Source organism: Acinetobacter sp. AOR41_HL, assembly GCF_027854645.1.
Taxonomy (GTDB): Bacteria; Pseudomonadota; Gammaproteobacteria; order Pseudomonadales; family Moraxellaceae; genus Acinetobacter; species Acinetobacter nosocomialis.
The window spans coordinates 1-115,343 of sequence record NZ_JAKTHZ010000009.1 but is presented as its reverse complement, the minus strand read 5'-3'; the positions used below and the strand labels follow the sequence as shown (position 1 = coordinate 115,343).

Here is a 115,343-nt window from a genome sequence, read left to right as displayed (position 1 = left end):
GGTATTGTTACCAGATGTATTAGTTAAAGATAATTCAGAAAAAAATGATTTATCGCAAATGGTGGCTCGTTATGCTGAGAGCCAAGCTGCACAAATTATGGTAGAAGCAATACCTGATCATTTGGTAGATCAATATGGCATTGTTGATGTCACGAGAACACCAGATGTAGGTGAAAGTATAGCTATACAGGATATTATTGAAAAGCCATCGATTGGGTCTGCCCCTTCAAATCTTTCTGTTGTTGGTCGTTATGTATTACCTGCAAAAATTATGCAGCTTTTAGAAAATATTCCTAAAGGTGCAAGCAGTGAAATTCAATTAACAGATGCAATTGCGATGTTGCAACAAACTGATCGGGTTGAAGCTTATCGTATGCGTGGAGAAACTTTTGACTGTGGTAGTAAACTTGGTTATTTAAAAGCTGTACTTCACTATGGTATTGAGCATCCTAAGTTGGGAAATGATTTCAAGAAGTTAATCCAAGACCTTAAATTATAAAATTTTGTGGCTCTACTTAAACATTTGTAAGATTTAATGAATGTATAAGTTAAGCAATATATTCTCTTCATATAAAAAGAAGAGAATTCTATAGAATATTAAAAACAGGTGTGCAATGAAAATCGCAGTGTTTGGAATCACCTTACATGCTGGTGTAATGGCAGCGTTATTAGCTGAATATGGTAATCAGATTTATTGGTGTACTAGTGTCACCTGTGAGGAAAATATATCTGTACTTTCATATCAAGATCAAGAAGTTAATAATTATTTAAATAAACAAAGGAAAGCTGGTTTTTTAATAGAAAGTCCCTTTTCTCAAATTCCTTTAGATATTGAAGTTTATTTATTTTGTTTTAGTCCAACACAAATAGAACTTGCTTTAAAAACAGTTGAAAAACTAAGTGAACGCCCAATTGTTCATCCGAGACTAATGGTGAATGGCTCAACTTTTGGTTTACATGGTACCGCTAAATTAAAAAATCATTTACCTAAAGACGAATGGGTCTATTTCCCTGACGTGATTCAGGAAGGAAATGCGATTAATAGCGTACTTAACGTCAAGCATGTCATTGTTGGAGTTGAATCGAATTCTGCTCAAGATACGATGCAAGAGTTATTGCGTCCATTCTTCCGTTTTAGCTATCAATATTTATTCATGCCGATTTTAGATGCCGAATTTACTAAGCTCAGCATTTCAGGCATGTTAGCAACTAGAATTAGTTATATGAATGACCTTGCTCTAGTTGCAGAGAAGTTGGGTATAGATATTGCGAATGTAAAGCATGGTATTGCTGCTGACACACGTATTGGTGCAGCTTACTTGTCGGCAGGAGTTGGGTTTGGTGGTGAAAATTTTTCACATGATATTTTAACACTTTCCAGTACTGTTTCCGAAACGGGTGTGAAAAGTCGTCTTTTAGAACAAGTTTGGGCTATTAATGAACAACAAAAAGAAATTTTATTCCGTAAGTTGTGGAATTATTATCATTGTGACTTGAGTGGAAAAACTGTCGCAATTTGGGGTGCTTCTTTTAAAGAGAATACCTCAAGTACGCACAACTCTCCTATTCATATTTTATTGGCTGCTTTATGGGCCCAAGGTGTGAAGGTTCGATTACATGATCCCCAAGCTCTTGAGGAAATCGCAAGCATATATGGTAGCCGTGAAGATCTGGTTTTATGTGCTGATCGATACGAAGCAGCGGAAGGAGCGCATGCACTATGCTTAGTTACAGCATGGAAGCAATATTGGAGTCCTAACTTTAACCATTTACAACAATTAATGCTACATCCACTTATTTTGGATGGGCGTAATATTTATGATCCAGCATATGTCAAATCTAAAGGTTTTGCTTATGAAGGGGTAGGTCGATTATGAATAAATCTATCGAAAAGTTTCCTAAAGAGTTGGTTTCGCCTATCGCTCAGCTTCATTCTTTGGTTGAGAAAAATTCGAATCTACATATAAAAGAATTGTTTGCATCAGAGACTGATCGATTTCAGCAATACTCTGTAAAGTTCGATCAACTGGTTTTTGATTATAGTAAGCACCGTGTCAATAAAAATGTTTTAGAACAGTTAGTATCTTTAGCAAAATCTAAACAATTGACGCACTGGATTGAACGCTTATTTTCTCAAGATAAAGTCAACTGTACCGAACAGCGTGCAGCCATGCACTGGGCTTTACGCTTACCATCAGAATATTCTAAATTTCCAGAATTAACTAAACAAGTTCATGTTCAATTGAAGCGTATGTACGCGTTGGTTGAGAAAATACATGCTGGACAATATCGTGGCGCTACAGGCGAAGTCATTCAGGATGTTGTGAATATTGGAGTAGGTGGATCAGATTTGGGGCCGCAAATGGTGACCCATGCATTATGTGATTTCAAAGTAAAAACTACTAAACCACTTAATGTACATTTCGTTTCGACTATGGATGGTAGTCAATTATCCGACCTCCTGCATCAACTACGTCCAGAAACGACTTTATTTATTATTTCGTCGAAGTCATTTGGTACTATTGATACCTTATCAAATGCTCAAACAGTTCGTCAGTGGCTTGAAAAAGCATTAGGAAAGCATGAACGGGTAGTAAAAAGCCATTTCATTGGTGTTTCAACAAAAGCTGAGAAAATGTCAGAGTGGGGAATTGCATCGGAAAATCAATTATTACTTTGGGATTGGGTTGGTGGACGTTATTCTCTTTGGTCTTGTATTGGTTTGCCTATCGCATTGACTATTGGTATAGAAGGCTTCCAACAACTTTTAGCTGGTGCTCATGCTGTTGATGAGCATTTCCAAAATACAAATTTTGAGCAGAATATTCCTGTACTTATGGCATTATTAGGGATCTGGAATAATAATTTTTTAAATATTCAGACCCATGCTGTATTGCCTTATGACGGCCGTTTAAAATATTTCGCTGCCTATTTACAACAGCTTGAAATGGAGTCTAATGGTAAATCTGTACAGCGAGATGGACAGAAAGTCGAATTAGATACTTGCCCAATTGTATGGGGTGAAGTGGGACCAAATGCTCAACATGCATTTTATCAGTTACTTCATCAAGGAACTCAGGCAGTAAGTTGTGATTTTATTGCCCCTGTACAACGTTATAATGCAGATCATTTTACTTATGTAGAAAATGCTGAGGCATTGATTGAACAGCATCATCTTGCATTATCAAACTGTTTGGCACAATCACGGTTATTAGCTTTTGGTAATGAAGCACTAGATACGAAAGAACTAGAGAACTTGCCTATTCATAAGCAATATGAAGGAAACCAGCCAAGTTCAACATTACTTTTAAAAGAACTAAATCCCTATAGTTTAGGGATGTTGATTGCTTTATATGAGCATAAAGTATTTGTTCAATCTGTAATCTGGAATATTAACCCGTTTGATCAATGGGGTGTAGAAAAAGGTAAACAGATCGCCGATCAACTACTTCCGATTTTAAATGGTGCTCAAAACGATCTTTCAACACTTGATGCTTCAACGCGTGGATTAATTAAAATTTTATTAGAAAAAGTTGATGGATAAAATTTCAGATAACACTAGAGTAAGATTTAAAAAATTGATTATTTAATTTTTCTAAATATCAATTACCTACCTTTCTTGAATTGAGATAAAGCTCTTTTCTAAAAAGAGGCTACAGTTGTAGTGATTACTTTCATGCTAGTATTCGCCTCAATCCTGTTAGCCTCTTTTTTGTCGTCATGGTTTTTCTCCGTCAGCAATTGTTGTTTATCTTTATTGCCTTTTTATCCACCTGTGTCGGTGTATATGTTGCATGGGATATGAACCTGACTTGGCATAAGTTTTATAGCTATTTGATTTCAGAAAAAGCTATTTTTTCAATTCTATTTAACTATGCCGTAATTCAACTATTTTTTATTGTAGTTGGTCGTAAGTATACGGCTCTTTTTTTAAGCCAATTATTCGTTATATTTTTAAATTTTATTAATAAGAAGAAGCAACAATATCTATTTAGTAATTTAAGCCCTGAAGATATTTTTTTACTTCCTGAGGCTATGAAAGCGACTCCTTGGCACTTACAGCTCATCTTTTTTATGCTGATTATTTTCTTTCTTATTGTACTGCTTATCGCTATACGTAAAGAAAGTAAAGCTACTTTTCATACCTATGTTCCTAATATTATTATTTTTGGATTGCTTGGTAGTGGCTTAATTTACTTAAATCTTATTAAAAATCCTACAGGGGCGTGTTTTTCAGAAAATAAACCTATGATTTGTGCCAGTTTACAAGAATTTCCAAATACGAGAAATGACTGGATTGGCGACTATCGAAAAATTCAAGATTACGGGTTTGTGACTTTTTACGTATCTAAGGTATTGGATAATGTAACCAGTGTTTTATTACCTAACCGTAAAGTATCTGAGCAAGAGATACAGCAGATTTTACAGGAACATCATTTGGTTCAATCTTTAGACAACAATGAGAAGGAATATCCGAACATTGTTATCGTGATGGAAGAATCCTTTTGGGATTCTCATCATTTAGATAGTGGTTTACCAAAAGACTTACTATCTTTTGTTCATCAAAATCAGGTCTCTAATTTACTGTCTCCTTCTTTTGGAGGAGGTACTGCGAATGTTGAATTTGAAGTCCTTACGAGCCTTAATACAACTTTTTTCCCAAATGAGTTGTTATATGTTTCTAAGCTGAAAAAGCCAATTTATGCATTACCTTATTATTTAAATTCAATTGGTTATCAAACAATTGCAATGCATAATAACTATGGTTATTACTATAATCGCAATAAGGTATATCCAGCATTGGGGTTTGATAAATTTATATCACTTGAAAATATGATTGCCCAAAAAGATCGGTCTACAGTCTTTAATTTAGGAGGATGGGCCACAGATGATCTTATTTTTGATTCGATTAAATCTACTTTAGAAGAGAACGAGCAACAGCCAAAATTTATTTATGCGATTACTGTTGAAAATCATCCTATGTATAACGATGATCGTTTTGGTAAGCAAAATTATAAATTTAACAAAGAGCTGTCTGAGACTGAAAAGCAAAAGTTAAGTACTTATACTGCTGGAACTGCGCGTGCTAACCAAAAGTTAAAAGAGTTCGCTGAATATTTAAAGACAGTAGATCGACCAACAATTTTAATTGCTTTTGGTGATCATTTGCCAAATCTACAAGAAGTTTATGAAAGTTATGGATTTTTTAAAGATGATCCTGAGCGAACTAACTTAAAAAATTATCAGACACCTTTTGTGGTATGGAGCAATTATAAATTAGATAAGAAGCCTTTGAAGCAACCTTATATTGCCGCAAGTTTCGTTGCTCCAAAACTATTAAAGTTAGCAGGGTTACCTTTATCAGATTACTATCAATTTGTTGATGATGTTTCGAGTTGTTATAGTGCCATTCACCAAAAATTTATCAATGAAAATCCAACGTGTAATTTTGATAAGAAAGCGCTGTTAAAAGGTTATGAAAATCTAAATAAGGATGTATTAGATGGACATAATCATACTTATAAAATTATGCAGAATACGCAAAAAGAGATGGAACAATAATGTCCCATCTCTTTGAGATGAACTCTATTAAGACTGAATTAAACCCGTCAATTCATCTACATAGTGCTGCATTGGCTGAGCTTGACGGTCTGCACGGCTTTCAATGTTGAGACGTAGTAAAGGCTCGGTGTTTGAAGCACGGACATTAAAACGCCATGTACCAAAGTCGAGACTTACACCATCGGTACGATCAATTTGTGGATTTTGATCGGCATAGAAGTCGAAAATCTTTTGAATCGTAGTTTGCGTATCGGCTACTTTAAAGTTGATTTCACCACTACAAGGGAACTTGGCAATCATATTTTCAACGAGTGTTGAGAGAGATTGTCCTGTTTCAGAAAGTAGGGCAATGGTGAGTAGCCAAGGAATCATACCACTGTCACAGTAAGCAAAATCACGGAAATAATGATGAGCACTCATTTCCCCGCCATATACGGCATTGTGTTCACGCATAACGTCTTTAATGAACGCGTGACCAGATTTTGACTGTACAGCAACACCTTTGTATTCATCTACGATATCAAACGTGTTCCACACTAAACGTGGGTCATGCACAATTTTCTCGCCTGATTGTTTAATCAAGAAAGCTTGAGCCAATAGACCCACAATATAGTAGCCTTCAATAAACTGACCTTTTTCATCAAACAAGAAACAGCGGTCAAAGTCGCCGTCCCAAGCAATTCCCATATCCGCTTTATGCTCAAGAACAGCATTTCGAGTACTGTCACGGTTTTCAATTAAAATTGGGTTAGGGATGCCATTTGGGAACGTACCATCTGCTTCATGGTGAATTTTAATAAATTCAACTGGTACGTTAAGCGCTTTAAATTTTTCTTCAATAGCATCAATCACATGACCAGCTGCACCATTACCAGCGTTTACCACTAACTTTAATGGACGGATTTTTGCAGGTTCAATATAAGTAATTAAGTGATCAACGAACTCAGGCAAAATGTTATAGCTTTGCGTTGTACCTTTTTGGCTAACTTCTTCAAAGTTATTAGTTTCTGCTAAAGCCTGAATTTCTTTTAAACCAGTATCGGCACTAATTGGACGAGCATTTTCGCGAACCAATTTCATACCGTTATAGTCCATTGGATTATGACTTGCAGTAACTTCTATACCACCTTGTACATCGAGATGGAAAGCAGCAAAGTAAACTTCTTCAGTCCCCGTCATGCCCAAATCAAGAACGTCCACTCCCGCATCATTTAACCCGCGGATGGTCGCTTGCTTTAAGGCTTCACTGCTTAGACGAATATCACATCCTACAACCACAGTCTTTGGTTTATAGATTTGTCCGTAAGCGCGGCCAATTTTATAGGCGATTTCTTCATTCAATTCGGTGCCGAGCTTGCCTCGGATATCATAAGCTTTAAAACACGTTAAAGTAGTCATTATTCAATTCAATACATGTGGTTTGAGTTGTGTGCACATTATACATAGATCATGAATCAGATATGTTTATAGTTTTATATTCAAATTTTTCATTCCATTTTTGTAGTTCATATTTAAGTTTATAAGAAAGTATTTTTACGACTTTAGTCTAATAAATAAATTTATAAATTAAAAATTACTTGATTTTACTTAATACTATTGGTCATACCAATTATGGTGATTATTTAATTGTTGATCTTGCCGATATCTGTGTTTATGATGCGATCTGCGGTTTAAGGAATAACATTTGCACTTAAATTTTAATTGGTCATACCAATTGTGTTGAATGTTTAAAAGTTTAAGGTAAAAAAATTCGCCCCGGCATTTCAAGGAGATGACAATGCTCAATATGTGGCAACAACTTTATGACCCTTTAAATAATATTTGGCTGTCCAGTGCGGTTGCGTTAATCCCGATTATTTTCTTCTTTTTGGCATTGGCTGTTTTTCGTTTAAAAGGCAGTATCGCGGGTACGGGCACAGTCATTATTGCATTATTGATTGCTCTCTTTTTCTATCAAATGCCGGGTCAAATGGCCTTCGCATCCATTATCTATGGTTTCTTCTATGGTCTATGGCCAATTTCGTGGATCATTATCGGGGCAGTGTTTCTATACAAGATTTCGGTAAAAACAGGCCAGTTTGAAGTTATCCGTTCAAGTATTTTGTCGATTACTGAAGACCAACGTCTGCAAATGTTACTGGTTGGTTTTGCATTTGGTACTTTCCTTGAGGGGGCGGCGGGCTTTGGTGCTCCTGTTGCAATTACCGCTGCACTACTTGTCGGTTTAGGCTTTAAACCACTTTATGCTGCTGGTTTATGTTTGATCGTAAATACAGCACCAGTTGCGTTCGGTGCAATGGGTATTCCAATTATTGTGGCTGGGCAGGTGTCGGGTGTAGACACTATGGAAATTAGCCAGATGGTGGGGCGTCAGTTGCCGTTTTTAACGCTGATTGTGCTGTTCTGGATTATGGCGATTATGGATGGCTGGCGTGGTGTTAAAGAAACTTGGCCTGCGGTAGTCGTTGGTGGTGGTTCGTTTGCGATTGCCCAATATCTTACATCTAACTTTATTGGCCCTGAATTACCAGACATTACCGCTGCAATTGCGTCATTGGTGAGCTTAACTTTGCTGTTCCGCGTTTGGCAACCAAAACATATTTTCCGTTTTGAACCTGAAGCTGGTCAAACGTTGACTCAGCAACCTACTACGGTTCAACGTTACAGTATTGGGAAAATTGCTAAGGCGTGGTCTCCATTTGCTATTTTAACGGTCATAGTAACCATCTGGAGTGTTAAGCCATTTAAAGCATTATTTGCAAAAGATGGTGCTCTTGAACACTGGATTTTTAAACTTGAAGTGCCGTACTTGCATAAATTGGTCGAAAAAATGCCGCCGATTGTGGCAGAGATGAAACCATACGAGGCGATTTATAAGTTTGACTGGTTCTCTGCAACAGGTACGGCAATTTTTATTGCTGCAATCATCACTGCTATTTTCTTAAAAATGAAAGCAAGTGAGGCTGTAACAACCTTTGGTGAAACACTTAATGAGTTGAAAACACCGATTTACTCGATTGGTATGGTGTTGGCATTTGCTTTTATTGCGAACTATTCAGGTTTATCTGCAACTTTAGCTTTAGCTCTAGCACATACAGGGCATGCGTTTACTTTCTTCTCACCATTTTTGGGGTGGCTTGGTGTGTTCCTTACAGGTTCAGACACCTCTTCAAATGCCTTGTTCTCGGCACTACAGGCAACTACAGCACAGCAAATTGGTATTCCGGAAGTGTTATTGGTTGCTGCCAATACCAGCGGTGGTGTGACTGGTAAGATGATTTCCCCGCAGTCGATTGCTATTGCGTGTGCCGCAGTAGGCTTAGTTGGAAAAGAGTCTGACTTGTTCCGTTTCACGGTAAAACATAGCATCATATTCACTGTCTTTGTTGGCATCATTATTACGGTTCAGGCTTATCTGGTTCCGTGGATGATTCCGTAACTCCAGTGAAGGAAACGTGATGAGAATCTCCGATCAAGTGGTCATGAAATTGCAGGCATTAATTGAAGAGCGGCACATGAAAAAAGGTGACCGTTTGCCTGCCGAACGCCAGCTTGCAACTAGCTTGGGAGTTTCTCGTCCGTCTTTGCGTGAAGCAATTCAACAGCTCAATAGTCAAGGGGTGCTCAGTAGCCGCCGTGGCGATGGGACTTATATTCAGCAGTTACCTGAACAGTGGCCACAGCAACTTATTGTGAACCCAATTAGTAACTTGATTGAAGAAGATCCGTTATACCGTTTTGATGTGCAAGAGGCGCGGTTATTACTTGAAGGTGGCACGGCATGGTATGCCGCGTTACGTTCGACCCCAGAAGATCGCGCCAAAATTCATCATTATTTTAATGAAATTAGCCGCCACCAAAATGCGGGAGACTCAGCGCAGGCTGCGGTGGCCGATGCAGAATTTCACTTAGCAATTGCTGAAGCCTCTCACAATGTGGTGCTGATTCAAATGATGCGAAGCCTGTTTGATTTACTGCAATACAACGTCTTGTTAGGGCGTAAGAAAGTTTATAACGACCCCGTAAATGGTGACTTACTCAGCGAGCAGCACTTTCAGGTAATGGATGCTATTGATCGTAAAGATCCCGAGGCCGCACGCCAAGCTGTCTGCGGTCATATTGAATTTGTGATTAATCATGTGCGTTCTCTGGATGAAGACGAAGCTCGCCAGAAACGTGCAAACCGTTTAAATAGAGTTGATTCAAAATGATTATATCTTCTGGCAATGATTATCGTGCGGCTGCACAGCGTCGCTTACCTCCATTTTTATTTCACTACATTGATGGTGGAGCGTATGCGGAATATACCTTAAAGCGTAACGTACAAGATTTGTCAGAAATTGCATTGCGTCAACGTGTGCTCAATGACATGTCAACGTTAAGTTTAGAGACAAAACTGTTTAATGAAACATTGTCGATGCCGGTTGCCTTGGCGCCTGTAGGCTTAACAGGTATGTATGCGCGCCGTGGTGAAGTGCAGGCCGCGATGGCTGCTGATAAAAAGGGTATTCCATTTACGCTTTCAACGGTTTCAGTGTGTCCGATTGAAGAAGTTGCACCTGCAATTAACCGTCCGATGTGGTTCCAGCTTTATGTGTTACGTGACCGTGGTTTTATGCGTAATGCTTTGGAGCGTGCAAAAGCGGCAGGCTGTTCAACACTGGTGTTTACTGTAGATATGCCTGTGCCAGGGGCGCGTTACCGTGATGCTCATTCGGGTATGAGTGGGCCAAATGCTGCGATGCGCCGTTATATGCAGTCAGTATTTCATCCACATTGGTCATGGAATGTGGGTTTAATGGGGCGCCCGCATGACTTGGGAAATATTTCTAAATATTTAGGTAAACCAACTGGGCTTGAAGACTATATCGGCTGGTTAGGCTCGAACTTTGATCCATCTATTTCATGGAAAGACCTTGAGTGGATTCGTGAGTTTTGGGATGGTCCAATGGTGATTAAAGGCATTTTAGACCCTGAAGATGCCAAAGATGCTGTGCGGTTCGGTGCAGATGGTATTGTGGTGTCGAACCATGGTGGTCGTCAGTTAGATGGCGTGATGTCATCTGCTCGTGCATTGCCTGCAATTGCCGATGCCGTCAAAGGTGACCTAGCAATTTTGGCTGACTCAGGCATTCGTAATGGTTTAGATGTGGTGCGTATGTTGGCGCTCGGTGCCGATACAGTATTACTTGGCCGTGCGTTTGTGTATGCCTTGGCCGCAGCAGGTGGGCAAGGGGTTTCAAACTTGCTTGATTTAATTGATAAAGAAATGCGTGTTGCGATGACGCTCACGGGTGCTAAGTCGATTTCGGATATTAATGCGGATTGTTTAGTACAGGCGATGAAGCTCTAATATTTTCGTATTAACTTTGATGATATTGGCACGACGGAGTCTTATCCGAAAAGGTTCAATGTAAGTAGCTAATTGACGTTACTTTTTTTTAAAAGTAACCAAAAACCTTTGTTTCGATGACGGTACGTCCTTGCTACCGCATCGAAACGGCGGCATCCCTGCCGCCAACGCGTAGCCAATTTGAATTAAATCTAACACCTAGAGATTAGCTGCTAGTGCTAAGCGTCACTTACAGCCTGCGTGGTATGAGCAAAGTTTTGTTTTTGCAATATAAATTGAAAAATGGATACAGCGAATAGGTTCTGTAAGTGACAATGGTTTTGATTACTTTTGCCAAAACAAAAGTAATGGAATTAGCTACTTTAAATATTAGTTCTAAATGGAAAAACTCCCTTGAGCTTTTCTGATTTTTAAAAAACTATGTGGTAGGGATGACCAAAAGGAAACCATCATGCAAACATTTTCTCCTCAAGCAGTGATCGAACGTTTACAAAACATTGTAGGGCGTTCTTATGTTTTGACCGATGATCAAAGTACGCGTCAGTACCGCCAAGGTCGTCGTTTTGGTGAGGGAAAAGTGCTTGCAGTGGTTGTACCAGGGACCTTACTAGAGCAATGGCAAGTGTTGCAGGCTGCAATTGAGGCAGATTGTATTGTCATTATGCAGGCAGCAAATACAGGACTCACTGGTGGTTCAACGCCTTATGGCGATGACTATGACCGTCCTGTTTTAGTCATGAGTACACGCCGATTAAAGGGTATTCAAGTCATCCATGACGGCAAGCAAGTCATTTGTTTACCGGGTGCGACCTTAGATAATTTAGAGCAAATTTTAAAAGGCTATAATCGAGAGCCGCATTCGGTCATTGGTTCATCGTGTATTGGGGCTTCAGTACTGGGTGGGGTGTGTAATAACTCTGGTGGTGCACTGGTACGCCGTGGTCCTGCATATACTGAGCTGGCTTTATATGCTCAGGTGAATGCCACTGGTCAATTAGAAATGGTGAACCATTTAGGCGTAAATTTAGGCTCGACTCCCGAAGAGATTTTGACGCGTTTAGAGAAGCAGCAATATCAAGCCGTTGATATTTTAGATGACAGTGAAAAACAGGCATCGGACCATCGCTATGCGCATGATGTGACTCAGGTCGATGAAGATACGCCTGCTCGTTTTAATGCAGACCCGTCACGTTTGTTTGAGGCTTCGGGTTCGGCAGGTAAAGTTTGTGTGTTTGCGGTACGTCTTGATACTTATGAAAAAGTAGAAAGTAATGTCTTTTATATTGGTACTAATGATGCTGATGATTTAACGGCGATTCGCCGTTATTTACTCACTTCACTGCCAAGTCTACCGATTGCAGGTGAATATATTCACCGTGATGCTTACTTGATTGGTGAAAAGTACGGAAAAGACACCTTCTTATTTATTGAAAAATTTGGTACAGCCAATGTTCCAAAAGCCTTCGCCATGAAAGATAAAGTCGATGGCTTTTTAGAAAAATTTAAAATTAAAGGTTTAACAGACCAGATTTTACAGGCGATTACGTTTTTTTTACCGAGTCATTTGCCTAAGCGTATGACCGAATATCGAGATCGTTATGAGCACCATTTGGTTTTACGTGTTGAAAATAATTCAAAAGTACAGACCGAGCAGTTTTTAAAAGAATATTTTGCAGTGCATCAGTCAGGCAGCTATTTCGTATGTAGTGAAGAAGAAGGTCGAAAGGCGTTCTTACACCGTTTTGCGATTGCGGGGGCGGCAATTCGTTATCGTGATACGCACCGTAGTGAAGTTGAAGATATTGTGGCGCTTGATATTGCGCTACGCCGTAATGACCGCGAATGGGTAGAGCAACTACCAGCCGAGATGGAAAATAAAATCATCCATAAACTCTATTATGGGCATTTCTTTTGTCATGTGTTCCATCAGGACTATATTCTTAAAAAGGGCAATGACCCGTTAGAAATGGAACATCAAATGTGGAAATTACTCGATGCACGCCGTGCTGAATATCCGGCAGAGCATAATGTTGGGCATCTTTACATTGCCAAACCTGCATTAGCCAATTTCTATCAAAAACTTGACCCAACCAATAGCTTTAATGTGGGGATTGGGCATACCTCAAAATTGAAATATTGGGGCAAAGCTAAATCTTAATATCGAGACATAAAAAAAGGCGCCGAAGCGCCTTTTTTAATAAATGCCTTATGCTGCTTCTACTGATTTAGCAAGCACTTCAGACATTGCTTTAGCAACAGTATAAACATTTTTCATGTTTAAGCCTGCTACACAAATACGGCCACTACGTACTAAGTAGATTGCATATTCTTCACGCAAGATATCAACTTGCTCAGCAGTTAGACCTGTGTAACTGAACATACCTTTTTGGTTTACAAGGTAGCTAAAGTCACGGTCTGGTAATGCTTTAGTAAGTTCGTCTTTCAAGATGCTACGCATTTTAATAATACGCTCACGCATCTCTTTTACTTCGCCTTGCCATTGTTGGTTAAGTTCAGCGTCATTTAACACTTCATCAACTAACCAAGCACCTGTAGTAGGAGGGCTAGAGTAAATACGACGTACAGTCGCTTTTAACTGACCGAATGTGCACTGAGCTGCTTCTGCATCGTCACATACGAAAGTTAAGCCGCCAACACGCTCGCCATATAAAGAGAAGATTTTAGAGAACGAGTTGCTCACAATGAAGTTTAGACCTGCTTGGTCTAAAGCACGGATTGCATACGCATCTTCTTCCATACCGTCACCAAAACCTTGGTAAGCGATGTCTAGGAAAGGAATAAGGTTACGATCTTTTAATACTGCAATCACTTGGTCCCATTGTGCTGGGTTTAAGTCAGCACCAGTTGGGTTATGGCAGCATGGGTGCAACAACACAATGCTTTGCTCAGGCAAAGTTTTAAGTGTAGAAAGCATACCGTCAAAATCTACACCGCGCGTTTCTGCATCGAAATATGGGTAGAAATGAGTCTTAATGCCAGCGCCATTGAAAATCGCAACGTGGTTGTCCCAAGTTGGTTGGCTCACCCAAACGTCTGAATTTGGGAAATAAGTTTTTAAGAAATCCGCACCAACTTTTAATGCACCTGAACCACCAAGTGTTTGGATAGTTACAGCACGGCCAGCTTTAACTGCTGGGCTGTTTGCACCGAATAAAAGTGCTTGAATTGCTTCACGGTAAGGTTTGAAGCCTTCCATTGGCAAATAAAGTTTGGTTTTACCGTTCTTAGGCTCAATACGCTTTTGCGCCTCGATAATGGTCTCTAACTGAGGAACAATGCTGTCTTCGTTATAATAAAGACCAATACTCAAGTTTACTTTTTCAGAACGAGTATCAGCATTGAACTGTTCCATTAAAGAGAGAATTGGATCGCCTGCGTATGGGGGGATATGTTGAAACATCAAAAAAGTCCTTTCATTCAACAATATGCATAGTGCTGGGTTTTTTCTGTCTCGAAAAATACGCCACAACTATGTCGATGCTCAATAATGTATCAATAAAGCTACCGTGAAGCACCTGATAATTTCACTAATATCGATATTTTCTGGCTGAAAATGATAAAAAGATTTAAAAGAAATTACGGTAAATAGAAACTAATTTCTAACTCATGCTTTCATTCAAGCAGATTGTCTACAATCTTGCTGTAATACATTGGTTGTAGACTAAAGTTTGAAACAAAAGATTAGAGGCCGAAAAGCAACTAAAAAAGTGCCATAAATTTATAGGTAAATTAATATTAACTAACTGTTTTATAAATATTAAATAGCAAGTGGTGTAATGCTTTAAATATAAGGTGAAATGTCAGTCCTAACGATAAAAATTGACCTGATGCGTTCTGTAAAGTGTCAACAATCACCTTGATTTTTTTCATTCATACCGCTATAAAAGCCATAATTGATTAAAAATTGTCGACAATATGCAAGATTTGACCTTCGCACCAGAGCCATTACAAAGTCAGGGAAGAACACTGACCGAGCATGTATTTAAACAAATACAGACGGCGATTGTTTTGGGTCAAATTCCGGCAGGTAGCAAAATTTCCGAGCCTGAACTGGCGCGCACTTATGGCATTAGCCGTGGGCCATTGCGTGAAGCGATTCATCGGCTTGAAGGGCAACGTTTGGTTGAGCGTACTGCACATGTGGGTGCGCGCGTGGTTTCGTTATCCTTGCAACAGTTCAAAGAGCTTTACCAGATTCGTGCGTCATTAGAAGGTTTAGCTTGCAAACTTGCTGCACAGCATATTGATAAAAAGCAAATTTTGGCGCTACGTGATGTCTTACGTATGCATGCCGAAGATGAAAACTTTAAAGCAGGTAAAGGATATTACTTGCAAGAAGGGCAGGACGATTTTCACTACTGCATTATCAAAAGTAGTGGCAATAAAACCCTAGAAAAAATGCTATGTGATGAGCTTTATCACCTCATCCGTATGTACCGAATTCAGTTTTCAAACACACCTGATCGACCAAGCAAAGCTTGGGACGAACATATCCGTATTTTAGATGCAATTGCAGAAGGCGATGGTGAACTTGCCGAGCTGCTCATGCATCGACATATCAATGCTTCTTACAAAATTATTGAGCAAACACTGCTACAAGCACAAGGAGAACATAACAATGGCTAAACAATCCGCAGGTCAGCTATTTCGCGATGCCGTAGCCCAAGAAAAGCCATTACAAGTGGTTGGAACCATCAATGCCAATCATGCACTTTTGGCAAAACGTGCAGGTTATAAAGCGATTTACTTATCAGGTGGTGGTGTAGCAGCTGGTTCTTTAGGCTTACCTGATTTGGGAATTAGTAACCTTGATGATGTGTTGACCGACGTACGTCGTATTACCGATGTATGTGATCTTCCATTATTGGTCGATGCGGACACAGGCTTTGGTGCTTCTGCATTTAACATTGCCCGTACTACAAAAGCACTCATCAAGTTTGGTGCTGCGGCAATGCACATTGAAGACCAAGTGGGTGCAAAACGTTGTGGTCACCGTCCGAACAAAGCCATTGTGACTCAAGAAGAAATGGTTGACCGTATTAAAGCAGCGGTTGATGCGCGTGGTGATGACAGCTTCGTGATTATGGCGCGTACCGATGCGTTAGCAGTTGAAGGCTTACAAGCGGCAATTGACCGTGCGGGTGCCTACATTGAAGCTGGTGCAGACATGTTGTTCCCTGAAGCAATTACTGAGCTTGATATGTACAAGCAATTTGCTCAGAAGACAGGCGTACCAATTTTGGCAAATATCACAGAGTTTGGTTCTACCCCACTGTTTACCACTGAAGAGTTGGCATCTGCCGATGTAAGCCTTGCGCTTTATCCGCTTTCTGCTTTCCGTGCTATGAACAAGGCAGCCGAAACTGTGTATGAAACCTTACGCAAAGAAGGTACACAAAAGAACGTGGTTGATATTATGCAAACGCGTAAAGAGTTATATGAACGCATTAACTACTACGCGTTTGAAGACTACTTAGACAACGCATTTGCTAAAAAGAAATAAATAAGCCCTCTTTTAAAAGAAGGGGAAGCGATGGTCTTGGCTATCGTGAGGGCGGCATGGATGCCGCTACGTTGGACTGCGATATAGGGATATATCGTCAGACCAACAAGGATTTTTGCTTACTTTTCATCCGTGAAAAGTAAGGCGAACGGCAGGTTAATCCAAAAATTGGATGAGAACTCGGCAAGACGCTGTCGTGTTTTTACCTCAAGTAAAGAATTGAACAAACAACAAATTCTGGTTGATATAAAGGATGATTCTATGAGCTCAAATGAAACAACAACAGGCTTCAAACCAAAAAAATCAGTTGCACTTAGCGGACAAGTTGCAGGCAACACAGCACTTTGCACCGTAGGACGTAGCGGTAACGACTTGCACTATCGTGGCTATGACATTCTTGACCTTGCAGCGGGTAGCCAGTTTGAAGAAGTTGCTCACTTGCTCGTACATGGCAAATTACCAAACAAAGCTGAACTCAAAGCCTATAAAGCAAAATTAAAAGCGCTTCGTGGCTTACCAGCAGCACTTAAAACTGCACTTGAACAATTACCACCGTCTGCTCACCCAATGGACGTGATGCGTACGGGTGTTTCAGTACTAGGTTGCTTAACGCCAGAACACGAAGACCACAACGAAGCGGGCGCAAAAGACATTGCTGATAAATTAATGGCAAGCCTAGGCTCAATGCTGCTTTATTGGTACCACTTCAGCAACAACGGTCGTCGTATTGAAGTTGAAACTGATGATGACTCAATTGCAGCGCATTTCTTGCACTTACTTCATGGCGAAAAACCATGTGAAGAATGGATTCAAGCAATGCATACCTCTCTGATTTTGTATGCTGAGCACGAATTCAACGCATCAACATTTACATCACGTGTGGTTGCAGGTACAGGCTCTGACATGTACTCGGCAATTACAGGCGGTATTGGTGCACTTCGCGGACCTAAACATGGCGGTGCAAACGAAGTTGCATTCGTGATTCAACAACGTTATGACAATCCAGATGAAGCAGAAGCTGACATCCGTAAACGTGTTGAAAATAAAGAAGTCGTAATCGGTTTTGGTCACCCTGTATATACAGTTTCTGACCCACGTAACGAAGTGATCAAGAAAGTGGCGCATGACTTAGCGCAAGCACAAGAGAACACCAAAATGTACCTCATTGCTGAGCGTTTAGAGGCGGTAATGAAAGAAGTGAAGAACATGTTCCCGAACCTCGACTGGTTCAGTGCGGTGAGCTATCACTTAATGGGTGTTCCAACTGCAATGTTTACACCGTTATTTGTAATTGCACGTACAGCAGGTTGGTCAGCACACGTGATTGAACAACGCCAAGACGGCAAAATTATTCGTCCAAGCGCGAACTACACAGGCCCTGAAAACCTCGAATTTAAACCATTGGCGGAGCGTGGTTAATGAACACAAAATACCGTAAACCGCTGGCAGGTACCCAGCTTGAATATTACGACGTGCGTCAAGCCGTTGAAGATATTCAGCCAGGCGCATACGAAAAACTGCCTTACACCTCTAAAGTACTCGCAGAGCAATTGGTACGCCGTGCCGATGCCGAGAACTTAACTGCTTATTTAACGCAGTTGATTGAACGCCGTCAGGACTTGGACTTTCCTTGGTATCCAGCGCGCGTGGTGTGTCATGACATTTTGGGTCAAACTGCATTGGTTGACCTTGCAGGTTTGCGTGATGCGATTGCTGAGAAGGGTGGCGACCCATCTAAAGTTAACCCAGTTGTACCAACACAGCTCATTGTTGACCACTCTTTAGCAGTGGAATATGGTGGTGCTGACCCAGACGCTTTTGCAAAAAACCGTGCTGTCGAAGACCGCCGTAATGAAGACCGTTTCCACTTTATTGAGTGGACCAAAACCGCATTTAAAAATGTCGATGTGATCCCTGCGGGGAACGGCATTATGCACCAGATTAACCTAGAGAAAATGTCTCCGGTGATTCAGGCGCGTGATGGCGTAGCATTCCCAGACACATGTGTCGGTACAGACTCACATACACCACATACAGACGCTTTGGGCGTAATTTCTGTGGGTGTTGGTGGTTTAGAAGCTGAAAACGTAATGTTGGGCCGTGCATCTTGGATGCGTCTGCCAGACATTATTGGTGTTGAGTTGGTTGGTCAACGTCAGGCAGGCATTACTGCAACAGATATCGTGTTGGCTCTAACTGAGTTCTTGCGTAAAGAACGCGTGGTTGGTGCTTACCTTGAGTTCTTTGGTGAAGGCGCTGACAGCATGTCTGTGGGTGACCGTGCCACCATTTCGAACATGACACCAGAATATGGCGCTACGGCTGCGATGTTCTACATCGACCAAAATACAATCGATTACTTACGCCTAACAGGCCGTGAAGATGCTCAAGTGGCATTGGTTGAACAGTACGCAAAAGAAATTGGCCTTTGGGCATCTGAAATGACCAAAGCAGAGTACCCACGTGTACTACGTTTTGATCTATCGACAGTTACACGTAACATTGCTGGCCCATCAAACCCACATGCACGTGTTTCAACCAGCGACCTAAAAGAAAAAGGCATTGCGGGTGTTGTTGAAAACCGTTCTGATGGCTTAATGCCAGATGGCGCAATCATTATTGCTGCAATTACTTCATGTACCAACACTTCTAACCCACGTAACACTGTGGCGGCAGGTTTGTTGGCACGTAAAGCAAATGAACTTGGACTAACACGTAAACCGTGGGTGAAAACCTCATTTGCACCAGGTTCAAAAGCGGCTGCACTTTACCTTGAAGAAGCAGGTGTTCTAAAAGACTTAGAGAAACTTGGTTTTGGTATTGTGGCTTACGCTTGTACAACGTGTAACGGTATGTCTGGTGCATTAGATCCAGCTATTCAACAAGAAATTATTGACCGTGACTTGTACGCAACCGCAGTACTCTCTGGTAACCGTAACTTCGATGGCCGTATCCATCCTTATGCAAAACAAGCGTTCTTGGCATCTCCTCCGCTTGTTGTGGCATATGCAATTGCAGGTACGATTCGTTTTGACATCGAAAAAGATGCGTTAGGTCATGACAAAGAAGGTAACCCGATTTACCTCAAAGACATCTGGCCATCTGATGCTGAAATTGATGCCTTAGTTAAAGAAGCCGTGAAGCCTGAACAGTTCCGTAAAGTCTACATTCCAATGTTTGACTTGGGCGAAGTTGAACAAGCGAAGAGCCCACTTTACGACTGGCGTCCGCAAAGTACTTACATCCGCCGTCCACCATATTGGGAAGGGGCGTTGGCTGCACCACGTACTTTGGCAAACATGCGTCCGCTTGCAATTTTGGGTGACAACATCACTACCGACCACTTGTCGCCTTCAAACGCGATTTTGATGGACTCGGCTGCGGGTGAATATCTTCACAAAATGGGCGTACCAGAAGAAGACTTCAACTCATACGCAACGCACCGTGGTGACCACTTGACTGCACAACGTGCAACATTTGCAAACCCGAAACTCTATAACGAAATGGTTCGCCGTTCAGACGGTACCATTAAGCAAGGTTCAAAAGCGCGTGTAGAGCCAGAAGGTGAAGTGATGCGCATGTGGGAAGCAATTGAAACCTACATGAACCGTAAGCAGCCGCTAATCATTATTGCGGGTGCTGACTACGGTCAGGGTTCAAGCCGTGACTGGGCTGCGAAAGGTGTACGCCTTGCAGGTGTTGAAGCGATTGTGGCAGAAGGTTTTGAGCGTATTCACCGTACTAACTTGGTGGGTATGGGCGTGTTACCACTCGAGTTTAAACCGGGCGTAAACCGCAAGACTTTGAAGCTAGATGGTACAGAGCTTTATAGCGTGATTGGTAATATCGCGCCGCGTTCAACTTTAACTTTAGTGATTGAACGTGCCACAGCGGATGGAAAAGAAGAGATTGTTGAAGTACCTGTGACTTGCCGTTTAGATACAGAAGAAGAAGTTTCTGTATATGAAGCGGGCGGTGTATTACAGCGCTTTGCGCAGGACTTTTTAGAAGGCCAAGTGGCTTGATACTTTAGTTAAATATTATTGATATTGTTCAAAATAAACCCTATCTTGATGATGGGGTTTTTTATTGAGAATAATAGTGGAAAGATATTTAGATTTAGACGGTGATTCTGGAATTCATGCATATGAAATTGGTGATACATATATAAGAGTGCAGTTTGATAGAACCTTTAAAATTTATACTTATAGTTATCGAAGTGCAGGCGCTAGCCGAGTTGAAGATATGAAACAACTGGCTAGAAATGGGGATGGATTAAATTCTTATATTATGAGATATGCTAAAACTTTATATGAATAACTCAATGTCTAAAAAATTATAAAAATATTTATAGTAAGAGATTTTTAATATTAAACTTATTTTAAAGGTTAAGTATGCTAAATAAAAACATTTTTGAAAAAATTGAATTTTTAAATACGGCTGTAAGAGATTATTTTAAAAAGTTAAATGAACATAGTATATGGTTATTTCTTTCAACTGTGGGATGGATAGGTATTCCTAATAACCAACATTCTATAAAGATATTAGCATTAATAGGAATAGTTCTTTTCTTTTTTTACTACCTTTCAACTTCTAAGTTGTGGGAAGAGGCTGGAGGATTATGGGGAGATGGGGGAGGGAAATCATTTAAAGATGTATTCTTAAAATATAAAAATGAAGTTGAGCAATCTGATTTGTCAGCAGATGAGAAAAGTGAAGCCTTAAATAAGTTGGTTGAAATTGAAAATAGGTATTTTAATTTTAGGGAAAATGGAATTAAGATTATCTATAATAATTATTGTTTCTTTTTTACGATGGTGTTTTTTGCTTTAGTAGTTATTAACCAATATAGTGGATTTAAAATATGGTAATACTAATATAATAAATATTTATGAGAAATACAAAAAGCCTGATATCCCGTCGGGCTTTTTGTATTTGGACACTAGATATGACTCTTGTCGTGTCTCAAGATCCTACTACTTGAATGTATTTAGATACAGAAGAAGTCTCTGGATATAAAGCAGGTGGTGTATTACAGCGTTTTTCGCAAGACTTTTTAGAAGGCTAAGGAACTTAATACTTTAGTTAAACAATATTGATATTGTTTAAAAAAACCTCTATTTTAATGATGGGGTTTTATTATAAAATTAAGGAATAAATATGCCTGAAAGATTAGAATTAACTAAGAATGTACAGTTTTATAAGATGAATAATTGTCTGGATGAAAGTGTTATTTCTGATATTTTGAATGAAGCTACTTCAAACCAAGAGCAAGATTCGGATTTTATACTTGAGGCTTTTCGAGATATAAAAATTACAACTGAAAATATTGAATATAAATTAACAGCTAAGGTTTTTCCAACAACGAGACAAGTTCATTTTCTTAATGATGATAAGATTGAAGATAGAATATTTGCTTTTATCATTTTAGTTGAATTAGATGATTATTTAGTTGTGATGAGTAAAAGTTGTGCGAATTTTTCACAGATATTGAAAGACAAGTTTGAGTTAATTCAAACTCAAGATTTAAGTAAATTATTAGGAAATAATGCTGAATTCCAAAAAATGGCATTTAGAAATATGACGGTATCTGATAAAGCAGTACGTAGTCGTTCTTATGAAGCATTCAACCTCAAGGGAACATTCTCGACGCATGCAGCAGGTCGTTCAATTCCTTCCCATATAAAGGTTAGAGATAGTGGCAAAATAAAATCTATTTCAGGCACTGGACGATTGGTTGAATCCTCGGCTAGGCAATCTATTGATGATATAGTCAATTGGGCTAATTTTCAGATACAAATGCTCACAACAGCCGATCAGAATGACTTTTTAACTTTATTTGCAAGAAAAATTCAACTAAAAGAAGTGCTTGAAATTTCACAGCCTTCTGCATTACTTATTGATATATATCCAATTACAGATGGGATTTTAGACGATACTTTAAAAATTAAATATGAACACGTAAGAAAAGAAATTGTAAATGGTAAAAAAACAAAAGTAAAAAAAATAGTTGATATACCAGATAGATTTAAAGATAAACTCATATTGGAACTGGAGAAAGTTTACGAGATTGATACTGACTGGAATATTGTTGGGTTGGAATCATCAAAAATAAGAAAGAATAAGCATACATTATCTATTTCAACAAATTTATTAAAAAAAATTAAGATTGAAGAAAATAATAAGGTAGAAAACTTTATAGCATATATTAATAGGAAAGGGCTGTTTAGTATAACGTTTTTTGACCCTAAATATATGTATTTTATGGATAATTGTTTTGAAGATAAATCTGGTATCTCAGAAATAGATAGTATCCTTGAAATATTGGAACCACAAAAAGATATTGAAAAAGTTATATCAGAAAAAGGATCATTTACAACTTCTCATACAGCTTTTGATACTGATTCAATGTTTGGTTTTGTAGAAAATATTTGTACTAATCAGAATTATATATTTTGTGACGATTTAGGTGATGAATGGGCAGATCATATAACATTTAATTTAACGGATTTGAGTATTAGTTTTATTCACTCAAAGCATGGAGATATATCAACATCAGCGAGTAATTTGCATGATGTAGTTGGTCAAGGTATAAAAAATCTAGGTAATATGTTTTTTTCAAAAGATCAAATAATGAAGAAACTTACAAATTCTTTAATTAATAAAAAATATAAAAGTGGAAAAGGTATTCAAACTCAAATAGATCGAGTTCGGAAACCAGTTTTGAATTTTGAGTCCGATATAGATTTATTATTAAAAAGTCATAAATTGCATAGAAACTGTATCTTGAGTTGTAGTTTTATTTCAAAGAGTGACGTGGTCACAGAATTTAATAAACTAAAAAATGGACAGTCCGTTAGAGGAAATATCGTTCAGTTATTATGGATATTATCTTCTTTTTCTCATGCTGCTAAAGAAGCAAATGTAATTCCTATAATCTATTGTGCAGCATAAATATTAACTAATTACTGATAATCAATAAACCATAAAAAAAGCCCGACATCCTGTCGGGCTTTTTCGTATTTGGTTGCTAGATATGACTCCTGTCGTATCTCACGATCCTGATGCATGAACCTATTATTGTTGTTTTATGTTCCGGAACATCCTGTTCCTGTATGAACTCATCATAGAAAAAAAGCAGGGGACAGCCAATCCGCTAAATCCCTAAATCTATGTAAGATAAATCGTACAAATAACATTTTTTGCATTTATGCCATCATCATCGGGCGAAATGGACAATTGACATTCACTTTAAGTGGGTTATATTCCTGTTTAATATATATACGATTATAGGAATGTAATCATGGTAACAGCTGGCGAAAAACCCGGAACAGGCTTCTATTTCTGTGCTCAGTGCGGACATAGAGTGTTTTTAGAAATTAATACCGACCCTTTACCACCTTGCACCAAATGCTACTGCACGCAATTTAAACGTTAAGAATGAAATAATATTTGCGTTCGCATTTAACAAAAAGCCCTGTCACCCGATGGGGCTTTTTGTTAATTTAAAAATAAGACTTACATAACAAGACCCGTGATGGGCATGAAAAAGGAAACCGTTATGGAAACAATATTAGGTTTATGTATTGGCGTGGGCCTGAGCGCTGCCTGCGGTTTTCGCGTGTTTGTGCCGCTACTGGTCATGAGCATTGCCACCATGATGGGTTGGTTTGAGCCATCGAAAGGCTTTGAGTGGTTAGCTCTGCCATCAGTGTGTTTGGCTTTAGGTGTGGCAACGGTGTGTGAAGTTGCGGCTTACTATATTCCGTGGGTCGATAACGCCTTAGACACAGTCGCAACCCCTGCGGCGATGATTGCGGGTACGTTAGCGACAATGGCGGTGAGTAGTGGAGAAATGTCTCAGTTTGCGAGTTGGGCGGCAGCGATTATTGTGGGCGGTGGTACGGCTGGTGTAGTGCAAATGAGTACCGTTGCTGCACGTGGTGTTTCAACTGCAACCACAGGTGGCTTAGGGAACTTTGTAGTCGCAACAGGGGAGTGGATTGGCGCAATCTTACTTTCGGTTTCAGCTATGCTGGTGCCTGCACTTGTGGCAATAGTGGTGCTGATTGCGGTTATTTGGGTGGTGCGTTGGATTCGCCATAAAAAGCAAGAACAGGCGCATAGTCCCTTGTAGGTTCGTCTAAATATCATTTTTAAATAAGCATAAAAAAAGCCCGACATCCTGTCGGGCTTTCTTGTATTTGGTGATTAGATATGACTCCTGTCGTATCTCACGCTCCTGGTGCTTGAACGTATTATTGTTGTTTTATGTTCCGGAACATCCTGTTCCTGTATGACTTCATATTAGGAAAAAAGAGGGGCATCGCCAATCCGCAAAAGCCTTAAAAACTTGTAAGAAAAATCTTACATTAGAGAATGGCTTGGGAAATGTTGTACTAGAGACATACAAGCGGATAGGTAGGGCCTCTTTTATGAGTAATCTCTTAGGGCTATGAGAAGAAAAAGATTTGTTATTGATAATATTATGTTATTTTTAAATTCTGCTTATAAAAAGAACAACTTTTTGGGAGTAATAAATGACCGTTATGTTGGTAAAACCTCATTTAAGATTTAAAGATAGCTATAACAGCTACATTAATGAATTAGCTGACGAAGAACGTTACCCTTTGACAATGGATTTTGATCATAGAAATTTTGATGCGTTTTTGAACAAACTGAGTGACTATGAAAAAGGGAAATTTTTACATGAAGGCCATGTTGCCAACATTACGTATTGGTTAGTAGAGGGCAGTGAAATTATTGGTGTATCTAACTTAAGACCTAAGCTCAATGAACAGATTCAATATTGTGGTGGACATATTGGGCTAGGTATTCGTCCTTCTAAGCGTAAACAAAATTTTGGTTCAAAATTGTTGGAGCTTACAATTCAGGAGGCATGGAAGCTGGGCCTAACTGAGTTACATATACATTGTTATAAATCTAATTTTGCTTCTGCAAAACTTATTGAAGCAAACAAGGGTTGTCTTCATTCCGAAATTACACTCGAACAAGTAGTTCAAAGATATATAGTGAATAAAACAATATGAAAATTTTCTTTCAGAGCATTTTTAAACAGTAATAAAAAAAGCCCAACATCCTGTTGGGCTTTTTCGTATTTGGGTACTAGATATGACTCCTGTCGTATCTCACGATCCTGATGCATGAACCTATTATTGTTGTTTTATGTTCCGGAACATCCTGTTCCTGTATGACTTCATATTAAGAAAAAAGTAGGGTATCGCCAATCCGCAAAAACCTTAAAAGTTTGTAGGATAAAACGTACAAGCTACTATTCATCTTGAGGTAAAGGCCAAAGAATATCTTTGTTTTTCTTGAGTTTTTGGTACCAATATTGGCTTATCAGCGCTTTGTCATCTCTATCGAAATGATAAACGAATATATCTAAAGCTTCGTTTAAGTCGAGGTCATAGCGAAACTTGGCAGTAGCTAAATGATCTTGTATTTCATATAACTGTTTAAATATAGGCAAAGAATCTTCATAAGTTAATAATTGAATTTGTTGAAGAAGTTCTTTTATTTGAAGCTCATACGCATCTAAAATTCTTGCCAGATCAATCCTTACATCTCTATAGGTGATAAGTCTTTGCTCAAATTCATCCCATGTGTAGTTCATTCTAATAAATGTTTAAAAGTTGAATGTAAGCACAGCATAACTTGATTGGTTATAAAATTGATCTGATTTTTCAAAATGCTAGATCGGCAAATCAAACAACTTTGGCCTCTGTGCCACAACAGACTTTAATTTTTTGCGCTGATTTAAAGTACAACACCATTGCGACACAGAGTTAAAGAGCTAAGCCAACGTTTAGCCCAGACTACTTTTGTCACACCGCTGCATGGTGCTTAAAAAAGTAGGGGCAAAGTCCCGTGGGAGAACAGGACTTTGTAAACTGACATGTTCTAGGCGCTGCATCATTTTCGGGGAATAAGCTTTTTCAAGTTGCTGGTAAATACAGTCACAACTGGCCTCGCTATGCCCACCTGACAGACAAATTTTTTCAAACTCCTGTTGGGCATGAAGGCTACAACCTGCCACACCTAAGCTACCGACTATGAAACTTAAAGCCAAAAAGGGTTTATAAATTTTCATATTATTCTCATGAGTATTTATACGTATAACTAAAATAAAAAATATAATTGCTTGGGGAATTAAAATAATTTTTAAATAAAAGTTAATCCTCCTATAAATACAGGAAAATAAAATAATTAAAATTTTAAAATAAAATTAGTTTATAAATTTAAAAAAATAAGGCGTAAAAACCCAAATTTTAAATCAATAAAATAGTTAAAAAACAGAGAAAACGAGATTAAAAAATGTCATGGTCAACTCCTTAAAAAATGGAGTCCTACCACCAGATTACCGCGAATTAATTAGGGTGGTAGAACGAAAGGGGGTTGACAGACTGGAGCTCATAGACCCAGCACGCACGGGGCGTCCCCCTCCCGTCCTACCGCAAAGAAAAGGGGACGCAAGGGTCTAACGAATTATAGTAGAACTACAATCCGCTATGAGCTTACGGTCTGTCAAAACCGTCTGGCAATGTAGGCCAGCAACGAGATAATAATCGGTGATTTTAAATACGTCAATTTAATATTTAAAATATTTTTGATTTAATAATAAAACTAAATATGTTTTTTAAAATAACAGAATTATTATTAACTTTTTATTTATATTCGATGAAAAAAAATAATAAATATAGAAATATTTTGCCAGTTCCAAAAAAGAACTTGATCGTTAAGATTTATTTTTGTCGTTTTTATAGAGATAAGAATGGAACGAGTTGTCATCACAGGTATGGGAATTAATTCTTGTATTGGAAATACATTAGAGACAGTAACCGAGTCCTTAAAAGCAGGCCGCTCAGGCATTCGCTATAACGATGTCTATGCAAAACTAAACTTTCGAAGTCATGTGAGCGCCACTGCCGAAATGAATTTTGAAAATATCAATCCAGAACTAAAAAAACACATGGGCGTTTGCGCGATGTATGCCTACAACTCGGCACTCGATGCGTTACAACACGCCAAGCTTGAGGTAAATGACATTGCCAATAACCCAAAATATGGCGTGATTGGGGGAACAGGTGGCACTTCAACAGCATCTATCATCGACATGTTACATACCTTAAAAGAAAAAGGCGCAAGCGAAGTATCACCCGATTTAGCACCACGCTACCTCACCAGTACCATTAGCTCTAACTTATCGCGTGCCTTTAACTTAAAAGGCGTATCTCAATCGATCGCAAGTGCCTGCGCGACTTCAGCCGACGCAATCGGCTATGCATATCACCTTATTGCCGGTGGTAAACAAGACCTCATGCTGGCGGGTGGCGGTGAAGAAGACCATTGGTCCCAAACGGCAATATTCGATGCAATGGGCGCCTTATGCTCTAAATATAACGATGCACCTGAAACGGCTTCACGCCCATATTCTGTCGATAACGACGGCTTTGTGATCGCTGGCGGCGGTGGCATGGTGGTTTTAGAGTCTTTAAGCCATGCCCAAAAACGCGGAGCAAAAATTTTAGCAGAAGTGGTTGGGTACGCTGCCAATAGTGATGGTGTTGATATGGTGGCCCCGAGCGGTGAAGGCGCGACACGTTGCATCAAACTAGCACTCGCAGAAGCCAAGCAAAACGGCTCTGACACCATCGACTATATCAACACACATGGCACTTCAACGCCGGCAGGGGACATTCCCGAACTATTGGCCATAGAGCGAGCTTTTGGTAGTGAAAAAGTCCCGCCGCTCAGTTCGACAAAGTCCATGACTGGGCATAGTTTGGGGGCAGCAGGCGTACATGAAGCTATTTATTCTATTTTAATGCTGCAAAATAACTTTATTGCGCCGAGTATTAATATTACCGAACTGCGCGAAGAAGCTAAAAAGTTCGATATTGTTCAAACGAGCCGAGAAACCGAACTCAAAACAGTCATGAGTAATAGCTTTGGTTTTGGTGGGGTAAATACCTGTCTGGTTTTTAGAAAATGGGAAGGGTAATTTAAATATGAAATATATATGGGCGTGAGAAAAAGAATAGATTCAAATAGTTAAGAAAAGCGTAATGGATTACGCTTTTTCTCTCATCAGAAATAGTTTAAGCAGCTTGAATGGCTTCTCCACAAAGAGAAACGGTTTCTTGTTTATGCTGGTGTAAGTACCAGAACTGATCTGCAACTGTTTCTGGATGTACCGCGTAGGTTTTATCCTTCGCTTCAGGGGTTCCATCTACGAAACCGTTTACAATCACTTGGCTCACATAAACATTTGAGTCAGCAAGACTATGAGCAAGTAAGTTGGTGGCTTTGTATTGAGCGGCAGCAGTAGTTGCTAACGATGAATATTCTTTGGCAACTAAGTCAATGCCCACTGCATCGAAAGCAAAAATTCCGTTTGTCGATAAAATGCTACCGTGGTTCTTCTCTAAATCACCTAAGCAAGCTTGTACCGTCGCAATATAGCTCGAAACACGAATATGAAAGCTTTTAGTAAGCTCTAGTGGAGGGGTTTTTAAGATATTGCCTTCAATATCATGGAAAGCATTCCAATGAATATTTTTAATCTCTCCTAATTGATCTTTAATGCGTTTAATTAGGTTTGGTATATCTTCAAGAACCGCTAAATCACATGTAAAAGCGTAAGCTTCAATACCTTGTGCCTTAAGTTCTAAAATGGCTTTTTCGAGTTTTTCAGCATTACGTGCCACTAAACCGATTTTATAGCCTTCTTTACCAAACTTATGTGCTACGGCTTTGGAAATACCTGTTCCATAACCAAAAATTATAATATTGTTGTTCATTATAAAGTTCCAAAAAACCAATCATTTGGTTAGAAATAATTTATAATATGTTTTTATAATGTATTCAAGCGAAAAAATTAAATCTAAAAATAATGCAGAAAGAACAAGACAAAAATATGAAAAACAGAAAGAAGTTAGTTGGGTTTGAATACTTCGGATGATGTAGCTTTTATTAAAATTTCAAATTTATAAAAAACCTAGAGTAGTGTTTTCCGAACTGAAGAAATGTTTACTATCTATTTTCTAATAGGATCATAGAGTTATTTAATTGGTAAAATAAACCGAAAAATACAATTAAAGTGGAATTTAAATATAACTAATTATAGGTAAATGGGAATAAATTCTTTTAAATTTGTCTAATGGCGTAAAAATTCCCAAAAATATTAAAAATTCGCTTTTCTTAGAAAAACAATCCCGCAGGGTGCTGGCTAAACTATATCTCAAGGGTGTGATAGGGATCGAAAAGAGTAGCATGCACCAAAACGTATAACGTTAGTGTGTACTCACCCAAAAGGTCTCGATTCGGCTTAGGACGCTATAGATCAAAAGTTTATAGGCACAAGGTTATAACTTACAAAGTTATGATTGTTGAAGTAAACCATAGATGTTTTCCCTTGACACCCTAAAAAATTCTCTATAATAAAAACTATACTTTACAAGAATATAATTTATGAATAAGCCTTATCTTTCTGCTTTACCTAGCGACAGTCAAATCTCATCTCAATTGAACAATGCCTACTTCCACGACTCGTGGAGTATTGTGCTGGGTCGGCCAGACCTGAATGTATTTGGGCAACTTATTAAGCTATTTCAACACACTCCAGCGTGGATAGAGTGGAGCATGAATATGCGTAATAAAATTACTTCAAAAATTGGGCTTAAAGACTTAGGAAGTTTCAAACAGATTGATTCGAATAAAAAAGAAAATGAGTATGTCGCAGGCGACCGAATTGGAATTTTTACCTTACGGCAACGTACCGAAAATGAGTTAGTGATTGGAGATGATGACAAGCATTTAAATGTGACTTTATCTATTTATAAGAATGAAAAGACTCAAGTACTGACGGTAACCACAGTGGTGCATATTAAAAATTGGCTTGGAAGACTCTACATGGTTCCGGTGATTCCTGCACATCGAAAAATAGTGCCAGCAACTTTACAAATATTGGGTTAAAGCATTATTTTTATTTACGATGTTGTCGCCTGAAATCATTTATATAATATCCTTATTATTATAATTGCGAGCTGAATAAGATGGAGAATAAAAACCAGTGTCGCCAATGCGCCGTATGCGGAAAGAATTTCCCGTTAAAAGATCTGGTTTCGGGTGAAGTCATTCGAAATGTGATTAGCGATGAAATTATCCAAGATCATCCAGATTGGAATTACTCAAGTTTTATTTGTCGAGCCGATCTGGCAGATTATCGAATTAAATACGTGCAATCATTATTACGCTCCGAAAAGGGTGAACTCTCGAATTTAGAAAATGAAGTGATTGGCAGTATGCAACGCCATGAATTAATTAGCCGAAATACCGAATCTGATTTTGATCAAAAGTGGACGTTTGGAGAAAAGTTAGCAGATAAGATTGCATCATTTGGTGGAAGTTGGTCTTTCCTTATTTGTTTTGCGATCTTTTTAACAGGTTGGATAGTATTAAATACAGTCGTGATGGTAGTCCGTCCTGTCGACCCTTATCCTTTTATTTTGCTGAATTTAGTGCTGTCATGTTTAGCCGCAATTCAGGCACCTATTATTATGATGAGTCAAAATCGTCAAGAAGCTAAAGACCGTTTGCGCTCTCAACATGACTATCAAATTAATTTAAAAGCTGAGCTTGAGATTCGCCATTTGCATGAAAAAATGGATCATCTTTTATCGCATCAGTGGGAAAGGCTTGCACATATTCAAGAAATTCAGCTCGATCTTTTAGCTGAAATGAATAAAAAGCGATAAAGATTTTTCGAGTTTCACGTGGAACATGATGATAGCTTATAGATTGTTTTGCGGTAGGTCTGAAATTTCTTTATGATTTGCCGCCATGCTCCATTGCTGTTTCTACGACCATGCCTTTAAACGACAACTTTGTTTACACTCCACCACAAGATCCGCTTTCAATTTTATTTGAAGATGACGATTTGATTGTGGTTGATAAACCTGCGGGTTTGTTGTCGGTCATGGGCCGGTTACCTGAGCATCATGACAGTGCTTATTTAAGGGTACTGGAAAAGTTCCCTTTGGCTAAAGTGACGCATCGTTTAGATATGGCAACCTCGGGTTTGCTTATGTTTGCCAAGCACCGTGATGCAGAAGTCGCGGTAAGTAAAATGTTTCAGGCCAGAACAGTCAAAAAGCATTATATTGCTTTGGTGCAAGGCCAAGTCGCACAAGAGGGTAGCGTTGAAGTTCCGCTCATTACCGACTGGGAAAATCGCCCAAAACAAATTGTACATTTTGAATTAGGCAAACATGCTAAAACCTTGTTTCAGCCTCTCACCTATGATGAAAACACTGATCAAACTCGAGTGTTACTTGAACCAGTCACAGGGCGTTCACATCAGCTACGTGTGCACATGATGCATATTGGCCATCCGATTATGGGCGATAAGCTGTATCACCCTGAACCTAAACGTTTTCATTTAAGCCGTATGGCCTTACATGCTGCGTATTTGGCTTTTCAACATCCATTGAAAGGAACCGATGTAGTGATTGAATCGCAAGTGCCTTTTTAAAAAATTAAAATTTGATGCAATTCGCAACTGAATACATATCCAAACTGCAATAAAAGTCGGTTATTCTTGATGTCGAATAATACAAATTAGAGCAACAACAAGGACAATCTAATGAATCGCGACTATGAACAATTTCCCGATGACGATAACGGCAATGTACTTTGGCAAATGGTTGAAGATGGGGATGACTTAACAGAGCTGCATGAAATTGAATTTTCAATTGCTTTTCATGATCAAAAAAATGCAGAGCAATGTGCACTTTATTTACTTTACCAAGAACAAAAAGTTTCTCTTTTCCAAGATGACTCTGTTGAGCCGAATGAATGGGTAATTACCATCTTCGTGAATATGGAACCTGAATATTCAGATATTGTTGACTTGGAACAATGGTTTGCCAGCATCGCTGAAAAATTTCAGGGTGAATATGATGGTTGGGGCTGTATGGCTTATGTCTTCGAAGAAGAGAGTGAGGAAGATGACCTGTTACAGTAAGGTCTAAAAATAGTAGGAGATAATCATGAGCTTATCTCAGAAACAAATTGCGGTACGGTTTCTAGAACTTGCCGCAGCAGGCGAAGTCGATGAAGCCTATAGCAATTACACTGCGCCTAACTTCAAGCATCACAATCCTTATTATGCGGGTGATGCGACTTCTTTGAAGGAAGGGATGCGTGAAAGCGCGGCTGAAAATCCCAATAAAGTCTTTAATGTTCAACATGTCATTGAAGATGGGACTTTGGTCGCCGTGCATTCGAAACTTGAAATGCAAATGAACGGCAAATCCACCATTTTGGCTGTGGTTCATATTTGCCGTTTTGAAAATGGAAAAATTGCTGAGCTTTGGGATATCGGACAAATACAGCCCGAACAGCTTGTAAATGAAAATGGCATGTTCTAATAAAAAAGCCCGAAAATAATTCGGGCTTTTTTATTTTATAGATAAATTAAAACTTCCACTGTGCCGAGATTGAGGCGTTTAGTGGCTCACCCGGCTGAACCCATAAATCGCTATAGCTTGAGACATAGTAGGTTTTATCAAATAGGTTGTTTACGTTCAGTTGATAGCGTAAGCGGTCAGATGGAGCATAGTAAGCATTTAAGTTTACGAGGGTATAGCTTGGTAAATTAAAGCCATTATCAAGGTTATGTCCACTGCGTTCACCCACATAGGTAAGGTTGGCACCTACACCTGCTTTTGTTGAGCCTTCTTGTAGAAACTCATAATTGGTACTTACAGCACCTTGGTGTTTTGGAACATTACTTAGACGTGCACCTTTTGCCAAGTCTTGATCTTTTTCAATTTGAGCATCGGTATAGCTATAGTTGGCATTGACGAACCAGCGGTCAGTGATTTGGCTATTTAAGTCAAATTCAACTCCTTTACTACTCACTTCGCCTGCTGCGGTTTGAAAGTTACTGTCGATTGGGTCAGTTGTGAGTACATTTCGTTTTTTCATTTTAAACAGAGCGAGACTAATCACACTTTGGTCATTCACTTTATATTTGGTGCCGACCTCGTAGCTTTCGCCTTTTTCAGGAGCAAAAGTCTGACCATTTCGGTTCATACCACTATTCATGGCAAATGAGCGACCATAGTTGGTATAAAACGCCCATTGGTCAGAGGCTTTAAAATTTATTCCGAAACGCGGACTATTTTGGTGAAGCGTCTGGTTGCTTTCAGTCTGAGTCAGGTGATTTTTAAAGTCTTGTTCGACCTGATCAAAACGGTTGCCAAATAGCACACTCCACTGGTCATTAAAAAAGATCTGATCTTGTACATTAAGCGCAAAGTAACGCTGCTGTTCTTTTGTATTGGTAAATGGTGCTAGGTTTGATAAATATTTGCCATATTCAGGTTGGTAAATATCAATTGTGTTTGGTGAGCTTGTGCTGTGATTACGACGAAGCTGGTTTTGTTTGTAGTCGAGTTGACCAAGTTCGGTTGAAAGTAAAATTTCATGGCGAGCCCAAGACGTATCAAGCTTGCCAAGTAACTCTGTCTGAGCCAGCACATCTTCGCTTGTATAATCACGATAGCGACGTTGACGCTCTAAAGTACGTCCATCGGCTTGTATACGACGAGGTTCGGTTGCAAAGCCGACCATTTTAGCGTCTTTATAGCTAACCGCACTATTTAGCTTCCAGTCAGGGTTAAATTCGTGACTCAGACGTAATTGGTAAAAGTAATCTTTTATTTTCAAATCGCCATCGTCAGGTTCACCTGTAAAGGTTTTCGGGTCCATCACAAACTGGTGATTGACTGTGCTGACACCACGGTCAAAGGTTCCTTTATGCTCTGTAAATTCACTGTCAAAGTCGAGTTGCGTTTGGTCTGAAATTTTCCATGTGAGCTGTGGTGAAAAGAACCAGCGTTCACTGCTGACATGATCACGAAAGCTTTGATTATCTTCATGAGCCACTGCTACACGATAGGCCAGTTCATCGTTTATAGGCGCCGTGTGTTCCAGACTAATTCGATATTGTTCTTGGGTATTGGCACGTAGGTTAACTTCACTTTCGCTTTCCCACTGTGGTTTTTTACTGTTGAGGTTAAGCAAACCACCTGTTTCGCCGCGACCATATAAAGCCGCCATAGGCCCTTTTAAAAACTCTAAAGATTCAATATTTACGACATCTTTGGGAGCGCTAATCCCTCGGTTGACACTCAAGCCGTTTCGAATCATGGATGCACCTAAATTGGGGTCGGTACTAAAACCACGAAATGAGTAGTTATCCCAAAAACCACCACCGAAACTATTTTGATGAAATACCCCACTCACCAAGCTTAATGCGTCATCAATCCGTTGAACGTCTTGTTGTTCCATCATTTGTTTTGAAACATAAGCACGGTTAAAAGGGACATCTAAAACATGGTGAGAAAATTTAGTCGCCGAGCTATTTTGGCTCACACCTTCTTGGGTACTTTCAGCCTGAACGCGTATGGTCTCAAGTACCGTTGACGTTTCTTCTGCCCAAGTGAATGTCGATATAAATGATAGACCCAACGAAGACAACAATCCTAATTTGTGTTGCATAAATAATCAGCCATAAAAGACAAAAGAACTATAATGTAATAGTATAACGTTACATTATTTTATTAATTACCGCTATGCCTATAGAAAAAAATATTGAACGTTTACAGTCGATTGATGCATTGCGTGGTTTGGTTATCCTCATTATGTTGCTCGACCATGTAAGAGAAACTTTCTATTTACATAAACAGGTTACCGATCCAATGGACGTAACAGTAACAGAACCAGCATTATTTGGCAGTCGATTATTGGCCCATATTTGCGCTCCGGTTTTTGTACTTTTAACCGGTATTTCTGCATTTTTATTTCAATCAAAAAAACAGGACTTACAACAAACGCGTACCTTTCTATTAAAACGCGGCTTATTTTTAATTGTGTTAGAGCTTACCCTTGTGAATTTTGCATGGACAGCGACTTTTCCACCCGAAGTCATTTATTTACAGGTGATTTGGGCGATCGGTATTAGCATGGTGGTATTAGCTTGCTGTGTAAGTTTACCTTTGCCTATTCTTGCTGGTGTAGCGTTGGTCATTATTTTTGGGCACAACTTATTAGATTCTGTGCATTTCTCACAAGGCATTCTACAAAATATATGGTTCGTTTTACATGAACGTGGCTGGCTTGAGTTTGCGGGTATCAAGCTTCGTACAAGTTACCCTGTTTTACCTTGGATTGGTGTGATTTTATTGGGCTACGTATTAGGCCAGTTGTTTAGTTCAAAATATACAGCAAAGCAAAGAGGCCGCGCTTTACTTAGTCTAGGTTTCGCAAGTATTGGGTTGTTTGTTTTACTGCGTTTTATCAATGTTTATGGTGACCAGCCGTGGCAGCATTTTGAGTCATTACAACTGAGCCTCATGAGCTTTTTTAACCTCACTAAGTATCCGCCGTCTTTACTGTTTATTTTGCTAAATGTTGGGATCGGATTAATTGTACTGACTGCTTTTGAACGTATGCAGCAATATTCATTTCTAAAACCATTGGTCGTGTTTGGCTCGGTGCCGATGTTCTTTTATTTACTGCATTTATATGTGCTGAAACTGATGTATGTGTTTGCGCTAAGTATGTGGGGAGCAAACTATGGGAGTTATTTGTCGGTCGGCCATGTATGGATGCTGTGGCTAATCACGATTGTACTGTCTTTTGCACTCTATCCAGCGGTTAAATGGTTCTCGAAGTTCAAGCATCAAAACAAGCATATTTCGATTTTAAAATATTTCTAATTTTCAAAAGGTAAGTAAAGCGAGTTCAATAATGCTCGCTTTACTTACTTACATCTAAATATAGGGTTTCTTTCACTTCTTCCATGACCACATAACTGTGTGAAGATGCCGAAGCGGGGAGTTTCTTTAATAGATCTCCTAATAAGCGGCGGTATGCACTCATTTCTTTTAAGCGTGCTTTTACAAGGTAGTCAAATTCACCTGAAATGAGGTGGCATTCAAGCACTTCAGGAATCTCAACTAAATCTTTAGCCACCTGATCAAATACGTCACCAGATTTGGCAGATAACTTAATTTCTAAAAAGACCAGCAGATTGCGGTCTACGTAGGCGGGGTTTAGGCGGGCGTAATAACCCATGATAATGCCATCGCGTTCAAGACGCTTTACACGCTCTGAACAGGGGGTGGTCGATAGGTTGACTCTCGATGCCAATTCACTAATCGCAATTCGTCCTTCACGCTGCAAAATGTCCAGAATCATGCGATCTATACGATCTAACGGGCGCATAGATATTTCCTCTTTTTTTAAAATTCTCGCGAGAAAAACATAAAATTACCTAGATTATAGCCTGAAAAACAGTGAAATAAACTATTGAAGCAGAAATATACTAGTGAAATAAACTGGTGTGCGTGAGGGAATGGAAATGCGCGTAATTGTTTTAGGTAGCGGCGTTATTGGAGTGGCAAGTGCCTATTATTTAGCTCGTCAAGGAGCTGAGGTCACTGTTCTTGATCGCCAGTCAGGTCCTGCTGAAGAAACTAGCTTTGGTAATGCAGGCCAAATTTCGCCTGGGTATTCGACCCCTTGGGCAGCACCAGGAATTCCTTTTAAAGCTGTGAAATGGATGTTCCAACATCACGCACCGCTTGCGATTAATTTAGATGGTAGTATGTGGCAGTTACAGTGGATGGCGCAAATGCTGAAAAACTGTAATCCGCAAAGTTATGCCGTGAATAAAGAACGCATGATGCGTGTGGCTGAATACAGCCGTGACTGTTTACGTGAACTCAGAAAAGATACGGGTATTCACTACGAAAACCGCGCTAAAGGTACGTTGCAGCTATTCCGTAAAGAAGCACAAATGGAAGCGGTTCAACGCGACATTAGTGTGCTTGAAGAATGCGGCGTAAGCTACGAATTATTAAATGGTAACGAGCTTGGTCGTGTAGAACCAGCTTTAGCAAATGCACAAGATAAACTCGTTGGTGGTTTACACTTACCAAATGATGAAACAGGTGACTGTTATTTATTTACCAATGCCTTAGCTCAAATTGCTAAAGAGCTAGGTGTTAACTTCCAGTTTAATCAGAACGTAGAAAAATTGATTGTTGAAGGCGACCAAATTAAGGGCGTTCAAGTTAATGGTAAAGTTTTAACAGCAGATCGTTATGTCCTAGCGTTTGGTAGCTATTCACGTGATTTCTTGAAACCACTTGATCTACCGTTGCCTGTATATCCTGTAAAAGGTTACTCGTTGACGATTCCTATTGTTGACCCAGCTTTTGCTCCGCAATCTACAGTGCTTGATGAAACCTATAAAATCGCGATTACTCGTTTTGACCAACGTATTCGTGTAGGTGGAATGGCAGAGTTAAGCGGTTTCAATTTGGGTCTAAACGAAGACCGCCGTGCAACCTTGCAAATGGTGACTCAAGACTTGTTCCCGGGCGGCGATATGGCACAGGCGTCTTTCTGGACAGGTTTACGTCCAATGACACCAGACAGTACTCCAATTATTGGTGCGACTCGCTTTAAAAATCTGTTCTTGAATACAGGTCACGGTACTTTAGGTTGGACCATGGCGTGTGGTTCAGGAAAATTAATCAGTGACATCGTATTGAATCATAAGACTGATATCAGTACCGATGGCCTTTCAATTCAGCGTTATTCACACGCGCACGCAGCTTAACGGGCGTTAGGAAAGTAATCATGCCTCGTCCTATTACCGCAGTGATCCACCGTCAAGCTTTACAAAATAACTTGGCGGTGGTGCGCAAGGCTATGCCAAACAGTAAGGTCTTTGCCGTTGTAAAAGCCAATGCTTATGGACACGGAATTGAACGTGTTTATGAAGCATTTAAAGCAGCAGATGGCTTTGCCTTACTTGATCTTGATGAAGCAAAACGAATTCGTGCTCTAGGTTGGACAGGTCCAATTTTATTGCTCGAAGGAGTTTTCTCTCCTCAAGATTTATTTGATTGTGTGCAGTATCAGCTTAGTTTCACCATTCATAGTGAAGCGCAAATTGAGTGGGTAGAAAAGCATCCTTATCCAGCTCAATTTGATGTTTTCTTGAAAATGAATAGTGGAATGAACCGTCTTGGTTTTAAACCACAGCATTACGTTCAGGCTTGGGAACGTTTAAATAACTTGGCAAATGTGTTCAAGATTACGCACATGACGCATTTTTCAGATGCAGATGCCGATCGTTTTGGTCAGCAAGGTATTAATTATCAAATTACTGCCTTTGAAGAAATTGTGAAGGATTTACCGGGTGAAAGATCGGTAAGTAATAGTGCGGCAATTTTGCGCTATCAAGACCAGCTCAAATCAGATTATGCCCGCAGTGGCATCATGCTCTATGGCAGCTCGCCAGATTACCCAACGCATAGTATTGCAGATTGGGGTTTACAACCGACCATGAGCTTACGTAGTGAAATTATTTCCGTTCAGCATTTATAACCGAATGAAAGCGTAGGTTATGGCTCAAACTTTGTCGCAGAGCAACCCATGACGATTGGGATTGTGGCTTGCGGCTATGCCGATGGTTATCAACGTATTTCGCCAACAGGTACTCCAGTTTTAGTGGACTCAGTACGCACACGTACAGTTGGCCGCGTCAGTATGGATATGTTGGCAGTCGATTTAACGGGGATTGAGAGTGCCAAAGTCGGTAGTGAAGTGGTGCTCTGGGGGCAATCAAGTACAGGCGTTGTTCTACCTATAGACGATGTTGCAGTTTCATCCGGTACGGTGGGTTATGAACTGATGTGTGCTGTCACCGCCCGTGTTCAATTTATTAATCAGGTATAAGGAAATCCGAATGTCTAATTCAGATATACAAAAGATTAACACCAACGAAGTCATGAGTGCCGTGACTGTTTTTAACAAAGTGGTTTATCTGTCAGGTCAGGTGCCTAAAAATACCGAGCAAGACGTGGCAGGCCAAACCCGTGAAATTCTTGCAACAATTGATGAACTTTTGGCATTAGCCAATACCGATAAATCTCGCTTGCTCTCTGCACAGCTCTATTTGAAAAATCTTTCTGACTTTTCAACTGTAAATGCAATTTGGGTTGACTGGTTAAAAGGGTGTGTTGCTCCATCGCGTGCCACAATTCAGGCCGATTTGGTCAATCCAGATTGGCTCATTGAAATTGCCGTGACGGCAGCACAAAAGTAATTCGTTTTTACTCCAAAAATGATGATGTATCTAACAGAAGGAAGATAGATACGGTTTATCCAGTCATTTTTTGGTGAACAGATTCAGTGACCTATGGCATACGGTTCGATTTTCGCCATAGGTTGCTGATCTTAACAAAGGAATTCAAAAAGGAATTTTATATGACAACGGCTCGTCATTCAGATACGGAAAATTCTCCTGATCATCTGCAACGAAAACTGTCTAACCGTCATTTACAACTGATTGCTATTGGCGGTGCAATTGGAACTGGCCTATTTATGGGCTCAGGTAAAACCATCTCCCTCGCAGGTCCTTCAATTCTCTTTATTTATATGATTATTGGAGGTATATTCTTTTTCTTAATGCGTGCAATGGGTGAACTACTCCTTGCAAATCTGCATTACAAATCTTTTGTTGATATGGCTCATGACCTGATTGGTCCTTGGGCCGGTTACTATTTGGGTTGGACCTATTGGTTAGGTTGGGTGCTGGTCGGTATTGCGGACCTTTCAGCAGTCATTAACTATTTGAGTTTCTGGTTGCCAGATGGTGCAAGTTTCTCTCCAATACAGCAGGCTATGATTAGTGCTGGCTGTGTGTTGTTTGTGATGGGTCTTAATCTCCTAACAGTACGTCTATTTGGTGAAATTGAGTTTTGGTTTGCCCTTATTAAGATTCTGGCAATTATTGGCCTGATCGGGGTAGGTGGCTATATGATTTTCAGCCATTTCCAAGCTCCGCAAGGCGCTGTTGCCAGCATTAGTAATGTCTGGTCACATGGCGGTTTATTTCCGAAAGGTACAGAAGGCTTTTTGGCAGGATTCCAGATTGCCGTTTTTGCTTTTGTCGGTGTTGAGTTGGTTGGTACGACAGCTGCTGAAACCAAAGACCCGCAGAAGAACTTACCAAAAGCAATTAACGCGATTCCGGTACGTATTATCCTCTTCTACGTGCTAGCACTATTTATTGTGATGTCAGTAACCCCATGGGACCACATTCGTGCCGATAAAAGCCCATTTGTTGAGTTATTCTTAAATGCGGGTATTCCGGTTTCTGCAATTATTATGAACTTGGTTGTTCTGTCATCGGTGATGTCTTCAATGAACAGCGGTGTGTTTTCAACCAGTCGTATGCTGTTCGGTTTATCAAAAGATGGTCAGGCACCGGGTACTTTTGGTCGTTTATCAAAACGTGCAGTACCGTCAAATGGTTTGATTTTCTCTTGTACTTTCATTATGGGGGGGGCAGTGCTTCAGTACTTTGTTCCAAACACCATGGAGGCATTTACGTTGGCAAGTTCACTTTGTGTGATTCTATTCATTAGTGTTTGGAGTCTCATTATGGTGTGCTATTTACGCTATCGTAAATTACGTCCTGAATTACATGAAAAATCGACATTTAAAATGCCGGGTGGCATTTTGATGAGTTATGTTGTTTTGGCATTTATGCTTTTTACTTTAGTTATTTTGGCATTAGAGCCAGATACTTTGAAAGCTTTATATGTCAGTCCGGTATGGTTAGTTATTTTAGGTGTTACCTATCATGTGTTGTATAAACCACGCATGAAAAAGCTAGGACGTGAACTCGTTAACGATCATTAAGTTTTATTAAAAAGCCAATCAATCATGATTGGCTTTTTTTATTTTCATCAGTTTTTTTATCGGAATAATATTGTTTATTTTTGAATCAATAGCACAGTTTTGAGGGGGGGAGTAAAGCGACATCTAGCATTATCACATGCTAAACTCCGGCTAATCTGGTGAATCGAGATTGGATAATTAAAATTGCCGTGAAGGCAGTACATAAATAATGCAACTTAAAAAATAGGGACAAAAGATAGATCAATTAAGGAAAAAATATACTTGAACATCTTGTCCTGAGGTATAGACTCAGCAACCCACGATATACGGTTCGTTTTCTCCCTATAGGTTGCTGATTTAAATTAAGCAAAATATAAAAAGGACTTCTAATATGACAATGGTTCATCATTCAGATGAGGCAGGCTCCCCTGATCATTTACAACGGAAATTAAGTAATCGCCACTTACAGCTCATTGCAATTGGCGGCGCAATTGGTACCGGTCTATTTATGGGCTCGGGCAAAACCATCTCTCTCGCAGGTCCTTCAATTCTTGTAATCTACATGTTAATTGGTGGAATGTTCTTCTTCCTTATGCGCGCATTGGGTGAATTACTACTTGCTAATTTACATTACAAGTCATTTGTCGACATGGCGTATGACTTGATTGGTCCGTGGGCTGGCTACTATATAGGTTGGACCTATTGGTTAGGCTGGGTACTGGTCGGTATTGCCGATCTTTCTGCGGTTATTAACTATTTAAGTTTCTGGTTACCCGAAGGCGCCAGTTTTTCACCCATGCAACAAGCGATGATTAGTGCGGGCTGTGTACTATTCGTCTTAAGCCTTAACCTTCTTACAGTGAAGTTGTTTGGTGAGGTTGAGTTCTGGTTTGCGCTTATTAAGATTTTAGCCATTATCGGTTTGATTGGTGTGGGCGGCTACATGATTTTAACCCACTTCCAAGCCCCTCATGGTGACGTGGTAAGCATCAGTAACGTCTGGTCACATGGTGGTATATTTCCAAAAGGTGTAAGCGGATTTTTGGCAGGTTTCCAGATCGCCGTATTTGCCTTTATTGGTGTTGAGCTGATTGGTACAACTGCTGCTGAAACGAAAGATCCAGAAAAGAACCTACCAAAAGCAATTAACGCGATTCCGGTACGTATTATCCTGTTTTATGTGTTAGCACTTTTTGTGGTGATGTCTGTAACACCTTGGGATCATATTCGTGCCGATAAAAGCCCGTTTGTTGAGTTGTTCTTAAATGCAGGTATTCCTATTTCTGCAATTATTATGAACTTGGTTGTTCTGTCGTCGGTCATGTCTTCAATGAACAGTGGCGTGTTTTCAACAAGCCGTATGTTGTTCGGTTTATCAAAAGATGGTCAAGCGCCGGGTATATTAGGACGTTTATCAAAACGTGCCGTACCTTCAAATGGTTTAATCTTCTCATGTATTTTCATTATGGGTGGGGCAGTGCTTCAGTACTTTGTTCCAAACACAATGGAAGCATTTACTCTGGCAAGTTCACTCTGTGTAATCTTGTTCATTAGCGTGTGGATTTTGATCATGGCGTGCTATTTACGTTATCGTAAAACTCGTCCTGAACTTCACGCTGCATCAACCTTTAAAATGCCGGGCGGCGTATTAATGGCGTATGCGGTTATTGCCTTTTTCTTGTTTACTTTAGTGATTTTGGCATTAGAGCCAGATACATTAAAAGCGCTCTACGTCAGTCCAGTATGGGTGGTGGTTTTAGGTGTGACTTACTATGCATTCTATAAGCCGCGCATGAAAAAATTAGGCCGAGAAATCTTTTAATTATCTTTTCTCGATTTACCAAAAAGCCAATCATCATTGATTGGCTTTTTTATTAAAAGATTAATCGACCAGCAAATGTTGATATTTATCAGCTTGTTTACGCAAGTAATCCCAGACCAGTTTAATGCGCGGCTCATGCTGTAAATCAACGAAGGTCAGCATCCAGAAGGTATGGGTAAAACGAACTTGTTGCTCTAATACTTCTTCGAGCTCAGGTTTGTCATCTGCTAAAAACTTCGGCAAAATTGCAAGCCCTGCGCCAGCACTCACTGCAATTTGTTGGGCCAAAATACTGCTACTGCGAAAGTTAGCATTCAGCTTTAAAGGTAAACGCTCTAGACAATACAGCTCTGGGCTATACACCAGATCATCAATATAATTTACAAAGCGATGCTGAGTTAAATCTTCTAAACCACGAATTGGTGGATTTTGTGCTAGATAGTTTTGGCTGCCATAAATTTTTAAGCAGTAGTCTGATAAGCGCGTAATGATATAAGGCCCCGAGGTTGGGCGTTCAATGGATACCACAATATCTGCTTCACGATGCGAAAGCTTAATCATTTTTGGCACGGGTATTAGGTCAATGGTAAGTAGTGGATACTGAATAGAGAACTCAGCCAGTAAGCGGGCTAAAAATGCAGTTCCAAAGCCCTCAGGTGTGCCAATTCGCACACGTCCTTGTAAAGGTTGATGCGGTTTTTCAATTTGTAAGAAAGCTTGTTCCATTTGCTCAACTCGAGGGACAAGTGCCATCCCTTCGAGTGTCAGCTCATAGCCCGTTGCTTCACGTTTAAATAGCGTCGTACCTAAAGCAAGTTCTAGAGCCTGAATCCGTCTAGCTACCGTACTATGTTCAACACCAATAATACGTGCAGCATTGGTTAAGGTTTTAGTACGTGCTAAAACCAGAAAAAACTGTAGATGATCCCAATCCACTTTCATTTTTGTTATTGTCCCTGTGCATATTTGCACAACAATCGTGCATGAATTTGCGTTGGTGGTCAAAGATTTCTTTGTTAGTCTCAAATAAAACCTGAATAAAGAAAATACGTAGAAAAGTATTTTCTAATAACTGAACACAATAAAAATATGACCTACGGAGAGGTTATGAACACAATCCAGAAAATCGAATTGGACACCGCTAAATTACTTATTAACGGACAGTTTATCGAATCTAAAACCCAAGAATGGCAAGACATTATTAACCCTGCAACTCAGGAAGTGATTGGCCGCGTGCCTTTTGCAACGGTTGAAGAAGTCGACGCTGCTATTCAAGCTGCACAAGATGCTTTTGCTTCTTGGCGCCAAACCCCAATTCAGGCACGTATGCGCATCATGCTCAAGCTACAAGACTTGATTCGTGCCAACATGAAAGAAATTGCACAAGTATTGACGGCTGAACAAGGTAAAACCTTGGCAGATGCTGAAGGCGATATTCAACGTGGTTTAGAAGTGGTTGAACATGCCTGTTCAGTTGGTACTTTACAAATGGGCGAGTACGTCGAAGGTGTAGCACGTGGTGTAGATACATATACCTTGCAACAACCTTTGGGTGTTTGTGCGGGTATTACGCCGTTTAATTTTCCTGCCATGATTCCACTTTGGATGTTCCCAATGGCAATCGTGTGCGGCAATACCTTCGTTTTAAAACCATCAGAACAAGATCCATTATCGACCATGATGCTGGTTGAACTTGCGATTCAAGCAGGTATTCCAGCAGGTGTCTTAAACGTTGTGCATGGCGGCAAAGAAGTGGTTGACCGTTTGTGTACCCATAAAGACATTAAAGCGATTTCATTTGTAGGTTCAACTGCGGTTGGAACACATGTTTATAACCTTGCAGGGCAACATGGTAAACGTGTGCAAGCTATGATGGGCGCAAAAAACCATGTGGTTGTTATGCCAGATGCCAATAAAGAACAAACGCTAAATGCCTTAGTGGGCGCGGCGTTTGGTGCTGCTGGGCAACGTTGTATGGCATTGTCTGTTGCAGTGATGGTTGGCGACAGTAAACAGTGGATTCAAGAGTTAGTTGAAAAAGCGAAAACTCTAAAAGTAAACGCAGGCCATGAGCCAAATACTGACATTGGTCCAGTGATTTCAAAACGTGCCAAAGCGCGTGTAATTGACTTGATTAATAGCGGTGTTGAGCAAGGTGCAGAACTTCTACTCGATGGTCGCAATGTTCAAGTACAAGGTTATGAGTCAGGTAACTTTGTGGGTGCTACGATTTTTAGTGGCGTAAATACCGACATGCGTATTTATAAAGAAGAAATCTTTGGCCCAGTACTTTCAATTATTTGTGTCGATACACTCGATGAAGCGATTGCTTTGATCAATGCCAACCCATTTGGTAACGGTGTAGGTCTATTTACCCAAAGCGGTGCGATTGCACGTACTTTCCAAAACCTTATTGATATTGGTCAAGTCGGTATCAACATTCCAATTCCTGTACCTGTGCCTTTCTTCAGTTTTACCGGTTCAAGAGGTTCGAAACTCGGCGATTTGGGACCATACGGCAAACAAGCTGTGCAGTTCTATACCCAAACCAAAACCATTACCAGCCGTTGGTTTGAAGATAGCCATGAAGTTGGCGGTGTAAATACAACCATTAGTTTACGTTAAGGGGATCACGGATGAATATCGCCTTTATCGGTCTAGGCAATATGGGCGGCAGAATGGCCCAAAATCTATTAAAAGCCGGACTCAAAGTTTATGGTTACGACCTCAGTGAAGTTGCTATACAGCACTTCGCCGAGGCAGGTGGCATAGTCTGCGATAGTCCCCAGAATGCAGCTAAACAAGCAGATGTGGTCATTACCATGTTGCCTGCCGCAAAGCATGTTAAAGAGGTTTACTTGGGTGAAAATGGTGTCTTGGAAGTGTTAAAAGCAGGTAGCTTATGCATTGATAGCAGCACCATTGACCCGCAAACCATAAAAGACATTGCTGCTGTTGCACAGAGTAAAAATATTAAAATTTGTGATGCACCCGTTTCCGGCGGGACCATTGGTGCTCAAGCTGGAACTTTAACCTTTATGGTCGGTGCCGATGATCAAACCTTTAACGAAGTAAAACCTGTGCTCAGCCATATGGGCAAAAATATTGTTCATTGTGGTGATGTCGGTGCAGGACAAATTGCCAAAATTTGCAATAACCTGATTTTAGGCATTTCAATGGCTGCAGTAGCCGAAGGCATGGCACTCGGTGTGAAGCTAGGCATCGACCCACAAGCATTGGCAGGGGTAATTAACACCTCAAGTGGTCGTTGTTGGAGTTCGGATGTATGTAACCCATGGCCACACATTAATGAAAATGCGCCCGCATCTCGAGGCTATCAAGACGGTTTTGCAACTCAGCTAATGCTAAAAGATTTAGGACTCGCTGTAGAAGCCGCAGGCCAAGTCAAACAGCCTGTTGTATTAGGTGGTATGGTGCAACAGCTTTATCAGCAAATGTGCATGCGTGGTAATGCCAATCTCGATTTTTCGAGCATTATTCAGCAATACCTACCACAAGAGGCATAACGGTAAAGCCAAAGGATGGCTTTAAACCAATAAATCAAACCCTGTCGTGAATAACAACAAATCCGGACTGAGGGAAAAGATATGATGGATTATCAAAATGCTGTACAGGCTTTCGATTTGGAAAGCACTGCTAAACAGATGTTGTCAGGTTCACTCGATGCACTAAACGCTTGTTATGAATGCTGTGATCGACATGCAGATGGCGACAAGATCGCGCTGTACTGGCAAGGAAAAGACGGTCGCAAAGAGCAATATACCTTCCGTGAGCTAAAAGAGTGGTCGAGTCAATTTGCTAACTTTTTAAAAGCTCGAGGTGTAAAAGCAGGCGACCGTATTTCAGGCTTATTGCCAAGAACACCTGAACTGATTGTGACTATTTTGGCAGCTTGGCGAATTGGTGCAGTTTATCAACCGTTATTTACTGCATTTGGCCCAAAAGCGATTGAGCACCGTATTCAGCTTGCACAAAGTAAGCTAGTGGTGACCGATATGGGTAACCGTAGCAAGCTCGACGAAATTGAAAAATGTCCTGCAATTATGACGGTGGCCGATGCTCAAGGTACTGCGCTTAAAGCAGGGGATTTTAATTTTTGGAATGAAGTGAAGCAACAGTCCGATCAATGTGATCTGGTAATACGTAACATTCAAGATCCTTTCTTGCTCATGTTTACTTCAGGCACAACAGGGCCTGCTAAACCCTTGGAAGTGCCATTAAAAGCACTCATTGCCTTTGGGCGATATATGCAAGATGCCATTGGTCTAACCGAAGAGGACTCGTTTTGGAATATTGCCGACCCAGGTTGGGCGTATGGCCTGTACTATGCGATTACTGGGCCGTTATTTTTAGGCCACGCTACTTTGTTCTATGAAGGTGGTTTCAGTACCGATAGCTTATGCCAAATTGTGAAAGATTATAAAGTTAACAACTTGGCAGGTGCACCAACAGCTTACCGCATGATGATGGCAGCAGATCCGGTACAAATGGCACCATTAAAAGGCCAATTTCGTGTGGTGAGTAGTGCAGGTGAACCGCTTAATCCGGAAGTCATTCGTTGGTTTAAACAAGTCTTAGACGCTCCAATTTATGACCATTACGGACAAACCGAAGTCGGCATGGTGGTGTGTAATCATCATGGTTTAAAACATGAAATTCATGCTGGCTCAGCAGGTTTCCCAAGTCCGGGCTATCGTGTTGCGATTGTTAATGAACAAGGCGAAGAACTTCCGCCAGACACACCAGGAATTTTAGCAGTCGACATTAGCCAGTCTCCAATGATGTGGTTTGGTGGCTATAAAGAAAGCCGAAAATCGCCTTTCGTCGGTCATTACTACTTAACGGGTGATACTGCCGAACTTCATGCCGATGGCAGTATGAGTTTTGTCGGCCGTAGCGATGATGTAATCACCACATCAGGCTATCGTATTGGGCCCTTTGATGTAGAAAGCGCACTGCTTGAACATGATGCTGTGATTGAAGCCGCAGTAATAGGCGTGCCTGATCCAGATCGTACTGAAGTCGTTAAGGCTTTTGTAATTTTAGCTGCGGGAGTACAACCTTCAGATGCACTTGCTGAAGAACTCAGCCAGTTTGTGAAAAGACGACTTTCTGCACATGCTTACCCACGATTAGTTGAATTTGTGAGTGAATTACCTAAAACTCCAAGTGGCAAAATTCAGCGCTTTTTATTGCGTAATCAAGAAATTGCTAAACAACAAGCTAAAGCAGGGTAAAGGAAATAATAATGCAATTTACCGAAGAACAATTACTCATTCGTGATATGGCGAAAAGTTTCGCCCAAGAACAAATCAAGCCTAATGCCAGCGATTGGGACCGAGACGGGACTTTCCCAAAAGAAACTCTGACTCAAATGGGGCAACTCGGTTTTATGGGTATGCTTGTTTCAGAGCAATGGGGCGGTTCAGATACGGGTAACTTAGCCTATGTACTGGCACTCGAGGAAGTTGCGGCAGCAGATGGGGCAACCTCGACCATCATGAGTGTACATAACTCGGTTGGTTGTGTGCCTATTTTAAAATTTGGGACCGACGAGCAAAAAGAGCGCTTTTTAAAGCCTTTGGCACAAGGTGAAATGATCGGTGCTTTTGCCCTAACTGAGCCGCATACAGGATCGGATGCGGGAGCCATCAAAACCCGTGCGGTGAAAGATGGCGACGATTACATTTTAAATGGTGCCAAGCAGTTTATTACCTCGGGTAATAATGCCGGTGTCATTATTGTGTTTGCCGTGACCAATCTGAGCGCGGGCAAAAAAGGTATTAGTGCCTTTTTAGTCCCACGCGAAACACCGGGTTATGAAGTGATTCGTGTTGAAGAAAAACTAGGTCTGCATGCTTCAGATACCTGCCAAATTGCGCTGACAGATGTACGCATCCATAAAAGTCTCATGCTAGGTAAAGAAGGTGAGGGTCTGAAAATTGCTCTTGCCAATTTAGAAGGTGGGCGTATTGGTATTGCCGCACAAGCAGTGGGTCTAGCACGGGCAGCGCTCGAAGAAGCAACTCGTTATGCCAAAGAGCGTATTACTTTTGGAAAACCAATTTTTGAGCATCAAACTATCGCGTTTCGCCTTGCCAGTATGGCAACCGAAATTGAAGCAGCGAGACAACTGGTTCACTACGCTGCGCGTCTCAAAGAAGCAGGCCAACCGTGTCTCAACGAAGCTTCAATGGCCAAGTTATTTGCTTCAGAAATGACGGAACGTGTGTGCTCAAGTGCCTTACAAGTGTTTGGTGGCTATGGCTATCTCAGAGACTTCCCAATTGAGCGTATTTATCGTGATGCGCGTATTTGTCAAATTTACGAAGGCACAAGTGATATCCAACGTTTAGTCATCGCACGTAGTCTATAAAACCAGAATAAGGAATAAATAATGCAGTGGCAAAGTATTTTATTAGAAAAGCGTAATGGGGTTGGATTGATTACATTAAATCGCCCTCAAGCGCTCAATGCCTTAAATAGTGAATTAATTAGCGAAATTAATCAGGCATTAGATCAACTCGAAAAAGATCGCGAAATTGGCTGCATCGTATTAGCCGGCTCAGAAAAAGCTTTTGCCGCAGGGGCCGACATTAAAGAAATGGCCGATTTGGCATTTCCTGATATTTATTTAGATGATTTTTTTCATCTTGCAGATCGTATTGCACAGCGCCGTAAACCTTTAATTGCTGCGGTGAGTGGCTATGCATTGGGTGGTGGCTGTGAGCTGGCGCTTATGTGTGACTTTATTTATTGTGCTGACAACGCCAAGTTTGGTTTACCCGAAGTCACTTTAGGGGTAATTCCGGGCATTGGGGGGACACAGCGTTTAACGCATGCCATTGGTAAAGCTAAAGCAATGGAAATGTGCCTTACCGCTCGTCAAATGGGCGCAGTAGAGGCAGAACAAAGTGGTTTGGTTGCACGTGTGTTTAGTAAAGAAGAATTACTTGAACAAACCTTGCAAGCCGCTGAAAAAATCGCAGCACGGTCTTTAACTGCAAACATGATGCTCAAAGAAACCATTAACCGAGCTTTTGAAGTGAATCTTACCGAAGGTTTACGTTTTGAACGCCGCATGTTCCACTCCATTTTTGCAACTGCGGACCAAAAAGAAGGCATGCAGGCCTTTGTTGAAAAACGGCAGGCAAATTTTAAAAATCAGTAAGAGATCAATAAAATGAATACAGAAAATCACTTAATGATTGAGCGACAAGGTAAACTCGGCGTGATCACCTTAGATCGTGTGACTCATCTCAATGCATTGTCGCTAGATATGATTGAAGGTATTGGCGCCCAATTGGAGTTGTGGCGAAATGATGCTGATGTTCAGGCGATCTTAATCAAATCAAATAGCCCAAAAGCCTTCTGTGCAGGTGGCGATATTCGCTATCTCTACGACAGTTATAAAAATGGCACAGCCGATTATAAAGGCTACTTTAGTGCCGAATATAAAATGCTCAATACACTGCGCGAATATGAAAAGCCAATCATCGTTGTGCTTGATGGCTATGTATTAGGCGGTGGTTTTGGCTTGGCTCAGGCGTGTCACATTGTGGTAAGCAGTGAAAAGTCCAGATTTGCCATGCCTGAAACAGCGATTGGTTTTTTCCCGGACGTTGGCGCAACTCATTTCCTGTCTCGCCTTGATGATATTGGCGTTTATATGGCAATTACGGGTGAGCAGATTAGTAGTAGCGATGCGCTCTATCTCGACTTAATTGACTACCATGTACCAAGCGAGCAGTTACAAGATTTACAAAACGCTCTCGTCGAAGCGCCAAGCTTAAGCAAAGAGGGAATTGAACGCATCATTACCCGATTTATTACTCGGCCTGCCGAAAGTGAGCTTAAACAACTTGCCGAAGGCATCCGTAAACATTTTGGATTTCAGCATTTAGATGAAATTGAACAAAGCCTTGAAAATGAACAGGATGAAAGCTTAAAGACTTGGGCGAGTAAGATGCTTAGTATTTTGCAGCAGCGTTCATTTATTGCCAAACAAACCAGCTTGAAACTGCAATATTTAGGGCGCGGCCTTTCGCTACAGCAGTGTATGCAGCTTGAGCGCGATTTACAGGACATTTGGTTTGAGCATGGTGACTTTATTGAGGGCGTTCGTGCGCTCATTGTTGATAAAGATAAACAACCACGTTGGCAAGAACGTAATCCGGAGTTAGAGCAAATTTTAGAAAAACTAAGCTAACCCATTTTAAAAACACACAAAAAGCTTAAGGAGATCAAGCGAGACCTGAACATGCTTATGGTCAGGACAGGTCATAAGCATAAAAAGACAAAACAAGAAAATCTAAAAAGGACATTACGATGCAAACAATACATGGAAACGGTTCACATCCTAAAAAGTCGTCACATCGATTAGCAGGCATCTCTAGCATGGTTGGCACCACGATTGAGTGGTATGACTTTTTTGTTTATGGCGCAGCAGCAGCCCTCATTTTTAACAAGCTATTTTTCCCAAATCTGGACCCACTTACAGGTGTGCTTGCAGCATTTGCAACTTATGCTGTTGGGTTTATTGGGCGGCCTTTAGGTGGCTTGGTCTTTGGTCATTTCGGTGACAAGATCGGTCGTAAGTCAATGTTGTTGCTAACGCTGATGCTCATGGGAATTCCAACCGTACTGATTGGCCTCTTACCAACTTATGAATCAATTGGATATTGGGCTGCAATTGGTTTGGTGATCTTGCGATTTATTCAAGGTATGGCCATGGGTGGTGAATGGGGCGGTGCCGTGCTTATGGCAGTGGAACATGCACCCGAAGGTGGTAAAGGGTTCTGGGGAAGTTTACCTCAAGCCAGTACCGGTGGGGGCTTAATGCTTGCCTCAATCGCACTAGGACTGGTATCGTTATTACCTGAGCAAGCACTGTTTAGCTGGGGCTGGCGGTTACCATTTCTTGCCAGCATTATTTTACTGGCAGTGGGCTGGTATATTCGTGTAAAAGTGCCTGAGTCACCAGACTTTGAAAAAGTAAAACAACAGTCCGAAGAAGTCAAAGTTCCGGCTTTTCAGGTTTTTAAAAATCATCCAAAGCAACTCATCACCATTATTTTGGCGAGAGCTGCTGAAAATGCATGGTTCTATATTGCTTCAACTTTTACGCTAGCTTACACCACCACACAATTAGGTATTCCACGACAAGACATTTTGTTTGCCACTATTTGCGGTGCAGCCGTGATTTTATTTATGACGCCGTTATGCGGACATTTGTCCGATAAAGTCGGTCAACGCAATATGTTTATGTTTGGTCTATGTGTATTGGCACTTTATTCTTATCCATTTTTTAGCATGCTCAATACCAAAGATCCGATACTGGTCTGGACGGCAATTGTTTTGGCAATTGGTGTAGTGTTCCCGATTATGTATGCGCCACAAGCTCAGCTTTTTGCGCGTCAATTTCCTGCGGAAATTCGCTACAGCGGTATCTCGATTTCAGTACAGTTGGCAGGTGTTTTGGGTGGTGGTTTAGCCCCTATGATTGCCACCAAGCTGCTCAGTATTGGGCAAGGTAACCCATATTTAATTATGCTTTATATTGGCAGTATGGCTGTCATTGCAATTATATCGACATCATTTATGCCGCGTGATGGAAACCCTAAAACGGATGAAACTTATTATAAAAAGACAAACTTAAATTTAAAAACCAAGATTGATTGATACGCGTTATTTATTCTTCGCAATAAGCGTATTTCTTGATTATAAAAAAACCAGGTTAACTCATGTCCGAGAGACAAGAGTTAACCTTTAAACCATTACACATCAATTAAACAGGCAAACATAGAATAGCCATCAATCGTCATTGGTGGGCCTGCACGATGGGCACGAAAACCAGCAGCACGTAATAAACGCTCTACACCAAGAGGAGAGGTCGTAATAAGTTGTTTGGCCCCTTGTGCTCTTGCAAAGTTAATCGCTTCTTGCAGAATTGCAATTGAAACTGGCGTTGACACTGCTTGACTTGCTGTTGTAGGCGGATTTGAAAAATCTACGGCTGAAAACCTTGATAATTCCCAAATTTCTGGGGAACACGGGAGAGGTATTCCATTAAGTAATTGAGGAAATATTTCACCAAGTAAATACGGTTGAGTCGTAGGTAGTAATCTGGCACAGCCAATAATATTAGAGTCTCTATCTTGAGCGACCACATAAGCTGTATCGACTTTATCAAATTGATCGAGTTCTTCATTATGTGGGCAGTTTAACTCCCATCCTAAATGCTCAACAAATACCTTATAACGGTAACTTTTAAATTTGCTATATAAGCCTTCTGAAAAATTGTTTTGAAATCCAACAATAATATTCACTACAAGTGCTTCCACTTATTTTTGATGTGACTTTACTGAACAGCTGGAAAGGCGGTAACTGTAAAAATTTACAGGTTTCTAAGAGAAATTCAGACTTACTTTAGACTTGATTAAGCTTGTATTGATTTGAGCATAAATGAACTGTTCCCAGAACAAAGTATCTATCTTCCTTTTGATTAATGTTTCAGTGATATCAAATCCAATATCTGTACCAGATATATCAACAATCATAATATTGCTTCTAGGCAGACCAGTTCGTTTTAAAGTAACAAAACCGTTTTGTTCAACGAATTCCCAGTCCCATCCTGTATTTAAAGCAGGAGTTTTTAATGTCGCCCATTCAGTAAAACCATAATAAACAATTTGAGATTTTTCAATTTGGGCTGATTCAACGATAGATACAACGTGTTGAAAAGGGTAATTCATGAGTTGGTTCTCATTCATACGAATAAAACCATCTGTCGAAATTGAAAAATGAGGGGTAATGTTGGCCATGCTACCTGTTCAAGTACCCTGAATTAGAAATCTTTTGATAAATACCATAAATTATTGCCAATTAAATACTGTTATGTTTAACAGGTTAAATATAATTTGATGCCCTATATCGTTAAGCTATTCTTATTGGAAGATTATTCAAGTATTAAGGTTGGCTAAAGTAAAAAATGATTATCTTGTAGTTATAATATAAAAAATACTTTTGACAATGCTCAATTGACTTACTTTTTTTAGCTTTTTTAGGTGGCTTTTATACTTGTTATTAAAACAATAGTTTTAACTAAAATAAGCCACCATGTAATTATTTGATTTGCTAAATAATTATTTATTTTTTTAGTTTGAATATATAATGATTGGTAAAATTATATTTCTTGGGTTATTGTTGAAATGTATTATTTAATTAAATTAATAAAATATAATTTCAAGATTAAATAATGAGCATTGTTTTTTTATTTTAAAAACTATGTTTTTTGGAATAAAATGCATCCTGTAAAATTTAATTTTTTCAAGCATAATCTGTATATTGAATATAACAACCTTAAAGGCTTTCAGAAATTTAGTTTATCTGAATAATTTACAACCATTTGGGCTTAAAAGTGTTGTTAATTGGATGATGAGTTCAAAATCTGCAATTGAGAAAGTAATAAAAGAAGATGAAGTAGTGGAAATATTTTGACAGCCTCATAATCTTTTAGATTTTTGTAGAGTTCTATTGAAATAAAGGTAAAAAAATAGCCCTACGCTTCAATTTAATTATTTGGATTCACAAGAGATAACTGAACAAAAAATAATTTCTGAATGGAGCCTAATGAGAGCAAATGGAAAGTTGGCAAGAGGATTTATTATCAGCATTTTTGGTCGTAAAAAATGAAGATGAATTGTTTGAAGTAGTCAAATCTACAGCGTCAAAGCTTGGATTTGATTATTGTGCTTATGGTATGCAGTCACCGCTGTCTATTGCTGAACCAAAAACAATTATGTTGAATAATTATCCTCAGGCATGGCAAAAGCGCTATATAGAACAACGTTACGTGAAGGTAGACCCTACTGTGCAGCATTGTATGGTATCACTTCAACCTCTTGTCTGGTCGAGTCAAAATGCAAAAACACAAGAAGAAAAAGATTTCTGGGAAGAGGCGCGTTCTTATGGTTTAAATGTCGGTTGGGCTCAGTCAAGTCGTGATTTTATTGGGACGAGAGGGATGTTAACACTAGCAAGATCCACCGATCAATTATCAGAAAAAGAGCAAAAAGCACAATATACAAATATGTATTGGTTGACTCAAACAGTGCATTCCAGCATTGCTAAAATTGTCAATGATGTAGAGTTCTCTCAGTTCAACCTTTATTTAACGAACCGAGAAAAAGAAGCTTTACGTTGGACAGCAGAGGGTAAAACCTCAGCAGAGATTGCTCAGATTATTGGGGTTACTGAAAGAACTGTAAATTTTCATCTTTGTAACTCGATGCAAAAATTAAATGTAAATAATAAAATTTCAGCAGCTATTCGAGCAGTAATGCTGGGACTTTTATAAAAAGATATATAAAGAATATAGGGTATTATAAAATAAATAATTATATGATATTTATTTAAATATTTTTATAATGTGTATCTTAAGTTTTTATTTTAAAAAGTTAATCTATGAATTTAAAGTAAGGAATAAGTCTATTATTTTAAATAAAATTATTTATAGTTTATTATAGTAATGTATAAATTAAATTTTAATTATCTGAAATAAAATTAAGTAGGCGGTATTAATAATTTAATCTTAAAAGTAAAATTGTACGAGAGTTGATATTATTTGATAATTTATCTTTAAAAGAACTATAAATTATATCTCATATAGAAACTAAAAAAATTAAAACAAACGCAGCAGAAGAAAAACTGAGTAATGATCTGAAGATTAAAAAATTTTACTTAAGAGTATCTAAAAGTAGATCAAAGAATGGTCGCTTTTTTAATTATTTAAAAGTTCTTAAACTATATAACTGAATAAAAAATAATTTTTAAAAATATTTAAGCTTCTTATTTTTCAATAAGTAACATCTAACCTGTAAACCCTTACAGGTGTAATAAAGGACACTTGTGCATAAAATATAATGTGAATTTATATTTTAAAGAAAAAGTATATTCATTTTTATTAAAACCCCCAACTAGAAATTAATTTCTGAATCAGCAGGTTTTAAGGGTTAATTATAATTAATCGGAGTAAGTTATGGCTGTAATGTGTACGGATAATATCATTGCAACTTTGGAATCCCACGCGAACCTAAATGGGGGTAAGACTGCTTTTGAGTATTTGGGACGCCAATCTGGTGGGATTCAATCTCTAACGTATGCAGATCTGAATAAGCGAGTTCAACACCAAGCTCAGATATTAATGAACCTTGTAGACAGTGGTGATCGTGCAGTCTTGCTGTTCGAACCGGGGCTAGACTTTATCGTATCGTTCTTTGCTTGTCTGAAAGCTAAAATTATCGCAGTACCAGTTAGCCTGCCGTTTAATCGCAATGGTTTTTCTAATATTTTGAATATTATGAATGACTGTGAGCCAAAAATCGTGCTCACAACAAAAAAGATTCTTGAGTTATCCGGCCTAATTACATTAAAAGCTCAAAATGAAAGTTTAATACTACATGCTGTTGATACGGAATTTCAGCGAGACTTGGTGGAAAAGGATTTTCCTTATATTGATGCAGATGATGTTTGTTTCCTTCAATACACTTCAGGATCGACCGGTTGGCCTAAAGGTGTAATTGTTACCCACAAAAATATTATGGCAAATGAAGCCATGATTACGGAAGCTTTTTGTACACAACCTGATGATATCGGCCTTACATGGTTGCCTGTTTATCATGATATGGGATTGATCGGCTCGGTTTTGCAGAGCGTGTATGTGGGGCTAACTTGTTATGTAATGTCACCTCTGGACTTCATACGTAAGCCGCTTAAATGGCTACAATTTATTAGTGAAAAAGGCGTCACGATCAGTGGTGGTCCAAACTTTGCGTATGAGTTGTGCTTGCATCGTATTTCAGATGAAGACGCAGCAACGCTTGATCTGAGCCGCGTACGTGTACTATTTAACGGTGCGGAACCAATCAAAGCGCATGTTATGCAGCGTTTCATGGAGAAGTTCAATACTCAGTCCAAACTGAAACTAGATACTTTCTTGCCATGCTATGGCTTGGCGGAAGTGACGCTCTTAGTCAGTGGTGTGACTGGCCCTCTCAATGCAATTTCTCTTGATCGTGATAAGTTGAATGCCCACTTGGTACAAACCAGTCAGGATCAGACCGCGGTGCAAGTGGTGAGCTGCGGCAAGATCTCGGCGCACATTGATTGCCGCATAGTTAATCCGCATACCCATAAAGAAGTAGCAGCTCATGAAGTTGGTGAAATCTGGCTAGCAGGAGAGAGTGTCACAGCAGGCTACTGGCAGAAGCCTGAGATCAATCAGGAAACCTTTGAAGCAACGATCCTTGATGAAGCAGGTCAGCGAAGTAAAGAATATTACTTAAGAACGGGTGATATGGGCTTTATCAAAGATGGAGACCTGTATGTAACTGGCCGTCTTAAGGATGTAATTATTATCCGTGGCAAAAACTATTACCCACAAGATATCGAATGCTCTGTTGAAATGGCACATCCTGCTGTTCGTAAAGGCTGTGTTGCAGCAGTAAATTTTGCTGATTCTGAGGGTGTTACGGTTGTACTTGAGATCAAGAAGAAGTCATTAAACAAGACTCTTAATTTTGAAAACATCAGGACTCAGGTTAAAGAACAAGTGGCAGCTGATATTGGCTTGCCTGTAGAAGGGGTCTATTTATTGCATCAAGGCCGAATAAATAAAACGACTAGCGGCAAAATTAGAAGAAGAAAAATTAAAGAACAGATCGAGCGAGGTCAGCTGGTCTGTTTGACCCATCCAAACCGTAGAACGGTGATTGCTCGAAATTATATCAAGAACGGCTTAGACGTCATCCGTGATCGTGAGCAGCGGGGGCAGTTGATTCGTTATAGCTCCAATCTACTCAACTCAATGATCAAGGAACGTGAAGTGCGCACGCTGATTTTTAATCGTCTGAAAAGTGCTTTGTTTTAACCCTTACCCTTTAATCATTTGAGTGAAAATTCATGTCACTTACTTCCAATTTGCGGCAGTTTCAATCTGCTGCTCGTCTGGAGCAAATTTTAGGCTCCGTACATGATACCAACAATGATTTTTCTTGGTCCGCTGCCATCGAGCGTGATGAAAAGGAACAGTATCCTCAGCGTGCTGTTGATTTTCTGAATGCGGTGGGCATGAACCGTTTCTATGTACCTTCAGAACTTGGGGGGCGCATGGAAATTGGTGAAGAGTTGTTATATCTGCATCGTGTGTTAGCACGACGTGATCTAACCATCAATTCGACCTATAGTACGAATGCTTGGTCTGTGATCGTATGGATCGGTGGGAATGCGAATCAATGTCAAAACATCGCTAACCGAATTTTAAGTGGTGCTGCGCCAGCACTAGCTTATAGTGAAAAAGCACATGGTGCAGATCTGTTATCTAGTGAAGTGACTGCACAATCTGGTGAAAGCAAGTATGTCTTAAATGGTGAAAAATGGTCGATCAATCGCGCCACTTTAGGTGACTCTTTAAGTCTGATTGCTAAAACATCGAATGATCGTGGACCGCGTAGTTTGAGTGCATTCTGGCTCGATAAGCGTCAAATGGCTTCGAAAGGAACGTATAGCCTGAACCGTCTGCCAACAGTGGGTATGCGTGGTCTAGATATTAGCGGTATTGGTTTTAATAATGCTGAAATTCACAAAGACGCTCTAATCGGTGAAGAAGGCCAGGGCTTGGAGCTTGGTCTCAAGACGCTACAGGTAACACGTGCATATTGCAGTAGTTTCTCGCTCGGAGCGGGTGACACGATGCTACGTATCGCGACCGAATTTGCTATTGAGCGCGAGTTATATAACAAAAAAGTGATAAACATTCCGCTAGTGCGTGAGCAACTCGCCACCGCCTATGCTTATCTTTTAGCGGCTGAGGTGTTATCACTCGTTGGTGCGCGTGGATTACATGTTTGTATCAATCAATTCAGTACATGGTCACCAATCGTCAAGGTCGTAGTACCTGAGTATGTAGAGTCGCTTGCCAAGATCACTTCTTCAGTGCTTGGCTCACGTTTTTTCTTAAGAAATGCATATGCTGATGGAATGTACCAAAAAGCATTCAGAGACCATCTGATTGTTAGTGTATTTGATGGTAGCAGTACCGTCTGTCTAGACAGCCTGAGTTTTCAGCTCAAGTCTGCCAATAAAGGTCGTAGTAAAAAAGCCGATCAACTCAACCAAGTCGAAGCTAAAGCACGCTATCGCCAGTTGTATGACTTGCAGGTAGAGACAGGGGCTATTGATTTTCGTGAGCTTGAGATTTTTAACCGAGATGGTGACTTGGTAATGGAGTCGCTCGGGACAATCATCGAAATGCTCAACAATACCGATGTCACAGCAGAATTGTCTGCCCAAACGCTTTCTACACTACGTGAGCGAGCAAACCAGTTGCTTGTTGAACAGCGCTCATTGGATCAAAAAATTCAGGATTACTTTTCAAACTCTGAGCAAAGCAACGAATTTGAAACGCTGCGCTTTAGCCTTGCCCGTGGCTACGCCGAGCTGTTTGCCCGCATTGCTGTGCTGGGTTTCTGGGTTTTTAACCGTCATGGTTTAAGGCCTGCTTTGCAGGATGGTGCATGGCTGATCATTTTCTTAAATACCGCTGAAGGAGAGACATCTCCTCCTATGGCATCAGTACGTGAAAGCACATTGGCAGATTTGCTAGACCGAATTTCAACTAACCATATGTTATCTGTTATCGATTTTGCATTGGCACCGCGCGATGCCAAACCAGTTAAAGAGGAGATTACCCCATGAATAAGGATAAAGCTTACTGGAGCGCGATCATTCGTACACTAGTAGCCAAAGAAATGCGTGTAGAGCCTGAGACGATTGATCCAGAGCAAAAATTTACCAGTTATGGTCTTGATTCGATCGTTGCTTTGTCTGTCTCTGGGGATTTAGAAGATCTGACAAAACTGGAACTTGAGCCGACATTACTATGGGATTACCCAACAATTAATACATTGGCCGAATATCTTGTTTCTGAGTTGCAACAGGGAGTTGCTTCATGAATAACATTGCACACCTAGAGCCAAAAATTCTGTCACGTCACGCGATTTCTGCAGAGCAGCTTGGTATTTGGTATATCCAACGTTTTGAGCCAACTTGCAGTGCCTACAATATGGTGGTGGCCTTTGATGTAAAGGTCAATCAACCATTAGGCAACAAACCGATGGAAATTTTGGAAGCGGTGATGGATGATTACCCGCTATTGCGTGTAAGCATGCCTACCAATGAACAGGGGATTGAGCAACTTATCTGGGATCGCGTGTATCCTAATATTATTTTCACTGATGCTCGACATGTTGAAGCTTCTGATTTGACGCAATTGGTTGAACAAGATACCAAGCAACCATTTGATCTGACTCAACCACCATTGTGGCGTATTCATTGTTATGAACGTGGTCAGAGTCATTATGTGGTTGCAGTTGTGATTCATCATGCCTTAATGGATTTCTGGTCAATTGGTCTGTTGCTGCGTGATGTCTGCAAGCGCTTTGGACTAATTACAGAGTCAAATGCAGTAGACGGAATCGAGTTCGCACAGTATGCGGATAAGCAGAAGAACAATGCGACCGACGATGCTGATGAAAGCCTACTTTTCTGGAAAAATGCGTTACAGCACGCACCACATGTGCATAGTATTCCGCTTGATTACCCACGTCCGGCTGTGCAGCAACATAAAGGTAGCTCGGTGATTTTCCGTGTGCCTGAGTCAGTATCATCTGGGCTTGTGAGCTTGGCGAAAGATTATGAGATCACTTTGTTTGGTCTTGTACTATCTGGCTTTTATATCCTACTGAACAAACTATCAAATGAAAATAATCTAGTTATTGCCACAGCAGTAGCAGGTAGACTTGAGCGTTCTTTGCGTAATGCACTTGGGCAGTTTGTCAATACAATTGCTCTTCATGTAGACATTGATGCTGATCAGAGCTTACGCCAATTTACGCAACAGGTCCAAGAACAATTAAAACAAAGCCTAAAACATCAAAAAGTTGCCTTTTCTAGAGTAGTTGAGGCTGTCTCACCAAAGCGCGATGGCAGTATTAACCCATTGGCTCAGGTGGGAATGTTCTGGGAACGTCTAGGCGGCATGGATGAGTTTAAGGAACTACTCTTACCAATCCAGAATCCAGCTACATTAGTTGGTCAAGACCTGACTTTAGGAAGCTTTCCAGTTCGCCAGCAAGAAGGTCAATTAGACATTATGCTGGAAATGGGGGGTGAATATCAGGGTGAACTGGTTGGTGTACTGAAATACAATTCCGAAATATTCTCTGCAGAGTCTGCCGAGAATATGGTGCAACTGCTGCAAATCATACTATCGGAGATGGTGACCCATCCTGAGAGTAAGCTCATTGAGTTAGATATTGCTCCTAGTTATGCGAATAACATCCAGCTAGGCTATCTACATGGTCAGGTTACGGACTATTCTAAGCATGATTTATTGGCAATGATTCTGAAGCAGATTGACGAGCGTGGTGACAACTATGCTACGACCTGCAGAGATCATGCTGTCAGCTATCATGAGTTAGGTCAGCATATCGCTGGTATCGCTGAATATTTGCGTGCACACAATATTACCAATGGTGATCGTGTAGGTCTGATGTTAGACCGTACTACGCTATTGCCTGCTGCAATCCTCGGAATTTGGGCGGCAGGAGCAGCATATGTACCATTAGATCCTAGTTTCCCAAGAGAACGTCTGCATAACATCGTAGAAGACGCTGAACCTAAAGTCATCTTGACTCAAGCTGAGTTAATGGATGCTCTTAATGTTTCTGTGCCTCATTTAGATATTAATCAAGCTGGTGTTGTACCCCTTGAGCAAGTGCGTGAGACACTTGCCTTTGGTGATACCGCTTATGTGATGTACACCTCAGGTTCGACAGGGAAGCCTAAAGGCGTGCGTATTGGGCATCCTTCAATGGCTAATTTCTTGCTGTCTGTGAATGATAGGCTGCAAGCAACGCCAGATATGCAGTTATTGGCGATTACAACTTATGCCTTTGATATTTCGGTTGTTGAGCTATTGATTCCGTTGATGTATGGCGGTGTGGTGCATGTGTGCCCACGTGAGGTATCGCTAGATGGTAACTTGCTGGTGGACTATATGCAGGCGAAGTCGATCAATATTATGCAGGCAACACCAGCCTCTTGGAAAATGCTTTTAGATAGCGACTGGAACGGTATTCCGGGTATGACTGCAATTAGCGGAGGCGAGGCACTCGATCCTGTACTTGCAGAAAAACTTTTGGGCAAAGTAAGTTGTCTCTGGAATATCTATGGCCCGACCGAAACTACGGTATGGTCGAGTGCAGCTCACATCACCGATGCAAAATTGATTGATTTAGGCCAGCCAATGGCGAACACCCAGCTCTATGTTCTTGATGAACAACAGCGGTTGGTCCCACGCGGTGTTATGGGAGAGCTCTGGATTGGAGGTGATGGTCTAGCAATTGATTACTGGCAACGACCTGATTTGACAGATGCACAATTCAGAACCTTACCATCTCTACCAAATGCTGGTCGACTTTATCGTACTGGAGATAAAGTCTGTTTGCGTATGGATGGGCGTTTGACCCATCACGGACGTCTGGACTTCCAAGTCAAGATCCGTGGATTCCGTATTGAACTGGGTGAAATTGAGAATGTTCTCAAACAGATCGATGGTATTACAGATGCCGTAGTATTGGTTAAGACCACTGCCGACAACGATCAGAAACTGGTGGCCTATGTGACAGGGTCTGAGATTGATATGGCAGGTTTGAAAAAGACCCTGCAAATCCATCTCCCAGCTTATATGGTGCCAAGTACGTTTATCCGTTTGGATGAATTTCCAATGACGGGTAGTAACAAAATAGATCGTAAGGCGTTCCCTGAGCCAGTGTTTGAGCAGAGCAATGATTATGTTGCACCACGAGATTCGATCGAAATCGAGCTATGTACGACCTTTGAGCAGATTTTGTCAGTTAAGCGAGTGGGTATACATGATGATTTCTTTGAGTTAGGCGGGCATTCATTACTTGCGGTGAAGCTTGTCAATCATCTCAAGAAGGTATTTGGTACCGAATTATCAGTTGCCTTACTAGCACAGTACTCCACTGTAGAAAGTTTAGGCGAGATCATCCGTGAAAATAAAGAAATCAAACCTTCCATCGTAATCGAGTTACGTCGTGGAACCTATGAACAACCGTTGTGGCTGTTCCATCCGATTGGTGGTAGTACTTTCTGTTATATGGAGCTTTCGCGTCATCTCAATCCGAATCGTACTTTACGTGCTATTCAGTCTCCAGGATTGATTGAAGCAGATGCCGCTGAAGTAGCCATTGAAGAAATGGCGACACTCTATATTGCTGAAATGCAAAAGATGCAGCCTCAGGGACCCTATTTCCTCGGTGGATGGTGCTTTGGTGGTGCGATTGCATACGAGATCAGTCGTCAGTTGCGTCAAATGGGGCAGCAGGTCACAGGGATTGTCATGATCGATACTCGTGCTCCAATTCCAGAAAATGTACCTGAAGATGCTGATGATGCCATGCTCTTGTCTTGGTTTGCTCGTGATTTAGCTGTCCCATATGGGAAAAAGCTGACGATCCCAGCGCAATACTTGCGCGAATTAAGTTCAGATCACATGTTTGATCATGTGCTTAAAGAAGCTAAAGCTATCAATGTTATACCTTTGGATGCTAATCCATCAGATTTTCGACTTTACTTTGACACTTATTTGGCGAATGGCGTCGCACTCCAGACCTATTTCCCAGAACCTGAAGATTTTCCGATCCTCTTGGTCAAGGCTAAAGATGAGATGGAAGATTTCGGGGAAAGCCTCGGTTGGGATCAACTGATCAAAGATACGCTTACACAAGTGGATCTGCCTGGTGACCATTCATCGATTATGTTCGCTGAGAATGTGGCGGCTGTGGCCCAGACAATTGATCAGATGTATCCAGTTCCTGCATAAAAAATATAAGAAGGTAGAACCACTATGGTGACCATAGAACATGCTTTCCTCATACCAGGCGATATTGATAAGGTCTTTAAATATCTTGCCAACCCGGGTCATGATGCAAGCTGGCAATTGTCATGTAAGCATTCTGAGCTACTAGATAATACTCCGCGTGTGGGCAGTAGGTATGAAATCGGTTTGACCTTTGCTGGTCGTGAGTTGGCCTTTAAAGGTGAAATTACACATCTGGTACCCAACGAATTATATGCCTTTCAAGTGCTAGAAGGACCTTTTCTTTATACGGGTACTTACCACTTTAAACCGCATCCAGAAGGTACATGGATTGAGTGGCTTTTTGTGGCGGAACCAGGCGGCTTTTTTGGTGTCTTTCCCGATGCACTGCTAAAAAAGATGGTTCTTGCCCAGTTCAAGAAAGATCTTATTAATCTCCAAGCACTGGCCAAAAAGGGTGGAACCTATGAGGCAGTGAGTCAGCAAGCACAGGAGATCGAAGAACCGTCGCAAGAGATCGAGAAGCTATCGCAGGAGATCGAGAAGCCATCACAAGAGATTGAAGAGCCAGCACAAGAGGCCGATAAAAAATCACACGAGATCGAAACACCACTTCAAAAGACTCATCCAGTGATGGAAAAATATACGCGTTGGATTCTCAGCCATCGCCGTATTGTGCTGACCGTAGTCATGCTCTTAACGATTGTCTTGGCATATCTCGCATCGGGCGTAAAAATTATTATTGATCCGGGCGCACTTGCACCTAATGGGCATCCTTATATCACCTCGACCAAACTGATCGAAAAGAAATTCGGTTCCAAGTATATGGTCGTGATCGGCATTACACCGAAACAAGGTGATATTTATCAGCCGCAAGTATTAGAAAAAGTTAAACATATTACCGAAGAAGTTGACAATGCACCTGGCGTAGTTCGTTCTACGATGATGAGTCTGGCTGCACGCCAAGCCAAAGGGATCATGGCTAATTCGGAAGGGTTTGATGCCAAGAAATTATTGCCAACCAGTTCTGTAACTCAGGACGATATCGATCATTTGAAAAAAATGTTGGCAATGAACCCGACCTATATGAATTCAGTCGTATCTAAAGATCAAAGAACTGCTGCAATTTTGCTTGAGCTTGAGGAAAGCCCGGAAGGCTTCCAGAAGATGATGGCTCCAATCAACAAAATTGTAGAGAGCGAACAATCTAAAGATATGACCATCAGTGTTGGTGGCAATCCCGTCTATCTCGATAAAGCTGAAGATTATTCTAAGCGTATCAATATCTTGTTCCCAATTGCTGTGTTGGTGATAGGTTTATTGCACTTTGAAGCATTTCGCAGTAAGCAGGGGTTGATCTTGCCACTCGTTACAGCTTTGCTGTCTGTGGCATGGGGTATGGGTATGATGGGCCTATTTAAACAGCCGATGGATATTTTTAACTCGCCTACACCAATTTTGATTTTGGCCATCGCAGCAGGTCATGCCGTACAGTTGTTAAAGCGGTACTACGAAGACTTTGACCGTTTGCTTGCTCAAGGGATGGAGCCTAAAGCTGCCAATAGTGAAGCTGTTGTTCAATCTCTGGTCCGTGTTGGTCCTGTTATGATATTGGCTGGCGGAATTGCAGCGGCTGGGTTCTTCTCCCTGTTAACTTTCAATATTCCGACTATTCGTTCATTCGGTATTTTTACTGGGATCGGGATCATTAGTACACTCGTGATTGAGATGACTTTTATTCCGGCACTGCGCTCGATGTTGCCACCACCTTCTGCTACGAAGGTCAAACGTAAAGGTCTACCGATATGGGATTGGATTCCAAACCGTATTGGTGATGCTATTTTGTCAGTTCGTCCGCGAATGATGTTAATGACTGCGATTGCGGTAGTAGGTGTCTTACTTGCTATCGGCACCAGCCGTATTGTAGTAGATAACGATAGTCGAAATTTCTTCTCGCGTGACCTGCCAATGCAGAAAGACGACAGATTTTTGAATCAGTCTCTTGGTGGAACAAATAGCCTTTACATTATGGTCGATACTAAAGTTCGTGATGGTATCGAAAACCCTGAAATTCTCAAAGCAATTGATAATACAGAAAAGTTCGCGAATTCAATTCCAGAGGTCGGTAAAACAATCTCTATTGTGGACTATATCAAACGGATGAATCAGGCCATGAATGCCGATCAGCCACAGGCATTTCAGGTTCCTGCAACCAAAGATGTTGTCGCTCAGTATTTACTGTTGTATTCAATGTCTGGTGAGCCGACGGATTTTGATTCCTACATTGATACCACTCAGCGATATGCCAAGATTACGATTCTGATGAAAACAGGTAGTAATCATCGCATTACAGAAATCCTTGAATCTCTAAAAACTTATATGGCAGGTCAATTCGGTGATAAAGCTGTAGTAAGTTTTGGTGGTGACGTGACTCAGACTATTGCTTTAACTGAAACAATGGTCCACGGCAAACTCATGAATATTCTACAAATTTCATTTGCCGTCTTCTTTATATCAGCTTTGGTCTTCCGCTCACTTTCAGCTGGGCTGATCGTTCTGACACCCCTTTTATTCTCAATTCTTGCGATCTTTGGGGTAATGGGTTGGCTCAATATTCCCCTCAATATTCCAAATTCTCTCATCTCGGCTATGGCTGTTGGTATCGGTGCGGATTACGCCATCTACTTCCTCTATCGCTTGCGTGAAATCTTGCGTGAAGAAGGCGGAGATATCAAAGATGCTGTTCGTAAAACCTTAAGTACAGCTGGTAAGGCTTCTCTTTTCGTCGCGACTGCGGTTGCTGGTGGTTATGGTGTACTGTCCTTATCACAGGGCTTCCACGTACATCAATGGCTAGCGCTATTTATTGTGATTGCGATGCTTTTCAGTGTATTTGCAACCTTAATTATGGTACCTACAATGATTTTGATGCTAAAACCACGTTTTATCTTTTCTTCAAATAAGAAGAGCATTCCTGTTGCACAAACTGTCGTGACAAGCCTTTTGTTGGGTACGGCACTTACTTTTTCACTACCTAAAACATCACATGCAGATGAGGCTCAAGACATTGTTAATCGTAGTGATGATGCCTCTAAGTTCTTGTCTTCAACTGCTAGCGCCAAATTTATTCTGACGTCTAAAAATGGTGAGCAACGTGTACGTATGACTAAAAATATGACTAAGCTTGCTGGAAATACTCAGAACAATATGCGTTTGACTGAGTTCATCTCGCCAGCGGATGTCCAAGGCACTACGACACTGTTGATTGAAAATGCAAAAGGCAGTGATAGCATGTTTGTCTATTTGCCTGCATTGAAAAAAGTACGTCGACTAGCATCAGCGAATAAGGGCGATGCTTTTATTGGTACCGATTTTAGTTATGGTGATGTACTTGGCTATAAGCTCAGTGACTGGAAGTACACGAAACTGGCAGATGGCAAATTTAATGGTAAAGATTGCTACATGATTGAAGCAACGCCAATCAATAATACGGTGAAGAGTGACTTTGGTTATAGCAAACGTCGCATGTGCATACTCAAAGACAACTTTGTTACAGCAACCATCGACATTTGGGATACCGCAGGTAAGCCGTTAAAGCACATTGAGTTCACCGATATCCGTCCTTACGGCAAAGTGAAACCAAGATGGCAGGCTATGAAATCTATGGCGAAAAACTTGCAAACTCAACATATGACGCAAGTGATCGTCAATGATTTTGTCGCAGAAAAAACTTTATCCGATAAGCTTTTCTCACCGCAGAGCCTTGAAAAATGACGCAAGGTGCCTATTGGGTATTTGCATGCTGTAGTAGCTTTATGCTACTGCAACATGCTTATGCAGATGACAGCGAAATTAGTTTTGTAAGCCAGAACTCGGTCAGACTCGATGTGTGGTCATCAGATCGTGATTTAAGTTCGTTAAAAAATATTGGGCAAGCAAGTTTCTGGTCCAATGGTACGCTTAAGTTTAACCCAGCGTTTAAGATCCATTACGATATAAATATTGGAGACGAAACGGACCATACTGTAAATCCGGATCAGGTGAGTAAGGTGAATCGCAACTTACGTGAGTTGTATGCATCTTATAACTGGGATCAAACGTTTTATTTCGACTTTGGTCGCCAGATTGTGGTCTGGGGGAGAGCTGATGGGATTAACCCAACGGATAATCTCTCGCCTCGTGACTATACGCGTCTAGTGCCAGATGAGACAGATCAACGTCTTGGAAATGACGCACTCAAATTGACGTATATTCCTGAATCTGGAACTAATAAATGGACGGCATTATGGTATCCGCGTAGCCGTTCAGATGTGATTCCATTGCGTCAGATTGCTGGTGTTCAGTATGACATAGACCGTAAGAGCCGTCCTGCGTTTGCAGTGCGTTGGGATTATTCCGTAGATGGTCTAGATGTAGGTGCATCGTATTTTTCAGGTTTAGATCACATGCCTGATCTGTCATTGCAGTCGTTATCTTCAACAGGAGCAACGTTACAATTGAAAAATAATCCTATGTCTGTCTATGGGATTGATTTCAGTTATAACCGTAACGATATCGTGTGGCGTGGTGAAGCTGCATATACAAAGACTGACTCGGATGGCAGCGAAGATCTTACGCATAAGAAAAATAATTTAACCGTGGTCATGGGACCCGAATGGTCATTAAAAAATACTACGCTAAGCTTAATGGGTGTGTACAAACATACAGAGGACGTAAGGTCTGCCGATAGCTTGACAGATCCATTATTGAGAGAAGTTTACCGTTATCAGCAAACAATTAGTGATCAATATCAGCAAAATCAGTATGGAGCTATGCTGCGCTATGCACTTAACCTGCTGAATGACAATTTAAAGTTAGAAGTAACAGGGTTCTATTTTTCGCCCAAACCGAATGAGTTACTAAGAGTACGTATTAATTACAACCTCAATGATCACTGGCAGCTGAATGCAGGTGGCGATCGCTTCTGGGGCAGAAATGATACTGTGTTTGGACAATTTAGAGATAACAGTCTGGTACATGCCCAGATTCGATATAATTTTTAAGATAATCCGCTTCAAGTAATACTGGAGCTCGCAATCCCTAATAAGGTGATTTATGGATAATTTAAATAAAGCAAAAAAAGATAATTTTTCACGGAAAACTATATTAGTAACAGGTGCAGCTGGTTTTATTGGAAGCAGATTAGTTGTTGAACTTTTACGTCAAGGTCATCAAGTAATCGCTGCACTGCGTAATACTCCAACCAAGAAAGAAAAACTATTAGATTTCATTGCAAAAGAAGGGCTGATTGATCCCTCTATTTCTTTTGTTGAATATGATTTAAGCCGTGATTTTAAGCTGGACTCTCTATTAGCGGATACTCAAACGAAGATCCATGTTATTTATCATTTGGCTGCATCATTTAGTTGGGGAATTAGTAAAGCTGATGCTCAACTTACCAATGTAAAATCAGGCCTTGCCTTGATTGAGTGGGCGGCAACATTAAAACAGCTTGAGCGATTCATCTGGATTGGTGGATACCGCATGGTTTCTCCACCGAAAGGTTCACCTGATGATTTATATCGTAAATACGGCGGTTATGAGGCTTCGAAACTTTTAGGTCATCAGGCTTTCATTGAGGCTTGTAAGCGTTTAAATGTGCCATGGACTGCAATACATCCTGCTACAGTTATTGATGGTTTCTATCGTTATGGCGATATGCAATATATTGGTATTGCCGAAATGATTGGTAAGTTATATCAGGGACGACTGATGGCACTGCCTGGTGGCCGTGACACATTCTTACCACTTTGTAATATGCAATATATTGTAAGCTTCCTAATCCGCACCATGTTTTATCCTGAAACCATTGCTCAGGAGTATATGCTGCTCGATCCTGCGACGCCGAAATTTCATCACCTGATCCATCTGGCTGCCGAGTATTTAGGAGTGAGTACACCACATTTGCAACTCCCTAAAATTCTACTCGAGAAATTACCTGAAGTATTGCTTGATAGCTCCAAAGAGCAACTTGCTTTTATTTCTAATGAAAACTATCAAGTCGCTGAAACAGAGATGATGGCAACGAAGATGGGGATTGCTGATCTAATCAATACTACTCCTTATTTCTCTCACTGGATTGATCGTCTGGTACTCACACGTTTTGGTCATATGCAAGTAGCTACACCGAGTCGTTTCAGCTATCAGAGTCGATATTGGACAGAAACCTATATTAAACAGTCGCTTAGTTCAGAAAAAGCTTCTGTATTATTTTTACATGGAATCCCATTTGATAGTGCATGCTGGTCTCCAATCATCAATAGAATTACATATGATCAGGTCGCTATGATGGACCTACCGGGACTTGGGCGTTCTGGTAGTTATGAGATAATGGAAGATAACAGCCATCAATTTATTGATGTTGCTTCAAAGCTTTTAGCACCAAATAGTGTTGTGATTGCTCACTCGTTAGGGTGTCTTTTCGCATTGAATCTTGCAAAGAAATATCCAGATAAAGTTGCTCGCCTTATCCTGATATCACCTTATTTTGTTCAGGCGCGGGCTGCTAAAATATTCCAAATACAGGCCATCTCTAATTTAATTTTCCGCTTTGTGCCGAAAGATATCATTGCTAAAGATCTACATCCAGATGGACAAAAAAATCCGTCAGTGGACTATGCGATGGATTCATTATGCCGTGTACCAGTATCTAAGCATATTAGCGAGTATATGCATCTCGTTAATTTGCCACAGCAACGAGCCGCTCAAACTACTCTGCTCAATGAGCTTCGATCTAAAGTCGAGATTATTATTGGAGAGAAAAATCCAATCGTTACTCCAATAAGTCCTGATATTCCTGTACATATCATCGCTGGTGCAGGTCATAATCCACACATTACCCATGTAGAAGCGGTTTATGACTACCTCACACCAGTTCTAACAAAGTATATCAGTACCACAGCACAACTTAGTGATGTCTGATATATCCCAAGTGCAGGTTTATATTTGCCCAGTTTCACGGGTACCAGATAACCATCTCATATTGAGTCATTATCTCAGCTTTCTCAATGCCGCAGAAAAGTTGAGATATGATCAATATCTTCCTCAGGCAGCGCGTCTTTTCTTAATTTCTCGTGTCTTAACGAAGTCTGTTCTAGCAGATAAGCTGGGTATTTCAGCCCATCAAGTCAATATTCAATTACAACCGAACGGCAAACCTTTTGTACAAGGTAGTAAGACGATTTATTTTAATCTTAGTCATTCAGCGGACGTTATTGTCCTTGCTGTGACTGAAGAAGGGGAAATCGGTGTTGATGTTGAACGAGTGAATCGAGAGTTCCAATGGAAGCGGGTTGATAGCGTTTTAGACCTACATGAAATAGAGTGGATTCAGGAAAATGAACCGATTGACCCATTCAGCGTATATCAGCGGTTTTTTCAAATATGGACCTTGAAAGAAGCCTATATTAAATGTACTGGTCAAGGAATGAGTAGCCATTTAAAGAAGCTTAATTTCCATGTCTTTTCTGAATATATAAAGTTTTTTGATGCAACCAAGGATACTCAAAAAACAGAACTTTATCATTTTCAAAGCTATATTTATGATTGCAATTTTATCTTTTCCATATGTTTACAGCAGAGCCACCATATAGAACGCTTTAATATGGACTGTTTCCAATTATTGCCGTGTATATCTATGCATCCAATGAAGCCGACACCTTGTAGATATAACTAAATTAAATGGATATAACTGGCAATTTAAAAAGGTGAATCGGGTAGAAGCTAGAAAGTCTTTCGTTGGACTTGAACCGGTTTCTTCTCAGTAAGTTATGCTGTGAATTGATAAAGTAAAAAATAAGGATCGATAAAAAGAAAAAAGCCCCAATCTTTTGACTAGGGCTTTTTAAATTTGGAGCGGGAAACGAGACTCGAACTCGCGACCCCAACCTTGGCAAGGTTATGCTCTACCAACTGAGCTATTCCCGCATATATGAGCAGTTTTTACTAAAACTTTCTCAAAAAAAACCAATTTGGAGCGGGAAACGAGACTCGAACTCGCGACCCCAACCTTGGCAAGGTTATGCTCTACCAACTGAGCTATTCCCGCGTGCCGCTTATAATACATTAAGCAAAACAAGGGTCAACAACTTTATGCAAATAATTATGCTGATTGCATAAAATAAAAACAGAAATGAGTATTTAGAGCCGTTTTTATTGATAAGTTGCCGAATAAATAGACATTTTGTTTGAAGTCAAAGCGTACAAGAGTAACTTTTGTTTGTGTGTAGACAGGGTATACTAGGTCTAAATATACGAATAATCGTAAAAGGAAAAGCTATGAGCCTTGAACAACAGTTGATTGAACGGTTACAAACCCTTGCACCCAGCCATTTAGAAGTCATTAATGAGTCTGCTGGTCACGGTGGATATTTTCCAGGTAAAGAATCACATTTTAAAGTGATTGTGGTGAGTGAAGAGTTTAACGGCTTGCGTTTGGTTCAACGTCATCAAAAAGTTTATGCCTTGGCTTCTGATTTAATGAATCCGGGACAAATCCATGCTTTAGCAATTCACGCTTATTTACCAAGTGAGTGGCAAGGTCAAGCGCCAGCGAGTCCAGAATGTGCACATGCACCTAAGAGCTAAGGGCTTAGTTTATGGACGCACATTTACTCACTAAAATTATTCATATGACTGCGGTAGCAGCCGCACTTATGGTTTTTGTATTACGCGCTTCTACACTGTTTATTGGTGTACAAGGTCAACAACCTAACCCAGCAGGGCGTAAAGCGTTAGTTGCTTTACAGCATCTATCTTTTACAGTGGTTTTTATTACTGGTGCAATTTTACTGGTAATGAAGAACTTTCAGGTCCAGCCGTGGTTTTACGCTAAAATTATCTTATTTTTAGTGCTCTTATCATCATTAATGAAAGCCTTTAAAAAGGATAACACTATTTTATTAGCCCAGCGCCGTGCGGGTTTGGTTATTAGTGCAATCGCATTTGTTGCCATTATTATTTTGGTCATCGTGAAACCGGTTTTTGCTTAATTGTTCTACATTCTTTGCCTTTTTGCTTAAGCTCTAGGTTAAACTGCATACAGTAAAAAAATATGTAGAGGGAAACATGTTAACTCGTGTGGTGTTTAACCAAAAAGGCGGTGTAGGGAAATCAAGTATTACTGTAAATTTGGCTGCAATTAGTGCCAAACATGGCTTAAGGACCTTGGTGATCGACCTTGATCCTCAAGCCAACTCTAGCCAATACCTTTTAGGTGAAGAGGCAACATACGCTGCTGATAAAGCAGTTTTAGAACCAAATATTGAAAACTTCTTTGAAGATGTGCTGGGGAATAATCAACAAAAAGGTCTAATTGGTAATGCTATAGGCTCAATTTTAAAAGCCCCTCGTAATAAAGATCTCGACAGTTTTGTACACTCAACATCTTTTGCAAAACTAGATGTGCTTCCAGCTAGCCCTACGCTCGGTGCTCTTGAACATGCACTTGAAAGCAAACATAAAATTTATAAATTACGTGATTCAATTCAAAGCTTAATTGGACGATATGACCGCATTTATATTGATACACCACCAGCTTTTAACTTTTTCACCTTGTCTGCTTTAATTGCTGCAGATAAAGTTCTGATTCCTTTCGACTGTGATGTATTTTCAAAGCGTGCGTTACAAACATTGATTGAAAATGTTCTCGAAACGCAAGATGATCATAATGACCGCTTGGAAATTGAGGGAATTGTGGTGAATCAGTTCCAGTCCCAAGCAAAACTACCGCGGGAAGTGGTTCAACAGTTAAAAGATGAAGGTTTACCTGTACTTAATAGCATGTTACCACCATCAATTTTAATGAAAGAATCACATCAGAAAAATTTACCTTTGGCTCACTTGGCGCCAGAACACAAATTGACTCAATCTTATGAGGCATTGTTCAGCGAAATTGAACCAAAACGATAAGAGAAAAATGATGAAAGGCTTATATCTTGTGCCTTTGGCAGCAGCCACTTTACTATTGGGCGCTTGTGCCACGACGGTAAAACCGACTTATGTCTCTCCGACACAGTATCAATCTTTGAGTTGCCAACAACTGCAAAGTGAATATAACCGTATTCAACAATATATCGACAATGGTGTACAGACTCCAAAAAGTACAGGTATGGGTGTTGGCGTTGGACTTGGTGGCGGCTGGGGACGAGGCGGTTGGGGATTCGGTCCATCCATCTCTGTCAACATGGGGCAATCTTCTTCAACCAAGAACACTGAACTTTCACGTGTAATGGGTCAACAAGAGGCAATTGTTCAGGCTGCTCAGTTTAAGAATTGTCCAATTATTATTCGTAAAAAGGCGAAATAATAGTCAATTTTGAATCACAATATGCTAATCAAAGCATATTGTGATGAATAAAGTTTAGCAAAATGTTTCATAATAAAATCAATATAAATCAAAAGTTTTTTTAAAAATATAACTTTAAAGTGGCTGTATTTTTTCTAGTCAATATACTCACTAAACTTGCTATATTTTGCCTATTTCGTTTAAGGTTGCCGCATCTTTATCAATGTGGAAACTTTATGATTGAAAGCTGGTTTTTTGTATTAGCAATGTTGGCTGTTTTGCTTATCCCTGGTCCGACAAATGCATTACTTGCAACCGCAGCTCACTCACAAGGTTTATCTAAAACATTCTGGCTTATTCCAATGCAATGGTTAGGCTATGCCTATGGCATCAGCTTTTGGGCCGTGTTTATTCATTTAGCAGCTCCAGTCTGGCCAGCGCTGCTACTCATTTTGCATATTACGAGTGTGCTATATGTATTCTGGATGGCATTCCGTTTATGGAAAACCACACATTTACAACAGTTTAGCCAGAACCATCGCAATATTCGCCCACGTCAACTATTCTTCTCAACTTTAAAAAATCCTAAGTCCTTACTGTTTGCAGCTGGTATTTTCCCAGCTGAAACATGGAATTCGCCCGAAAATTTTCTTATGGTCTTTGCTGCTTTTACTTTGACCCTTATTCCTGCTGCGAGTTTCTGGATGATTTTTGGACGTGCTTTATTAACGGGTTCAATGCAAAAAATAAAAGCCGATCATTTATATAAAGGATCGGCCATGTTACTTATTTTGTGTATGCTTCCGGTGGTATTTCGTTTCTTCTAAAGGAACCCTTAAACGTTAGCTTTACGGTTCTTTAATTTTTCGCGGATAAATCCAATAATACCTGGTAAAACACTAATAATAATGATGCCGAAAATAAGATGGGTAAAGTTATCTTTCACAACTGGCATATTTCCAAATAAATACCCTAACGTTACAAAAGAAGCCACCCAACAGAATGCTCCAATTAGGTTGTATGTCAGGAAAAACTTATAATTCATACTACCAGCACCGGCAACAAAAGGGGCGAAGGTGCGGGCAAATGGAATAAAACGAGCAAAAATAATTGTTTTGCCACCATGACGGGCAAAGAATTCTTGAGTTTTGGTTAAATGCTGTTTGTTAATGAGTCGGGAATTCATTTCAAACACACGTGGACCGATAAAACGACCAATATGATAGTTCACAGTGTCGCCTAAAACTGCTGCAATAAAAAGTAGAGTACCCAGTAACCATGGATCCATCTTACCCGTAGATGCCGCTAAAGCACCTGCTGCAAACAATAAACTATCTCCCGGTAAGAACGGCATGACCACTAGACCGGTTTCGACAAAAATAATTAAAAATAAAATGCCATAAATCCAGACTCCGTAATTTGTAATAAATTCGGCGAGATGCTGGTCAACGTGTAGAATAAAATCAAGAAGTTCCATGAGATGATTAAGTGGTAAACCGTGCTTAAATCCTAGCAGTGAGCCTATCGAAAGTCAGTATAAAACATCAAAAATATACAAATTGATCATCCTATTTGTGCAACGATATATATGGATTTTGAGTATTTAATTATCAATGTCCCAAACCTAGAATGAGTTCATCAACAAATAAGCATTTAAATAAAGGTGGCTGTATGTTTAATCCAAATGTGGTGGTCAAAAATATCGTAACGCAACCAGGCGCGGATAGTTTCATTAGCCTTGTTGCTCGTCTTCTTATCGCTTACATCTTTCTTGTTGCTGGTTGGGGGAAAATTACCGGTTATGCTGCAACTGTAGGTTATATGGAAGCTATGGGTGTTCCAGGTGGAATTCTACCATTAGTCATTTTGGTTGAGTTCGGTGGTGGTTTAGCTTTGTTATTTGGTTTCCAAGCGCGTTTTGCAGCTTTTGGTCTAGGAATCTTTAGTATCTTGACTGCATTCTTGTTTCACCAAGGTGGTGCTGATGCAGCAGCGCAATATAATAATGGCATCCATTTTATGAAAAACTTTGCAATGGCAGGTGGTTTGTTCTTCTTGATGCTTCATGGCGCTGGACGTATTAGCTTAGACCATGCAATTGAAAAATAATATTCAAGACAAAATAAAACCGGATGAGCAATTCATCCGGTTTTTTTATATTTAAAAATTAGAGCATAAACTGGATTTGTAATTCCCCAACAACAAAACCAAGTACGGCGCCTACTGCAATGAGTGCCCACTCATCTTCTTTGAACGCGGGACGCAACATCCCTTCAAATTCGGATGGTGTTAATTTTTGCATACGTTCAATTAAAGTACTGCGAATATTCATCGCATCTTCTGCATAAGACTCAACATATTTCATCGTTTCTGGAAGCTGTTGCATAATACGTTCTGCAACCTGTGTTTTCATATTCTGGTATTTTTCGCCGCCAATTGCGTATACAACAAGTGGGCGAATTACACCTGCTTGCATGTCAATTTCCTGTTTAACATGGCGGTTAACCAACTCAATTACACGTGCAGAGTGAGTACCAGAAAACAACTCTTCCATCATATGACGTGAAGTTAAAAGCTGTTTGGAAATTAAGGCTGCGTAGTCAGCTGCTACTTCATTTTGACGTTTAATAAATAGACCTTGCCATGTATAGCCCAATATCTTTTTCGGATAGAGCGGTCTAAACATCATTTGTAGAGCAATCCAGTCACTAAAGAATCCTACAAATCCACCAAAGAGCGGTAGCATCCAAGGGTATTTGCCTTGAGTAATAATCCAGCACAACATTTGGATTACACCAATTCCAAAACCGAATACAAAACCAACGTTACTGAAGAATTTAAATTCTTGTTTGCCTACACGCTTAAAAATATTGTTGAGTAGACGTTTATCTTTAAGCAAATTACTAATGACCAAATGCTTAATATCAAAATATCGATTTACGTCACGTTGCACTTCACTCATGATGTGCTCGACAATTTCCGGTGCTTTTGATTGCACTCTACGGATCAGTCTTTGACGGGCAAACTCAGGCATACCTTCCCATAAACCGGGTTGATACTCTTGCGCGACTTCACGCGTAATATCTTCTGCTGCTGCCATTAATGGTTTTTCAATTTCTTTGGCAATACGCTTTGGGTCAAGGCGAGCAAAAATTTCTTCGGGTTTAATCAGCTTGGCTGTCATGAGTTCAACAGCAATGGTTGCCATTTTTTCAGCTTTACGAGGCACGATACCTTGCCAGCCAAAAAACGGTTTAATACCTTTAAATTCAAGTGGTGAGAACATCATTTGAATGGCAATCACTTTAGTGACATAGCCAATTAAACCACTCATGAAAGGAATAGAGACATACAACCAAAAATGTTGCTGGAAATCTGCAATCATAGTTTGAAGCATTGTTGTTCCTTAGATTTCTATTGATTTTGATATGGGGCAACAAGCCATAAAAAAACGGATAACTGTTTAAGGACAGACAAATATCGCTAATGGTATTTACCTTTCCATGGTAATGCCTGTTTTATCGGGTCATCTTAACATCAAATTCACGACGATGTTGCATAGAATGTGATGAATTTATCAATGTATATGAAGTTTTTAAGGGGTATACAGTATATTGATAAATATCAATAAATTTTAATTTATATTGATCAATCCCAATATAGAAATGATTCTGATATGAAAAAAATAAGATATATGATGATTTGCGGTGCGCCGAAGCGTGAAAAATGTTAAAATGGCGCGCTTAATTCTTTTGCCATTTAGTGGTTTGTCATGACTACCAATACTCAAATTACTGAAGATCGTATCCTGATCCTGGATTTCGGCTCTCAATATAGTCAGCTCATTGCACGTCGTGTACGTGAAGCTGGTGTTTACTCTGAAATGTATGCCTTTGATATGTCTGAAGAAGACATCCGTGCTTTTAAGCCAAACGGTATCATTTTATCAGGTGGACCTGAGAGTGTGCATGAAGAGGGCAGCCCACGAGCACCGCAAGTGGTGTTTGAATTAGGCGTTCCAGTATTGGGTATTTGCTATGGTTTACAAACCATGTCTGAACAGTTAGGCGGTAAAGTTGAGCCGGGTACTGTACATGAGTTTGGTTATGCCGAAGTTGATATCGTTAAACGTGACCAACTTATTGGCAACTTACAAGACCGCGAAAACCAGTTACACGTTTGGATGAGCCACGGCGACAAAGTGAGCAAAATTCCAGAAGGCTTTACAATTACTGCAAGCACACCAAGCTGTCCAGTTGCTGCTGTAAGTGATGAAGCACGTCGTTTCTATGGCGTGCAATTCCATCCAGAAGTAACGCACACGGCAAAAGGTGAAGAGTTACTTGCAAACTTCGTTCATAAAATTTGTGGATGTGGTGGCCTTTGGACACCTGAACACATTATCGATTTACGTGTAGAACAATTACGTGAACAAATCGGTAATGAAAAGGTTCTTTTGGGGCTTTCTGGTGGTGTTGACTCATCTGTTGTTGCTGCACTTTTGCACAAAGCAATTGGCGATCAGTTAACATGTGTATTTGTTGATAACGGTTTACTTCGTTTAAACGAAGGTGACCAAGTGATGCAAATGTTTGCCGAAAACATGGGTATCCGAGTAATTCGTGCAGATGCTGAACAACGTTTCTTAAATGCATTGGCTGGTGAAGTTGATCCAGAGAAAAAACGTAAGATCATTGGCCGTGAATTTATCGAAGTATTTGCTGAAGAAGCACGTAAACTTGATGGCGTAAAATTCTTGGCGCAAGGTACGATTTACCCAGACGTAATTGAATCTGCTGCAAGCAAACAAGGTAAAGCACACGTTATTAAATCTCACCACAATGTGGGTGGTTTACCAGACGATTTAGCATTTGAATTGGTTGAACCTTTACGTGACTTGTTTAAAGATGAAGTACGTAAATTAGGTACTACACTTGGTTTACCGCATAGCATGATTTACCGCCATCCATTCCCAGGCCCTGGTTTAGGCGTTCGTATTTTGGGTGAAGTGAAAAAAGAATATGCAGATATTCTTCGTCTTGCTGATGACATCTTCATGCAAGAGCTTCGTGACAGTGGTTGGTATGATAAAACTGCTCAAGCGTTTGCTGTGTTCCAACCTGTTAAGTCAGTTGGTGTAGTAGGTGATGGCCGTCGTTATGCTTGGGTAATTGCGCTTCGTGCAGTTGAAACAGTTGACTTTATGACAGCTCGTTTTGCACATTTACCATACGAATTGGTTGATAAAATCTCAACACGTATTATGAATGAAATTAAAGATGTATCACGTGTGGTATACGACGTGTCATCTAAACCACCAGCAACGATTGAGTGGGAATAAGCAAATGAAAAGGCAGGATTTAATCCTGCCTTTTTTATGTCTATTGATAAAAGCATTATTTATGTTTATCGATATACTGGTGATTAGTAATAAAAAAAATACTTTGATTTGAACCAAAACGTTCTACTGATTTCTCAAAAACCATTCCAACACGTTCTAGTAATTTGATTGATGCTTTGTTCTGTGTTTGAGTCTCAGCTATTACTTTCTTAAGATTTAATTCATTAAATGAATAATTTAAAACAAATTCAAGTGCTTGAGTTGCATATCCATATCCCATATATTCCGGCAGCAATTCATATGATACTTCGATATCTGAGCCGTCATGATGAGTATCCAGAGATATAATTCCTAGAAAATTATGATCAGTAGAAGATCGAATTGCCCAAATAGGTAATTTACTTGGAGTATTAATATCAGTATGTGCTCGCGTTTGAGCTAGAGATACTTCCAAGGGTCCACCTAAATACTTTCTAGTCGTATCATTTGTATAAAGTCTAACTAAATTAGAGGCATCTGCTAATGTTAAATCGCTTAAATAACACAAGTGCATATTATTTATGATTAAAAAGAAAAATTAACATATTACATTTTATAAGAAATTCATCATAAATATTCTTTTCTTTCGTCAGCTTAAATTTCTTCTCAGGAAACTACCTAGTAAGGTGCTTAAGCACTCTTTTTTATTGCTTAACTTTTAAAGATAAAAATTAATCTTAATAACTATCAATACAATAGGTCGTATAATATTACTTATACTTGATAAAAGATATATTAAGATATATCTTAATAATTATAAATTAAGCATATTAGAGAACCTTCAAAGATGAGACAACAATCAGAATATCATCATGCTGAACATAATGACCATCATCATGGCCATCACCGTTCAGGTCGCCGTGGAAGACTTTTTGAAGCTGGGCGAATGAAACTTTTAGTCCTTCATCTCATTCAACAAAGTCCTAAGCATGGTTATGAAATTATTAAAGAAATCAGTGATTTGGTAGGCGATGGCTATACCCCAAGTGCAGGAACAATTTATCCGACTTTAACCAGTCTGGAAGAAATGAACCTAATTAACTTGTTAGATATAGAGCGTAAGCAATATCAAATTACGGAGTTTGGTGAGGCTTATTTAACTGAACAAAAAGATAAGTTAAATGCACTGTTAGAAAAATTACGCTTAAGACGTGAAATTCACAGTAATGATCAATTAATTGAAATTCACCGTGCCATGGAAAATTTGAAAACAGCCTTACGTTTGAAATTGAATACTACTGACTTGAAGCAAGAGCAGATCTATCAAATTGCCGAAAAAATTGATCAGGCTGCGGTTGCAATCGGGCGTCTATAAGTTGAGATAAGCCATGCTAGAGCTACAGCAAAAAATCAAAGAAGCGGGCCTAAAAGTCACTCATCCAAGACTTGTTGTTTTATCTTTAATTCAGGAGCAAGCGGAAGATTTAACGGTTAAACAGATTTATCAAAAGCTCTATACCCAAAAACAGAAGTTGAGCTTGGCAACAGTTTATCGGGTGGTCAGTGATTTGGAAGGAGCAGGCCTAATCTCAAATACTCAATTTCAGCGTGGTGAAGCGAAATTTAATTTATCAGACTTAGCCAATAATCAACTTCTACAAATTTATTGTGCAGAGTTGACACAAGCGAAACAAGAACAATTTCTAGCGAGTTTGCAATCTGTATTTACTCAATTTCAAGTTGACTTGAAGCAGATTGAAATTATCCAAAACCATTAATTTGTAATAGAGAATTTATATATGAAACAGCATCAATATCACGTTACTGTACAACATTTAAAAGATGCCAAAGGCGAAGTTTCTAACTATACGGAAAGGCTCGAGTTCTATACCGGTAATCATGACGACATTTTTGAGATTGTTGAAAAGTTAAAGAACGCAGAATTTTTCGATGATCAAACTACGAAATCTTTTGGAGTTGGTCTAAAACTTTTTAGTGAAGTCATGTTGGAAAATCGGGACCATCCACTGTTTTCAAGAGTTCTTTCCCCAGTTCGGGCAATTTATGAAAAATCTAAAACAGCTCGTTAAAACTCAATCATCTTAAGCTGCTTAAAGCAGCTTTAATTATTTTCTATTTTATAATTAAAAATCGATTGTCTCATTCATAAGACCCTGTGTATTACTAAAAGACTATATTGAATAATAAGTGTATTGTTAAGATCAGTATAACAACTCATTGCAAAAGCATAGGTAAAAGAGAGTAATATCATGAGCAATAATAACGATTACGATATTTCTGATTCAAAGGATTGCGAGAAATTTGCCAATCAATTCATTCAGGAATTTCCAATTCGCTCTGCTGAAATTGGACAGGGGACGGTGATTAAGCGGGCTTTACCTAGTCGACAAAAGCGAATGATTGGGGCGTGGTGTTTTCTGGATCATGCAGGCCCAGTAACATTTCCTGCAGGTAATGGTTTAGATGTGGGTCCGCACCCGCATATTGGTTTGCAAACCTTCACGTGGATGATTGAAGGCACCATGATGCATACCGATAGCTTAGGTTCAAAACAATTAATTCGTCCTAAACAAGTTAATTTAATGACAGCCGGTCATGGTATCTCTCATACAGAAGTTGCACCTGATACTGAAACTCAAATGCATGCTGCGCAGCTCTGGATTGCTTTACCTGATCATAAGCGCAATATGGATCCGAAATTTGAACATTATCCTGAGTTGCCTGTTGTTGAAAAAGATGGTCTAGAATTTACTGTACTTGTGGGTGAATATTTAGAGACGACTTCTCCAGTCATGGTGCATACACCATTAGTAGGTGTTGACTTAATTGCTACCCGTGATACTAAAACACGTATTCCATTAAATCCTGAGTTTGAATATGGTTTTATGGCATTAGATGGGGTTGCTCATGTGAATGGCCATGAACTTACTGCTGACAATATGGTGGTATTAGATACGGGTTTAAGTGAAATTGAGATTGAAGTAAAGAAAGGGAACCGTGTGCTATTAATTGGTGGTGAACCTTTTGAAACTCCAATCTTATTATGGTGGAACTTTGTAGCACGTACTATGGATGATTTAAAAGAAGCGCGTGAGCAGTGGATTAATCATGATGTACGTTTTGGCGAAATTCCCGATTATGTTGGCGCACGTTTAGAAGCCCCAGTTCTTCCAGATCAAATGAGAGCATCAAAATGACAGCAGTAATCGCGAGCAGTAAAGCAAAGCCACTTGCTGAACAGTGGAAGGGTGAGATTACCAGTGGCCGTCATCAATACTTTTGTGATGAGCCAGAAAAGTTAGAAGGACATGATCAAGGTCCAGCACCTTATGATTTGCTGACTGGAAGTCTGGCAGCTTGTACACTCATTACTTTAAGAATGTATGCAAAGCATAAAGATTATGACTTTGGTGAGTTTTCGGTTGAAATTGATTTTCATACCAATCGTGAGCATGAAGAACATATCGAGCGTCGTATTGTTTTTAAAGAGTTGCCGAACGAAGAGCTTCAACAAAAAATCTTAACGGTATGTAGTAAAACGCCAGTAACTAAAACTTTGTTACGTAGTTTAGACATTCATACTGTGCTTGTTGCAGCATAAAAATGCTATTTTGTTGCGGTGGATGATTTTATATCCATCCCACAAATGGAATAAAACAGCATGTTCACATGCTGTTTTTTATGTAAAAAAGAAAAATAAAAGTAGGCAGTATCATGATTAGTGTACACCACCTGGAATGTTCGCGATCGTTTCGGATTTTATGGGCTTTAGAAGAGTTAGGCTTAGATTATGATATTCATTATTATCAACGTCTTCCCAACTATTCAGCACCAGAAACTTTGAAATGTATCCACCCGCTCGGCAAAGCGCCAATTTTGACAGACGATAAGCAAGTTATTGCAGAATCAGCTGTTATTTTAGAGTATTTGCAGCAACGTTATGATCAAAATCAGCAGTTTAAACCTAAGCAAGCTCAGGATTTGCAGCAGTATATTTACTGGATGCACTATGCCGAAGGTTCACTTATGCCCTTATTGGTCATGACTCTAGTGATGAATAACGTGAATAAACATGTACCTTGGTTAATTCAACCTGTAGCAAAGAAAATTACAGAAGGGGTTAAAGCAAATTTTGTTCGTCCACGTATGAAAGATCATATTAGTTTTTTAGAACACTACTTGTCTGAGCATGAGTATTTTGCAGGGGATTTTTCATTTGCCGATATTCAAATGAGCTTTCCATTAGAGGCTCTACAGTCCCGTCTTCAAGGCAAATATCCGCATATTCAAGCATTTTTGCATCGGATTCAGCAAAGACCAGCATTTCAAAAAGCAAGACAGAAAGGTTTGGGATCAAACGAAAGAAATTGTGCTGATATATAAAAGAAAAGGAACAAATATTTGTTCCTTTTTTATTACTTAATCTTTATTTGCGTTTAATTACGATAGAGTCAATGCCGCTATGCTGTAAGGTTTGCTGAGCAGCAAGAGCAGCTTCTTGGGTATCGTATGGACCAGAAATAACACGGTACCAAGTCTTTCCATTTTCTGAGCTTTTAATTACATCAGCTGATAAGCCATTTAAAATGATCTCTGCACGTCGAGCATCTGCTTGATCTGGGTCAGCATAGCTACGAACTTGTAAAATATAATTTGGTTGTTGAGGTGCAGCAGCTGTAGAGTCAGTATTGTCATCAGTATTAGCAACAGATTCTGATGCAGCAGGTTGAGCAGTACTAGGTGCCTCAACAATCATAGCAGTACCTTGGTTTTTACTTTCTGGAATAGCCTGTTCCGGAATAGGGGTAACTTGCTGTTGAGGTAATAAATCGTAAAAACGGTAATCTTTATTGGTTTCTTCTTCTTTGTAGTGGTCAGAAGTAATCTGGTTTTTTGAAGAAACAGGTTGCCACGGTTTCCAAAGCATGAGCACTACTGCGATACATAAGACCGCTAAAATAGCGACAAGTGTCCCTAACCATTTAGGAATTAAAGGCTTTTTAGGCTTATTAGGTCTTTCAGATACACCGCGTTGCGTTTTGCCAAACACGTGGATTATTCCTCTGTCTTTTGTTTGTTTTATTTCGAGTTTAGTTCTCGTTTACTTTAAAACATCGCTTTGTATAGGTGAAGACCTTACAAAGCGTTATTTCTTGCAACACGAAGGGGTATATGACTTTGCCAAATACCCCAACATGAACTTACATGGCTTCAGGTGCAGAAACACCGAGTAATTCTAAGCCATTGCGCAGTACTTGTTGTACGTTGATTGAAAGTAATAAGCGTGCTTGTGTAAGTTCAGCATCATCACTTAGAACTTTATGCTCATTGTACCAACCGTGGAATAGCGCAGCTAATTCTTTTAAGTAGTTACCTACTTGATGTGGTTCATACGCATTAGCAGCACGTAATACAACGTCTGGATATGCAGCTAGTTTAGCAAGAATTTCAGTTTCTGCATCAAGTGACAAGCGCGCAGCATGTGAACGAGCTGCACTTACTTCAAATTGTAAGCCAGTGCTTGTTGCTTTTTCTAACATGCGGCAAATACGTGCATGAGCATATTGAATATAATACACCGCATTATCTTTACTTTGTGACACAGCAAGGTCAAGGTCAAAGTCAATGTGTTGTTCGCTCTTACGCATTACATAATAAAAACGTGCAGCATCGTTACCAACTTCTTTACGTAAGTCGCGTAAAGTCACGAACTGACCCGAACGAGATGACATTTGAACCATCTCACCACCGCGCCATAAACTTACGAACTGAACTAAAAGAACAGTTAATTTTTTCGAGTCATAACCCATTGCATCAATCGCAGCTTTTACGCGAGAGATATAACCGTGGTGGTCAGAACCCCAAATATCAACAAGGTCAGTATAACCACGTTGTAGTTTATTTAAGTGATATGCAATGTCAGATGCAAAGTAAGTCGTTTGACCATTACGACGTTTAACAACACGGTCTTTTTCATCGCCAAATTCAGTCGATTTAAACCAGATGTTGCCGTCTTTTTCATATAAGAAGCCACGTTGATCAAGTGTTTCCAACGCTTCGTCAATTTTTGCGCTAAGAGACGCTTCGCTAAACCATTGGTTAAAGGTTACACCGAAGTCAGCAAGGTCATCTTTAATGTCATCTAAAATGGCATGAAGAGCTGCTTGATGGAAAACACGGTAGCCTTCACCTAATAATTGTTGTGAGTTGGCAATAAGACCATCAATGTGTTTTTCTTTGTCGCCAGATAATACGACTTTGTTGCCTTCGCTATCTAGCTCTTCAGCATATTGCACATCTTCTGGTACATCTTTATAGACGTCTGCTACATCACGAACATATGCATTGTTATCTTTGTCGATAATGCTTTGGGCGATCTCTTTAACATAGTCGCCTTGATAAGCATTTTTTGGGAATACAAGATTTTGACCCAATAATTCTAAATAACGTAAATAGGTAGAAGTCGCCAAAATATCCATTTGACGGCCAGCATCATTTACATAATATTCGCGATCAACTTTAGCACCTGTTGCTTCAAGTAAGTTTGCAACAGTCATACCATAAGCAGCACCGCGACCGTGACCTACGTGTAGGCTAGATGTCGGGTTTGCTGAAACAAATTCAACTTGAATCTTTTTAGCTGCATTTGATTGGCTACGACCAAAGCTTTCTTTTTGAGCTTGAATTTGGTCAAGAATCGCAAAACGTTGGTCTGCATTTAAAAAGAAATTGATAAAACCAGGACCTGCGATTTCAGCTTTACTGATGTCTGCAACTTCTGGTAATGCTGCTAGAATTTTCTCAGCTAAATCGCGTGGTTTCATACCAGCAGCTTTAGAGCCAATCATGGCAATATTAGAAGCAAAGTCGCCATGGCTTCGGTCTTTGGTGCGCGTTAAATTGCTTGAATTATTCCAATCCGAAGGAAGCACACCTTCTTGCTGAAGGGTTTGCACTGCATGGTCGAGAGCTGCTTGTATTGCCGTATTCATATCAATCGAAAATAGATGTCGCAGAAAAACGTCAAATATAGCAAATTTCCTATGAGTTAGGGGAGTGCATTTAACGCTTTCATTTAATTTCTTTCTTGAAGTTCCGTATAACTATTTTTTTTGTAAATATTAAAAAATGAATGTGATTCAATTCTGAAAATACGTAAATACAGGCTTTGTAGGCAATATTTTTTAAATTATAAGGTAGTAAAACACTTGGTATTTTTTATGAAAATGTAAGCTAGTAAGAAAATATAAGATTTTAAGTCAGATATAGAGTTAATTAAGAATAATTTTAAAAAAGATGAAAAATGTAAGTAATTAATTTTTAATATTAATTTTGTTGTATGTTTTTTCTAAATAGTATTCAATTTCAATATCACGGTTTAAAATACCTATTTTGTATTAAATAGTCTTAAGCTTACGCATACAACGAGCTTTAGAGAGTGCTGAACTGTACTTTTCGGAGTTCTAAGCTGGAAAATGAGATAGGCAATGATATCAGGTCACCCAAGTAAACATCCCCTTTATATCCCTTATGCAGGCTATACACTTTTAGAGTTACCCCTTTTGAATAAAGGGTCCGCTTTCACTCAAGAAGAAAGAAGTAACTTTAACTTACATGGGTTACTTCCACATATTATTGAAACTATCGAAGAGCAAAGCCAACGCTCTTATCAGCAATATTGCGCTTTCAATGATGATATTAATAAGCACATCTATTTACGTAATATCCAAGATACCAACGAAACTCTGTTCTACCATTTAATTGAAAATCATCTTGAAGAGATGATGCCAATTATTTACACGCCGACCGTAGGTGAGGCATGTCAACGTTTCTCTGATATCTATCGCCGTCATCGTGGTGTTTTTATTTCATATCCAGATCGCGATGTGATTGATGATATTTTGCAGAACGTTAATAAAAATAACGTTAAAGTCATCGTGATTACGGATGGTGAACGTATTTTAGGTCTTGGTGATCAAGGCATTGGCGGCATGGGTATTCCAATTGGGAAACTTTCGCTTTATACCGCATGTGGTGGTATTAGCCCTGCGTACACATTGCCAATCACAATCGATGTAGGGACGAATAACCCTCAATTATTAAATGACCCGATCTACATGGGATGGCGTCAACCACGTATTAGTGGTGATGAGTATTATGAATTTGTAGATATGGTGATTGAAGCTGTAAAACGTCGTTGGCCAAAAGCACTCATCCAGTTTGAAGATTTCGCACAAAAAAATGCGATGCCATTATTAGAAAAATATCGCGATAAAATTTGTTGTTTCAATGATGATATTCAAGGAACAGCAGCGGTTTCTGTTGGTAGTTTGATTGCTGCAAGCCGTGCAGCAGGTAAACAATTAAAAGATCAGAAAATTGCTTTCTTAGGTGCAGGTTCGGCTGGCTGCGGTATTGCAGAGCAAATCGTTGCACAAATGGTTTCAGAAGGTCTAACCGATGCTGAAGCACGTGCTCGTGTTTACATGGTAGATCGTTTTGGTTTAATCACTGAAAACCAGCCGAACCTATTAGACTTCCAACGTAAGTTAGCTCAAAAAGCTGAAGTAGTAGATCAGTGGGGCAACATTGAAGAAGTAATTTCACTACTTGATGTTGTTAAAAATGCCAAGCCTACAGTGTTAATCGGTGTTTCTGGTCAGCCAGGCCTATTCACCGAAGAAATTATTAAGACCATGGCTGCCAATTGTGAACGACCAATTGTGATGCCGTTATCTAACCCGACTTCACGTGTGGAAGCTGTGCCGGCTGATATTGTGGAGTGGACTGAAGGTAAAGCATTAATTGCAACGGGTAGCCCATTTGCACCTGTAAATCATCACGGCAAGCTTTACAATATTTCGCAGTGCAACAACTCATACATCTTCCCTGGTATTGGTTTAGGTGTAGTAGCATCAGGTGCTAAACGTGTTACAGAAAACATGCTTATGGCATCAAGTAGTGCTTTAGCAGACTGTTCACCGTTGCTCAAAGATCCACAAGCGGATTTATTGCCACCTTTAGGTGAAATTCAACAAGTGTCTAAAGTGATTGCATTTGAAGTGGCAAAAGCTGCAATGGCAGATGGTGTGGCTGTGACCATTAGTGATGATTTGCTTAAGCAGAAGATTGATCAATCGTTCTGGAAACCAGAATACCGTAAATATAAACGTATTCCTTTCTAAGAATGAGAATATAAAAAGAGGAGCTTAAGCTCCTCTTTTTATCTTTTAAGCCTCTAAAATTTCTTCTAGCAACTCTTCACTTGGTGCAAAGTAATATGCGCCGTCTAGTGGTGTCACGAAGTGCAGTAAGCGGTCATGAATGCCATCGCCACTTGTACCAAACATACGCTTTAACATGGCATCAATAATGTTCAGGTCTTTGGTGTAGGCAATGAAGAATAAGCCTTGATCACCTCGACCGTCACCGTAAGGTAAGCTGTGACGTAAAATTTCCATTTCTTTGCCTTCATCATCTTCAACGACAGTACGTGCGACATGGGCATTTTCCGGTTTGACATCATCATCTAATTCAATAGATTCAAGCTTGGTACGGCCCATGACATTTTCTTGTGCGTCGACTTTAAGTTTTTTCCATTTTTCCAAGTCGTGTGCATAGCGCTGCGCAAAGATGAAACTACCATCTGCAAATACTCCAGCACTTTCTGGGAGTAGGGCTGTTTCCGCGCGGTCGTCTGGAAATTGAGGATTTTCAGTGCCATCTATAAACCCAGTAATATCTCGACCATCGAAGTAACGGAAACAAACACGCTCATCCAGAACCTCAACTTTATCTTTAATGCCTTCAAAAAATGCTTGGCTTAAAGCAAAACAAATATCAGAACGCATACTGGCAATGTGGATAAGCACATCAGCTGGTACGACGGGCATGTTGAATGCACCATTTTCTGGTTCAAGTTGTTTAAAGCCAGCAGGAGATTGACTGTAAAGCTGTTTCCAAAGTTCTGGACCAAAAGCGACTGCTGTTTTAATTTGCGCGTCTGAATGCTGAGTAATGAGACGGTCGCGTGTTTCGAATAAAGCTTCGAGTTGTTCTTTTAATTCAGCAATTGTTAGATCTTTTAAACGAAGAACAATAAAACGGGCATGATCAGATGGTAATGGCAAAATGACAGATTGAGCAGTCATTAGAAGATCTCTCCTCAATTATAATTTAGTATGAGCTTTAATTATTGTGCCTGATGCGAAGAGCTGTTAGTAGTCTATTTATTGATTTTATTGTTTGAATTATCGCCGCGATAGTTTTATAAAACGGTATAATTCCACTTTTATTGTCTATTTTCGCTATGTCTTTGCAAGTTTGGTTTGCTTATATGTTGGCCTGTTGGGTCATTAGTATTTCTCCGGGAGCAGGGGCTATTGCTTCTATGTCGAGCGGCTTAAATTATGGCTTTAGACATGGCTACTGGAATGCAATTGGCTTGCAAATCGCCTTGTTAATTCAAATCATGATTGTGGCGGCAGGTGTAGGTGTTTTATTTGCAACGACTCCATTAGCTTTTCAGGCTGTTAAGTGGTTTGGGGTAGCTTATTTGCTGTATTTAGCTTATTTGCAGTGGACTGCACCAGTAAAAGACATAGAAATTCAACACGAAAAAAAGGATAAAACTGTTTCTGCTCTGCTGTTAAATGGATTTGTGGTCAATATCAGTAACCCTAAAGCGATTGTATTTTTATTGGCAGTTTTGCCTCAGTTCTTAGATTTAAACAAACCTCAATGGATACAATATCTAATTATGGCAGCCACTATGGTTACGATTGATTTGATTGTAATGGCTGGATATACAGGGCTGGCGTCAAAAGTTTTAAGACTACTTCGTTCGCCTAAACAGCAAAAATATTTGAACCGTGGTTTTGCTGTCATGTTTAGTTGCGCAGCATTATTGTTAAGTACGGTTCATCAAGCAGCCTGATTTAGGCCGCTTGAGTTTGATTTTTGATTTTTTGAACCATAAAAATAAGAGCAAAACTCAAAGCCATACATAAAACAATACTGAGGCCAGTCGAGATATTAAGTGCTGCGCTTGACCATAGGCCAACACTGACACCGAGTTGAGCTAAAACAAAAGCCCAAATAACCATTTGCTTTGGTGAGTGAGCGAGTAATCGGGCGCTCAATGCTGGAATAACCAGTAGTGCTCCCATTAAAAGTGAACCAACTGCACGTAAAGCTAATACTGTAAATAAGGCTAGCAGTAACATGAAGATAAGACGCTGCCATTTCGCATTCACACCTTCACTAATCGCAATGTCCGGATCAATTGCAATTTGAATTTGAGGTTGCCAAAAGCGATAAAGAATTGCCAGTGATATAGCAATAATTAATGTGAAAACAGGTAGGTCTGGCCAGTCAATACTCAGTAAGTCACCGAATAAATAACTTAAAAGCTCCGGTCTTAAACTTGGAACATGCTGAATAAACAGTAGGCCACTACATAGTAATGTTGCTGAACATAGGGCAAGCAAAGCATCGTTCGGTAAACGATTGTCATGTAGTGCCCATAAAATAGCGACTAATAAAATAGCCGTACCTGCCACGCCAAGCCATAGGGGAAGGCTTAAAGCACCAGCAATTGCTACCCCAAGTAAGGTTCCATGTGCCATGGTGTCTGCAAAAAAAGACATACGTCTCCATAGCATGAGACAACCAAGTGGTGCGGTCAAAAAGACCAATAGGGTTCCCATAATCCATGCGGGCAACAATAATTGTAACCATTCCATCATGGCTTAAGCTTCCGGTTCTGGGTGGATGTGAGGTCTACTATTGTGAGGGCAGGGGTGTGCCGCATCACCATGCGCACAGTGGTCATGATGGTGTTGATAAAAGACTCGCTGGGTGCCAAATATTGCCTGATATTCAGGATGCTGCTGAATATTTTCGGGTAATCCACTACAACATATATGTTTGTTTAAACAAACAACTCTATGCGTGCCTTGCATAACCCATTGTAGGTCATGGGAAACAATTAAGATGGCGCATCCATAACGCTCCGGCAGACTACGCACATATTCATAAAGCTCAGCTTCAGATTGAATATCTAGACCTTGCATCGGTTCATCAAGAACGAGAATATCTGGTTTTCTAAGTAAAGCGCGTGCCAATAGTACGCGTTGACGTTCACCACCGGAAAGTTGTTGAACTTTTGATTGTTGTAACTTTGCAATACCGGTGTCTTGAATAATTTCCTGACGAAAGGCTGGGCTACACTTTTCAAGATTTAATAAATCTTGAACACGTAAAGGAAGACTATGAGAGGGATTAAATTTTTGAGGGACATAAGCCATTTTTAGTTTTTTATCGCTTATGACACGTCCGCTACTTGGCTTTAAAATACCAAGCAGAACTTTAATTAAAGTCGACTTACCTGCACCATTCGGACCAATTAAGGTCACAATTTCATTTTGATGCAGATCAAAATCGACTTTTTTTAATATATCCCGATCATCACGGCGAACAGAAACCTGTTCAAGTTGTATTAATACAGGATTTAGCGAGCTGTGCGGCACTGCTGGCATTTCCCCGAAATTTCAATAATGCTGTGTTGTGCTGTGAAATCATCTAAAGCTGCAAGTTGGTCGAGTTGTTGAGTTAGACCTTGTGAAGATGCTTCTTTAACAGTGTGACATTCGGTGCAAATTAGGAATGCAGCTTGATGTCCTTCACGTGGATGACAACATGGAATATAAGCATTAATAGATGTTAAGCGATGAATTAGACCCTTTTCTAATAAGAAGTCTAAAGTTCTATAAACAGTAGGCGGAGCGGCAGGGCGATCTGTCTGACTTTTAATACGTGCTAATAAGTCATACGCACCCATTGGACCTGAAGCATTTAAAATGAGCTCAAGAACTTCTTTACGTAAAGGCGTAAGACGTGCGCCAACTGCAGAACATAAAGTTTCTGCTTCAGCTAAACGACTTGCGACATTATGGTGATCATGTACACCATGCAAAGAATCATGATGTTCATGCGTGCAAGAACTCATAGACATAACCTCAAATTTTTAATGGAATATTAGCATGAAGCGATGCTTCATTCGATTAATCTTAGGTATTTTTGTAACTTTGTTATATTATAACATGCTTCGAGCTATTACTAATTGATGGTCTGTCATGTTCCGCGTTTTTGTTTTCAGTATGTTCTCTCTTTTGAGTACGCTAGGTTGGAGTCAGGGTTTGGTTGTCTCTACACACCCAATCTATTTGATTGCAAAAGAAATTACCAAAGGTGTTGAAGAACCTCAATTATTGCTTCAGGGCCAAAGTGGACATGACGTACAACTCACCCCGGCACATCGTAAAGCAATCAATGATGCCTCTTTGGTGATTTGGTTAGGAAAGGCTCATGAAGCTCCGCTAAACAAACTGCTGAGTAACAATAAGAAAGCAATTTCTTTATTAGACAGTGGTATTCTTTCTATTTTGCCGCAGCGTAATACGCGTGGTGGTGCTTTACCAAATACTGTGGATACGCATGTGTGGTTGGAGCCAAACAATGCAGTACGGATTGGCTTTTTTATTGCAGCTTTGCGTTCACAGCAGCATCCTGAAAACAAAGCAAAGTATTGGAATAATGCCAATATATTTGCCCGGAATATGTTACAGGCAGCTCAAGCTTACGATAGCTCAAGTAATGGGAAACCATATTGGTCTTATCATGATGCTTATCAGTATTTGGAACGCTCGCTTAATTTAAAGTTTGCAGGTGCTTTAACGGATGACCCGCATGTTGCACCTACAGCAGCTCAAATTAAGTATCTTAATGATAATCGACCAAAACCTCAGATGTGTTTACTTGCAGAAAGTTTCACAACAAAAGGTCAATATCAGAAACTGGGCAGTATTACCTTCCAACCCGTTGATGAAAGTATGAATAATGAGGACGATTTTGTAACAGCATGGAAGAAACTGGCGATAAAAACCGATAAATGTGTATTAAATACGCAAAAGTAAGATAAAAAGTAAACAAAGGCTGACTGTAGCGTCAGCACCACCTGTCACGAAAAACCCCGACTAAAGTCGGGAAAAGATTGCATGTTCAGGGGTGTAACTCTATAATGCCTGCGATTAAAAGCGATCATCAGCTAAACTTGTCAAGCATTTATGCTGTGAGTGGATAAATAATGAGCCAAACTAGTCGCTTGATTGACCGACGATTAGCAAAAGCTTTGGTCTTCTTACAAGCATGCATGATCCCTGTTTCCGCACTTGTGGCGTGGAGCATAAAAGACATGACAGCAGCATTAAGTGCGGCACTTGGTGCATTGGTCTGCTGGCTTGCTACCAGTTATTTTGCGTGGCAATCCTTCAGGACGGCAGGTGCGAGAGCATCTAAACAAGTGCTGTCTAACATGTATAGGGGCATGTTAGGCAAATTTGCAATTATGATCGTTGGATTTATTTTGATTTTGAGCAATGTTAAACCTTTATCACCGTTAGCATTGCTGTTTGGTTTTATCCTCGTTCAAGCGATGTCGTGGGTTGCTCCTTTTTGGGTTTCACGTCTACAAAAACGAGTATAGAAACAAGAAGAATTGAAGATTTTTTGGAGGGTGGCGAGATATCGACAGTACGCCGATGTTCGTTTCCCTTCTTTTTAGTAATTGACATTGACCAGGTGTGATTTATGGCTGCTGAAGAACATGCCCTCACTTCGACAGAGTATATCAAGCATCACTTGACCAATATGACCTATGGCAAAATGCCAGACGGTACATGGAAATTGGCTGAGACTGCTGAAGAAGCTCATTCGATGGGGTTCACTGCAATTCACTTGGATTCAATGGGTTGGTCAATTGGCCTTGGTGTGATTTTCTGTTTGTTGTTTTGGATGGTTGCGAAAACTGCGAAAGCTGGCGTTCCAACAAAATTCCAATCTGCAATTGAAATGATCATTGAGTTTGTTGACTCAAGTGTCCGTGATACTTTTCATGGCAAATCACGTTTAATTGCTCCACTTGCACTCACTATTTTCGTGTGGATTTTCCTCATGAACTTAATGGACTTGATTCCAGTTGACTGGATTCCTCAAGTTGCTGCATTTGTTGGTGCTCACGTATTTGGCATGGACCCTCACCACGTTTACTTCAAGATCGTTCCATCTACAGATCCAAACATTACCCTTGGTATGTCTTTATCTGTATTTGTACTTATCTTGTTCTACAGCATCCGCGAGAAGGGTGTTGGTGGTTTCGTAGGCGAGTTGGCACTTAACCCATTTAACCCAAGTAATCCAGTTGCAAAAGCGTTGCTTATTCCAGTGAACTTGATTTTGGAATTGGTAACATTCCTTGCTCGTCCTATTTCATTGGCTCTCCGACTATTCGGTAACATGTATGCCGGTGAGTTAATCTTTATCCTGATCGCATTATTGCCGTTCTGGATTCAATGGGCGTTATCTGTGCCTTGGGCGATCTTCCACATTCTTGTAATCACGTTGCAGGCATTCATCTTTATGATGCTTACCATCGTTTACTTGAGCATGGCAAGCGAAAAACATTAATGGTATTGCCTAACTATCAAATGATGGTTGGGCTGAATTTTTTTAATTTAATTTGGTAATAACCTAACCTCTGAGGAATTTTTCATGGAACTCACTTTAGGTCTAGTTGCAATTGCATCTGCTATCTTGATCGCTTTCGGTGCTTTGGGTACTGCGATTGGTTTTGGTCTTTTGGGTGGTCGCTTTTTAGAAGCTGTAGCTCGTCAACCAGAATTAGCTCCACAACTTCAAACTCGTATGTTCTTAATCGCGGGTCTTCTTGATGCTGTGCCTATGATCGGTGTTGGTATTGGCTTGTTCTTCATCTTCGCTAATCCATTTGTAGGTTAATCAGCTTAATTCCGAAATCCACTATTTGAGGAATTGCAATGAATATCAACCTCACATTGATTGGTCAAGCGATTGCGTTTGCGTTTTTTGTCGCATTCTGCATGAAGTTTGTTTGGCCACCACTAATCAATGCGATTAGTGAGCGTCAGCGTAAAATCGCTGATGGCTTAAATGCAGCAGAAAAAGCGAAAGCTGACCTTGCCGATGCACAAGCGCAAGTGAAGCAAGAGCTTGATGCAGCTAAAGCACAAGCGGCTCAATTGATCGAACAAGCGAACCGTCGTGCAGCGCAATTGATCGAAGAAGCTCGTACTCAAGCTGCGGCTGAAGGTGAGCGTATTCGTCAACAAGCTAAAGAAGTTGTTGATCAAGAGATCAATTCTGCTCGCGAAGAATTACGTCAACAAGTAGCTGCCTTGGCAGTGACTGGTGCAGAAAAGATCCTGAACCAACAAGTTGATGCAGAAGCTCATAACGCCATGCTGTCTCAGCTGGCTGCTAAACTTTAAGCGAGGCGAATTATGGCTGAACTCTTGACGTTGGCACGTCCGTATGCCAAAGCAGCATTTGCTTATGCTTCTGAGCAAGGTGCAACAGACAATTGGTCGAATGCGTTACAAGTGCTCAGTGCTGCGGTGCAAGACGAAGCATTTTCCGCTTATTTAAATCGCCCTGAACTTACTCCTGCGGAGCAAGTGAAGCTTTTTGCTAAAGTTTTAGGTGAAGATCAATCTCAAGCAGTGTCTAACTTTTTGACACTTCTTGCAGATAACGATCGATTAGTGTTGTTACCTGAAATTGCAGCAGAATATGAACAGCTTAAATCACAGAATAACAATACGGTTGATGTCGTGATTGAATCGGCGTTTCCGTTAACTTCTGTTCAGGAACAATTGCTTGCACATGCGTTAGAAAAACGCTTCAAGGCAGCAGTTAATGTTTCTGTCGAAGTTAATCCTGCTTTGATTGCAGGTGTGGTTATTCGTGCAGGCGATCAAGTGATAGATGATTCTGCGCTTAACAAGCTTGAAAAAATGCGTACTCGTCTTCTTGCATAATGCAAATGATGAAGACTGAACTAATAAAAGATTGAGGAATAGCGCAATGCAACAACTGAATCCATCCGAGATCAGTGCGCTCATTAAACAGCGTATCGGAGATCTGGACACCAGCGCGACCGCTAAAAACGAAGGTACCATTGTTATGGTATCCGACGGTATCGTGCGTATTCACGGTCTTGCTGATGCAATGTACGGTGAAATGATCGAATTCGACGGCGGCTTATTTGGTATGGCACTGAACCTAGAACAGGATTCAGTGGGTGCCGTTGTTTTAGGTAACTACCTAAGCCTTCAAGAAGGCCAAAAAGCTCGTTGTACAGGTCGTGTTTTAGAAGTTCCAGTTGGTCCTGAACTTCTTGGCCGTGTAGTAGATGCTTTGGGTAACCCAATTGATGGTAAAGGCCCAATTGATGCAAAATTAACTGATGCTGTTGAAAAAGTAGCACCAGGCGTAATTTGGCGTCAATCTGTAGACGAGCCTGTTCAAACTGGTTATAAATCAGTTGATACCATGATTCCTGTGGGTCGTGGTCAGCGTGAGTTGATTATTGGTGACCGTCAAACTGGTAAAACAGCAATGGCGATCGATGCGATTATCGCTCAGAAAAACTCTGGCATTAAGTGTGTATACGTTGCGATTGGTCAAAAACAATCAACAATTGCAAACGTTGTACGTAAGCTAGAAGAAACTGGCGCTATGGCGTATACAACTGTTGTCGCTGCTGCGGCTGCTGATCCTGCTGCAATGCAGTACTTAGCTCCGTACTCTGGCTGTACAATGGGTGAATACTTCCGTGACCGCGGTGAAGACGCTCTTATCATTTATGATGATTTGTCTAAGCAAGCTGTTGCTTACCGTCAAATTTCATTGCTTTTACGTCGTCCACCAGGTCGTGAAGCGTATCCAGGTGACGTATTCTATCTTCACTCACGTCTTCTTGAACGTGCTTCTCGTGTATCTGCTGAATACGTTGAGAAATTCACTAATGGCGCAGTAACTGGTCAAACTGGTTCTTTAACTGCATTGCCAATTATTGAAACTCAAGCAGGTGACGTATCTGCATTCGTACCAACGAACGTAATTTCGATTACTGACGGTCAGATCTTCTTAGAAACATCATTATTCAACGCAGGTATCCGTCCTGCTGTGAACGCGGGTATCTCTGTATCTCGTGTTGGTGGTTCTGCTCAAACTAAGATCATCAAAAAATTGTCTGGTGGTATCCGTACTGCTTTAGCACAATACCGTGAATTGGCTGCGTTTGCTCAGTTTGCTTCTGACCTTGACGAAGCAACTCGTAAGCAACTTGAACATGGTCAACGCGTAACTGAGTTAATGAAGCAAAAACAATATGCTCCTTACTCAATTGCTGACCAAGCTGTTTCTGTTTATGCATCTAACGAAGGCTATATGGCTGACGTAGAAGTTAAGAAAATCGTAGACTTTGATGCTGCGTTAATTGCTTACTTCCGTTCTGAATATGCTCCGTTGATGAAACAAATCGATGAAACTGGTGATTACAACAAAGACATCGAAGCAGCAATCAAAGCAGGTATTGAAAGCTTTAAAGCGACTCAAACTTACTAAGTTCAGTTTTAGTTAAGTTTGGTTCACGGATCAACCTTCGGAAGCTCGAAAGGGCTTTCGAATACTAGGTTAAGCGTATGGCAAATTTAAAAGAAATTCGCGCCAAAGTAGCTAGTATCAAGAGCACGCAAAAGATTACTCGCGCGATGCAAATGGTAGCTGCTTCTAAAATGCGTCGTGCGCAAGAGCGCATGGCTCAAGGCCGTCCGTATGCCGATAATATGCGCCGTGTAATTGCTCACTTGGTACAAGCAAACCCTGAATATAAACACCGTTATATGGTTGACCGCCCAGTTAAGCGTGTTGGCTATATCGTAGTGTCTTCAGATCGTGGTTTGGCAGGTGGCTTGAACATTAACTTGTTCAAGAAAGTTGTGCAGCATGTCAAAGCACAACAACAGCAGTCAATTGAAGTTGAATTTGCTTTAATTGGTCAAAAAGCGGTTTCGTTTTTTAAGAATTACGGCGGTAAAGTGCTTGGTGCAACTACCCAACTTGGCGATGCGCCGAGTTTGGAACAGTTAACTGGCTCAGTGCAAGTTATGCTTGATGCATTTGATAAGGGCGAATTAGATCGTATCTATCTCGTATCAAATGGCTTCGTTAATGCAATGACTCAGCAGCCTAAAGTAGAACAACTTGTTCCTTTAGCACCAGCAGAAGAAGGCGATGACCTCAACCGTACTTATGGTTGGGATTATATCTACGAACCAGAAGCAGAAGAATTGTTAAATGGTTTGTTGGTTCGCTATATCGAGTCTATGGTTTATCAAGGTGTGATTGAAAACGTTGCATGTGAGCAGTCAGCTCGTATGGTCGCGATGAAAGCAGCGACAGACAACGCAGGACAATTGATTAAAGACCTACAACTCATTTACAACAAGCTGCGTCAAGCCGCGATTACTCAGGAAATTTCCGAGATCGTTGGTGGTGCCGCTGCCGTTTAACATTATTAAGTTTGAATTGAGGAGACAGCAATGAGTAGCGGTCGTATCATTCAGATCATCGGCGCGGTTATCGACGTCGAGTTTGAGCGCACAAGCGTTCCTAAGATCTATGACGCTCTCCAAGTTGACGGTACTGAAACTACTTTAGAAGTTCAGCAACAACTTGGTGATGGTGTTGTTCGTACCATCGCAATGGGTTCTACAGAAGGTCTTAAACGTGGTCTTACTGTAACTAGCACAAACGCACCGATCTCTGTTCCAGTTGGTACAGCCACTCTTGGCCGTATCATGGACGTTTTAGGTCGTCCTATCGATGAAGCAGGTCCTGTTGCGACTGAAGAACGTTTGCCGATTCACCGTCAAGCGCCTTCTTATGCTGAACAAGCAGCTTCTACTGATCTTTTAGAAACTGGTATTAAAGTAATTGACTTACTTTGCCCGTTCGCAAAAGGTGGTAAAGTTGGTTTATTCGGTGGTGCGGGTGTTGGTAAAACCGTTAACATGATGGAATTGATCAACAACATCGCAAAAGCACACTCAGGTTTATCTGTGTTTGCTGGTGTTGGTGAGCGTACTCGTGAAGGTAACGACTTCTATCACGAAATGAAAGATTCTAACGTTCTTGACAAAGTAGCAATGGTCTACGGTCAGATGAACGAGCCACCAGGTAACCGTTTACGTGTAGCGTTAACTGGTTTGACTATGGCTGAATACTTCCGTGATCAAAAAGACGAAAATGGTAAAGGTCGTGACGTATTATTATTCGTCGACAACATCTACCGTTATACACTTGCGGGTACTGAAGTATCAGCATTGTTAGGTCGTATGCCATCTGCAGTAGGTTACCAACCTACACTTGCAGAAGAAATGGGTGTTCTTCAAGAGCGTATTACGTCTACTAAATCTGGTTCGATCACTTCGATCCAAGCAGTATACGTACCTGCCGATGACTTAACAGACCCATCGCCTGCAACTACATTTGCTCACTTAGATGCAACAGTAGTATTGAGCCGTGACATCGCATCTTCTGGTATTTATCCAGCGATCGATCCACTTGACTCGACTTCACGTCAGTTAGACCCATTAGTTGTTGGTCAAGAGCACTATGAAATTGCGCGCGCAGTACAAAACGTATTGCAACGCTATAAAGAGCTTAAAGACATCATCGCAATCTTGGGTATGGATGAATTGGCAGAAGAAGATAAATTGGTTGTTTACCGTGCGCGTAAAATCCAACGTTTCTTCTCTCAACCATTCCACGTAGCTGAAGTATTTACTGGTGCTCCTGGTAAATTAGTACCACTTAAAGAAACGATTCGTGGCTTTAAAGGTCTATTAGCTGGTGAATACGATCACATCCCAGAACAAGCGTTCTATATGGTTGGTGGTATTGACGAAGTGATTGCTAAAGCTGAGAAACTCTAATTTAAGGAGATCATCTCATGGCGACTATGCAATGTGATGTCGTAAGTGTTAAAGAGTCTATTTACTCTGGCGCAGTGACGATGTTAATCGCGAAAGGTGCAGGTGGTGAACTTGGTATTTTGCCAGGTCACGCTCCACTTGTAACTTTGCTTCAACCGGGCCCGATTCGTGTTCTGTTGGAAAATGGTACAGAAGAAATCGTCTATGTATCTGGCGGTGTTTTAGAAGTTCAACCTCATGTTGTAACGGTTCTTGCAGATACTGCAATCCGTGCTGACAATTTGGATGAAGCTGCAATTTTAGAAGCACGTAAAAATGCTGAACAATTGCTTGCAAACCAAAAGAGTGATTTGGACTCAGCTGCTGCTTTGGCATCTCTTTCAGAGATCTCAGGCCAGCTCGAAACAATCCGTAAAATCAAAAACCGCGCTCAATAAGACGCGGTTCGAGATTGAAAAAGCCACCTTACGGTGGCTTTTTTTATTGCTAGAAGGAAAATTAAGAATCAGTTTTTGAATCAGACTTTTCATCTCCTGCCATAATCAGTGCAGCAAGTTTGACCATATCCATTTGGATGGTATTGAGTTGCTTCTCAATTTGGTCGAAATCAATTTGTTCTAATTTTCCATTTAATAAAGGCATACTTAAAGCTTGTTGGTTTGCTTGTAGTAAGTTTTGGCGAATATTTTCAACTTCCTGACTTCTTATATCTAAAGTCAATAGTGCTTGATTTAAGCCTTTTAACTGCTGTTTTAAAGTGGTCACAGTTGTTTTTAGTTCTTGTTGATCTTTATCTTGGATGGCTTGCTCAACATCAAGTTGAGTGTCTTTAAGCTTTTCAATATAGTCGCCTGCCTTTAACTGTAAGTTAGCCGCATCACGAACGATATAAAAAACATTACCGCTTTTTAACTCAGCTTTATTTTTAGTAGGTGCGATTTCTTGTTGAGAATCATCTGCTTGTTCTGATACTTCGTCATTGGTTTGAGCAGATTCTTGTGCTTTAGCATGGTCTTGTGCCTGATCGCATCCAAGTAACAACATACCGGAAGCAAAAATCACAAATGGAAAAAATGCGCCTTGTAAAACTTTTTTCATAACTACAAACAATACCAAGTAAAGCAAGTGCGTACTATATGCATAAAATATGTAGAAATAAGGTATTGTTGCAAATGAACAACATTTTGACCAGAAAATAAAAAAGAGTGCCGTAGCACTCTTTTTTCTTAAATTGCGCTAAAAATTATTTAGCGAGTTCAGCTTCAACTGCTTTTACAATTTGTTCATCGTCCGCTGTTAAGTTTGGCGCAAAACGAGCAACAACTTCACCATTTTTATTGATGAGGAATTTCTCAAAGTTCCATAATACTTCTGGAGCAGGGTTTGTTGGAATGCCTAAACCTTCTAAACGCTCACGGAAAGGACCTTCACCAATGCGTTCTGGTTGAGCTGTTGTCAGTGCTTGATAAAGAGGATGTTTATCTGCACCTGCTACAGAAATTTTAGAGAAAAGCGGGAAATGAACATCGTAGTTTAATGAACAGAATTGTTGGATTTCTTCATCTGAACCAGGCTCTTGTTCTTTGAAGTTATTTGCAGGGAAACCTAAGATTTCAAGACCTTGATCTTTTTTCGCTTGATAAAGCTTTTCTAAACCTTCGTATTGTGGAGTTAAACCACATTTAGATGCTGTGTTTACGATTAATAAAACCTTACCTTTATATTGGTCAAGGTCAACCGTTTCGCCTGAAATAGCTTTTACTGGAATATGGTATACAGATTGAGTCATGTGTCTTTCCTGAAGATTGTAATTGATATCAAGTAACGCATTTGTTTTAACTGCTATTCTTGAGGAGTGCAATAATATTCGTGTTCAAAAAATAAAAAGAGAAGAAAAAACTGTCTGCGATCTAATTGTTTCTGATTTGAACAGGTGTTTGACCTGTATATCTTTTAAAAAATTCAATAAAACTGGAACTGTGTTGGTAACCTAAATCGTATGCTAAACGTTTAATGGGCATACCTTGTCGAATTTGATGAATGGCATAAACAATTTTGGCTCTATTACGCCATTCCGATAAAGAAAGTTGTAATTCTTGTTGGCTTAAGCGCAATAAATGGCGATCACTGACAGAAAAATTCTGCAGTAATTGTTGTAAAGAGTGATTAAAAAACAAGGGGTCTGAAAGCTTTTCCAAAATTGGCAATAAAACAGGATGTCGTGTTTGTGGCAAATAATGAGAATATGCGGTGGCTTGCTGTAATTGATCGAATAAAACTTGCAGAAGATGTACTAAATATTCAGGTTTTCCATTTTGTTTTTGCTGTTCCAGAATTTGTAAAACTAGAGTTCGAAAGAAAGGCTGAATGCTAAAGCACTTACAGACATTACCTAAAATAGAACATAAACGAGGGTGGAGGCGGATACAAATATAGTGAATTTCATGATCGATATGAGTAGATTGATGAACCGTTTGAGGTGGAATCCAAAGCCCATAGCTTGGAGGTGACAAATAGATTTGTTCTTCTACCTGCATTTCCAAAATACCATTTAAACTGAAATTAAAATCTCCCCAAAGTGAAGCATGAGGACGAACAATATCTTCTTTTTCATATAGAAATTCATGGACTTCTATATCATTCAATAAAGAAAATTGTTGGTCCTCATTTTTCATCTACTTACTCTGAATAATATTTTAGTTTTCACAAGTCGCTTTAGGATTATTTAAACCTTTGGCAAAGGTAAATGTACTAATTAATGCTAAAGCAACGAAGCTTAATACACCATAAATTAAAGTATTTTCATTGAAATGATCAACTACATAACCACCTAATAATGAACCTGTAGCAATCATGACTTGAAACATGCCAACAAAAAGCGGCATACCTTTTTCTACAGCATGGGGTGCGTGTACAAACATCCAAATATTGGCAGAGGTAGGAAAGGCACCGAATGCGAAGCCCCATAGCGCAGTAAGAACGATGGCACCAAATTCATGAATAGCAAAGATAGGGAAGCCAAAAAATACGATTGCAAAACATGTCCCAACAAATGCGAGTGTGTAACGAACATTTAAGTTGCCACTATATCCTGCAAATGCATTTCCAAAGATACCAGCAATTCCGTAAAGCAATAATAATGAACTAATAGTGGTGCCATTGAACCCTGCAATATTCTTAAAAAAAGGCGCTAAATAACTGTAGGCACAGAAATGAGCAAGACCAATTAATAAAACAATAAGCATACCGCTACGTGCTTTGGGCGTACGTAATAGAGCAGGTAAATCACGAATATGAATGGCTGACTCTGGTAAAAGTTTTGGTAAGAAAATAAGCTGAAGGACGAGTACAACAAGGCCAATCGCAGCGGTAATACCAAATGCACTACGCCACCCATAAAACTCGCTTAGCCAAGTTCCAATCGGGACCCCTAATACAGTCGCAAAGGTTACACCAGCCATGACTACAGCAGTTGCTTTAGCAATAGGCAAATGTGCAGGTGCCAGCTTGCCGCTTAACGCAATAGCTGTGGCCCAAAAGCCACCGATTGAGATACCTAAAATTAAGCGGCTCAGTAATAAAACATGAAAGTTTTCAGCAAAAGCAGTAATGGTATTGGCAATCACCATAATTGCAGTCAGTAAAATAAGCACGTAACGACGGTCAAGTTGTTTTACTGAAACAGGTAATAGAGGGGCTGCAATGGCTGCCATAATGCCAGGTACAGTAATAATAAGACCAGCGGTACCGACAGAAATATGTAAATCAGCTGCAACGCTATTTAAAACACCAACCGGTAAAAATTCACTTGTTACTAATGCAAATGCTGCAATGGCAACCGCCAAAATAGCAAACCAGCTCCCTTGTGTGGAAGTTATGGGTCGCGGTTTAGAGGTAGTAGATTGGTCCATAATAAATCCTTACTTGGCTAAATTTAGAGTGAAGAAAGGCAATTTTTAATTAACTAACGATCATTATGAAAATAAAATAGTTGATAAAAAATCGAACGTCAATTAATTTAATAACGATTGTTATAAAAATAGATGTGATCTTTATGACAAATAGGCATGAAACAGATCTTGTGGTTAATGAAGATACGCTGAAAAAGAAGCGTGGGCGCCCTAAATGCTTTGATGAACAGCAAGTTTTAGAGAAGGCAATGTTGCTTTTTTGGGAACATGGTTATGAAGCAACGTCTATTAGTGACTTAACGCAGGCTTTAGAAATTACGGCGCCTAGTTTATACAGTACTTTTGGCGATAAGGCAGGCTTGTTTTATAAAAGTATTGATTATTACTTAGCTCATGAAGCATGTCCTATTGAAACGATCTTTTTAGAAGCAAAAACCGCAAAAATTGCTTTTGAGTTGTATCTTTATGACAATGTAAAACGATTGATTCAACCCAATAAACCAGCAGGTTGTATGTTGGTGGTTGCAGCTATGAATTGCTCTGATGCGACACAAGATGTCCAACAAAATCTATTAGATAAGCGTATAAAAACTAAAGAAAAATTATTAAAACGTTTGGAACAAGGTGTAGAGCAGGGTGATTTATCAGCTAATGCTCCTCTACAAGAAATGACAGACTTCTATGCTACTGTTATTCAAGGACTGACTATTCAAGCGAGAGATGGCGCGACCACTGAGCAACTACATAAAGTGGTAGAACATGCCATGAAAGCTTGGACATTATTTTAAAAAATTAATGATGTCCTAAGTTCAATATCAATGTCGGAAATGCGATATTTCAATTTATTAAGACATTCTTCAAAATAAAATCTCTTTTGTAGATGGTGTATTACTATGAGTCAGGTCATGAAATATCACAAATGGGCATTTATTTTTCCCATTCTGGCAGTACTGATTTGGTCTTTAAATATTGTAGTCACCCGCTACGTCTCGGATTATATTTCTCCAGTTAGCATTAGTTTTTATCGGTGGTTAATTGCCTTTATTATTTTGACTCCATTTATGTTTATATCTGTTTGGAGACAAAGACGAATAGTAATACCCTATTTACCTAAGCTTGCTGTGTTAAGTGCATTTGGGATGGTGCTTTATCAAGGCTTGGCTTATACGGCGGCTCATTATACCAGTGCAACTAATATGGGTATTGTTAATGCCTTTATTCCGATTTTTACTATTTTTGTTTCTCTTGCGATTTTAAAAGATGTACCTAATCGTTTTGCTGTCTTTGGTAGTATTTTATCTTTCGCGGGTTTGCTATATGTCATGTCCCAAGGAAATATTAATAAGCTTTTAAGTGGTGGCGGACACCTTGGTGATGCGCTCATGATTGTTGCTGTATTCTTCTATGCATTTTATGGGGTTTTCTTAAAGAAATGGCAGCTTCCACTTCCAATTATGACGAGCTTATATGTCCAGATTGGGTTTTCTGTGCTGTTCCATTTACCTTTAATTTTCTGGTTTGGTCTTGATGGCTTAAATGCACAAAATGCGCCAAGTGCAATTTATGCCGGTGTATTTGCTTCTTTAATTGCGCCGTTAGTTTGGATGTTGGCTGTACAACAACTCGGGCCAAATAGAACCAGTATATTTATGAACCTTGTACCAGTGTTCACAGCCATTATTGCAAGCCTCTGGTTATCTGAGCAATGGACGATCTATCATACTTTCGGTGGAATTATGATTCTCGTGGGTATTATCATGGCACAAAAGAAGGTTAAATCTAAAAAATCAGATCTCCTGCCAGAGCAAAATTAAGAATAATAAAAAAACTATGGCATATTTTTAAAAAAAGTAATGAAAATATGCCAATTTTTTTGTTAATCCAAGCTTTTCTATATGATTTATAAATATATTTATAAAAATATTGTGTAATATAAATATAAAAAAAGACCAATAAAAATATTAATATAATTTTAACTTAATTGCTAAAAACGCCAAATTCCCTACACTTTTCATGCTTTTTTTAGAGAAATAATATATTTCTCTCATTTAGTCTCTTACCACATAATAGCGACCACTACGAAAGATGCTCTTTTAAGCAATTTTTCTTTCGTTCCAGAGATATCCAAACCCTCTGGATGTGGTATATACCCATCCTTTTTTATGCTCAGTTATCCCTATATAACTGAGCTTTTTTTTGTCTGGAATTAAGGACGAATGACTTCACCAGTTAAGGCGTTAATGATGCGGCTTGGCTGTTGGCTTTGACCTAAATCACCATTGAGATAGTTTAATTGTGAACCAAAGTATTGGCAGGCATCTTGTAAAGAATGGGCTGGTTCTTGTCCACTAGGGTTGGCACTCGTCGAGACAATAAATCCATGAAAAGCATTGCATAAAGCGACACATAAAGGATGTGTCGTTACACGGACTGCAACAAGAGGATGCTCGCCTTTAATCCATGAAGGAATGTGTTGATCGGCTGGCAATAGCCAAGTTGTGGCTCTTTCTGATGGTTGGTGGTTCGTCCAGCAATCAATAATTTCTTGCTGAGTCTTTTGCGGTAAGGAAGTTAGTAGATGTTCTACTTGACTAATATGGCCAGCCAATAAAATGACGCCCTTTTCAATAGGGCGCTGTTTCAATTCAAGAATCTTTTGAAAAGCTTGTTCATTAAATGGATCACAGCCTAGTCCCCAGACTGCCTCAGTTGGATATGCCAAAACTTGACCTTGTTGTAAACATTCGGCTGCTTCGGTCACTGAGGTCGTAATCATGGTAATAGTTTCCTTTCAATCAAACAGAATCGCTATTGTGCGCTCTAATACTAAGAACGACAACGTAAATACAGCCCTGATTGTTGCATACATAAACCGAGTAGTTCTAGTTCCATTAGTGAAGAGGTCAGTTCAGAAACCGAAACATTATGATGAATTACAAGCTGGTCAATATTTTGTCCTACCCAGTCTAAAGACTGATAAAGATCAATCAAATGCACAGGAATTTCTGGAGTATTCGTATTGGTTTCTTCATTTTGACTTTGTTGCTGGCTTTGCCATTGAGTTGGTAAGGCGAGGTCTTCAATAATTTGTTCGGGATGATCAACTAAAATTGCTCCCTCACGAATAAGTTGATGGCATCCTTGATGGAACTCACTATAAATATGACCCGGAATAGCGAATACGGTTTTGCCTTGTTCAGCAGCTTTATTGGCCGTGATGAGTGAGCCGCTTTTTAATGTCGCTTCTACCACCAAAACGCCTAAACTCAAACCACTGACAATTCGGTTTCTACGTGGGAAATGCTGTTGTAATGGTGGTGTACCCGGTAAAAACTCAGTAATAATGGCGCCATTCTGAGCCAAAATATGTTCTGCCAGTTTTTTATTTTGAGCTGGATAAGTAGTGTCTAGGCCCGTACCCGTGACTGCAATTGTACGTTGATGAGCGGATGCACCTTGATGAGCTGCTTCATCAATGCCATAAGCCAGACCACTACTAATAAAAAAGCCCTTTTCACTTAAGTAGTAGGCAAAATCATAAGCCACCTGACGTCCATGTGGGCTTGGTTTTCGGCTACCGACAATCGCAATTTGTGGTTGCAATAATGCCTGTGCCTGACCTTTTCCAAAAATAACAGGTGGATGATCTGTATAAGGGAGTAATTGAGTAGGGTAGCCAGAGTCATCTAACGTCAAAATAAAATCAGTATGCTGCTGAACTTGTTGTATAAGCTGTTCGAACTGAGCTTGGCCTTGTGCCGTTTGAAATTCGTTTACACGCTTTAAGTGATTAGCATGTAACCCCAAAGAGGACCACTTTGCTAAACCATCAGGTTGAGTTGCTTTTTCACAAGTTCCAAAATAATCGATAATTTTTTTAAAACTAACTAATGAGTGCTGCACCAAATACCACACTTTAAGCGTGTGGTAATGGTGTGAAGAAAGTTGGGTGAGCATTGTAGAAGATACATCCAACATTAATCATTAAAGCGAGGTGGCTGAATGCTTGAGCCGACTTTAATAGGCAAATCGCTTTCTAGAACATAGGCATAACTCAGCTGATCAAAAGTTCTAAAAACCATCAGACTCCCAATTTGTTGACCAGGAAGTTGAATCGCTTCTTTAGTTTTAGGATCGCGAATTGTCTCGCCTTGTTGTGTAATATCAAAAACTTGACCTACCTGAACACCTTGTGCTGTACCGCGGTCCAAAGTCACTACACTATGTTTTGCAGCTCTACCGATTGAACCCATGACACGAATAATTTTGCCACCATCAGTCACTTGTTTGGCATCTACTGGGTAAAATAAGGTTGGCAAAGTAGCTTGTTCTTCAGGCATAACACGATCGCCACGACGTACTTCAGCGTTATAACTATCTGTTAGCTCTAATGTAGTAATGTCTTTTTCAGAAGATACCGCAACACCTGAAGCAACCTGTAGTAGCTCAATACCAAGGCTATGCTTTTTACCTTTACTATCTGTGAAATAGTAAGGTTCACCTTCTCGATAGACTGCATAACGCTGACCATCAACTAGACCTTTTCCTCTTGCATAAATAGTTTGACCTTTTCCTGCAAGTACACGTTGGTCGGCTGTACCAACAACGTAAGGTGTGTTGGTAATTGAATCGGCTGGTAAAATAGTGCTGTTCTCTAGCCACTGTTTAATATGTTCAAGTGGAATAACTGGCACACTATTATTTAATGCTTCTACGCGAACTTGTGGTTGTAAGTTTGTGGTTTGGCCTGTGTAACGACGAATAATGCCTACACAGCCATCCCCTTCATCTTTGCCCACAAGTGGACGTCCATCTAAGCTACATAACAGTAATCGATCGCCCGGATAAATCCAGTGAGGGTTTTTAACATGTTGATTACTTGCCCAAATTTCAGGCCAACGCCATGGCTTATTGAGAAAATGGCCGGAAATATCCCATAGGGTATCCCCACGTTTTACAACATACACATTCGGTGCATTGCTTTTAAGAGAAGGTGGATTATGATTTGGACTGGCAGCATGAACCTCTGCTACCGTACCTAGTGCGACAGTTGTACAGAGTGCTAAAGCAAGTAAATGCTTCTTTATCCCCAAAGCATGAAATTCAGCCATGCCGTTAAAAACCTTTTTCATTATGATAATTCCTAAAAATTATGCGTGCAGATGCGTTATAATAGGCGGCTTACACACAATTTTTCGATGAAGTATTTCCTTCATTTGGTTTTTCAATCAATGGCATAAGTGAGGACGTCAGTATGGCCTTATTACCTATTTTAAGTTTTCCTGATCCCCGTCTTCGTACCATTGCTAAGCCTGTTGAAGAAGTTACTGATGAAATTCGTCAACTTGCAGCAGATATGTTTGAAACCATGTATGCGGCACCCGGTATTGGTTTAGCAGCTTCTCAGGTCGATCGTCATATTCAGCTTATCGTCATGGATTTGTCTGAATCTAAAGATGAACCTATGGTTTTCATTAACCCCAAAATAACTCCACTGACTGAAGAGACGCAGCCGTACGAAGAAGGCTGTCTATCAGTGCCACAAATATACGATAAAGTTGACCGTCCGTCACGTGTGAAAATCGAGGCAATTAACCTTGAAGGTCAAGCATTTGAGATAGAAGCTGACGGACTTCTCGCTGTTTGTATCCAACATGAAATGGATCACTTAAAAGGCAAATTGTTTGTGGATTATTTGTCGCCACTTAAACGTCAGCGTGCACGTGAAAAAGTCGAAAAGATTGTTCGCCAACGCGAGCGTGAAAAAGTTGCGGTAAAACGTTAAAAGTTTTCAAACATCAATATAGCGTGGATGTGATTTTTGGTTTTTCGTAGTGGTCTGTTGCTCGCATGTGCAGCAGTGTTTTTACAGATTGCGGTATTTCTACAGCCGCTATTACCGAAGCAATATCAAATTGCTCCGGTCTGTGAAACTATTACCCGTGCTTTGCTTAAACCTAAGGCACAGATGGAAACCATGTCACATGCCATGCATCATTCACATCACGACCACCATATCGGACAGGCACAAGTACCTGAACATCATGACCACCATGATGCAAATCACCAGTGCCAATATTGTACCGTCTATGCCAATCTGGTTTTACCACCTGAATTTGGCGTAAAAGAGGTACTTGTTCGTATACAAGTTCGCTTAGTCGCTTATCAACAAGCATTTAGACATGTTTATTTTGCGCTACAGCGACTCTTCTTACTCCCGCAAGGGCGTGCACCGCCTCTATTTGCATAAATAAAAGCAATTTTTGTTGGGGTCTTTATTGACTTCGATATCACTTTATTTATGTTTTAGAGCGTATAAAAATGCCACATTCTAAATTTTTACTACAACCTTTATGGGTTGCGATGCTTGCTGTTTCTCATTCAGGCTTAGTTTTTGCCGATTCAGAGAAAAATGATACTGATACCAACACACTTCATTCATTAGCGCCTATTGTTGTTACAGCACAGCAAGGCAACGATGCAAATGGCCTGATTGTACATGCAGACCCGAAACAGCCAATTCAGCCAGTACCTGCTACAGATGGTGCAGACTATTTACAAAGTATTATGGGTTTTAACTCAATACAAAGCGGTGGAACAAATGGTGATGTGACATTCCGAGGGATGTTTGGTTCACGTATTAAAATTCTAACAGATGGTACGGAGAACCTCGGTGCATGCCCAAACCGTATGGATGCTCCAACTTCTTATATTTCACCAGAAAGTTATGATCGTATTTCTGTGATTAAAGGTCCGCAAACGGTTCAATATGCCAATACTGGTTCGGCAGCAACAGTCCTGTTTGAACGTCAGCCTGAGAAACTTACCTCTGAAAAACCTTATCGTGGGCAAGCAAGTGTTTTACTAGGTTCATATGGACGTATTGACCATAATGTTGAAGCAGCAGTTGGCGATGAGAAAAAATATATTCGTTTAAATGCCAACCGTTCAGAGTCCAATAGTTATCAAGACGGTGATGGTAATACTGTACCTTCAGCATGGAAGAAGTGGAATGCTGATATAGCACTTGGCTTTACTCCAGATGAAAACACGTGGATCGAACTCACAGGTGGAAAATCTGATGGTGAGTCACTTTATGCAGGACGTTCAATGGATGGTTCTCAGTTTGCGCGTGAAAGCTTAGGACTGCGTTTCGAAAAGAAAAATATCACCGATGTCATTAAGAAAATCGAAGGGCAGGTGAACTACAGCTATAACGACCATATTATGGATAATTTTAGTTTGCGCACACCGCCATTAGTTGAAATGAACCATGGTGGTATGACCATGCTCATGCCAAACGCGATGGCCATGCAAGTAACGCGCCGTACACTAAATTCTCGCTTAGCCATGACCTCTGAATGGGATAAATGGAGCCTGATCACTGGGGTAGATTCACAATTTAATAAACATGGCGGTAGCATGTCATCGCCAACAATGCCTTCTATGAATGTTCCATATCGACAAGATATGCGATTCCAATCATATGGTGCTTTCGGTGAACTTGGCTATCAATGGAATGATAAAAACAAGTTAGTGACAGGTGCACGTTTAGATCGGGTAACAGTTGAAGATGAGCGAGCCGATTCTAAAGCCCAAGGCTATAATACGAAGCTTGAGAAGACTTTGCCAAGCGCATTTGTTCGCTGGGAAAACCAACATCCTGAGCATGACTTCAAAAGCTATATCGGTTTAGGTTATGTAGAGCGTATGCCTGATTATTGGGAGCTTTTCTCTCCTAAACATGGTAATGCTGGCTCAACCAATACCTTTAACGGTGTGAATCCTGAGAAAACATTGCAGTTAGATCTAGGCTTCCAACAACAACATGGTGCTTTAAACACATGGGCTTCTGCTTATGCAGGCTTAGTAGATGACTACATATTAATGAGTTATCACCATCACCCGAGTATGGGAATGGGGGGGCATGATATGAGCCATGATATTACTGCAGGTGCCAAGAATGTTGATGCAACTATTGCTGGTGCAGAAGCAGGTATTGGATATCAATTTACCGACCGTATTCAGGCAGATTTGAGTGCTATGTATGCGTGGGGTAAAAACACCACAGATGACAAACCGTTACCTCAAATTTCCCCGTTAGAAGGTCGATTAAATATTCGCTATGTAGCCGACAAATATAACTTAGGCCTGTTGTGGCGAGCTGTTGCTGAGCAAAACCGTGTGAGTCTACATCAAGGTAATATCGTGGGATATGACCTAAAACCAAGTAAAGGTTTCTCAACACTTTCTTTAAACGGAAGTTACAACCTTCGTAAAGATATTGATGTCTCTGTTGGCATCGATAACGTATTAGATAAGACCTATACCGAACACTTAAATAAAGCGGGTAGTGCAGGCTTTGGATTTGCGAGCGAAGAGCAGTTTAACAATATCGGAAGAAATTACTGGGTTCGTATGAGTATGAAGTTTTAATAGGCTTTAGCGAATTAAAGAACTGAAATTATTAATTTAATGAGAGAAATGAAATGACAAATAAATTATCGCCTGAACAGTCTTGGTGGGGATGGAAGTTACTTATTGTGGCTTCTATCTTGAGTGTATTGTTTATGATTGTTTTTTACTTGGCCATCAACAATGAGCCTGACTACATGCCAAGTCAAAAAAATAAGCAGATGATGGAGACACATGAGCAAATGAATCACGCTGAAATGCATAGTTCATCAGCTCAATAAGGTTATTAATATTTGAAAATGGAAGCTTGGGTAACGGGCTTCCATTTTTTATTTTGAGGTTTTAATAATTATTGATGCATACTTGCTAAGATTTTTGCCTTACCTTGATTCTGATAAAGCGTTAAGCCAAGTTTTTGTATATTACGGCCTGATTTAGATAAAAACTTTTCAACTTTTGGTGAAAGCTTTGCGCCATTATAAAGTAGTAAATTACGCACAATTAAATAATAAGCAAACCATGAGGCAGATTGCTGAGGCAATCCGAGTAGTTTCATTCTTTTCTTACCAATAAAAAATTGGGTAAGTTCTAAGTGTTGTCGATAAGCAAGTTTCTGCTGTAAAGAACGCAAATGCAGATATTGTCTCTCAAAAGGCTCTTTAGATAAGCTTAATCCTAATTCAATACTGCTGTGATCGGAACGAGGATGAGCAAACTGCATCCAGTAAAGTAGTCGCCAGCCTTCAGTTTCAGATTGAATAAGCCACTTTTCATCAATTCCCATTAACCAGCCGACATAACGCCAAAAATGTAAAAAACTCTTTGCTTCTTGTTTTGTTGGCCATATACCCAACGCTCTAATACCAAGTAAAACTACACTACTAAAAGCTAAATTAGTCATGGCTAAATCAAATTGATTAAGAGGAATTCCCCAAACTTCATTATCCCAACGCTCAGACTTTTTTAATTGCCGGCGAACGAGTGCATGAATAAAGCGAACATAAATCGTTGACGTAAAACCCGCACTCAAACGACAAAGCCCTTGAGGTTCAGTAATATCCACCCACCATTTTGTGGTTTCTGCTAAACGTGTTCCCGCTTCTTTCTTTAATGCACCCGTTAAAATTAGGGGTTGATTAAATCCCGGATATAAATATCCCCCCATTAAAGATAAATCTCTAAGAATAAAACCATTATTTATTCCTAAACGATGGGTAAATTTAATAGCCTCATCAATTTGTTGCTGGTCTAACCATTCAGGCTTTTGTTCAATGTAATTAAAGAAATTTTCTAACTCAGTAGGTAGCGACTCAGATAGATCATCGCGGCCTTGAAATAATATTTTCTCAAAAATTATTCGGTGGTCTTTGGGATTTTGCATAACCCAATCAATCAGCTTATCCATTTCAACGTCCCCTTCGCAAAGAGCACGTTGTAAAGATACATATTCTGTATAGTTTGGTTGTACTGGTTTTTCACAGCAGATATTTAAAAACTGAGTAAAGAAATTACTGTCTTGCATATCATTAAAAGAAGCAAGTCGAGTCGGGCTAATCATTTGCATATCGTTACTTACTTATTGAACTGAATAATAAATAGGCTAATATGAATAATTATTCGCATTCAATTCGCATTTAACGAATAAAAAACGATGAGAAAAGCCCCGCAGCAACAGCGTTCAAAAATTATTGTTAACCATATTTTAGAGGCGACACAGCAGTGTATCGCTCAATATGGATTACTACATACGACGACGCCTAAAATTGCAGAGAAATCTGGAGTAAGTGTTGGGTCGATTTACCAATACTTTGAGAATAAAGATCAAATCATAGAAGAACTATTACGCCGTAAAAGCGAACTATTAGGGCAGCAGCTTAAAGAATTAGTTATGCAGCAGGGGAATATTCCTTTAGATCTGCTTATCCCCTTGGCAATAGAGCTAGGATTTAATGCATTAAAAGCCGATCACGGATTTTTTATAGAGGTATTAAAACATTGGCATGACTATAGTCATTCGCAAGCTGCTCAGATTTTAGAAAAGCATTTTTTTGAAGTAGGTTTATATACATTTAGTAGAAATCCTCATCAGTGGGACTTCGAGCAGGTAAAGCATAAATCCTTTGTAATTATTAATAGTACGCTTTTTACGATGATGCGTTACGTGAGCCAGAACAATTTTCTTATCTCAGAACAACAACTTAAACGAGAATTATCAAGCATGATACTGGCTTATTTAGGCCAAAAATAAGAAATAAAAATAATTATATATATAAAACAAATACTTGATTTGTATTTTGGTTTAAAATTGAACGCTCAAGTCATTAATTTCTAATTTCCGCTTGCAAAGGGATTTGGATGGTCTATAATGCACATCCATCGGCGGTGATGCAGATAGAAACTTGTTGAAAAACAGTTACTTGAGATTAAGTTGGTT

Annotated in this window: 103 protein-coding genes, 2 tRNA genes and 4 pseudogenes (1 of these 109 running past the window's edge); 79 read left to right on the top strand and 30 right to left on the bottom strand. The window is 40.0% G+C overall.

All coding sequences use genetic code 11. The annotated features are described in order from the left end of the window. The 4 genes from galU to MKL35_RS02040 form a co-directional block, all read left to right on the top strand. Window positions 1-499: the 3' portion of a UTP--glucose-1-phosphate uridylyltransferase GalU gene (galU, locus tag MKL35_RS02055; protein ID WP_270912695.1), read on the top strand. It extends 377 nt beyond the left edge of the window; 499 of the gene's 876 nt are visible here — the last part of the coding sequence; its start codon lies beyond the left edge, outside the window; its stop codon occupies window positions 497-499. A gap of 115 nt (window positions 500-614) precedes the next feature. Further along, window positions 615-1,877, top strand: a complete 1,263-nt coding sequence (locus MKL35_RS02050; RefSeq protein WP_270912694.1) for a nucleotide sugar dehydrogenase — start codon at window positions 615-617, stop codon at window positions 1,875-1,877. After that, on the top strand, window positions 1,874-3,544 hold the full coding sequence (gene pgi, locus MKL35_RS02045; protein WP_106479617.1) for a glucose-6-phosphate isomerase: 1,671 nt from the start codon (window positions 1,874-1,876) through the stop codon (window positions 3,542-3,544). Before MKL35_RS02050 ends, pgi begins: the two co-directional genes overlap by 4 nt. A gap of 176 nt (window positions 3,545-3,720) precedes the next feature. Then, a complete protein-coding gene (locus tag MKL35_RS02040) occupies window positions 3,721-5,562 on the top strand; it encodes an LTA synthase family protein (protein WP_270912692.1) in 1,842 nt (613 codons plus the stop codon). Window positions 5,563-5,589: 27 nt separating this feature from the next. Here the strand turns inward: MKL35_RS02040 and MKL35_RS02035 are convergent, their stop codons facing one another. Then, window positions 5,590-6,960 (bottom strand): phosphomannomutase CpsG, encoded by a 1,371-nt coding sequence (locus tag MKL35_RS02035; RefSeq protein WP_106479618.1) that lies wholly within the window; start codon window positions 6,958-6,960, stop codon window positions 5,590-5,592. A 373-nt stretch (window positions 6,961-7,333) separates the two neighbouring features. Between MKL35_RS02035 and lldP the strand changes: the two genes are divergently transcribed. The 4 genes from lldP (at window position 7,334) to dld (ending at window position 13,073) form a co-directional block, all read left to right on the top strand. Beyond that, complete coding sequence (lldP, locus tag MKL35_RS02030) at window positions 7,334-9,001, top strand: L-lactate permease (protein WP_171304740.1); 1,668 nt, start codon at window positions 7,334-7,336, stop codon at window positions 8,999-9,001. A gap of 19 nt (window positions 9,002-9,020) precedes the next feature. Then, window positions 9,021-9,773, top strand: a complete 753-nt coding sequence (gene lldR / locus MKL35_RS02025; RefSeq protein WP_002120807.1) for a transcriptional regulator LldR — start codon at window positions 9,021-9,023, stop codon at window positions 9,771-9,773. Beyond that, window positions 9,770-10,915 (top strand): FMN-dependent L-lactate dehydrogenase LldD, encoded by a 1,146-nt coding sequence (gene lldD / locus MKL35_RS02020; RefSeq protein WP_104080426.1) that lies wholly within the window; start codon window positions 9,770-9,772, stop codon window positions 10,913-10,915. The genes lldR and lldD overlap by 4 nt, the downstream gene beginning before the upstream one ends. A gap of 451 nt (window positions 10,916-11,366) precedes the next feature. After that, window positions 11,367-13,073 carry a D-lactate dehydrogenase gene (dld, locus tag MKL35_RS02015; protein ID WP_106479620.1) on the top strand — a complete coding sequence of 569 codons (1,707 nt, stop codon included), beginning with the start codon at window positions 11,367-11,369 and terminating at the stop codon, window positions 13,071-13,073. 48 nt (window positions 13,074-13,121) lie between these two features. Here dld and MKL35_RS02010 read toward each other — a convergent pair whose 3' ends face one another. Then, on the bottom strand, window positions 13,122-14,336 hold the full coding sequence (locus tag MKL35_RS02010) for an amino acid aminotransferase (RefSeq protein WP_000486244.1): 1,215 nt from the start codon (window positions 14,334-14,336) through the stop codon (window positions 13,122-13,124). 335 nt (window positions 14,337-14,671) lie between these two features. Next, window positions 14,672-14,806 (bottom strand): hypothetical protein, encoded by a 135-nt coding sequence (locus MKL35_RS02005; RefSeq protein ID WP_106479621.1) that lies wholly within the window; start codon window positions 14,804-14,806, stop codon window positions 14,672-14,674. Between the two features lie 45 nt (window positions 14,807-14,851). Here MKL35_RS02005 and MKL35_RS02000 point away from each other — a divergent pair, with 45 nt between their 5' ends. The 11 genes and pseudogenes from MKL35_RS02000 to MKL35_RS01955 all read left to right on the top strand — a co-directional run bounded on the left by MKL35_RS02000 (window position 14,852) and on the right by MKL35_RS01955 (window position 25,489). Further along, a complete protein-coding gene (locus MKL35_RS02000) occupies window positions 14,852-15,562 on the top strand; it encodes a GntR family transcriptional regulator (protein WP_001153625.1) in 711 nt (236 codons plus the stop codon). Next, window positions 15,555-16,439, top strand: coding sequence for a methylisocitrate lyase (gene prpB / locus MKL35_RS01995; RefSeq protein ID WP_001118922.1), 885 nt, complete (start codon window positions 15,555-15,557; stop codon window positions 16,437-16,439). The genes MKL35_RS02000 and prpB overlap by 8 nt, the downstream gene beginning before the upstream one ends. A gap of 261 nt (window positions 16,440-16,700) precedes the next feature. After that, window positions 16,701-17,858 carry a bifunctional 2-methylcitrate synthase/citrate synthase gene (gene prpC / locus MKL35_RS01990; protein ID WP_000097522.1) on the top strand — a complete coding sequence of 386 codons (1,158 nt, stop codon included), beginning with the start codon at window positions 16,701-16,703 and terminating at the stop codon, window positions 17,856-17,858. Continuing rightward, a complete protein-coding gene (gene acnD / locus MKL35_RS01985) occupies window positions 17,858-20,464 on the top strand; it encodes a Fe/S-dependent 2-methylisocitrate dehydratase AcnD (RefSeq protein WP_106479622.1) in 2,607 nt (868 codons plus the stop codon). Before prpC ends, acnD begins: the two co-directional genes overlap by 1 nt. 76 nt (window positions 20,465-20,540) lie before the next feature. After that, entirely contained in the window at window positions 20,541-20,759 is a 219-nt protein-coding gene (locus MKL35_RS01980; protein ID WP_103235868.1) for a hypothetical protein, read from the top strand. Window positions 20,760-20,833: 74 nt separating this feature from the next. Next, entirely contained in the window at window positions 20,834-21,310 is a 477-nt protein-coding gene (locus MKL35_RS01975) for a hypothetical protein (protein ID WP_106479623.1), read from the top strand. A gap of 119 nt (window positions 21,311-21,429) precedes the next feature. Beyond that, window positions 21,430-21,507, top strand: a pseudogene (locus MKL35_RS19405) (hypothetical protein); the annotation flags it as partial. Between the two features lie 92 nt (window positions 21,508-21,599). Beyond that, the gene (locus tag MKL35_RS01970; RefSeq protein WP_106479624.1) at window positions 21,600-23,393 is read left to right on the top strand and encodes a hypothetical protein; all 1,794 of its coding nucleotides are present in this window, start codon (window positions 21,600-21,602) and stop codon (window positions 23,391-23,393) included. A 349-nt stretch (window positions 23,394-23,742) separates the two neighbouring features. Beyond that, entirely contained in the window at window positions 23,743-23,877 is a 135-nt protein-coding gene (locus MKL35_RS01965; RefSeq protein ID WP_001983336.1) for a zinc ribbon-containing protein, read from the top strand. A gap of 123 nt (window positions 23,878-24,000) precedes the next feature. Continuing rightward, complete coding sequence (locus MKL35_RS01960) at window positions 24,001-24,576, top strand: DUF4126 domain-containing protein (RefSeq protein WP_106479625.1); 576 nt, start codon at window positions 24,001-24,003, stop codon at window positions 24,574-24,576. Between the two features lie 403 nt (window positions 24,577-24,979). Beyond that, on the top strand, window positions 24,980-25,489 hold the full coding sequence (locus MKL35_RS01955) for a GNAT family N-acetyltransferase (RefSeq protein WP_106479626.1): 510 nt from the start codon (window positions 24,980-24,982) through the stop codon (window positions 25,487-25,489). 242 nt (window positions 25,490-25,731) lie between these two features. On the opposite strand, the gene MKL35_RS01950 is transcribed toward MKL35_RS01955, so the two are convergent. After that, complete coding sequence (locus MKL35_RS01950) at window positions 25,732-26,076, bottom strand: hypothetical protein (protein WP_017393441.1); 345 nt, start codon at window positions 26,074-26,076, stop codon at window positions 25,732-25,734. A 192-nt stretch (window positions 26,077-26,268) separates the two neighbouring features. Next, a complete protein-coding gene (locus MKL35_RS01945) occupies window positions 26,269-26,553 on the bottom strand; it encodes a hypothetical protein (protein WP_000708397.1) in 285 nt (94 codons plus the stop codon). A gap of 681 nt (window positions 26,554-27,234) precedes the next feature. Here MKL35_RS01945 and MKL35_RS01940 point away from each other — a divergent pair. Next, a complete protein-coding gene (locus MKL35_RS01940) occupies window positions 27,235-28,464 on the top strand; it encodes a beta-ketoacyl synthase N-terminal-like domain-containing protein (protein ID WP_106479627.1) in 1,230 nt (409 codons plus the stop codon). A 97-nt stretch (window positions 28,465-28,561) separates the two neighbouring features. Here the strand turns inward: MKL35_RS01940 and MKL35_RS01935 are convergent, their stop codons facing one another. Further along, the gene (locus MKL35_RS01935) at window positions 28,562-29,263 is read right to left on the bottom strand and encodes an SDR family NAD(P)-dependent oxidoreductase (RefSeq protein WP_002050560.1); all 702 of its coding nucleotides are present in this window, start codon (window positions 29,261-29,263) and stop codon (window positions 28,562-28,564) included. A gap of 670 nt (window positions 29,264-29,933) precedes the next feature. Here MKL35_RS01935 and MKL35_RS01930 point away from each other — a divergent pair. The 5 genes from MKL35_RS01930 to MKL35_RS01910 all read left to right on the top strand — a co-directional run bounded on the left by MKL35_RS01930 (window position 29,934) and on the right by MKL35_RS01910 (window position 32,893). After that, window positions 29,934-30,437: a DUF2867 domain-containing protein gene (locus MKL35_RS01930; RefSeq protein WP_106479628.1), complete on the top strand. Its 504-nt coding sequence runs from the start codon at window positions 29,934-29,936 to the stop codon at window positions 30,435-30,437. Between the two features lie 80 nt (window positions 30,438-30,517). Continuing rightward, window positions 30,518-31,219: a DUF1003 domain-containing protein gene (locus MKL35_RS01925; protein WP_004711125.1), complete on the top strand. Its 702-nt coding sequence runs from the start codon at window positions 30,518-30,520 to the stop codon at window positions 31,217-31,219. Window positions 31,220-31,329: 110 nt separating this feature from the next. Then, window positions 31,330-31,995, top strand: a complete 666-nt coding sequence (locus tag MKL35_RS01920) for an RluA family pseudouridine synthase (protein WP_032010341.1) — start codon at window positions 31,330-31,332, stop codon at window positions 31,993-31,995. Window positions 31,996-32,106: 111 nt separating this feature from the next. Beyond that, entirely contained in the window at window positions 32,107-32,487 is a 381-nt protein-coding gene (locus tag MKL35_RS01915; protein ID WP_002050544.1) for a ribonuclease E inhibitor RraB, read from the top strand. Between the two features lie 25 nt (window positions 32,488-32,512). Next, window positions 32,513-32,893, top strand: coding sequence for a nuclear transport factor 2 family protein (locus MKL35_RS01910; RefSeq protein ID WP_004711122.1), 381 nt, complete (start codon window positions 32,513-32,515; stop codon window positions 32,891-32,893). Between the two features lie 46 nt (window positions 32,894-32,939). Here the strand turns inward: MKL35_RS01910 and MKL35_RS01905 are convergent, their stop codons facing one another. Beyond that, complete coding sequence (locus MKL35_RS01905; protein ID WP_032010339.1) at window positions 32,940-35,030, bottom strand: TonB-dependent receptor; 2,091 nt, start codon at window positions 35,028-35,030, stop codon at window positions 32,940-32,942. Between the two features lie 74 nt (window positions 35,031-35,104). Between MKL35_RS01905 and MKL35_RS01900 the strand changes: the two genes are divergently transcribed. Further along, on the top strand, window positions 35,105-36,250 hold the full coding sequence (locus MKL35_RS01900) for a DUF1624 domain-containing protein (RefSeq protein ID WP_032010338.1): 1,146 nt from the start codon (window positions 35,105-35,107) through the stop codon (window positions 36,248-36,250). Between the two features lie 40 nt (window positions 36,251-36,290). On the opposite strand, the gene MKL35_RS01895 is transcribed toward MKL35_RS01900, so the two are convergent. Further along, window positions 36,291-36,758, bottom strand: coding sequence for an Lrp/AsnC ligand binding domain-containing protein (locus tag MKL35_RS01895; RefSeq protein ID WP_270912688.1), 468 nt, complete (start codon window positions 36,756-36,758; stop codon window positions 36,291-36,293). 136 nt (window positions 36,759-36,894) lie between these two features. On the opposite strand from MKL35_RS01895, the gene MKL35_RS01890 reads away from it, so the two are divergent. From MKL35_RS01890 to MKL35_RS01870, 5 genes and pseudogenes are all read left to right on the top strand, one after another. Then, window positions 36,895-38,160, top strand: a complete 1,266-nt coding sequence (locus MKL35_RS01890; protein WP_032010335.1) for a D-amino acid dehydrogenase — start codon at window positions 36,895-36,897, stop codon at window positions 38,158-38,160. A gap of 20 nt (window positions 38,161-38,180) precedes the next feature. Beyond that, window positions 38,181-39,284 (top strand): annotated as a pseudogene (alr, locus tag MKL35_RS01885) (alanine racemase). A 10-nt stretch (window positions 39,285-39,294) separates the two neighbouring features. Beyond that, on the top strand, window positions 39,295-39,654 hold the full coding sequence (locus MKL35_RS01880) for a RidA family protein (protein WP_000071347.1): 360 nt from the start codon (window positions 39,295-39,297) through the stop codon (window positions 39,652-39,654). Between the two features lie 161 nt (window positions 39,655-39,815). Continuing rightward, window positions 39,816-41,255 (top strand): amino acid permease, encoded by a 1,440-nt coding sequence (locus MKL35_RS01875; RefSeq protein WP_032010332.1) that lies wholly within the window; start codon window positions 39,816-39,818, stop codon window positions 41,253-41,255. A gap of 370 nt (window positions 41,256-41,625) precedes the next feature. Further along, complete coding sequence (locus tag MKL35_RS01870) at window positions 41,626-43,056, top strand: amino acid permease (protein ID WP_004711113.1); 1,431 nt, start codon at window positions 41,626-41,628, stop codon at window positions 43,054-43,056. Window positions 43,057-43,116: 60 nt separating this feature from the next. Here the strand turns inward: MKL35_RS01870 and MKL35_RS01865 are convergent, their stop codons facing one another. Then, window positions 43,117-43,998 carry a LysR family transcriptional regulator gene (locus tag MKL35_RS01865; protein ID WP_032010330.1) on the bottom strand — a complete coding sequence of 294 codons (882 nt, stop codon included), beginning with the start codon at window positions 43,996-43,998 and terminating at the stop codon, window positions 43,117-43,119. 165 nt (window positions 43,999-44,163) lie between these two features. Between MKL35_RS01865 and MKL35_RS01860 the strand changes: the two genes are divergently transcribed. The 7 genes from MKL35_RS01860 (at window position 44,164) to MKL35_RS01830 (ending at window position 52,758) form a co-directional block, all read left to right on the top strand. After that, entirely contained in the window at window positions 44,164-45,681 is a 1,518-nt protein-coding gene (locus tag MKL35_RS01860; protein ID WP_016803523.1) for a CoA-acylating methylmalonate-semialdehyde dehydrogenase, read from the top strand. A gap of 11 nt (window positions 45,682-45,692) precedes the next feature. Further along, entirely contained in the window at window positions 45,693-46,583 is an 891-nt protein-coding gene (gene mmsB, locus MKL35_RS01855; protein ID WP_031997920.1) for a 3-hydroxyisobutyrate dehydrogenase, read from the top strand. An 81-nt stretch (window positions 46,584-46,664) separates the two neighbouring features. Beyond that, window positions 46,665-48,314, top strand: coding sequence for an AMP-binding protein (locus MKL35_RS01850; RefSeq protein WP_032010329.1), 1,650 nt, complete (start codon window positions 46,665-46,667; stop codon window positions 48,312-48,314). Between the two features lie 11 nt (window positions 48,315-48,325). Next, window positions 48,326-49,453, top strand: a complete 1,128-nt coding sequence (locus tag MKL35_RS01845) for an acyl-CoA dehydrogenase family protein (RefSeq protein WP_032010328.1) — start codon at window positions 48,326-48,328, stop codon at window positions 49,451-49,453. Between the two features lie 21 nt (window positions 49,454-49,474). After that, window positions 49,475-50,248 (top strand): enoyl-CoA hydratase, encoded by a 774-nt coding sequence (locus MKL35_RS01840; protein WP_001198683.1) that lies wholly within the window; start codon window positions 49,475-49,477, stop codon window positions 50,246-50,248. Window positions 50,249-50,260: 12 nt separating this feature from the next. Continuing rightward, window positions 50,261-51,286: an enoyl-CoA hydratase/isomerase family protein gene (locus tag MKL35_RS01835; protein ID WP_032010326.1), complete on the top strand. Its 1,026-nt coding sequence runs from the start codon at window positions 50,261-50,263 to the stop codon at window positions 51,284-51,286. Between the two features lie 119 nt (window positions 51,287-51,405). Further along, the gene (locus MKL35_RS01830; protein WP_106479629.1) at window positions 51,406-52,758 is read left to right on the top strand and encodes an MFS transporter; all 1,353 of its coding nucleotides are present in this window, start codon (window positions 51,406-51,408) and stop codon (window positions 52,756-52,758) included. A 95-nt stretch (window positions 52,759-52,853) separates the two neighbouring features. On the opposite strand, the gene abaI is transcribed toward MKL35_RS01830, so the two are convergent. Continuing rightward, window positions 52,854-53,420 (bottom strand): acyl-homoserine-lactone synthase AbaI, encoded by a 567-nt coding sequence (abaI, locus tag MKL35_RS01825; protein WP_209796392.1) that lies wholly within the window; start codon window positions 53,418-53,420, stop codon window positions 52,854-52,856. A gap of 63 nt (window positions 53,421-53,483) precedes the next feature. Next, window positions 53,484-53,900: a DUF4902 domain-containing protein gene (locus tag MKL35_RS01820; protein ID WP_106479631.1), complete on the bottom strand. Its 417-nt coding sequence runs from the start codon at window positions 53,898-53,900 to the stop codon at window positions 53,484-53,486. A gap of 818 nt (window positions 53,901-54,718) precedes the next feature. Here MKL35_RS01820 and abaR point away from each other — a divergent pair. The 9 genes from abaR (at window position 54,719) to MKL35_RS01775 (ending at window position 71,756) form a co-directional block, all read left to right on the top strand. Further along, window positions 54,719-55,435 (top strand): LuxR family transcriptional regulator AbaR, encoded by a 717-nt coding sequence (gene abaR / locus MKL35_RS01815; protein WP_004711094.1) that lies wholly within the window; start codon window positions 54,719-54,721, stop codon window positions 55,433-55,435. A 681-nt stretch (window positions 55,436-56,116) separates the two neighbouring features. Then, on the top strand, window positions 56,117-58,006 hold the full coding sequence (locus tag MKL35_RS01810) for a fatty acyl-AMP ligase (RefSeq protein WP_106479632.1): 1,890 nt from the start codon (window positions 56,117-56,119) through the stop codon (window positions 58,004-58,006). A gap of 50 nt (window positions 58,007-58,056) precedes the next feature. Next, window positions 58,057-59,832, top strand: coding sequence for an acyl-CoA dehydrogenase (locus tag MKL35_RS01805; RefSeq protein ID WP_106479640.1), 1,776 nt, complete (start codon window positions 58,057-58,059; stop codon window positions 59,830-59,832). Then, complete coding sequence (locus tag MKL35_RS01800; RefSeq protein ID WP_002054205.1) at window positions 59,829-60,089, top strand: acyl carrier protein; 261 nt, start codon at window positions 59,829-59,831, stop codon at window positions 60,087-60,089. Before MKL35_RS01805 ends, MKL35_RS01800 begins: the two co-directional genes overlap by 4 nt. Next, on the top strand, window positions 60,086-64,045 hold the full coding sequence (locus MKL35_RS01795) for a non-ribosomal peptide synthetase (protein WP_119689282.1): 3,960 nt from the start codon (window positions 60,086-60,088) through the stop codon (window positions 64,043-64,045). Before MKL35_RS01800 ends, MKL35_RS01795 begins: the two co-directional genes overlap by 4 nt. Window positions 64,046-64,069: 24 nt before the next feature. Then, window positions 64,070-67,816, top strand: coding sequence for an outer membrane lipoprotein-sorting protein (locus MKL35_RS01790; protein ID WP_106466235.1), 3,747 nt, complete (start codon window positions 64,070-64,072; stop codon window positions 67,814-67,816). Continuing rightward, window positions 67,813-69,084 (top strand): porin, encoded by a 1,272-nt coding sequence (locus MKL35_RS01785; protein WP_106479634.1) that lies wholly within the window; start codon window positions 67,813-67,815, stop codon window positions 69,082-69,084. The genes MKL35_RS01790 and MKL35_RS01785 overlap by 4 nt, the downstream gene beginning before the upstream one ends. Window positions 69,085-69,136: 52 nt before the next feature. Next, window positions 69,137-71,002 (top strand): alpha/beta fold hydrolase, encoded by a 1,866-nt coding sequence (locus tag MKL35_RS01780; RefSeq protein WP_270912676.1) that lies wholly within the window; start codon window positions 69,137-69,139, stop codon window positions 71,000-71,002. After that, the gene (locus tag MKL35_RS01775) at window positions 70,995-71,756 is read left to right on the top strand and encodes a 4'-phosphopantetheinyl transferase family protein (RefSeq protein ID WP_146134252.1); all 762 of its coding nucleotides are present in this window, start codon (window positions 70,995-70,997) and stop codon (window positions 71,754-71,756) included. The genes MKL35_RS01780 and MKL35_RS01775 overlap by 8 nt, the downstream gene beginning before the upstream one ends. Window positions 71,757-71,931: 175 nt before the next feature. Here the strand turns inward: MKL35_RS01775 and MKL35_RS01770 are convergent. Continuing rightward, window positions 71,932-72,007: transfer RNA gene (locus MKL35_RS01770), tRNA-Gly, on the bottom strand. Window positions 72,008-72,052: 45 nt separating this feature from the next. After that, window positions 72,053-72,128 (bottom strand) — tRNA-Gly (locus MKL35_RS01765). Between the two features lie 230 nt (window positions 72,129-72,358). Between MKL35_RS01765 and MKL35_RS01760 the strand changes: the two genes are divergently transcribed. From MKL35_RS01760 to MKL35_RS01740, 5 genes are all read left to right on the top strand, one after another. Further along, window positions 72,359-72,667 carry a BolA family protein gene (locus MKL35_RS01760; protein WP_000051228.1) on the top strand — a complete coding sequence of 103 codons (309 nt, stop codon included), beginning with the start codon at window positions 72,359-72,361 and terminating at the stop codon, window positions 72,665-72,667. 11 nt (window positions 72,668-72,678) lie between these two features. Continuing rightward, a complete protein-coding gene (locus MKL35_RS01755) occupies window positions 72,679-73,071 on the top strand; it encodes a SirB2 family protein (protein ID WP_032012123.1) in 393 nt (130 codons plus the stop codon). A 76-nt stretch (window positions 73,072-73,147) separates the two neighbouring features. Next, entirely contained in the window at window positions 73,148-73,990 is an 843-nt protein-coding gene (locus MKL35_RS01750; protein ID WP_002054248.1) for a ParA family protein, read from the top strand. Window positions 73,991-74,000: 10 nt separating this feature from the next. Continuing rightward, window positions 74,001-74,387: a hypothetical protein gene (locus tag MKL35_RS01745; RefSeq protein WP_002054173.1), complete on the top strand. Its 387-nt coding sequence runs from the start codon at window positions 74,001-74,003 to the stop codon at window positions 74,385-74,387. 215 nt (window positions 74,388-74,602) lie between these two features. Then, on the top strand, window positions 74,603-75,193 hold the full coding sequence (locus MKL35_RS01740; RefSeq protein WP_004883927.1) for a LysE family translocator: 591 nt from the start codon (window positions 74,603-74,605) through the stop codon (window positions 75,191-75,193). A gap of 8 nt (window positions 75,194-75,201) precedes the next feature. Here the strand turns inward: MKL35_RS01740 and MKL35_RS01735 are convergent, their stop codons facing one another. After that, entirely contained in the window at window positions 75,202-75,843 is a 642-nt protein-coding gene (locus MKL35_RS01735) for a DedA family protein (protein ID WP_002054234.1), read from the bottom strand. A 194-nt stretch (window positions 75,844-76,037) separates the two neighbouring features. Here MKL35_RS01735 and MKL35_RS01730 point away from each other — a divergent pair, with 194 nt between their 5' ends. After that, a complete protein-coding gene (locus MKL35_RS01730) occupies window positions 76,038-76,475 on the top strand; it encodes a DoxX family protein (protein WP_004711072.1) in 438 nt (145 codons plus the stop codon). Between the two features lie 58 nt (window positions 76,476-76,533). On the opposite strand, the gene MKL35_RS01725 is transcribed toward MKL35_RS01730, so the two are convergent. After that, window positions 76,534-77,751 carry a DUF445 domain-containing protein gene (locus MKL35_RS01725; protein WP_170318172.1) on the bottom strand — a complete coding sequence of 406 codons (1,218 nt, stop codon included), beginning with the start codon at window positions 77,749-77,751 and terminating at the stop codon, window positions 76,534-76,536. A 387-nt stretch (window positions 77,752-78,138) separates the two neighbouring features. Here MKL35_RS01725 and guaA point away from each other — a divergent pair, with 387 nt between their 5' ends. Next, entirely contained in the window at window positions 78,139-79,707 is a 1,569-nt protein-coding gene (guaA, locus tag MKL35_RS01720; protein WP_002054280.1) for a glutamine-hydrolyzing GMP synthase, read from the top strand. 55 nt (window positions 79,708-79,762) lie between these two features. On the opposite strand, the gene MKL35_RS01715 is transcribed toward guaA, so the two are convergent. After that, on the bottom strand, window positions 79,763-80,260 hold the full coding sequence (locus MKL35_RS01715) for a GNAT family N-acetyltransferase (RefSeq protein WP_000549856.1): 498 nt from the start codon (window positions 80,258-80,260) through the stop codon (window positions 79,763-79,765). Window positions 80,261-80,533: 273 nt separating this feature from the next. Here MKL35_RS01715 and MKL35_RS01710 point away from each other — a divergent pair, with 273 nt between their 5' ends. The 6 genes and pseudogenes from MKL35_RS01710 to MKL35_RS01685 all read left to right on the top strand — a co-directional run bounded on the left by MKL35_RS01710 (window position 80,534) and on the right by MKL35_RS01685 (window position 84,090). After that, window positions 80,534-81,061, top strand: a complete 528-nt coding sequence (locus MKL35_RS01710; RefSeq protein WP_032012051.1) for a PadR family transcriptional regulator — start codon at window positions 80,534-80,536, stop codon at window positions 81,059-81,061. Window positions 81,062-81,074: 13 nt separating this feature from the next. Beyond that, window positions 81,075-81,464: a Fur family transcriptional regulator gene (locus MKL35_RS01705; protein WP_032012050.1), complete on the top strand. Its 390-nt coding sequence runs from the start codon at window positions 81,075-81,077 to the stop codon at window positions 81,462-81,464. Window positions 81,465-81,485: 21 nt separating this feature from the next. Beyond that, a pseudogene (locus tag MKL35_RS01700) lies at window positions 81,486-81,792 on the top strand (DUF3861 domain-containing protein). A 164-nt stretch (window positions 81,793-81,956) separates the two neighbouring features. Beyond that, window positions 81,957-82,904 carry a pirin family protein gene (locus MKL35_RS01695; protein ID WP_004711062.1) on the top strand — a complete coding sequence of 316 codons (948 nt, stop codon included), beginning with the start codon at window positions 81,957-81,959 and terminating at the stop codon, window positions 82,902-82,904. Beyond that, window positions 82,901-83,308: an OsmC family protein gene (locus tag MKL35_RS01690; RefSeq protein ID WP_002054254.1), complete on the top strand. Its 408-nt coding sequence runs from the start codon at window positions 82,901-82,903 to the stop codon at window positions 83,306-83,308. The genes MKL35_RS01695 and MKL35_RS01690 overlap by 4 nt, the downstream gene beginning before the upstream one ends. A gap of 113 nt (window positions 83,309-83,421) precedes the next feature. Next, on the top strand, window positions 83,422-84,090 hold the full coding sequence (locus MKL35_RS01685; protein ID WP_106479636.1) for a glutathione S-transferase: 669 nt from the start codon (window positions 83,422-83,424) through the stop codon (window positions 84,088-84,090). A 43-nt stretch (window positions 84,091-84,133) separates the two neighbouring features. On the opposite strand, the gene MKL35_RS01680 is transcribed toward MKL35_RS01685, so the two are convergent. Continuing rightward, window positions 84,134-84,757, bottom strand: a complete 624-nt coding sequence (locus MKL35_RS01680) for an SPOR domain-containing protein (RefSeq protein WP_004711056.1) — start codon at window positions 84,755-84,757, stop codon at window positions 84,134-84,136. Window positions 84,758-84,908: 151 nt separating this feature from the next. Next, window positions 84,909-86,699, bottom strand: coding sequence for an arginine--tRNA ligase (argS, locus tag MKL35_RS01675; protein ID WP_002054250.1), 1,791 nt, complete (start codon window positions 86,697-86,699; stop codon window positions 84,909-84,911). Between the two features lie 495 nt (window positions 86,700-87,194). On the opposite strand from argS, the gene MKL35_RS01670 reads away from it, so the two are divergent. Continuing rightward, window positions 87,195-88,892, top strand: a complete 1,698-nt coding sequence (locus MKL35_RS01670) for an NAD-dependent malic enzyme (protein ID WP_000623106.1) — start codon at window positions 87,195-87,197, stop codon at window positions 88,890-88,892. Window positions 88,893-88,937: 45 nt separating this feature from the next. Here the strand turns inward: MKL35_RS01670 and MKL35_RS01665 are convergent, their stop codons facing one another. After that, window positions 88,938-89,858 carry a Dyp-type peroxidase gene (locus tag MKL35_RS01665; protein WP_032012047.1) on the bottom strand — a complete coding sequence of 307 codons (921 nt, stop codon included), beginning with the start codon at window positions 89,856-89,858 and terminating at the stop codon, window positions 88,938-88,940. A gap of 158 nt (window positions 89,859-90,016) precedes the next feature. Here MKL35_RS01665 and MKL35_RS01660 point away from each other — a divergent pair, with 158 nt between their 5' ends. Then, entirely contained in the window at window positions 90,017-90,643 is a 627-nt protein-coding gene (locus tag MKL35_RS01660; protein ID WP_017394267.1) for a LysE family transporter, read from the top strand. 1 nt (window position 90,644) lies between these two features. Here MKL35_RS01660 and znuB read toward each other — a convergent pair whose 3' ends face one another. Genes znuB through MKL35_RS01645 form a run of 3 tightly spaced genes read right to left on the bottom strand, consistent with a single transcriptional unit; the run spans window position 90,645 to window position 92,716 of the window. Further along, complete coding sequence (gene znuB / locus MKL35_RS01655; RefSeq protein ID WP_006581277.1) at window positions 90,645-91,454, bottom strand: zinc ABC transporter permease subunit ZnuB; 810 nt, start codon at window positions 91,452-91,454, stop codon at window positions 90,645-90,647. 3 nt (window positions 91,455-91,457) lie between these two features. After that, window positions 91,458-92,246 (bottom strand): zinc ABC transporter ATP-binding protein ZnuC, encoded by a 789-nt coding sequence (gene znuC / locus MKL35_RS01650; protein WP_017394266.1) that lies wholly within the window; start codon window positions 92,244-92,246, stop codon window positions 91,458-91,460. Beyond that, a complete protein-coding gene (locus MKL35_RS01645) occupies window positions 92,219-92,716 on the bottom strand; it encodes a transcriptional repressor (protein WP_002054239.1) in 498 nt (165 codons plus the stop codon). Before MKL35_RS01645 ends, znuC begins: the two co-directional genes overlap by 28 nt. 127 nt (window positions 92,717-92,843) lie before the next feature. Between MKL35_RS01645 and MKL35_RS01640 the strand changes: the two genes are divergently transcribed. The 10 genes from MKL35_RS01640 to MKL35_RS01595 all read left to right on the top strand — a co-directional run bounded on the left by MKL35_RS01640 (window position 92,844) and on the right by MKL35_RS01595 (window position 101,020). Then, window positions 92,844-93,683, top strand: a complete 840-nt coding sequence (locus tag MKL35_RS01640; RefSeq protein WP_032012046.1) for a metal ABC transporter solute-binding protein, Zn/Mn family — start codon at window positions 92,844-92,846, stop codon at window positions 93,681-93,683. 170 nt (window positions 93,684-93,853) lie between these two features. After that, window positions 93,854-94,252, top strand: a complete 399-nt coding sequence (locus MKL35_RS01635) for an ATP synthase subunit I (protein WP_000084237.1) — start codon at window positions 93,854-93,856, stop codon at window positions 94,250-94,252. Between the two features lie 104 nt (window positions 94,253-94,356). Further along, window positions 94,357-95,232 (top strand): F0F1 ATP synthase subunit A, encoded by an 876-nt coding sequence (gene atpB, locus MKL35_RS01630; protein ID WP_002054274.1) that lies wholly within the window; start codon window positions 94,357-94,359, stop codon window positions 95,230-95,232. 84 nt (window positions 95,233-95,316) lie between these two features. Beyond that, window positions 95,317-95,562 (top strand): F0F1 ATP synthase subunit C, encoded by a 246-nt coding sequence (gene atpE / locus MKL35_RS01625; RefSeq protein WP_000424060.1) that lies wholly within the window; start codon window positions 95,317-95,319, stop codon window positions 95,560-95,562. Window positions 95,563-95,600: 38 nt separating this feature from the next. Continuing rightward, the gene (locus MKL35_RS01620) at window positions 95,601-96,071 is read left to right on the top strand and encodes a F0F1 ATP synthase subunit B (protein WP_002054137.1); all 471 of its coding nucleotides are present in this window, start codon (window positions 95,601-95,603) and stop codon (window positions 96,069-96,071) included. Window positions 96,072-96,083: 12 nt separating this feature from the next. Continuing rightward, window positions 96,084-96,620, top strand: coding sequence for a F0F1 ATP synthase subunit delta (locus MKL35_RS01615; RefSeq protein ID WP_004705938.1), 537 nt, complete (start codon window positions 96,084-96,086; stop codon window positions 96,618-96,620). 46 nt (window positions 96,621-96,666) lie between these two features. Then, the gene (gene atpA / locus MKL35_RS01610) at window positions 96,667-98,211 is read left to right on the top strand and encodes a F0F1 ATP synthase subunit alpha (RefSeq protein WP_002054271.1); all 1,545 of its coding nucleotides are present in this window, start codon (window positions 96,667-96,669) and stop codon (window positions 98,209-98,211) included. A gap of 77 nt (window positions 98,212-98,288) precedes the next feature. Further along, window positions 98,289-99,158 (top strand): F0F1 ATP synthase subunit gamma, encoded by an 870-nt coding sequence (atpG, locus tag MKL35_RS01605; protein WP_002114131.1) that lies wholly within the window; start codon window positions 98,289-98,291, stop codon window positions 99,156-99,158. A gap of 30 nt (window positions 99,159-99,188) precedes the next feature. Further along, window positions 99,189-100,583, top strand: a complete 1,395-nt coding sequence (gene atpD, locus MKL35_RS01600; protein ID WP_002054158.1) for a F0F1 ATP synthase subunit beta — start codon at window positions 99,189-99,191, stop codon at window positions 100,581-100,583. Between the two features lie 17 nt (window positions 100,584-100,600). Continuing rightward, a complete protein-coding gene (locus MKL35_RS01595; protein WP_002054176.1) occupies window positions 100,601-101,020 on the top strand; it encodes a F0F1 ATP synthase subunit epsilon in 420 nt (139 codons plus the stop codon). A gap of 61 nt (window positions 101,021-101,081) precedes the next feature. On the opposite strand, the gene MKL35_RS01590 is transcribed toward MKL35_RS01595, so the two are convergent. The 4 genes from MKL35_RS01590 to MKL35_RS01575 form a co-directional block, all read right to left on the bottom strand. Continuing rightward, window positions 101,082-101,681, bottom strand: a complete 600-nt coding sequence (locus tag MKL35_RS01590; protein ID WP_032012044.1) for a hypothetical protein — start codon at window positions 101,679-101,681, stop codon at window positions 101,082-101,084. A 145-nt stretch (window positions 101,682-101,826) separates the two neighbouring features. Further along, window positions 101,827-102,372 carry a glutathione peroxidase gene (locus tag MKL35_RS01585; protein WP_016803497.1) on the bottom strand — a complete coding sequence of 182 codons (546 nt, stop codon included), beginning with the start codon at window positions 102,370-102,372 and terminating at the stop codon, window positions 101,827-101,829. A gap of 121 nt (window positions 102,373-102,493) precedes the next feature. After that, the gene (locus MKL35_RS01580; protein WP_032012043.1) at window positions 102,494-103,258 is read right to left on the bottom strand and encodes an AraC family transcriptional regulator; all 765 of its coding nucleotides are present in this window, start codon (window positions 103,256-103,258) and stop codon (window positions 102,494-102,496) included. A 21-nt stretch (window positions 103,259-103,279) separates the two neighbouring features. After that, window positions 103,280-104,494 (bottom strand): MFS transporter, encoded by a 1,215-nt coding sequence (locus MKL35_RS01575; protein ID WP_031982564.1) that lies wholly within the window; start codon window positions 104,492-104,494, stop codon window positions 103,280-103,282. A gap of 134 nt (window positions 104,495-104,628) precedes the next feature. Here MKL35_RS01575 and MKL35_RS01570 point away from each other — a divergent pair, with 134 nt between their 5' ends. Together MKL35_RS01570 and MKL35_RS01565 are read left to right on the top strand one after the other, a co-directional pair. Then, entirely contained in the window at window positions 104,629-105,282 is a 654-nt protein-coding gene (locus MKL35_RS01570; protein WP_081404501.1) for a TetR/AcrR family transcriptional regulator, read from the top strand. 105 nt (window positions 105,283-105,387) lie between these two features. After that, entirely contained in the window at window positions 105,388-106,308 is a 921-nt protein-coding gene (locus MKL35_RS01565) for a DMT family transporter (protein WP_079377500.1), read from the top strand. Between the two features lie 392 nt (window positions 106,309-106,700). Here MKL35_RS01565 and MKL35_RS01560 read toward each other — a convergent pair whose 3' ends face one another. Genes MKL35_RS01560 through MKL35_RS01550 form a run of 3 tightly spaced genes read right to left on the bottom strand, consistent with a single transcriptional unit; the run spans window position 106,701 to window position 109,626 of the window. Beyond that, complete coding sequence (locus MKL35_RS01560; RefSeq protein WP_032012041.1) at window positions 106,701-107,270, bottom strand: L-threonylcarbamoyladenylate synthase; 570 nt, start codon at window positions 107,268-107,270, stop codon at window positions 106,701-106,703. 50 nt (window positions 107,271-107,320) lie between these two features. Beyond that, window positions 107,321-108,451 (bottom strand): DNA-processing protein DprA, encoded by a 1,131-nt coding sequence (dprA, locus tag MKL35_RS01555; RefSeq protein ID WP_032012040.1) that lies wholly within the window; start codon window positions 108,449-108,451, stop codon window positions 107,321-107,323. A 20-nt stretch (window positions 108,452-108,471) separates the two neighbouring features. After that, complete coding sequence (locus MKL35_RS01550; RefSeq protein ID WP_004711032.1) at window positions 108,472-109,626, bottom strand: LysM peptidoglycan-binding domain-containing protein; 1,155 nt, start codon at window positions 109,624-109,626, stop codon at window positions 108,472-108,474. A gap of 122 nt (window positions 109,627-109,748) precedes the next feature. Between MKL35_RS01550 and def the strand changes: the two genes are divergently transcribed. From def to MKL35_RS01530, 4 genes are all read left to right on the top strand, one after another. Continuing rightward, the gene (gene def / locus MKL35_RS01545) at window positions 109,749-110,279 is read left to right on the top strand and encodes a peptide deformylase (protein ID WP_002054252.1); all 531 of its coding nucleotides are present in this window, start codon (window positions 109,749-109,751) and stop codon (window positions 110,277-110,279) included. A 36-nt stretch (window positions 110,280-110,315) separates the two neighbouring features. After that, window positions 110,316-110,744, top strand: a complete 429-nt coding sequence (locus MKL35_RS01540; RefSeq protein ID WP_002054220.1) for a DUF2946 family protein — start codon at window positions 110,316-110,318, stop codon at window positions 110,742-110,744. Window positions 110,745-110,815: 71 nt separating this feature from the next. Continuing rightward, complete coding sequence (locus MKL35_RS01535; RefSeq protein ID WP_106479637.1) at window positions 110,816-112,930, top strand: TonB-dependent copper receptor; 2,115 nt, start codon at window positions 110,816-110,818, stop codon at window positions 112,928-112,930. A gap of 53 nt (window positions 112,931-112,983) precedes the next feature. Next, a complete protein-coding gene (locus MKL35_RS01530) occupies window positions 112,984-113,190 on the top strand; it encodes a DUF4199 domain-containing protein (RefSeq protein ID WP_002054207.1) in 207 nt (68 codons plus the stop codon). A 68-nt stretch (window positions 113,191-113,258) separates the two neighbouring features. On the opposite strand, the gene MKL35_RS01525 is transcribed toward MKL35_RS01530, so the two are convergent. Beyond that, window positions 113,259-114,473, bottom strand: coding sequence for an oxygenase MpaB family protein (locus tag MKL35_RS01525; RefSeq protein WP_032012037.1), 1,215 nt, complete (start codon window positions 114,471-114,473; stop codon window positions 113,259-113,261). Window positions 114,474-114,560: 87 nt separating this feature from the next. Between MKL35_RS01525 and MKL35_RS01520 the strand changes: the two are divergent. Then, window positions 114,561-115,131 (top strand): annotated as a pseudogene (locus MKL35_RS01520) (TetR/AcrR family transcriptional regulator). Window positions 115,132-115,343 lie beyond the last annotated feature (212 nt).

Coding starts and splice junctions, on each gene's coding strand:
- MKL35_RS02050 (WP_270912694.1), top strand. CDS start 615: ATGAAAATCGCAGTGTTTGGAATCACCTTACATGCTGGTGTAATGGCA.
- pgi (WP_106479617.1), top strand. CDS start 1,874: ATGAATAAATCTATCGAAAAGTTTCCTAAAGAGTTGGTTTCGCCTATC.
- MKL35_RS02040 (WP_270912692.1), top strand. CDS start 3,721: ATGGTTTTTCTCCGTCAGCAATTGTTGTTTATCTTTATTGCCTTTTTA.
- MKL35_RS02035 (WP_106479618.1), bottom strand. CDS start 6,960: ATGACTACTTTAACGTGTTTTAAAGCTTATGATATCCGAGGCAAGCTC.
- lldP (WP_171304740.1), top strand. CDS start 7,334: ATGACAATGCTCAATATGTGGCAACAACTTTATGACCCTTTAAATAAT.
- lldR (WP_002120807.1), top strand. CDS start 9,021: ATGAGAATCTCCGATCAAGTGGTCATGAAATTGCAGGCATTAATTGAA.
- lldD (WP_104080426.1), top strand. CDS start 9,770: ATGATTATATCTTCTGGCAATGATTATCGTGCGGCTGCACAGCGTCGC.
- dld (WP_106479620.1), top strand. CDS start 11,367: ATGCAAACATTTTCTCCTCAAGCAGTGATCGAACGTTTACAAAACATT.
- MKL35_RS02010 (WP_000486244.1), bottom strand. CDS start 14,336: ATGTTTCAACATATCCCCCCATACGCAGGCGATCCAATTCTCTCTTTA.
- MKL35_RS02005 (WP_106479621.1), bottom strand. CDS start 14,806: ATGAAAAAAATCAAGGTGATTGTTGACACTTTACAGAACGCATCAGGT.
- MKL35_RS02000 (WP_001153625.1), top strand. CDS start 14,852: ATGCAAGATTTGACCTTCGCACCAGAGCCATTACAAAGTCAGGGAAGA.
- prpB (WP_001118922.1), top strand. CDS start 15,555: ATGGCTAAACAATCCGCAGGTCAGCTATTTCGCGATGCCGTAGCCCAA.
- prpC (WP_000097522.1), top strand. CDS start 16,701: ATGAGCTCAAATGAAACAACAACAGGCTTCAAACCAAAAAAATCAGTT.
- acnD (WP_106479622.1), top strand. CDS start 17,858: ATGAACACAAAATACCGTAAACCGCTGGCAGGTACCCAGCTTGAATAT.
- MKL35_RS01975 (WP_106479623.1), top strand. CDS start 20,834: ATGCTAAATAAAAACATTTTTGAAAAAATTGAATTTTTAAATACGGCT.
- MKL35_RS01970 (WP_106479624.1), top strand. CDS start 21,600: ATGCCTGAAAGATTAGAATTAACTAAGAATGTACAGTTTTATAAGATG.
- MKL35_RS01965 (WP_001983336.1), top strand. CDS start 23,743: ATGGTAACAGCTGGCGAAAAACCCGGAACAGGCTTCTATTTCTGTGCT.
- MKL35_RS01960 (WP_106479625.1), top strand. CDS start 24,001: ATGGAAACAATATTAGGTTTATGTATTGGCGTGGGCCTGAGCGCTGCC.
- MKL35_RS01955 (WP_106479626.1), top strand. CDS start 24,980: ATGACCGTTATGTTGGTAAAACCTCATTTAAGATTTAAAGATAGCTAT.
- MKL35_RS01950 (WP_017393441.1), bottom strand. CDS start 26,076: ATGAACTACACATGGGATGAATTTGAGCAAAGACTTATCACCTATAGA.
- MKL35_RS01945 (WP_000708397.1), bottom strand. CDS start 26,553: ATGAAAATTTATAAACCCTTTTTGGCTTTAAGTTTCATAGTCGGTAGC.
- MKL35_RS01940 (WP_106479627.1), top strand. CDS start 27,235: ATGGAACGAGTTGTCATCACAGGTATGGGAATTAATTCTTGTATTGGA.
- MKL35_RS01935 (WP_002050560.1), bottom strand. CDS start 29,263: ATGAACAACAATATTATAATTTTTGGTTATGGAACAGGTATTTCCAAA.
- MKL35_RS01930 (WP_106479628.1), top strand. CDS start 29,934: ATGAATAAGCCTTATCTTTCTGCTTTACCTAGCGACAGTCAAATCTCA.
- MKL35_RS01925 (WP_004711125.1), top strand. CDS start 30,518: ATGGAGAATAAAAACCAGTGTCGCCAATGCGCCGTATGCGGAAAGAAT.
- MKL35_RS01920 (WP_032010341.1), top strand. CDS start 31,330: ATGCCTTTAAACGACAACTTTGTTTACACTCCACCACAAGATCCGCTT.
- MKL35_RS01915 (WP_002050544.1), top strand. CDS start 32,107: ATGAATCGCGACTATGAACAATTTCCCGATGACGATAACGGCAATGTA.
- MKL35_RS01910 (WP_004711122.1), top strand. CDS start 32,513: ATGAGCTTATCTCAGAAACAAATTGCGGTACGGTTTCTAGAACTTGCC.
- MKL35_RS01905 (WP_032010339.1), bottom strand. CDS start 35,030: ATGCAACACAAATTAGGATTGTTGTCTTCGTTGGGTCTATCATTTATA.
- MKL35_RS01900 (WP_032010338.1), top strand. CDS start 35,105: ATGCCTATAGAAAAAAATATTGAACGTTTACAGTCGATTGATGCATTG.
- MKL35_RS01895 (WP_270912688.1), bottom strand. CDS start 36,758: ATGCGCCCGTTAGATCGTATAGATCGCATGATTCTGGACATTTTGCAG.
- MKL35_RS01890 (WP_032010335.1), top strand. CDS start 36,895: ATGCGCGTAATTGTTTTAGGTAGCGGCGTTATTGGAGTGGCAAGTGCC.
- MKL35_RS01880 (WP_000071347.1), top strand. CDS start 39,295: ATGTCTAATTCAGATATACAAAAGATTAACACCAACGAAGTCATGAGT.
- MKL35_RS01875 (WP_032010332.1), top strand. CDS start 39,816: ATGACAACGGCTCGTCATTCAGATACGGAAAATTCTCCTGATCATCTG.
- MKL35_RS01870 (WP_004711113.1), top strand. CDS start 41,626: ATGACAATGGTTCATCATTCAGATGAGGCAGGCTCCCCTGATCATTTA.
- MKL35_RS01865 (WP_032010330.1), bottom strand. CDS start 43,998: ATGAAAGTGGATTGGGATCATCTACAGTTTTTTCTGGTTTTAGCACGT.
- MKL35_RS01860 (WP_016803523.1), top strand. CDS start 44,164: ATGAACACAATCCAGAAAATCGAATTGGACACCGCTAAATTACTTATT.
- mmsB (WP_031997920.1), top strand. CDS start 45,693: ATGAATATCGCCTTTATCGGTCTAGGCAATATGGGCGGCAGAATGGCC.
- MKL35_RS01850 (WP_032010329.1), top strand. CDS start 46,665: ATGATGGATTATCAAAATGCTGTACAGGCTTTCGATTTGGAAAGCACT.
- MKL35_RS01845 (WP_032010328.1), top strand. CDS start 48,326: ATGCAATTTACCGAAGAACAATTACTCATTCGTGATATGGCGAAAAGT.
- MKL35_RS01840 (WP_001198683.1), top strand. CDS start 49,475: ATGCAGTGGCAAAGTATTTTATTAGAAAAGCGTAATGGGGTTGGATTG.
- MKL35_RS01835 (WP_032010326.1), top strand. CDS start 50,261: ATGAATACAGAAAATCACTTAATGATTGAGCGACAAGGTAAACTCGGC.
- MKL35_RS01830 (WP_106479629.1), top strand. CDS start 51,406: ATGCAAACAATACATGGAAACGGTTCACATCCTAAAAAGTCGTCACAT.
- MKL35_RS01820 (WP_106479631.1), bottom strand. CDS start 53,900: ATGGCCAACATTACCCCTCATTTTTCAATTTCGACAGATGGTTTTATT.
- abaR (WP_004711094.1), top strand. CDS start 54,719: ATGGAAAGTTGGCAAGAGGATTTATTATCAGCATTTTTGGTCGTAAAA.
- MKL35_RS01810 (WP_106479632.1), top strand. CDS start 56,117: ATGGCTGTAATGTGTACGGATAATATCATTGCAACTTTGGAATCCCAC.
- MKL35_RS01800 (WP_002054205.1), top strand. CDS start 59,829: ATGAATAAGGATAAAGCTTACTGGAGCGCGATCATTCGTACACTAGTA.
- MKL35_RS01795 (WP_119689282.1), top strand. CDS start 60,086: ATGAATAACATTGCACACCTAGAGCCAAAAATTCTGTCACGTCACGCG.
- MKL35_RS01790 (WP_106466235.1), top strand. CDS start 64,070: ATGGTGACCATAGAACATGCTTTCCTCATACCAGGCGATATTGATAAG.
- MKL35_RS01785 (WP_106479634.1), top strand. CDS start 67,813: ATGACGCAAGGTGCCTATTGGGTATTTGCATGCTGTAGTAGCTTTATG.
- MKL35_RS01780 (WP_270912676.1), top strand. CDS start 69,137: ATGGATAATTTAAATAAAGCAAAAAAAGATAATTTTTCACGGAAAACT.
- MKL35_RS01775 (WP_146134252.1), top strand. CDS start 70,995: ATGTCTGATATATCCCAAGTGCAGGTTTATATTTGCCCAGTTTCACGG.
- MKL35_RS01760 (WP_000051228.1), top strand. CDS start 72,359: ATGAGCCTTGAACAACAGTTGATTGAACGGTTACAAACCCTTGCACCC.
- MKL35_RS01755 (WP_032012123.1), top strand. CDS start 72,679: ATGGACGCACATTTACTCACTAAAATTATTCATATGACTGCGGTAGCA.
- MKL35_RS01750 (WP_002054248.1), top strand. CDS start 73,148: ATGTTAACTCGTGTGGTGTTTAACCAAAAAGGCGGTGTAGGGAAATCA.
- MKL35_RS01745 (WP_002054173.1), top strand. CDS start 74,001: ATGAAAGGCTTATATCTTGTGCCTTTGGCAGCAGCCACTTTACTATTG.
- MKL35_RS01740 (WP_004883927.1), top strand. CDS start 74,603: ATGATTGAAAGCTGGTTTTTTGTATTAGCAATGTTGGCTGTTTTGCTT.
- MKL35_RS01735 (WP_002054234.1), bottom strand. CDS start 75,843: ATGGAACTTCTTGATTTTATTCTACACGTTGACCAGCATCTCGCCGAA.
- MKL35_RS01730 (WP_004711072.1), top strand. CDS start 76,038: ATGTTTAATCCAAATGTGGTGGTCAAAAATATCGTAACGCAACCAGGC.
- MKL35_RS01725 (WP_170318172.1), bottom strand. CDS start 77,751: ATGATTGCAGATTTCCAGCAACATTTTTGGTTGTATGTCTCTATTCCT.
- guaA (WP_002054280.1), top strand. CDS start 78,139: ATGACTACCAATACTCAAATTACTGAAGATCGTATCCTGATCCTGGAT.
- MKL35_RS01715 (WP_000549856.1), bottom strand. CDS start 80,260: ATGCACTTGTGTTATTTAAGCGATTTAACATTAGCAGATGCCTCTAAT.
- MKL35_RS01710 (WP_032012051.1), top strand. CDS start 80,534: ATGAGACAACAATCAGAATATCATCATGCTGAACATAATGACCATCAT.
- MKL35_RS01705 (WP_032012050.1), top strand. CDS start 81,075: ATGCTAGAGCTACAGCAAAAAATCAAAGAAGCGGGCCTAAAAGTCACT.
- MKL35_RS01695 (WP_004711062.1), top strand. CDS start 81,957: ATGAGCAATAATAACGATTACGATATTTCTGATTCAAAGGATTGCGAG.
- MKL35_RS01690 (WP_002054254.1), top strand. CDS start 82,901: ATGACAGCAGTAATCGCGAGCAGTAAAGCAAAGCCACTTGCTGAACAG.
- MKL35_RS01685 (WP_106479636.1), top strand. CDS start 83,422: ATGATTAGTGTACACCACCTGGAATGTTCGCGATCGTTTCGGATTTTA.
- argS (WP_002054250.1), bottom strand. CDS start 86,699: ATGAATACGGCAATACAAGCAGCTCTCGACCATGCAGTGCAAACCCTT.
- MKL35_RS01670 (WP_000623106.1), top strand. CDS start 87,195: ATGATATCAGGTCACCCAAGTAAACATCCCCTTTATATCCCTTATGCA.
- MKL35_RS01665 (WP_032012047.1), bottom strand. CDS start 89,858: ATGACTGCTCAATCTGTCATTTTGCCATTACCATCTGATCATGCCCGT.
- MKL35_RS01660 (WP_017394267.1), top strand. CDS start 90,017: ATGTCTTTGCAAGTTTGGTTTGCTTATATGTTGGCCTGTTGGGTCATT.
- znuB (WP_006581277.1), bottom strand. CDS start 91,454: ATGATGGAATGGTTACAATTATTGTTGCCCGCATGGATTATGGGAACC.
- znuC (WP_017394266.1), bottom strand. CDS start 92,246: ATGCCAGCAGTGCCGCACAGCTCGCTAAATCCTGTATTAATACAACTT.
- MKL35_RS01645 (WP_002054239.1), bottom strand. CDS start 92,716: ATGAGTTCTTGCACGCATGAACATCATGATTCTTTGCATGGTGTACAT.
- MKL35_RS01640 (WP_032012046.1), top strand. CDS start 92,844: ATGTTCCGCGTTTTTGTTTTCAGTATGTTCTCTCTTTTGAGTACGCTA.
- MKL35_RS01635 (WP_000084237.1), top strand. CDS start 93,854: ATGAGCCAAACTAGTCGCTTGATTGACCGACGATTAGCAAAAGCTTTG.
- atpB (WP_002054274.1), top strand. CDS start 94,357: ATGGCTGCTGAAGAACATGCCCTCACTTCGACAGAGTATATCAAGCAT.
- atpE (WP_000424060.1), top strand. CDS start 95,317: ATGGAACTCACTTTAGGTCTAGTTGCAATTGCATCTGCTATCTTGATC.
- MKL35_RS01620 (WP_002054137.1), top strand. CDS start 95,601: ATGAATATCAACCTCACATTGATTGGTCAAGCGATTGCGTTTGCGTTT.
- MKL35_RS01615 (WP_004705938.1), top strand. CDS start 96,084: ATGGCTGAACTCTTGACGTTGGCACGTCCGTATGCCAAAGCAGCATTT.
- atpA (WP_002054271.1), top strand. CDS start 96,667: ATGCAACAACTGAATCCATCCGAGATCAGTGCGCTCATTAAACAGCGT.
- atpG (WP_002114131.1), top strand. CDS start 98,289: ATGGCAAATTTAAAAGAAATTCGCGCCAAAGTAGCTAGTATCAAGAGC.
- atpD (WP_002054158.1), top strand. CDS start 99,189: ATGAGTAGCGGTCGTATCATTCAGATCATCGGCGCGGTTATCGACGTC.
- MKL35_RS01595 (WP_002054176.1), top strand. CDS start 100,601: ATGGCGACTATGCAATGTGATGTCGTAAGTGTTAAAGAGTCTATTTAC.
- MKL35_RS01590 (WP_032012044.1), bottom strand. CDS start 101,681: ATGAAAAAAGTTTTACAAGGCGCATTTTTTCCATTTGTGATTTTTGCT.
- MKL35_RS01585 (WP_016803497.1), bottom strand. CDS start 102,372: ATGACTCAATCTGTATACCATATTCCAGTAAAAGCTATTTCAGGCGAA.
- MKL35_RS01580 (WP_032012043.1), bottom strand. CDS start 103,258: ATGAAAAATGAGGACCAACAATTTTCTTTATTGAATGATATAGAAGTC.
- MKL35_RS01575 (WP_031982564.1), bottom strand. CDS start 104,494: ATGGACCAATCTACTACCTCTAAACCGCGACCCATAACTTCCACACAA.
- MKL35_RS01565 (WP_079377500.1), top strand. CDS start 105,388: ATGAGTCAGGTCATGAAATATCACAAATGGGCATTTATTTTTCCCATT.
- MKL35_RS01560 (WP_032012041.1), bottom strand. CDS start 107,270: ATGATTACGACCTCAGTGACCGAAGCAGCCGAATGTTTACAACAAGGT.
- dprA (WP_032012040.1), bottom strand. CDS start 108,451: ATGCTCACCCAACTTTCTTCACACCATTACCACACGCTTAAAGTGTGG.
- MKL35_RS01550 (WP_004711032.1), bottom strand. CDS start 109,626: ATGAAAAAGGTTTTTAACGGCATGGCTGAATTTCATGCTTTGGGGATA.
- def (WP_002054252.1), top strand. CDS start 109,749: ATGGCCTTATTACCTATTTTAAGTTTTCCTGATCCCCGTCTTCGTACC.
- MKL35_RS01535 (WP_106479637.1), top strand. CDS start 110,816: ATGCCACATTCTAAATTTTTACTACAACCTTTATGGGTTGCGATGCTT.
- MKL35_RS01530 (WP_002054207.1), top strand. CDS start 112,984: ATGACAAATAAATTATCGCCTGAACAGTCTTGGTGGGGATGGAAGTTA.
- MKL35_RS01525 (WP_032012037.1), bottom strand. CDS start 114,473: ATGCAAATGATTAGCCCGACTCGACTTGCTTCTTTTAATGATATGCAA.